Raw genomic sequence first — 115343 nt, forward strand, 5'->3', positions numbered from 1 at the left:
CCATGTCATTACTCCTTTTGGATGAAGGTTCCACGATGAAGACGACCGGACGCCGGGCGGCGTCCGGCCGGCGCTGCTCACTCCCTGCCTTGTCCTGTCGACTTGCCGGAGGAGCTTCCTCGTCCGCCCGAATCGCCCGGCTCCGACTGCCCGGATACCGATCGCCCGGACGAAGCTCCGGTTTCCTGCGCACTCTGGTGCGACGACGCCTCGAAGCTGGCGAACGTCTGCGCTCCGGGCGGAGGCTCCGGAGCACGGATGCGCAGGTGGTTTTCGATGTCCTTGACGCCCCAGCAGCTGTCGGCGACGTCTTCGATCCCGTGCTTCATGTAGCGCTCGGGAACCGTCCCTTCGAGCGTGACGCAGCCGTGCGAAACAGTCACCGAGACCTCGCTGACGTCGAGCGACTGGTCCTGCATCAGGCGCTCGCAGACGATTTCACGAAGGCGCTCGTCGGAACGCGAATAGCCTTTCGGCCCCTGGCGGCCGCGCCCGACGTCGCTCCACAGCCGCATGCCGCGGTATTGCGGCGTGCGGCTGTACGACGGGCTGCCCACGTATGGCAGTTCCTGGTCCTGGATCCACTGGCCTTGCGACGACCCGTAGTCGCCCGCGCCGAAGCCGCCGCGCAAGCCGCCCTGCTGAAAGCGCCCCAGGGCGGGGTCCACGGGGCCGTAGTCGGCGTCGCCGGAAATCCCGTGATACGGCCGGTTGCCGCCGTACCCGCCACACCCTTCCAAGCTCCCGCCCGGGTTGCCCTTGCGCCAGTCCTGCAGGTTCGGGTCCTGTCCGGAGCGTCCGTATTCCTGGCTCGCGCGCCCGCCGAACGAACCTTCGCGCACCGAGCCATAGCCCCCCGCCGAACCTCCATCGTCAAAACCGCGCTGGCTGCCCTGCAGCTGCTGCGGCTGGCGTGACCCGCTGCCCTGATCCTGTCCGAAAACGCCGGGCGGCCTGCCATAACCCGGTCCCGGCATGCCGCGCCCGCCTTGTTCGCGGCGGACCTGTTCGTCGTGCTGCTGTTGCGTTGGCTGCGAACGATGTCGTTTCATCATCGTGCTCCTCCTGCGCGATCGGTGAGCTGCCGGAGGACGCCTTGCGTCCTGGTGACGGCGGCCCTGCTCCCTCTTCCGCGGAGAGTGGCAAACGCCGTGCCCACCCTGGGCGTCCTGCCGAACAGGCCGATCGGCCGTCACGGCGGCGCAAGGCGTTGCAACGATTACAGGAGGATGCAATTCGCGGCGCGAACCGGCACCGCGAATGTCACGCGGCCGACGCTCTCAGGCGTTGCGTCTCGCGGTCCGCGGCGTCGAGCACCGCGGCGATGGTCTCGATCAGGATCCGCGCTTCGACCGGCTTGCCGACACATTCCTGGAAGCCGGCGAGTTCGAAGCGCGTCCGGTCGAGGCGGCTCAGGGCGGTCACCGCGACTGCCGGGATGAACGGCAGCGAAGCCAGCTCGCGCACGCGCTGCAGCACGCTGAAGCCGCTGTCGCCCGGCATCGCGATGTCGAGCAGCAGGATCGCCGGCAGGCTGACGGCATCGGGCCGGGCGAGTTCCGCGAGGAGCTCGGCACCGGAACTGAAGGTGCGCACGTGCGCACCGGCCTGCGACAGGATCAGCGTCATCACTTCGCGCGCGTCCGCCTCGTCATCGACCACCAGCGCTTCGACGCCTTCGAGCGCGGTGCGCGGCGGACGGCCTTCCCGCGCCTCGGGCGATTCGCCCGGCAGGGCATCCTGCACCGGGCCGGGCAGTTCCACCGTGAATACCGAACCGCAACCCGGGCCGGCGCTCTCGACCCGCACGCTGCCGCCGTGGAGTTCGACCAGGTTGCGCACCAGCGCGAGCCCGATCCCGAGGCCCTGGTGGCGACGCGTCATCGAAGTGTCGGCTTGGCTGAAGCGGTCGAACACGTGCGGCAGGAAGCCGGCCTCGATGCCGACTCCGGAATCGGCGACCGACAGGATCACCGACGTCTCGCCCCGGGTCAGGCGCAGCTCGACCCAGCCGCCTTCGGGCGTGAACTTCAGCGCGTTCGCGAGCAGGTTGATGACGATCTGCTGCAGCCGGTCGTGGTCGCCGTTGATCGTCATCGACGGGCGATCGGTGTGGACGCGCAGCTCGATCCGTTTCGCCTTTGCCGTATCCCACGAAAGGTCGATCGCGGCGTTGACGATCTCGACGAGATTGACGCGGCGGCTGTTCAGTTCGAGCTTGCCGCTGATGATCCGCGACGTGTCGAGAAGGTCGTCGATCAGCCGCGTCTGGTGGTCGATGTTGCGCTTGATCGCCTCCGCCGCGCGCAGCACCGTCGCGGGTTCGGGGTTGCCCGACGCGGTCAGCACCTGGCTCCAGCCTTTGAGCGCGTTCAGCGGCGAACGCAGCTCGTGCGAAACGATCGCGAGGAACTCGTCTTTCGCGCGGTTGGCGCGTTCGGCCTCGCCGCGCAGGCGGTGTTCGGCGACGAGCAGCTGTTCGAGTTCGCGCTGCGCGCGCTTGCGCTCGGTGATGTCCTTGGACACGCCGACGAGGCCGAACACGTGCCCCTGCGAGTCGCGCAACGGCGACTTCGTCACGAGGAAAGTGCGCGTGCCCGCGCGGGTCGTACGCGATTCCTCGACGACGATCGGCCGGCGCGTCTCGATAACGCGGCGGTCGTTTTCGAGGATGCGCCGCATTTCCTCGGAGTCGCCGAAAAGACTCTCTTCCTTGTGCCCGACGACCTGCGCGCGGCTCAGCCCCATCGCCTGCAGCGCGGCCGGATTGACCATCATGATGCGGCCTTCGCGGCTTTTCGCGACGATCAGCTCCGGCGTGCTCGCGGCGATCGTGCGCAGCAGCGTCGTGCTCTCGCGCAGCACCGACATCGTCCGTTCCAGCGCCCGCGTGCGGTCGCCGACGCGCCGGTCGAGTGCCGCGTAGGCCTGCCGGTCCGCATGTTCCCGCGCGCGATGGGCGCGGGCGTCGCGCAGCACCAGCACGCCGCCGCTGATCCCGCCTTTCCAGTCGCGGATCGGCGTCGCGGTGGCCTCCACCGCGCGCACGCTGCCGTCACGCATGCGCAGCGCCGGTTCGCCGCTGATCGTTACCTGGCGCAGCTCGGAAAACGCCCTCGCGAACGGCGACCCCATCGGCTGGTCGGTGGCTTCGTCGACGAGCACGACCAGCTCGTGCAGATCGCAGCCGATCGCGTCGCCGGCCTTGACGTCGAGCAATGTCTCCGCCGCCGGGTTGAGGAACCCGACACGCATCTCGTTATTGACGGTGATGACTGCGTCCTCGATCGTCGCCAGCGTGACCTCCAGCCACTGCTGCTGCGTGTTGGCGCGAATCTCGGCGATCGAACGGTCGGTGTTCATCTCGTCGAGCCGGGCGGCGGTCCACAGGATCAGGACCGTGCACGCGACGATCATCGCCACCGCCACGACCCCTTCGCTCTCGACCACGCCGAACCATCCGAAGCGCTGGCCCAGTGCCTGCAGCCAGCCGGCCAAGAGCGGCACGGCGACCGCGACCGGCAGCAGGCGGCGGAAAATCACCGCGCCGGGCGAATCGTGCTCGAGCAGCTGCATGAACCGCGGCGACGGATGCCTGATCAGCAGGCTGAAGCTCGTGATCAGCAGCGCCAGCGCGACCGGCAGCGCGATGCCGACCGAAGGGATCGCGAGGTTCAGGCGGACGAGATGGAAAGTCAGCCCCACCACCGCCACCAGCGCGACGCCGCCGACGGCTACGGCCAGCAGCCGCGAGATCGCGACCAGGCGATGGTCGCTCAGGGGCGCCAGCGCCAGCGCCGCGGCAAGAAGGAGGTAGGTGGTGGCTGTCCCGACTGCCGGCCCGGACGGGGAATAAATGGATCCGGCTTCGGCCGTCGGCAACAGCGGCGACAGGACCATGCCGACCGGGTCGGGTCCGACCGTCAGGGCCATCACCGACATCAGCGCGACGACAAGGGCCGCCACCGCGACAGTGAAACGCGCGCGCGCGGCCGGCGCACGGTCGAGCTCGCGCAACGCGAAGGCAACGAACAGGAGCTTGACGATACTGGTCGGCATGAACGGCACGAACTCCGCCCCCAGCGTCCCGAGCGCGGGCATCCCGATGAACCACCCCACCGCGCCGATCAGCGCCAGCACCGCGACCGCGGGGCTCGCGTACGCCGACACCTGCTGGAGCCGCATGCCCCAGACGCTCGGGGCCCGTTCCGCGGCAGCGGGAAGGAAGACGCTATCGCCCATTCGCATCGTCATCGGCATGGTCAGTCATCTGTGACCTCCAAACCGCACCAACCTCCGCCCTCGCGTCACGCTTGTGCAAAGACGGCCGCCATCCGGTTCACTTATCCTATGACCGTGATCCGGTGGCAGTGTTCTTTTTTGCAGATAATTACCGTTTCGCAATCGCGCGCGGCCCCTGCCAGGGAGGTGACGGGGTCGCGGCTGCGCCTGACGGAGCGGCTCTCCCCGCGCCCTGCTGCTGCAGCCAGCCCACCAGCTGCGGCACCGCGGCCCACGGGTTGCCGTAGCGCCAGCGCAACGCGGACAGCGCCAGACCCGTCGCCACCGCGAGAAAGCCCTTGCGCACCGGTGCCGCCGCCTCGTGCCGGGGAGGGCGTCGCCGCATCACGTTGCCGACGACAAACCCCATCATCAGCGCTGTGCCCAGGCCACGCGGGGACGCGAGTTCGCTGCGCACATGCGCGCGCCAGGCGTCGAACTGCGCGTCCAATAATGCCCGCTCGCGCGCGACCCGCGCTTCCGCCTCCGCGAGCGATCCTCCACGCGTGTTCATCGTCGGTCTCCGCCCGGCGGCTCGCCCTCGACCTGCCGCAACGTCGCCGCGAGCGGCGGATTGTGCTTGAGCTGACGCCACAGCCACGTGCCCGCGAGCGCGGCGGCGACGATGTTGATCAGGCCCGCGCACGCCAGCACCCCCGGCCACGAGATGCCGTCCTGGAGCAGCCAGCCGGCGACGGCGACAACGAATGCGAGCCACGCCGTGACCACCAGCACTGCCGCCACGATCGCGACGCACAGCACTTCGATGACCTGGTGCACCGCGTGGCGGGCGTCGACGACGACCAGCGCTGCGTACGCTTTGGCCAGACTTTTGACCCGCCGCAACAAGCCCGGCAGCGAAGGGTCTGCCGGGCCTGTTTCGTACGTCCCCGCCGCCATCATCGACTCCCGCTCGCGGCGCGGTCAGTGCGACGTGAAGCGGCTGAACAGCATCCCCACTCCCACCGCGATCACCACCGACGCGACCGGATGGCGCCTGACGCACTCGCGCGCGCCTTCCAGCATATGCTCCTGCGCCGCGATCCACTCCTGCCCTTTTTCCCCGGCGTGCCGCAGCGTCGAGGACGCGGCCCCGGCAACACGATTGACCGCCTCGTGGGCAGTGCTCGAGAGCTGCTCTATTTTCTCCGCTCCCTTCTCCGCGCTTCCGGCCATCGTGCCTTGCGTACCCGTTGTCGTGTTTTCCATTCTGGGTTCTCCTTTGAGTGATCTGCCGAAGCCCGTTGCCGAGGCAAAGCCGCTGGCGTACTCGCCGATGAGCAAGCCGCGTGCCCGAACGAGATGACATTCATCGCCGGCGCTCATCCTCGCGCGGGTCGCGGTTCGTCGCCTCCGGCGTCTCGGGCGGCACGTCGGCGCCGGGCGAGCGTTCAGGCGGCACGCCCGGCCCCGGGACGTCCGACGGAATACCGCGCCCCGCAGTGTCGCGCAGGCCGCGGCGGATATCGCGCGCTGCCTGTTCGATCACCTTGCGCGGGAGTTTCCCCTCCGGCTCGGGCCGGTCGGGCGCTTCGTCCCTTTCATGCGGCAGCGGCAGCTCGTCGGCAACCGGGGGACGGGCCAGGTTCGTGTCTTCGGCATCGGGTACCGGATAACGAGGGTTCGGTGGATCGGCCGGACCGGGTCTGGACGGGCCGTGTCTGCTTTCCTTGCTCATTGGCACACCTCCGGGGGAGTTCGCATGTCCTCACCTGCAAGCACATTCCATGCAGGGGGAAAACGCGTGCCGCCGCAGGAAATGCAATGCGGATGTCCAGTAAGACTTACGCCAGTCTGTAAGACTTACAGCGACGCAGCCCCGCCCGCCGCTGCGGCATCACTGCACCCCGTTGGTCGAAGCGCGGTCCTCGTCGTCACCCGGCCCGCCCGCGAACTCCTCGGCATCCTCTTCGTCATAGAGCTCCTTGCCGGCGTTATAGACGGCGAGGCGGTTGTAGAGCGTCTTGAGGCTGATACCGAGCATCTCGGCGGCCTTGCGCTTGACGTTGCCGCATTCCATCAGCGTGGCCTCCATGACCCGCCGGTTGACTTCGTCGAGCGGCGTGCCGACACGGATCGTGATCACCGAGCTGTGCGATTTCTGCAGGAAGCTCTCCGGCGCGTGGTCCGGCTCGATGACGTCGTCGGCGAGGATGAAGGCGCGATGGACGTAGTTCTTCAGCTCGCGCACGTTGCCCGGCCAGTTGTGTGCATACAGCGCGGCGATCGCCGCGGGCGAGAAACGCTTGTTCGTCTGCTCCTGCTCGTTGAGCTCGGCGAGGAAATGTTCCGCGAGCAGTTCGATGTCGGTGTCGCGTTCGCGCAACGGCGGCAGGTAGATCGGGAACACGTTGAGGCGGTGGTAGAGGTCTTCGCGCATGCGGCCCTCGGCGACCGCTTTTTCGGGCGAGCGGTTCGTCGCGGCGATCAGCCGCACGTCGGTCGCGATGTGTTCGTTCGTGCCGACCCGCATGAACGTGCCCGTCTCGAGCACGCGCAGCAGCTTGACCTGCAGCTCGGGGCGCATCTCGGTGACTTCGTCGAGGAACAGCGTGCCGCGGTTGGCCCGTTCGAAAAAGCCATGGTGCTGGCGATCGGCCCCGGTGAAGCTGCCTTTCTCGTGTCCGAACAGCTCGCTCTCGACGAGCTGCGGCGAGACCGCGCCGCAGTTGAGCGGCAGGAACGGGTGGCGCTTGCGCCGGCTCAGGTCGTGGATGGTCTGCGCGACGACTTCCTTGCCGGTGCCGCTCTCGCCGATCAGCAGCACCGAGGCCGAGGTCGGCGCGACCCGCGAGAGCTGGTCGTACAGGCGGTGCATCGGCGGGGAGCTGCCGAGGATGTGGCCGAAGCGTCCGAGCTTGCGCAGTTCGTTGCGCAGCTCGCCGATTTCCTGGCGGAAATGCTCCGTTTTCGGGATCCGCTGCAGGATGCCGCGCAGGCGCTCGATGTCGACCGGCTTGACGAGGTAGTCGGTGGCACCGGAGCGCAGCGCGTCGATCGCGGTCTCGACGCTCGCGTGCCCGGTGATGACGACCACTTCCGTGGTGTCGCGCGATTCGAGCTCGTCGACGAGCTCGATCCCCAGCCCGTCGGGAAGCATCAGGTCGGTGAGCACGACATCGGGAGTCGAGCGGGTGAGATGGATGCGCGCGGCGCGCAACGAATCGGCGGTGGCCACGGTATAACCCTCGCCCTTGATGAACTCGCTGAGCCAGCCTATGGTTTCCGAGTCGTCATCGACCAGCAGTACGTTGGACATCTCTCCTCCGTGGTGGCACGACGCTAGCTTGATACTAGTCCCGCCAACCTCCGCCCATCGCGGGAAGTTGTAATTTTTTCAGTCAATTGCCTGCGAGCTGTCGCCCGTTGGAGCGCCCGCGCCGGGAAAGCGGATTGCAGCGGAGCGTGAAAGGGCGACGGCTGCAGACGCGCGTCGCCGGTGCGCAGGAGGAGGCCATGATGGCGATCGACTGGAATGAAATGTTTGGGCTGACGGTTTCGCCGCTCGAGCTCTTCATCCGCGGCACGATCGTGTATTGGGCGATCTTCGCGATGTTCCGCACCATCCTGCAGCGCGACATCGGCGCCGTCGGCGTCGCTGACGTGCCGTTCGGCATCACGCCGCTCGAAACGATGGCCTGCAGCTGCCCGGTGATAGGCTCAAAGGTCGGCGGCATCAAGCACACCGTCGTCGACGGGGTCACGGGATTTCGGCCGCGCCGGCATGCGGCGCATGCGCAGCAGCTGCCGATGGGGGAGACATCGTGGCCCTGAATGCTGCGGTTTTCATCGACAAGGACGGCACGCTGATCGACGACGTGCCGTACAACGTCGATCCGGCCAAAGTGCGCCTGCGCGACGGCGCCGGCGAAGCGCTCGCACGGCTCCAGCGCCACGGCTACCACCTCATCCTGGTGACGAACCAGCCGGGCGTGGCGTTCGGCCTGTTCGAGCCCGATGCGCTCGAAGCGGTGTGGGCCGCGATCGCCGCGCTGCTGTCGCCGTACGGCGTCGTGTTCGACGCGATCTATCACTGCCCCCACCATCCGCAGGGCACCGACGACCGCTTCGCCGGCCGCTGCGAATGCCGCAAGCCCGAACCCGGCCTGCTGCTGCAGGCCGCGCAGGACCACCGCCTCGACCTGCGGCGCTCGTGGCTGATCGGCGACATCCTCGACGACATCGAAGCCGGACGACGGGCCGGTTGCCGCACCGTGCTGCTGGCGGTCGGGTCGGAAACGGAATGGCGCCACGGGCCGATGCGCGAGCCCGACCTCGTCGCATCGAGCCTCGCCGAAGCGGTCGACGGCATCCTCGAATGGACGCCGGCCGAGGTGCTAGACAGCATCGCGGCGGAACCCGAGAGCGGGTTCACGGTGTGGCAGACGGACGAGCCGGGATGAACGCGCTGACGCGGGCCGCGCGCTGGAAAGAGGCACGACGCATCCTCGCGGTGCGGCTCGACAACCTCGGCGACGTGCTGATGACCACCCCTGCGCTGCGGGCCTTGCGCGAATCCGTACCGGGCCGGCATATCATCTTGCTCGCGTCCGCGGCGCCGGCGCGCGAGGCCGCGTGGGCGGCGCGGCTCAGGCTGCCGCCGCTGCTCGCATCGCCACGTAAAGCCGCGCATATCGGCCGGCGCTGCCCCCCCAGCTGAAGTCGCGCGCCATGCCGTTGCGACACAGCGTGCGCCACGCCACGCGGTCGGCGAACACCTTCAGCGCGCGGTCGACGGCCTCGACCAGCGCCGCCGGCGTCGCGTCGGCGAACAGGAAACCGGACGCTTCGCCACGGTGCAGGCCGTCGACGCTGAAGTCGCCGACCGAGTCCACGAGCCCGCCCGTTGCGCGCACGATCGGCGACGTGCCATAGCGCTGGCTGTACATCTGGTTCAACCCGCACGGCTCGAAGCGCGACGGCATCACGAACGCATCGGCGCCGGCCTCGATGCGGTGCGCGAGCCGCTCATCGAAGCCGATCACCGCCGCGATGCGCTCCGGCGTCGCGGCTGCGCGTTCGCGCCACGCCTCCTCGAAGCGCGCGTCGCCCCCGCCGAGCAGCGCGAGCTGCACCGGCCGCGCGAGCAGTTCCGGCAGCGCGTCGAGCACCAGGTCGATGCCCTTCTGGTCGGTCAGGCGGGTGACCATGCCGAGCAGCAGCGCGCCGTCGTCGGCCGCCAGTCCCAACTCGGCCTGCAGCGCGCGCTTGTTCGGCGCCTTGTCTTCGAGCGTGTCCGCGTCGTAGTTCGTGTCGAGGTGCGGATCGGTGCGCGGGTCCCAGGCGTCCATGTCGATGCCGTTGAGGATGCCGGCGAGGCGGTTCGCGCGCGTTTCGAGCAGCCCCTGCAGGCCGCAGCCGTGCGCTTCGGTGCGGATTTCGCGCGCATACGTCGGGCTGACGGCGACGATGCGGTCGGCGTAGTAGAGGCCGGCCTTCAGGAACGACAGCTTGCCCCAGTACTCGACGCCTTCGGGCACAAGGCTCTCCGGCGGCAGGCCCAGCCGGTCGGCGACGTCGAGGGGGAAGATCCCCTGGAACGCGAGGTTATGGACGACGACGAGGCTCGGCGCCCCCCCGGGCAGGCCGAGCTTCAGGTACGCCGGCGCCAGCGCCGTGGGCCAGTCGTTGCAGTGCAGGATGTCCGCGCGCCACACCAGCGGGCTCGCGGCGCTCGCCAGCCGCGCGGCGACGTGCGACAGCAGGCCGAAACGCAGCGCGTTGTCGCTGTAGTCGACGCCCTCGCCGTCCTGGTAGGGGCCGCCCTCGCGCCGGTACAGCGACGGGCAATCGAGCACCAGCGCCGGCACGCCGCTCGGCAGCCGGGCGCGCAGCAGGCGGGCGGACGGCAGGCCGTGCTCGGCGCGGATGTCCGCGACCTTGCGCGCGTTGCGCGCCGCCTCGCGTACCGACGGATAGCCTGGCAGCAGCACGCACATGTCGAGCCCGAGCGCGGCCAGCGCGGCCGGCAGGCTCGCGCTGACGTCGCCGAGTCCGCCCGTCTTGGCCCACGGCGCGCACTCGGGCGTCGCGAACAGCACGCGGAGCCGGGCGGCTTTCCTGGTGGCATTCATCCCGCCTCCCGGACGGCGACGGCACGCTCGCGTTGCGGCACGAGCAGGGCCAGCGGCAGCGCACCGAACAGGCGCGCGACATCGAGATGGCAGCGGTTGCCGGCGCACTCCGGCCGCACACCCTGCCCGCACAGCGCATCGCGCCATTGCCGGCCTTCCGAGAACGCCGGCAGCTCGACGAACGTGCCCTGCCAGATCGCCGCATCGCGCAGCAGCGAGGCGTCGCCGCGGCACAGCGTGAACAGCAGGCGCGAGGCGACGACGACGACGATGTCGTCGCCGAGCACGCGCGCGAACGCGACGACGTGCAGCGCCGCCGGCCCGTCCGTCTCCAGCGCGACGTAGCGGCCGAAGCGCATCGTCTGCTCGAACTCGCGCCGCACCGCGAGCGCGCGCCACAGCACGTAGAGCTTGATGCGGCCGTCGTCGCGACCGTCGGACATCGCGTCGAGCATCGCGGCGAGCGCGTTGCGCCGCGTCGCCTCGTCCGCGCCCTCCGGGCAGTCCTGCTGCAGGCCATGCAGGAGTTCGCGCGCCGCGGCGAAATCGACCGGGAAGCGGTTATCGGGATCCACGAGCCGGTAGTTCCACCTCTCGCAGCCCTGGTAGATGTCCGGCACGCCGGGCGCGGTGAGCTTGAGCAGCGCCATCGCGAGGCTGTTGTAGCAGCCGAAGCATGACACGCGGGCGTGGAACGGCAGGAAGTCGGCGATGAACGGATTGTCGAGGCCGCCGGCAAAGAGGCGCCGCACGAAGCCGGAAAGCGCCGCCTCGTAGCCGGGCTCGGGGTTCATCCAGCTGGTGTGCCGTTTCGCCTCGCGCGCGGCCTTCAGCATGTACGCATCGACGCGGCGCGCGAGTTCGGCCAGGCCGCGCGCATCCGGCGCCACCGCCGGCCACACGCCGAGCAGCGTCTGGTACAGCAGGTACTCGTCGTTGCACGACGGCGCGAGCGCGTCATTGACCCGGCGCTTGTGGCGCTCGTTGAGCTTGCGCCAGCGCCGCAGCGCGAGCCGCCACGCGCCGGGCATCTCGGACAGCACGTCGATGCGCGCGCGCACGTCCTCGGAGCGCTTGCTGTCGTGGGTCGAGCTGCCGAGCAGGCCGAACGGGTGGCTCGCCGCGACGCGCTCGTTCGCGGCGTGGAAATCCTGCACCGCGATGCCGAACGTGTGCGGGTCGCCGCCGACGTCGTTCAGCGACACCAGCCGGTTGTAGCGGTAGAACGCGGTGTCTTCCATCGATTTGGCCATCACCGGCGCGGTGAACTGCTGGAAGCGCCGCACGAAGCGCAGCTTGAGCGGGCGCAGTTCGGCCGCGGTTTCGGTCGGCGCCGAGACCAGCACGTCGCGCACGAAGCGCAGCACCGTCGCATCGCCCGCGCGGGTGCGCGCGGCAGCGCTCGCGACGGCGCGCTCGATGTAGCGGCGGTCGGTGTCGGAAACCCCGCGCGGCCCGATGTAGGTGCGATAGACCGGGAAGCCGGCGACGATCTCCTTCAGCGCGCCGCGCAGCCGGCTGCGCGTGAAATCGCGCGTGCGCCGGTCGTGCTGGGCGATGTCGTGGAGCAGCCCGGCCAGCCCGCTGACTTCGCCCGGCAGCGAATGCATCATGATCAGCAGCTTCGCTTCGTGCAGCACTTCGCTGAAATTGCGCGCTTCGCCGGTGAAGGCGCGGTAGATCCGCGAAAAGCGCGACTCCTGCGCGGAATCGACGAACAGTCCGTTGCACAGGTTCGCGAAGCGGTAGCCGGTGCCGCCGTGCACCGGCCAGTCGGCCGGCAGCGGCTCGAACTCGGCGAGGATCTTCTCGACGACGAGGTACAGCGCCGGTTCCGGGCCCGCGGGCGGCGTGCCGCGGGCGAGCGCCAGTTCGCGGCAGATCGCCGCGTGGCGGGCCTGCAGGCGTTCGAAGTACGCGACCGGCTCGGCGAGCCCATCCGGATGGTCGATGCGCAGGCCCGACACGCGCCCTGCCGCGAGCCAGCGGAAGATCTGCGCGTGCGTCGCCTCGAACACGCTCTCCACTTCCATGCGCAGCGCTGCGAGGTCGTTGATGTCGAAGAAGCGGCGGTAGTTGATGTCGTCGGCGGCGACGCGCCATGACGCGAGCCGGTACGCCTGGCGCGCGAGCAGCGCGTCGAGCGCGTCGAAGCTCGCCGCTTCGCCGACGCGCCCGTTGAACGCCGCAAGCCGTTCCTCGATGCGCGCGCGCACCGCCGGGAGCCGCTCGTAAAGCGCGGCGAGGTGCTGCTTGAAGAGGTTCTTGTTGTGGCGGCGCTCGGTCTGCAGTGCCAGGTCCGCGACGTCGCGCGGCGGCAGGTGGCGCAGCGCCGCGAGCAGCGTCTCGAGTTCGATCTGCTCCGCGGCGACGACGCTCTGCGCGCCGCGCGCCGACACCGCCGGCGTGAGGATCGACGGGTAGTCGCACGGATCGACCGGGAAGCGGTGCTCGAAATAATGCACGCTGAATTCGCCGCGCTCGGCGCAGAAGTCGAGCCGCAACTCGCCGGCTTCGAGCACCAGCCCGTACTGGTCGCCGAGCACCGGTAGCAGCACCTTGCCGCGCAGTTCGGGGAAAGGCGGCTGCCAGTCGATGTCGAAGTGGTCCGCATATTCGGACGCCTCGCCGTTCTCGAGCACGTCCAGCCACCATTCGTTGTCGGCGCCGAGCACGCCGACGTGGTTGGGCACGACGTCAAGGACCTGCCCGAGCCCGAGCTCGGCCAGCCGCGCGCAGTAACGGTCGAAGTCCGCCTCGCTGCCGATCTCGGGGTTCACCGCCTGGTGGTCGACGATGTCGTAGCCATGCCGGCTCCCGGGGCGCGCCTTCAGGAACGGCGCCGCATAGACGTGGCTGATGCCGAGCTCGGCGAGATAGGGCAGCACCGCTTCGGCCGCGGCGAAGCCGAAGTCGGCGTGGAACTGCAGCCGGTACGTCGCGCGCGGGATTGCCGCAGTCTCCGGGTGGAAATCGGCCGGGCCGCCGCTCAGCTCGCGCAGCGGGCACGGCCGTTCCGCATCCACCGCGGCGCTGACCGCACGCCACCTCGGGTCGACCTCGATGTCGGCGAGCTCAGCGCCGAGCTTGCGGCGCCAGTTCGGGTATTCGGACTCGCTCGTCCCCGGCAGGTTGACGCCTTCCAGCTGTCCGAGCACGTCCTCGAACTGCACCACCGCGATCGCCGCCGGCGTGCGAGCGATGAAGCGATGCACCGCGACCGCGAGGCGCGGATCGTCGTCCGCGACGCGCGCCGGATCGGTGCCGGCCCCCTCGCCGACCCCCTCCCCGCATCCTTCTTCGGCGGCCAGCGCGGCGAGCAGCGCGCGCCGATCGGCCTCGCGGCGTTCGAGCTGGCGAGCGTGCATCCCCGGCTCGCGGTACATGCCAAGCCTGTCGCGCAGCTGCAGGTCGAAGCCGCTCCAGTAGCTGCGCAGCGTCGGCAGGTCGTGCGTCGATACCGACGCCACCGCCTGCGCCGGCCAGTCCCGCGGTGCCCTGAAACCGCCGGCGCCCCAGTCCTGCTCGAAATACAGCGGGCGGTACGAGAGGATCGCGTAGCGCGCCATCGCGTCGCGGACTCCCTGCGGCACGATGCCGAGGTCCTCGCCGATGACGACGCAGCGGTGGCGGCGGCTCTCGAGGCACAGCAGCCCGAGCAGCTCGTCCATCGGGTACGCGACGTAGGCGCCGACGCGGCGCGGCCGGTCGGTCGGCAGCCAGAACAGGCGCATCAGGCTCATCACGTGATCGATGCGCAGCGCGCCCGCGTGGCGCATGTTCGCGCGCAGCACCGCGAGGAAAGGTTCGAAGCACTCGGCCGCGAGGCGCTGCGGGATGACCGGAGGAAAACCCCAGTCCTGCCCTGCCGGGTTGAGCTCGTCGGGCGGCGCGCCGGCGTGGATGCCGAGCGCGTGCAGCTTCGGCCGCGCCCAGGTCTCCGAGCCGCCTTCGTTCACGCCCACCGCGAGGTCGCGGTACAGGCCGATCGCCATGCCGCGCGCCTGCGCCCGCGCGGCGACGCGGCGCAGCTGCGCTTCGGCCTGCCATTGCAGGTACTCGAAGAACTCGACGCGCTCCTCGTTGGCGAGGGCGAACGCTTCGACCGCTGGGCCGTCGATGTCGCGGTACGCCTCGGGCCAGACCGTCCAGCCCCAGACCGCGCGGTCGAGGCGAAAGAACCGTTCCTGCAGCGCGTCGAACAGCGCGTGCGCGCGCAGGCTGCGCCCGCCCTCGCGCTGGAAGTCGCGGAACAGCCCGGCGCGCTGCGTGTTGCGTTCGAGATGGACCGCGCGGAAGTGGCGATACAGCATCTCGAGTACTTCGAACTTCGCCGCAGCGACGCCGCCGTAGTCGACGAATTCGGTCGCCCGCAGCGTTTCGAGGCGCTGCCGGAACGCGGGCTCCTCGACGTGCTGGCGCGCGGCGGCGCATTCGCCGTAGTCGCGCGTCGTCTCGATCTCGATGTACAGCACGTTGAGCCATTCGCGGCTCGACGGGCTGTACGGGCTGGCGCGTGCCGGGTCGTGCGGGAACAGCGCATGCAGCGGATTGACGCCGACGACGTGCGCGCCGGCATCGGCGGCGAGGTCGACGAGGCGCAGCAGGTCGCCGAAATCGCCGATCCCCCAGTTGCGCGACGAGCGCAGCGCGTACACCTGCACGGCCGGCCCCCACAGCCGGTCGCCGACGCATTGCGGCGCCGGGCGCGGCAGCTGGAAACAGGTCGCGGGGCAGATCGCGAGCGCCGCGCTGGCCAGTTCGCGCGGTGGCTGCGCGGGCTCGAAGAGCAGCAGCCGGTGGTGCCCCGGTGGCACGTCGATGGGGAGCTCCAACAGCGTCGGGCGGCGGCTGTCATCGCCACTCCCCTCAGCGTCCGGGACGGGAGCTCCGGGCGAGGCGGAGTCGGGCAGCGTGAGGTCGGCCGGGACGGGGTGCGGCACGACGACGCCGGAGCGCTCGCCGCCGTCTTCGAGCACGATGCGCCACGGCAGCGTGCGGCCGATGAACTCCGCCGGCAGGTTCGCCCTCAGCCGCAGCGGCGGCGTGCCGCCCTGCACGACCAGCAGCGGCGGCAGGATGCGCCGGCGCGCGGCGGCGCGCAGGTCCGCGAGGCAGGCCGCCGCCTCGGCCTGGTCGGCGACCGGATAGCCGAGTGCGGCGACGATATCGCGCTTTTTCACCTCGGGCACGACCGTGCGCTGGCCCCAGGCGTCCTCGTACTCGAGCGCGACGCCGAGATACACGCACAGCGCGTCGAGTCCCGTGCGCGCGTCGTCGCCGACGTCGTGCCCCTTGCCCGAGTCCGTGTGGATCACCCTCTCGCTCGCCGTCTCGCCGTCCATCTTCCCCCCTTGTTGCAGCCCGGTTCCTGCGCCCTGCTTCCTGCACCTCGTTCCCGCTACGTGCCCGCGCGGCCCGGCGGCACGACATACGCCCGCACCGAGCACCGCGCGAGCTGCTGCGGTTGGTCCGCCTCCGGCCCGAGCGACGCGAACGGGGCGACGCCGAGGCGCTCGAACGTCGCTGCCGCCGCGTCGGCGAGATTGGCACGCAGCACGAGCGCGCCGCCGTCGGCGCACGGCCAGCGGATTTCGAACGCCTCGTCACCGTGCATCGTCGCCGTGCAGCCGCCGGCGACAATCTGCGGCACGCGCGGCACGACAAACTCGTGGCGCAATCCGAGCAGCTCCCGATAAAAGCTTAGCCATCGCTGCCCCGCTTCGCTTTCGCGCGCGCGCCAGTCGAGCTTGCTCGCGAGGAACGTCGCCTCGGCGCACGGATCGGGGATTTCGTGCCTGTGCCCGCCCTCGCCCTCACCCTCACCATCACCCTCACCCTCGCCGGCCGCGGAAAAATGCTCGAAACCGGCGAACTCGCGCTTGCGGCCCTCCCGCACCGCGGTCGCCAGCTCGCCCTGGTAGTCGCAGAAATACAGGAAAGGCGTCTTCGCCCCGGCCTCTTCGCCCATGAACATCAGCGGCGGCGAAGGGGCGAGCAACTGCAGCGCGACGACGGCGCGCAGCCTGTCGGGCGGGGCCAGCGTCACCAGCCGCTCGCCGAACGCGCGGTTGCCGACCTGGTCGTGGTTCTGCAGAAAATTGACGAACGCGGTCGGCGGCAGCGCGGCGCTGGACTCGCCGCGCGCCCTGCCATGGAACGGCGACAATTCGCCCTGGTAGGCGAAGCCTTCGGCGAGGCAGCGCACGAGGTGGCGCACCGGATGGTCCGCGTAGTCGGCGTAATAGCCGTCGCGCTCGCCGGTCAGCAGCACGTGGGCGGCGTGGTGGAAGTCGTCGTTCCACTGCGCGTCGTAAGTGCCTGTGGACTGCGGCGCGCCGAGCCGCGACGCCTCGTTGTCGACGTGTTCGAGAACCAGGTGGAGCTGGCGGTGGGTCGCGCGCGCACGTACCCACATCGACAGCTCCTCGAGGATGTGCCGGGGCGAGGCGTCGAAGATGCTCTGCACCGCGTCCAGCCGCAGGCCGTCGAAGCGATATTCCTCCAGCCAGTACAGCGCGTTGTGGATGAAGAATTGGCGCACCGTCGCGCTCGCGACGCCGTCGAACGCGATCGCGCCGCCCCACGGCGTCGCGTATTCCGTCGTGAAGAACTGCGGCGTATAGACCTGCAGATAATTGCCGTCCGGGCCGAAATGGTTATAGACGACGTCGAGCAGCACCATCAGGCCGAGCCGGTGCGCGCTCTGCACGAAATGCTTCAGCTCGTCGGGGCTGCCGTAGGCCGCGTCGGGCGCGAACGGCAGCACGCCGTCGTAGCCCCAGCCGCGGTTGCCGGGGAAATCTGCGAGCGGCATCAGCTCGATCGCGGTGACGCCGAGCCGCGCCAGTTCGGCGAGCCTGCGCTCGGCAGCGTCGTAGCGTCCTTCCGGCGTGAACGTGCCGACGTGCAGTTCATAGATCACCGCCTCGTGCCACGGTCGCCCGTGCCAGGCGCCGTCCTCCCAGCTGAACTGCCGCGGGTCGACGAGCAGGCTCGGGCCGTGGACATCCTGCGGGTTGAAGCGCGACGCCGGGTCCGGCACTTCGAGCTGGCCGTCGAGCCGGAACATGTAGAGATCGCCCGCCCGCGCCTCTCCCACCCGGCAGCTGTGCCACCCTTCGGACTTCGCGCACGGGACGTAATGCTTCGCTCCCGACGGCGTGATGAGGCACAGCTCGACGTGCTTGGTCGCCGGCGCCCACAGGCGGAAGCGGTAGCCGGCGCTCTCATCGTGTTCGTCGATGCGCTCCGGCCCGAACGGCATGCGGTGCATATGGTGCGACGGCCCATGGTGCGATGGCCGCCCCGGACGGAGGCCACCGTATTCCAGCTCCGGGGATTTTCGGCCGGGGATCCCGGTATCGCGGTAATGCATGTTCATGGCTTGAGCTGTCCCTTGCCGACGACGACGACGCCGGATTCGCTGATGTGGAAACGCTGGCGGTCGGCCTCCAGGTCGTAGCCGATCTTCATGCCAGGGGGAACGAAGTTGTACTGGTCGATGATCGCGCGGCGCACCCGCGCGCCCTGGCCGATGACCGAGCGGTCCATGATGATCGAATCGACGACCTCGGCCCCCTCCTCGACGACGACTTCGCGGCGCAGCAGCGAGCGCTCGATGATCGCCCGGCGGATCACGACGCCGGCGCCGAGCGAGGCGCTGCGGATGTGGCCGTCATGGACCTGGGCGGCCTCGGTCTGGTCGGGATTTGCGTAGATCGGCCAGTGCGGGTTCGACATGCAGAATTTCGGAAATTCGCCGAGGGTGTCGAAGTTGGCCTCGTAATATGCATCGATCGTGCCGACGTCGCGCCAGTACGCCGGCTCCTCGTAGTCGCGGATGCCGCGCATGCGGTTCGTCGTGAAGTCGTACGCCATCACGCGGTTGCGCTCGGCCATCGCCGGCAGCAGGTTCTTGCCGAAATCGTGGCCGCCGCGCGAATGCGCGCGCATCAGCGCGTCGACGAGGAGATCGGCGGAAAACACGTAGTTGCCCATCGACGCCAGCGCGTGGCCCGGCCGCCCGGGCATCGGCTCGGCCGATTCCGGCTTCTCGCGGAAATCGCGGATGCGCCCGGCGCTGTCGGTGCGGATGATGCCGAACGAACTCGTGTGTTCGAGCGGCACGGGGAGCGCCGCGACGGTCGCGTCGGCCTGCGTCGCGATGTGGAATTCGATCATCTGGCGCAGATCCATGCGGTATACATGGTCCGCGCCGAACACCACGACCAGCTCCGGCTTCACCAGGTCAATGAGGTGCAGGTTCTGGTACACCGAATCCGCGGTCCCCTGGAACCACTCCGGCCCGTGCTGCATCTGCGGCGGCACGACCGTGACATAGTGGTGCGGAATCAGCGGACTCATGACCCACGAGCGCCGGATGTGCTCGATCAGCGATTGCGACTTGTACTGCACCAGCAGGTAGATCGAATAGATCTCGGAGTTGACGAGGTTCGACAGCACGAAATCGACGATGCGGTGGCGTCCGTTGAAAGGCACCGACGGTTTCGACCGCTCCGCCGTCAGCGGGTGCAGGCGGCTACCCTCACCACCCGCCATGACGAACGCAAGCACTGATTTGCCGGCAATCATGATTCACCTCCAAGCAAGCACATGCCGCGGCGCGGGCACCGCGGACAACGAAATGGGAGAGCAGCCGCGCCGTGCCGCGCCCCGCCCCGCGGAGCCGGACGGGCCGGGTGCCGGGGTCCGGGCGGCATTCCGGGCGTGGCGCAGGCGGCTTTCGAGCATCCGGTGCAGCGCGATCTCGTTGCGCGACAGACCGCGCACGCCCTCGTCCGCGGCCGCGGGGACGTAGTCGTCGAGCACCTCGCCGCCGAGGTAGCGGTCGAAGATCACCGGGCAGATGTAGCTCGAGCGCGTCACCGCGGCGGTGTTGCCGAGTTCCGCGGCCACCGCCTTGACGCAATCGACGAGCACCCGCGACGCCGCGCGCTCGCTGTCGGCCGGACCCGCCGCGGCGAGGAATTCCGCCGCCCGCAGCGTACCGCCCCAGGTGCGGAAATCCTTCGCCGTGAACGGGCCGATGGCCTCGCGCAGGTACGCGTTGAGTTCGGCCGCCTGCACCGGGCGCAGCGTGCCGTGCTCGTCCTCGCACTGGAACAGCGCGCTGCCGGGCAGCGCGAGCAGGCGCGCGATGCTGGCGGCGAGGCCCCGGTCGCGCAGCTCCCGGTACTGGTGCACGCCGTGCTTGCCCCGATACGAGAAAACGATGCGGTGGCCTTCGAGGCGCACGTGCCGCTTGCGCAGCGTCGTCAGCCCGTAGCTGCGGTACTGGCGCAGGTAGCTCGCGCTGCCGACACGGAAATGCACGCGGTGCAGCAGCCGCGTCAGCAACGCCAGGACTTTGCGGCGCGGCATCCCGGACAGGCGCAGGTCGGTGCGCGTGACTTCACGCAGCCTCGGCAGCGCCGCGGCGAAGCGGGCCAGCCGGCGCCATTTGCGCATCGCGCTGTTCTGCACGAAGTCGGCGTGATAGCGGTACTGCAGGCGACCGCGCGCGTCACGTCCGAACGCCTGCAGCTCGTCGTCCGGGTCCGGGCTGACGAACACGTCGGTGTAGGCCGGCGGCACCGCGAGCGATGCGATCCGCGCCAGCCCTTCGGCGTCGCGATACGCCGTGCCATCCGGCCAGACGTAGCGGAACCCGCCTTCGTCGAGCGCAATGCGGCGCAGATAACTCGCCTGCAGCACTTCAGTCCGGTTGGGCATCGCCTCCCCTCCACCTTCCCCTCTCCTTCCCCTCCTTCCCTTCCGGCTCATCGACGTGCAGGCGGGACCTCGCGCCGCGTGCCGTCAGGCCGACGAGCAGCCCGTCGATGAACATCGCCGAGGGCTTGTCCGCCGCGGCTGCGAACAGCAGCAGCGAGCGGGGGCCGATCGTGTCACGGTGGCCGGCAACGAACGCGGGAAACGCCGAGTCATCCGGTGCGGCGGTGTTGACGAGGCGTGTCCAGTGCCCGGCGCCCGGCACGTGCGGCAGCGTCCATTCGACCGCTTCGTGTCCGGCGTTGACGACCAGCAGCACGATGACGTCGCTGCCCGGGTGTGGCACCACGGTGTGCTGCGCGCGGCCGTCGGCGAGCATGCCGAAGCAGCGCATCTGCGGATCGGACCACTCCTTCTCTTCCAGTTCGGTGCCGGCCGGGTTCAGCCACGCGACGTCGCGCACCTCATGGACGGGATGCATCTCGCCGGTCGAGAAACGCCCGGGGCGCAGCACCGGCAGGGCGTCGCGCAGCACCAGCAGGTGGCGCGCGAACGCGAGCAGGCGCTCGCCGCTGGCGTCGATGTCCGCCCAGTTCACCCAGCCGAGCTCGTTGTCCTGGCAGTACGCGTTGTTGTTGCCGCGCTGGGTGCGGCCGAACTCGTCGCCGGCGAGCAGCATCGGCGTGCCGTGCGCGAACAGCAGCGTGGCGAGGAAGTTGCGCTTTTGCCGCTCGCGCAGCGCGATGATGTCCGGGTCGTCGGTCGGCCCTTCGGCGCCGCAGTTCCACGAACGGTTGTCGTCGTGGCCGTCGTTGTTGTCCTCGCCGTTGGCCTCGTTGTGCTTGTCGTTGTAGGAAACCAGGTCGTGCAGCGTGAAGCCGTCGTGCGCGGTGATGAAGTTGATGCTCGCCCACGGCCGCCGGCCGCGGCGGTTGAAGCGGTCCGCCGAGGCCGCCAGCCGCGTCGCCAGCTCCGGCGCGCGCCCCTCGTCGCCTTTCCAGAACGAGCGCACGGCATCGCGGAAGCTGTCGTTCCACTCGCCCCAGCCCGGCGGAAAGGCGCCGACCTGGTAACCGCCGGGGCCGCAGTCCCACGGTTCGCCGATCAGCTTGACGCGGTTGAGCACCGGGTCCTGGCGGCAGGCGTCGAAGAAGCCGCTGCCGGGATCGAAGCCGTGCGCCTCGCGGCCGAGGATCGTCGCCAGGTCGAAGCGAAACCCGTCGACGCCCATCTGCAGCACCCAGTAGCGCAGGCTGTCGAGCACCATCTGCAGCACGCGCGGATGGTTCAGGTTCAGCGTGTTGCCGGTACCGGCATCGTTGAGGTAGTAGCACGGCTCGTCCGGGTTCAGGCGGTAGTACGACGCGTTGTCGAGCCCCTTGAACGAGAAGCTCGGGCCCAGCTCGTTGCCTTCGGCGGTGTGGTTGTAGACGACGTCGAGAATCATCTCGAGGTCGGCGTCGTGCAGGCGGGCGACCATGTCGCGGAACTCGGCGATGGCGCGCCCGGCGAGATAGCGCGGATCGGGCGTGAAGAAGCCGAGCGAGTTGTAGCCCCAGTAGTTGCGCAGCCCCTTTTCGGTGAGATGCGTGTCGTCGACGAACAGGTGCACCGGCAGCAGCTCGATCGAGGTCACGCCGAGCGACTTCAGGTGCTCGATGATCACCGGCGAACCGAGCCCCGCGAAGCTGCCGCGCAGGCGCGCTGGCACTGCCGGATGCAGCCGCGTCAGGCCGCGCACGTGCGCTTCGTAGAAAACGCTGCGCTCCCACGGCACGCGCGGGCGGTCCGGCAGCGGCAGTTGCGGGGCCGGCGCGACGACGCGCGCCTTGAGCATGAAGGGAGCGCTGTCGCGCTTGTCGAAGCCGTGGCCCGGTTTCTTGCCGCGCAGCTCGTAGGAGAACAGCGCCGACCCCCACCTGAGCCTGCCGACGACTTCCCGCGCGTACGGGTCGAGCAGCAGCTTGTGCGGGTTGAAGCGGTGTCCCTGCTCGGGCACGTACGGACCGTGCACGCGGTAGCCGTAGACGAGGCCCGGCCCGGCGCCGGGCAGGTAGCCGTGCCAGACCTCGTCGGTGAACTCCGGCAGGTCGACGCGCGTGACCTCGATGCGTCCGCTGTCGTCGAACAGGCACAGCTCGACGCGCGTGGCATGCGCGGAAAACAGCGCGAAATTGACGCCTTCGCCATCCCACGTGGCGCCGAGCGGATACGGCAGCCCCTCTTTCATCGAGGCGAGAAAGCCGTGCATCAGCCCGCCCATCATCGCGCCACCCCGCTGGTCGCAGTCGATGTTGCCACTCGTCCGGACGGCTCGGTACGCTGCGGCTGGCGGGACGTCGTATGGAAGCCGTGGCTCATGGCGTGATCGACTCCTCGCGCACCGCCGGGCCTTCCGGCATGCCGACGCGCGCCGCCGCGGGCTCGCTCGTCTCCGCGTCGCGCAGCAGCGCCGTGCGCAGCTGGGGCAGGTACTGCGGGTAGTCCTGCTGCATGTACGCGATCAGCTGCTCGCGGACCTTGCAGCGCAACTCCCAGCCGCTTCCCGCATCCGCGGTGCTGACGAGCACGCGCAGCTGCATCGCCCGCTCGGAGACGTCGGTGACCTGCAGCACGCACACGCGCTGGTCCCATTCGGGCGCGGCCTCGACGATGCGCTGCAGTTCCTCGCGCAGCGGCGGCACCGGCATGCGGAAATCCACCCACAGGAATACCGAGCCGATGAGGTCCGACGTCTGGCGCGTCCAGTTCTGGAACGGATGCTGGATGAAATACTCGAGCGGCACGATCAGCCGCCGGTCGTCCCAGATCCGCACGACGACGTACGTCTCGGTGATTTCCTCGACGCGCCCCCATTCGTCCTCGACGATCAGCACGTCGTCGATGCGGATCGGCTGCGTCAGCGCGATCTGCAGGCCGGCGATCAGGTTGCCGAGCACCGGGCGCGCGGCAAGGCCGGCGACGATGCCGGCGAGGCCCGCCGAGGCGAGCAGGCTCGCGCCGAGCTGGCGCACGTTCGGAAACGTCATCAGCATCGAGCCGACGCCGAGGACGCCGACGATGAACATCGTGATGCGCGCGAGCACCCGTACCTGCGTCTGCACACTGCGCGCGCGCAGGTTGTCCGTAACGGTGGTCGGGTGACGCGTGGCGATGACGTCGGCCACGGCCGCGATGAGCCGCACGACGAACACCGTCACCAGCAGGATGATGGCGATCGACAGCGCCTGGCGCAGGCCGATGAGCAAACCCGCCGGCAGCGGCGCGTCGGCGAGCGACAGATGAACCAGCAGCAGCGGGATCAGGAACTGCGACGTGCGCCGCGTATAGGCGACGATCCGGTCCGCAAGCACGAAGCGGGCGGCCGCGCGACGCGCGATGACATGCAGCACGAAATGCAGCGCCAGCCCGACCAGCGCCGCGCCGACGATCTGCAAGGTCACGGCGATCCACGGATGGCTCGCCAGCACATCTCTCATGGCCGCCTCCCCCTGGCGACTGGCATGGCGGCGGGGCCGGGCGGCGTCGTCCGGCCGCCACCATGCGATTGAACGCTCCGCGTGCAGCTCATCGGCCCTGCGGGACGAGCGCCGACAGGGATGCGCTCACCGTTCTCATTGCGCCGCCGTGCCGGCCGGCTGCAACTGCTGCGCCAGTTCGAGGTGGCTGCGCAGCACGCCCAGCGTCTCTTCGGCGAACGCCTTCAGGTCCGGATCCTGCCCGTCCCGCGCCTGGCGCTCGAACAGCGTGATCGTCTCCCGGTGCGCGCTGGCGCCGAAGTTTTCCAGGTACGCGCGGTCGATTTCCGCACCCGACAGCTTCTCGAGCTCGTCCAGCTTGCCCTGAACCGCGGGATCGATCGTCATGCTCACCGTCATGCCCTTGCTCGTGGCGAGGCTCTTGAGCTTCTCGTTGGCTTGCGTATGGTCCTTCTGCAGCTTCTCGGCGAAGGACTTCACTTTCGGATCTGCCCCTTTCGTCGCCGCCAGCCCGCTGGCCTCGACTTCGGCAAGCCCGCGCGACATGGCTTCGGAAATGAACGAACGGTCGACCCCGGCGATCGGTCCGGCAGTAGGCCCGCCCGGCGCCGTCCCGGTTCCTGCTGCGCTGCCGGCGGCCCCGTCCGCCGGCGGAGTGACGGTCGGCGGCGGGCTCGGCACGGTCGCGGGGTTCACGGGCTCCGGAACGGTCGGGGTGCCGGTCGGATTCGGCGGCGGAACTTCGTCCGCCCGGTCGCACGCCGCCGCTCCCATCACCACGCCGGCGGCGAGCGCAAGAATCTTCGCTCGGGCTTGAATGCGACTTTTTTCCATGGGACCTCCTGTCATTTTTCCGGATCGGGCCGTTGCGGCCTCCGTGCCTGGCCGTGGGGCCGTGAACGCTCATGCACGGGGCGGTCCACGCCCGGCCGAGCAGTGGGGAATGACGCATTTTGCGTGCCCGCTGTTCGGGAGGTGCAGAAGGAAGCGCCCTGCTTGAAGGTTTTCGCGTTGCGCGTCGGGGTCCTGCAGCCACGCGGGGCTTGCTCCGCGGACAGCTTCGCGGGCCCGGCCGTGCCGGGGCAATTCTTACTCCCGGGATGTAAAACGTGCTTGCCGAAGTGCGCAGCCAAGGCTGGCAGGAGTCCCCCACGCCGCGGCTCGGCAAGCCTCGACTGTCTGGCACGACTATTGCGGCGGAATGGCGGGCGCCCGGCGAAAAAAGGCGCACTTTTCCCAGCCAGCAGGAGATGCCATGAGTCTCGGAATGGAACTTCGTTTACGCCAGCACCTGGCGATAACGCCCCAGATCCAGCAGGCGCTTCGTCTTCTTCAGCTCTCGTCACTGGAATTCGCCCAGGAGGTCGAGCAGGCCGTTTCGACGAACCCCTTCCTCGAGGACGAAAACGAAGCTCCGGCAATGCCGGTGGAATCACGCGAAGCCCCGCCCTCGCCGGCTGTCGAAGGCGACGGGGCGGCGCCGGAACCGGAGGAGATGCCCCTCCCCGCGCCGGCCTATGACGAGCGGCGCCAGACGCAGTCTCACGGAGACGAAAACGACTGGACCGAATGGACCGAAGCGCCGGTGAGCCTGCGCGAGAACCTGCGCACCCAGTTGCTGCTGTCACCGATGAGCGAGCGCGACCGCACCCTGGCGCACATGATCGTGGACGAGCTGACCGACGCCGGCTACCTGGAAACGCCGCTCGAAGAGCTTGCCGAGATGATCCTCCCCGAGGAACACGTCGATGTGCGCGAACTCGGCGCCGCGTTGCGATTCGTGCAGCAGCTGGACCCGCCCGGCATCGGCGCGCGATCGTTGCAGGAGTGCCTGCTGCTGCAACTGCAGGCGCTCGACCCGGAAACCGTCGGGCGCGACCTCGCGCTGGCGATCGTCACCGACCACCTCGATCTGCTCGCACACCGCGAATTCCCCCGCCTGCAGCAGCTCCTCGGCTGCAACGAAACTGCGCTGCATACCGCGCGCGCGCTGATCCGCACGCTGGACCCGCGCCCGGGGCGCACGTTCGCGCCCGACAACACCCGCTACGTCGTGCCCGACATCATCGTCAGGCAGGTCCGCGGCCGCTGGGTCGCGACGCTCAACCCGGCGGTGCAGCCGAACGTGCGCCTGAACCGCGCGTATGCCGAGATCGCCGCCGGACGCAGCGCAGGCGATGCGTCGTTCCACCGCCTGCTGCAGGAGGCGCGCTGGCTGCTGCGCAACGTCGAGCAGCGTTTCAGCACGATCCAGCGCGTCGCGAACGCGATCGTCGCGCACCAGCGCGTGTTCTTCAGCTACGGCGAAGTCGCGATGAAGCCGCTCGCGCTGAAGGACATCGCGAGCGAACTGAAGCTGCACGAATCGACGGTGTGCCGCGTGACCAACGGCAAGTACATGGCGACGCCGCGCGGCCTGTTCGAATTCAAGTATTTCTTCTCGCGCCAGCTCGCCACGGACGACGGCGGCACGTGCTCGGCGATGGCGATCCGTGCGCTGCTCAAGGAACTGATCGCGGCCGAAGACCCGCTGCACCCGCTGTCGGATGCCCAGCTCGCGCGGCTTCTGGCCGATCAGGGGCTGCGGCTCGCGCGGCGCACGGTGACCAAGTACCGCACGCTGATGCGGGTTCCCAGCGTCGAGTTGCGGCGCGTGGCGCATCGGCCGGTGATGCCGGTGGGCGTCGTTGGCAATGCCTGACACGGAGAACGTCGATGTCGTCGATCATCGTTGGCCACTTTGCCCAGGCCGAACAGCTCGAACAGGCCCGCGCGGCGATCGCCGCGCGGGACTTCGCCGCCGACGAGTACTCGTCGTACTACCTGAATCCGCCCGGCCAGCACGGCTTGCTGCGCTTCGGCGGCGATTCCGCCAGCGACGAGGGCGCGAGCGAAGCCGGCAAGGGCGCAGCCACCGCGGCGCTGATCGGCGGCGCTGCGGGACTGGCCATCGGCAGTGTCGGCGGACCGATCGGCGCGCTCGCGGGTGCCGGCGTCGGAGCCTACGTGGGTTCGCTGGCGGGTGCACTGGGCCGCACCCACTCCGCGCATCCCGAACAGGCCAGCGTCGAGCACCCGGCCGAGCCGCCGGCCGGGCCCGTGCTGTGCGTGCGCGTCGACCGCCCCGGCAGCGAGGCCGTCGCGGTGTCGGTCCTTACCGACTGCGGCGCGCGGCAGATCGAACGCGCGAGCGGGACGTGGGCCGAGGGCGACTGGCAGGACTACGATCCGCGCCGCCCGGTCGAAATCCTGTACCGCGCGACGCAGCCGGGGCCGGCCACCGGAACATGAGCGACGTCGGCGGCGATTTCGATTTCGCCACACCGGCCCGCTGAGCCGTGAGCACCTCCGATGCACGTCTGCGACGTGACGATGTTCTATGCCGCGCAAAGCGGCGGCCTGCGCCGCTCTCTGCAGGAAAAACAGCGCTGGCTGCAGGCCCGGCCGCAATACCGGCACGAGCCGCCCGCGCCCGGGCACGCTGTTCGCATGGAGCGTCGCGAGGGCCCCGGAACGAAGACGACGAGTCTGGCGAGGTCGTCCAGCGACGCCACGCGATCGCCGTCCTTCCCCCGGGATGCCGATCGCAGCCGGACTCGCTGGAAGCCGGGAGTCGTGCTCGGTGCCGGGTGCTCTCGCTGCCTCTGTTTCATTCTCACGCCCGACAGGAGCCCTACATGCCCAGCCAGCCCGACCCGCAGACCTCCCCCGCCCCGGCCATGCTGTCCGATGTGAAGACCCTGCGCGAACGCGCGCGGCGGCACATCGAGGAAGGCGCGCTGACCGAAAACTACTCCGGCGACCGGGACACGATCCTGCGGCTGCTCAACGAAGCGCTCGCGACCGAGATCGTGTGCACGCTGCGTTACAAGCGTCATTACTACACGGCGAAGGGCCTGACCTCGGCAAGCATCGCGGAAGAATTCCTCGAGCACGCGCACGAGGAAGAGGAGCATGCCGATCGCTTCGCCGAGCGCATCACCCAGCTCGGCGGGGAGCCGGACTTTTCGCCTGACACGCTGACTGCGCGCAGCCACGCCGAATACATCGAAGGCGCGTCGTTGATCGACATGATCAAGGAAGACCTCGTTGCCGAGCGGATCGCGATCGACAGCTATCGCGAAGCGGTGCAGTACATCGGGACGACCGACTCGACGACGCGGCGCCTGTTCGAGGACGTCCTCGCCGTCGAGGAGGAGCACGCCGAGGACATGCAGTCGCTGATCGAGCAGATCGGCCGGCGCCCGGCCTGACGGAGGACGCCTTGCAACCGGTGGACGCGCCGGCGTTGAGCGAAAGCCGGAAACACCGGGACCCCGGGGAGAGCCTGTTCCGGCCCGGCGTCAATTGCTTCACCGTCGCGCGGGCGGCCCACGTCGGGCTGCTCGTCGATGGCGAGGCGTATTTCAAGGCCTTCGTCGCCGCCGCCGAGCGCGCGACGCGCTCGATCCTGATCCTGGCGTGGGACTTCAACAGCAACACCTGCCTGCGCTTCGACGCCGAGACCCGCGCCGGCCCCCCGGCCCACCTCGGCGACTTCCTGAACTGGCTCACGCGGCGCCGGCGCGACCTGCACGTGCACATCCTCGACTGGGATTACCCGCTGGTGTTCGGCGTCGACCGCGAGCTGCCGCCGACCTACGGCTTCGGCTGGCGCGCGCACCGGCGCGTGCATCTGGCCTACGACAACACGCATCCGGTCAGCGGTTCGCACCACCAGAAGATCGTCGTCATCGACGATGCGCTGGCTTTCATCGGCGGCTTCGACCTGACCGAACGACGCTGGGACACCCCCGCCCACCGCCCCGACGAGCCGCACCGTCTGTGCGGCGAGGTGCGCTACCCGCCGTTTCACGACCTGATGATGGCCGTGGATGGCCAGGCAGCGCTCGCGCTCGCCGGCATTGCACGGGCGCGCTGGCTGGGCGCGACCGGCCACGCGCTGCCGCCGCCGGCGCCCGCCCCGTCGCGCTGGCCGGCGTCGCTGGACATCGATTTCACCGACATCGATGTCGCACTCGCGCGCACGTTGCCCGAAACGGCGCTGCAGGCGGGCATTCACGAAGTCGAAGCGCTATACCTCGACATGATCGCCGCCGCCCGCGAGCTGATCTACATCGAGAACCAATACTTCACCGCGTACCGCATTGGCGAGGCGCTCGCCGCGCGGCTGGCCGAGCCGGACGGGCCCGAGATCGTCGTCGTGGTCCGCCTGTTCAGCCACGGCTGGCTCGAGGAACACACGATGCACGTGTTGCGCACGCGCCTCATCCAGCGCCTGCGCGCCGCCGACCACTACGGCCGGTTCCACATCCTCTACCCTCACATCGACGGCCTCGACGAAAACATCTGCATCGACCTTCATTCGAAGCTGATGATCATCGACGACGAAATCCTGCGCATCGGTTCGGCCAACCTGTGCAACCGCTCGATGGGCATGGACACCGAATGCGACGCGGCGCTCGAAGCGCGCGGCGACCCGCAGGTGGCCGCGACGATCCACGCGTTTCGCAACGAGCTGCTCGCCGAACACCTCAATGTCGCGCCGCAGCAGGTCGAGGACGCGTTCCGCCGGCAGGGAACCCTGCGCGGCGCGATCGACGCCTTCGCCGGCCGCCCCCGCACGCTCAAGCCGATCGACCGCTTGCCGGAGTGGCCCGAGACCGTCATCGAACTGGCGAGCGTGGGCGATCCGGCGGCGCCGGTTTCGCTCGACCGCCTGATCGAGGAGTTCAGCCCGGAAGTCGTGGTCGAGGAAGATGTCACGCCGCGCGACCGGCGCAAGCTCGTCAAGCGCGTTGCGCTGAAAGTCGGGCTGTTCTTCGCGGTGGTCGGCGCGCTCACCGCGACGTGGCGCTACACCCCTCTGGCCGCGTGGCTCGACGCCTCGCGCGTCACCGCCTGGGCGGAGCAATTCGCCGGCCGCCCGTGGGCGCCGCTGGTGATCCTGGCCGCCTACACGCCGGCGTGCATCGTGATGTTCCCGCGACCGCTGATCACGCTCGCGGCGGTGGTCGCCTTCGGTCCTTTCCTCGGCTTCGCCTACGCGCTGTCGGGCATCCTGATCGCAGCACTGCTGACCTACATCGCCGGCCTGTACCTGCCCCGGCACACCGTGCACAGCTTCGCCGGCCGCCCGCTGCGGCGCATCACCGACACGCTGCGCCGGCGCAGCCTGCTGGCGGTGACCGCGCTGCGGCTCGTGCCGCTGGCGCCTTTCGCGGTCGAAGGCCTGATCGCTGCGGCGATCGGCATCCGCCTGTGGCACTTCATGCTCGGCACGCTGATCGGCATGCTGCCCGGCACGCTGGCAACGACGATCTTCGGCGACCAGCTCGAAGCCGCGCTGCACGATCCGGCGCAGATCAACTACACCGTGCTCGCCGCTGCCGTCGTCGGCGTCAGCCTGCTGACGCTGGCGGTCCGCCGCTGGCTGGTGAGCCAGCACAGGGAGGCCGTCCCGCATGGCGACACAGGCAACCGGGCTCGCTAGCTGGCGCAACCTCGACGAGGCCCTCGGCAGCGACTGCCTGAGGATCTCGACGTACAACATCCATCGCTGCATCGGCACCGACCGCCGCGAGGACGCCTCGCGCGTCGCGCGCGTCATCGCGGAGCTGAACTGCGACACCATCGGCCTGCAGGAAGTCGATAGCCAGCCCGACCGCCGCCACGATTCGATGCAGCTCGACTTTCTCGCGCACGCCGCGTCGATGACCGCGATCCCCGGCCACACGATCGTGCGGCACGAAGGCGAATTCGGCAACGCGCTGCTGACGCGCCGGCCGGTGCTCGGGGTGCGCCAGCACGATCTGAGCTTCAACCGGCGCGAGCCGCGCGGCGCGCTCGAAGTCGACCTCGACGTCGAGGGCGAGGTCGTGCGCGTCATCGTCACGCATCTCGGCCTGCGGCCCGCGGAACGCCGTTTCCAGGTGCAGAAGATGCTGCAGTTGCTGCACCACCTGCCGATGGACCAGGTCGTCATCGTTCTCGGCGACATCAACGAATGGCTGCCGCTCGGCCGTCCGTTGCGCTGGCTGCACGGCATTCTCGGTCACGCGCCGGCGGAGCGCTCGTTTCCGGTATGGCTGCCGATGTTCGCGCTGGATCGCGTGTGGGTGCGGCCGCGTCACAACCTGCTGGCGTTCGAGACGCACCGGTCGCCCACCTCGCGCAAGGCCTCCGACCACCTTCCCGTGAAGGCGATCATCGCGACCGGCAGGCGTCCCGTGATCCCGCACGTCCGGATGCGCGATGCTGTGAACGCGATTCCGGCATGAAACTTGAACGCGAAACCGTACAGGCCGCCCGGACCGTCATGAGGAATCCGACATGCCCAGGAATCGAAAAGTGGAACTACCCGGCACGCTGAAGCGTTCGCCGCCGAAAGCGCAGCGCACCTACGCGAAGACACTCAAGCGCGCGGAGGAAGAATACGGTCCGGGCGAGCGCGCGGGCCGTACGGCGATCGCGGCGCTCAAGCACAGCTTCGAAAAAGTCGGCGATCACTGGGAGGCCAAGGCGGAACCCGGCCCGTCCGACCCGCAGGCCCGCCGCAGCACCGCTGACCGGCGCGGCGGCAAGCGCGCCAGGGGCGAGACTTTCGGCGGCGTGGACGTCCTCGGACATACGCGCCAGGAACTCTACGAGCGCGCCCAGGCGCTCGGCATCCGCGGCCGCTCGCGCATGACCAAGGAAGAGCTGGCGCGCGCGATCGCTTCGAGGCAGGACTGAGCGGCGGCCTGCCATCGCCAACGCGCACGCCTGCGCGGGTTCGTGCGTGCCCTGGGCGCATCGTAGGGCGGAAAAGCGCAGCGCCTTCCGCCACTCCGACGACTGCCGATGCACCGTCGCAACGCCTGGCGGATAACGCCTTCGGCTCATCCGCCTACGCCATGCGTGCGTGCCTTGCGGCGTGAGTAGGATTTTCCGCGAGCTGTATCTTTTTCACGAAAGCTCGCCGGCCACCGTCCCGGCGCGCGATTCCGCCATCCCCGTCGATCCCGCGCGCCGCGCCGGATCGAGCCATATTTCCCGCTACTACCCAAAACGGGCCTCGATGTTGCTATGCAACAGCAACCTTCGGAAACGAGGGTTAACCAGCAGCGAAATGGCCGTGGTCCCACGGCCATTTCGCATCTTCCAACGCGTTTTACTGCGCAGGAGTATTCAGATGGCCCAGCAACGGCAAACGAATGAAGACCCCCGTCGGCAAACGGCTGAACGCCCAGGCCGGCAGCAGAATGAAGACGTACGCCAGCAGAGGAACGAAGAGATGAGTGCTGAATCCTCTCGCCGACAAGGACAGCAGGAAAGCTTCGGCGGTCGCGGGCGGGAACCGGTGGACATGGCGGCGACGACGCTGCGCGGGTTCGGCCAGTTGTACGACATGGAAGCGGCGAGCGCGCGTATCTTCATGCGCGCCCAGGCCCGCGCCTTGTCGGCGATGGGTTTTCCCGACTATTCGCATTTCTTCGAGCTGGCCGACGAGCGGGCGAAGCGCCTGTTTTCGACCACCACCGACACGCTGCTGCAATCGAATCGCCACGCGAACCGCACGGCGGGAGAGATTCAGCGCCATCTCGGGCGACTGTGGGAACAGCAGACGATGGACCTGACCGAGGCCTGGCAGACCGGCCTGCAGGAGTTGCAGCATCAGGCGACCGAAAGCCTCGACGATCTCAAGGAACTGGTGCGCCAGCAGGCCGACGAGCTCGCGATGGCGACGGATTCGTTGAGCGAGTCGACGCGCGAAACCTTGCGCGAAGGCGGTGAACAGTTCCGCGCGACGATGCGCGAAGGTTTCGAACGCAGCCGCGAACTCACAGGCCGCCAGGCCGAAACGGCGCTGCGCCAGGGTGAGGAACTGGCTGAAGAGACGCGTGAAGCGGGGGAGGAAGCGCGAGCCGAAATGTCCCGCGGGGGCGAGGCAACACGTTCCGAGCGTGGTTCACGTTCGCACAAGGCCGCTTGACCGGCCACGCCGGTGGCGCTCCTGGACAGTGGCGGGAGCGTCGCCATTCGATGTCAAAAACGGGCAGCGCGGGTTAATTCCCGCGCTTCCTCAGCCGCCGTTCTTCGAACACGGTCAGCGGAACGACTACCGCGGGGCTGGAGTTCCGGTTCCGACGGGGAGGCGCTTCCGCCCGGCTTCCGGTCAGACCCAAGGTCGCGAGTTCCCACCACAACGCCATCGAAACGAACGGTGCCTCCCACACCGACGGCCCCAGGTCGAGCGTGTCGTCGGCCTTGCGTGACAGCCAGTAACCGCCCGAGTGAAAAACCATCGTCACGACTTCGGTCGGCACCCCGGCGTCCGTCATCTTCGCCATCGTGGGCTGCAGCTCTTCAAGGCTGGAGATCAGGCAATAAATTGAACAATGCATAACGGTCCTCGGCGTTTACATGCACGACGAACTGCGTCGACACGGCGACCGGTGAACTGGCTCCCCTCGGCGCACCACGGCAAACGCGCTGATTCATTGCGCAGCCGGCTCGCCAGCGCCGGCTCATACTCAGTTCCAGCAGGATTCGAGCCAACCTCTCTCATCTACCCCAGACCGAAGACCCAACTTGGGGCTAGAGTACCGTTACCAATTTTTTGTCACAAGACATGAAAACCAGTATTTCCGCGTGATTTCGCAACTTTTTGGCAGGCCGGCGACGTATTTCTGGAAGCTGGTCCGGCACCTTCCACCGGCGCCGGTTCCCGGCGCCTCGTGCAGGAACACGCCTTGCCCAAGGGACGGAATTACAATCATTTTCCCTAAGGTACAGCGATGACGGGACTGGCAGGCAACTTTCCGCACGCTTCACGTCTTCTCGCCCCGGCCCTGGCGCATGGGCCGCGAGCGTCCTCGACGATATCGCTCGCCACGCGGCCCGGCGCAATGCGCAAGTCGAGGGCCGGCGCCGCACCGCTCACGTATTTCCTCACGTATTTCCTCGGCAGCCCGGGACAGGACTATCTGCCCGAGGATGACGAAAGGCGCGACAAATCGGCGTCGCACCCGGCCTGGGGCAGGGCCTGCGCCGGCCCCGCGCCGCACCGCATCGTCATCGTCGGAGGCGGAGCCGGCGGGCTGGAACTGGCTGCGCGCCTTGGCGACGGTGTCGGCCGGCGCGGCGAAGCCGAGGTCATCCTGGTCGATCCGATGCCTACCCATTTATGGAAGCCGCTGCTACACGAAGTCGCGGCGGGCACGCTGAACCCGCGCGAACAGGCGCTCGACTACCTGCAGCAGGCGCGACAGCACCATTTCCGCTTTCATCCCGGCCGCCTCGAAGGGCTCGTCCGCCATCGCCGCGAGATCTGGCTCGCGCCGCTGATCGACGGGGAAGGCGTCGAGATGGCGGCGCGCCGGCGGCTCCCGTACGACACGCTGGTGATCGCGATCGGAGCCACCGATGACGACTTCGGCACGCCGGGCGTGCGGCGCCATGCAATTTCGCTCAACAGCGCCGCGGACGCGGAACACTTTCGCAGCCGGCTGCTGTCGTTGTGCGCCGGAGCCGGACAGCGGATCCGGCGGCCGATCCAGCTCGTCATCGTCGGCGGCGGGGCGACCGGGGTCGAGCTGGCCGACGAACTGACCGGCGCGGTCGAGGAGATCGCCTCGTGCGGATACCTGCTGCGCCAGGCGGGCGAGCCGGTGAAGATCCGGGTGCTCGAGGCGCGCGGGCGGCTGCTCGCAGCGCTTCCGGCGCAAGCCGCGGAGCGCGTCCATTGCGAACTGGTGCGACGCGGCGTCGACGTGCGGTTGAACCGCCGGGTGGCCGAAGTGCGGCACGACAGCGTGCTGCTGTGCAGCGGCGAGGTCGTCGCCGCGGACCTGGTCGTCTGGACCGCCGGCATCCAGGGGCCGGAAGTGCTCGCGTCGCTTGGCGCGCTCGACACGAACGAGCGGCGCCAGTTGCTGGTCCGCACGACGCTGCAGACTTTCCGCGACGACAACATCTTCGCCATCGGCGACTGCGCGAGTTGCGTCTCGTCCGAAGGGGAGACGCTGGCGCCTCCGCTGGCCCGGGCCGCGCAGCAGCAGGCGAAGCTGCTGGCCCGCTCGCTGCAGCGGCGCCTGGCCGGCAAATCGCTGCTCCCGTTCCGCTACCGCGAGTCCGGCGCGCGCTCGCCGGCGCGCGACGAAGAGCCCGGCGGCGATGCCGGCGGGGATCGAAGCCGGGTCGACGGCGTGTTCGCGCGCTTCAGCTACTGGATGCTGTACCGCCGCCACCTCGCGATCCTGCTTGGCGGCATGCGGACGCTGCTGATGACCATCGGCGAACGGCTGCCGCGGCGCTCGCGGCCGCGCATGAAGCTGCATTGAGCGCGGCTGGCGCCGCGCGGGGTTCAGAACACGAGGACGCCGAGCAGCACGCCGAACACCAGCACGATGAGGAAGATCGCCAGCGCAATGTAGAACAGCACTCTGGCGATGCCGGCGGCCCCTGCCGCGATGCCGGTGAAGCCGAGCAGGCCGGCGATGACGGAGATGACGAAGAAGATGATCGCCCACTTGATCATTTTGTTTACTCCTTGTGGCGGATCGGGAGCGATCCGGGAATCGCGGCACATTCGCGGCACGGCATTGGTTTTTTCGACCGGGAAAACCGGGAGGAATTACCCGCCGGCGGGAAGTTTTTCCGCCTTTCGCCGGCACCGACGACACCGCTTGCGTCGCGCCTGATGGCGCGACGGGCAGCAAGCGCCGTACCCCGTTGAAAGCACGGCGCAGATAGGCATGAAGCTTGCATTGGGACTGATACGACGAGTTCCAGCGGAGACGACGTCATGCTAGGGGAAATCATCACGACATTTGCGGGCGCGAGTCTGGTCATCGGCGTGGCGCTCGCGGGCGGAACGGTTCATCGGACAACGCCTTCGCCTTCGGCGCAGTGGTCGCAGGAAGCGTGGGGTGTGGCGAAACTGAAGCGCACGGGGATGATTCCCGGCGCGGGCGGCGAGGACGGTCGTGCGGCGCCGGGCGAGTTGCCTTCGCCGATCGATCCGCGCAACGGAGCGGCACCGCCCGAACCGCCGGACGGGCTGGTGGCAGGGCTGATCATCAGCGCCGACATGTTTGTCGGAAATACTGACAGTGACCGGCACACGCTCACCGTCCGCCCCGCCGACAGCCGGCGCGAATTCAAGGCCCGGGTCGTCGGCATGGGGGATGAAGGTTCCGGCACGCCCGCCGAGCAGACGCTGATCGCCCCCGACACCGCGCTTGCCACCGCGCTGGCCCCTCTTGCGGTGCCGCACGGGGTGGGGCCGCCGGGGATCGACGGGAGACCTGCGGCAAAGATCCGGGCCTGAGGAGGCCGCCGTTTGAAACACGGGCGCACCCCGCCGGCCCGCCGCCTCGCCCGCGCTGCCGCCCGGCCGACCGAAGCCGCCCTGCCGACGCCGCCGCGGCCCACGCGCGACGCGGACGCCCGCCGCGCCGACCGTTCCATCGTCATCGTCTCGATGGTTCTGCTGATCGGCGTCTTCAGCCTGCTGGTGTGGACCGTTGCCGACGTGCTGCTGCTGGTGTTTGCCGGCATCCTGATCGGGGTGTTCCTGCGCGGGCTCGGCGACGGCGTGAGCGCCCTGACCGGCCTGTCCCGGAGCGTGTCATTCGGTGTCGTGCTGGCGACGCTCGCTGCGCTGCTGGTCGTCGGAGGGGCCCTGCTGGGCAACGAAATGGCGAGCCAGCTCGACCAGCTCGGACCCAGCCTGCATCTGGCGTGGGAGAAGATGCTGAACGGCGTCTACGGTTACGAGTGGGGGCGCATCCTCTTCTCCGAGCGCAACCTCAGCGCGATGCTCCCCGAGGACGGCACCTGGCTGACGCGCCTCGGAGACGCATTCTCGATGACGATCGGTGCCATCGCGGGATTGCTGATCGCGGTGTTCATCGGCATCTTCGGCGCCGCGGCACCCGCGGTGTATCGCCACGGACTGTTGCTGCTGGTCCCCGCCCACGCCCGGTCGCGCGCCCGCGACGTGCTCGACACGGTGACGATGACGATGCGCTGGTGGCTGATCGGCACGTTCGCCCGCATGGCGGTCGTCGGCCTGAGCGTCACCGTCGGGCTGTGGCTGCTCGATATCCAGCTTGCGCTCGCGCTCGGCCTGATCGCCTTCGTGCTTGATTTCGTCCCGTACATCGGCCCGATCCTTGCGGCACTGCCCGCGCTGCTCGTCGCGATCGCCACCGGCCCGGCCGACGCGTTCTACGTGCTGCTGCTCTACCTCGCGGTGCAGATGGCCGAAAACTATGTCGTCACGCCGCTGATCGACCAGTACAGCGTGCATTTGCCGCCCGCGCTGACGATCAGCGCCCAAGTGCTCCTCGGCGCGTTGCTCGGCGCGCTGGGGGTCGTGTTCGCGACACCGCTGACGGCGATCGCGCTGGTGCTGGTGCGCATGCTGTACGTCGAGGAGGATCTGGAACCGTCCGCGGGGACGCAGGCAGCGCCGCCCTCCCCGCTGCCACCGCACGAAACGGGCCCTCCCGGGGGTTGACCGTTTTTGCCGACTGCGGCCGCGACGGGAGATTCCGTCCCAGCCCGGCTACAGGAGGCTGGTTAGAGGAGGTACTCCCAGCGTCGCGCAAACCATTCGAGCAGCCGGGCGCGCACGCCGCGATGCTTCCACTGCTCGAGCGTCACTTCGTGGGAGGCCGATTGGTCGAGGCCGAAGAGTTCTTCCATTTCTTCCGCGAACACACCGTCGAGCACCAGCACGTCGGCTTCGAAGTTATGTACGAAGCTGCGCCAGTCGAGGTTCGTCGAGCCGACGCTCGACCATACCCCGTCGATGACCGCGGTCTTCGCATGCAGCAGCGCATCGCGCCGTTCGAAGATGCGTACTCCCACGCTCAGCAAGTCCTGGTAATGCGAACGACCGGCGTGGAACGGCGCCCAGAAATCGCTGAAACCGGGCAGCACGAGCCGCACGTCGACACCCCGCTGCGCCGCGTCGCGCAGCGACTGCAGCGTGCGTTCGTCCGGCACGAAATATCCGTAGGTGAGCCACGCCCGCTTGCGCGCATGTTCGAGCGCGGACATCAGCGCGACGTACAGCTCGCTGCGTCCCGACACCGGATCGGCGGCGACCAGGCGCATCGCCATGCCGCCGGCGCGCTCGGCGCGGGTCGCCTGCCGCGCTACCGGAGACGGGCAGCGCTGCTCGTGCCATGCGTCGTTGAACAGCGCTTCGAACTGCGTCACGACCGGTCCCCGCACCATCACGTGGGTGTCGCGCCATCCCTCCTCGCGAGTCGGCACGCGGCGCTTGCTGCCGAACGAACCCGCGCGATACACGCCGCTGATGTTGATGCCGCCGGTAAAGGCGATTTGGCCATCGATCACCAGCACCTTGCGATGGTCCCGGTTGTTGAGGCTCAGCCGCGGATCGCCTTCGAGCTTGAGCGGATTGACCGGATTGAATTCGCACACCGCGACGCCCGCCGCGGCGAGTCCCTCAAAATAGCCGGGAGGGGTGTCGCGCGAGCCGACGCTGTCATACAGGACGCGAACCTCGACGCCCTGCCGCCGCTTCGCCGCGAGCAGGCGGGCAAGACGCTCGCCCTGTTCCCCCGACTCGAGGATGTAGGTTTCGAGATGAACGTGGCGCCGCGCTTTCTCGATCGCCCCGAACATTGCCCGGTACGTGGCCGGGCCGTCGACGAGCAGGTGCGCGTGGTTGCCCAGGACCAGCGGCGCCGTGAGCGCCTTCTCGACATGGGCGAGATGATGGACGAGCAGTTCCTTGCCGACACCGTCGGCTTCGAGCTGATGCGCGACCTTGGGCGAGGGATGCGTGCGCAGCGCGCCGTCGGCGTGCTCGACGCGGACTTCGACGGCGGCCGGCGGAGCGCGCACCGGGAGAGCCGCCGTATCGACCGCCGGCCCCGTTACGCAGGCCGCGAGCACGAACGGACCGAACACCGTGCCCCATGTGCCGCCCCGGAAGGATTCGCACCGGCGGTCGAAGGAAGCGTTTCCGAGGCAGCCGTCAATACGCCGGCTTGACCCTGATGTCATTCTTGACGGACTTGACGCCGGGAACCTTGCGCGCGATTTCGACGGCGCGCTCGGCGTCACCGGACTTCGCGACGAAGCCGCTCAGCTGCACCACGCCACGGGAGGTCTCGACGTTCACCTCACGCGCCTTGACCTGCGGGTCGTCGATCAGCGCGGCTTTCACGCGCGTCGTGATCGTCGCGTCGTCGATGTATTCGCCGGTCGATTCGCGCGACCGGCTCCCCGCACACGCGCTGACGACGGGCAGGGCAAGCGCCGCGAGGGCGGCAGTCAGCACTGTTCTTCTGCTTGTCATTTTCTATGGTCCTCCGTTGGAAAATCACCGGCCTCGCCTGGAGGGCGACGCCTTCACGCTTACCCGGCACCGGGCAGCGCCGCGTTTGCCTCGCCGGAATGTCCGGCAAGGACAACTGCTGCCGGCCGCTGTCCCTGTCTTTTTGCCCTTGCGTGCTTGCGCGGGACAGGAGCCGAAATCGGGATCAGGACGCCGGCGGCGCCTTCAGCGCATTGACCACTTCCTGTACGCCTTCGACCTTGCGCGCAACGGCGTCGGCGCGCGCAATCTGGTCGGCCGGAACGGCGCCGCTCAGCGTCACGACGCCATTTTCCGAGCTGACGCTGATTGCGCCGGCATCCAGGCCCTCTTCGGCCAGCAGCGCCGTTTTCACCTTCGTCGTGAGAACCGCGTCGTCCACTGCCTGGCCGGCGCGGTTGGCGTTCGTCTCCACTCTTTCCTTGGTGTCCGCGCTCGTACCGGGCGCGGCCCCGGTCGTCGTGCCCGGCTCGGCCGGACGGTCGTCACACCCGGCGAGAGCCGCAAGGCTCACGCAGGCAACGAGAATCGAGAATCGACGCTTCATGGGCAGACCTCCTTTCGATATCCGCGCTGTGCGCACCCAACACCGCAGCGGCGCCGCGGTGAGCGCAGGCGCGACGTTCTATTTTTGCAAGATCCCGAGGATCAGGGAGATCACCGCGATCACGAGGAAAATGTAGAAAAGGATCTTGGCTATGCCGACCGCACCGCTCGCGATTCCGCCAAACCCGAACAGGGCGGCGACGATCGCGATCACGAGGAATATCGCTGCGTAATACAACATGGGACACCTCCATTCACAGGCAGGGGGGGAATTTCCCGCTGACGTCAGGGGTGAGGCAAACCGCATGCCCGGCACGCCGCGGCGCCACGGCGGTAATGACATCCGGGAGAAGTGGATAATCTCACCCGGCGTTGTAACGCTTACATGCGCCGGCGCGCGCCCCTGGCCGGATGTGGCAGCACCGTTGCGCCGCTCCGGGCACGGAAGCTGCCTGTCCGGAGTACCGCGGCGTGAGCCGCCTGCCTTCAAAGGACGACGATCATGGCCTTATCGACGATACTCATTATCCTGCTGGTGCTGCTGCTGATCGGCGCGCTCCCTGCCTGGCCCTACAGCAGTTCCTGGGGCTACCGTCCGAGCGGACTGCTGGGACTCGTCCTGATCGTGCTTTTGGTGCTGGTGCTGCTCGGCGCGTTATAGGGCCGCTGCAGGGGCGCCACAACGAAAACCGGACCCTGCAGAGGGTCCGGTTTCGTGTTGCGGCACGATTTTTCGTCGTGCCTGCGGCGACTGCAGGAGCCCCTCAGTGAGTCGAACCGGTGGGTTCCGAAATGCCGCATACCGCTTCGCCGGCCGGCTGCGCGCCTTCGGTATTCGCGATGTCGGCAAGGGCGACGATTCCCACCAGCCGCTTGTTGCGATCGAGCACGACCAGCCGATGGATCTGCTCGTCCCCCATGTTGCGGGCGACGTGGGCGATATCCTCGTCCTCGAAGCAGTATTTGACTTCCTTGGTCATGACGTCGCGGACACGGGTATCGGGACTCTTCCCGGCCGCAACCGCGCGGATCGTGATGTCGCGGTCGGTCACCATGCCGATGAGCTTTTCGCCGTCGTTGACCGGCAGCGCTCCGACGTTCCATTCCGCCATCATGCGTGCTGCATCCTCGATGCTCTGTTCGGGATCGAGCATTCGCACGTCCATGGTCATTGCCTCGCTTACTTGCATGATGCACCTCCTCGATCAAGAATGAAGCAGGCACACCGCCTGCGTTCCGTCCTTAATGCAAAAGCGGTGCCCGGAAGCTTCACTGCAGATCGGGAGGATGGCGCGAGCAGGCATGGCGTTTGCTCGCAATCGAGTTATTGACACCTGGAGGATCGCAGTCCGTGCTGCCGGCTTCGCTGCGACTGAACGTCGACCTCCTGCCCCAGCCGACCGAGACCACGTGCGGGCCGACCTGCCTGCACGCGGTGTATCGGTACTGGGGCGAGGACATCTCGCTCGATGCGGTCATCAGACGCACGCGCGCGCTGATCCATGGCGGCACTTACGCGGTGTTCCTCGCGTGCGACGCGCTCGCGAACGGCTTCGAAGCGACGATCTACACGTACAACCTCACAGTGTTCGACCCGACGTGGTTCCGCAACAAGCCGGACATCGCCGAGCGGCTGCAGGCGCAGCGCGAAGTCAAGGACAACCCGCGCCTGCTGCACGCGACCGAGGGTTACCTCGATTTCCTGCGGCTCGGCGGCCGGTTGCGGTTCACCGATCTGTCGCCGCCGATGCTGCGCGGGCTGCTGCGCCGCCGCCATCCGATCATCACCGGGCTCAGCTCGACGTTCCTGTACCGCACGGCGCGGGAATTCGGCCCCAACGACATCCCGGACGACGTGCGCGGCACACCGTCCGGGCATTTCGTCATCATCGCCGGCTATGACCGGCCGGCGCGACGCCTGCTCGTGGCCGACCCGTACGGCCCCCACCCGTATGGCGGCATGCGCGAATACTGGATCCGGATGGACCGCGTCATCGCGTCGATACTCCTCGGCATCGTCACCCACGACGCGAACCTGCTGGTGATCTCGCCGCGCAAGCCCAGGCCTGCCGACCCGGAGCTGCCGTGAATTCGCTGATCGTCGTCGAAAACCCCGACGACTGGCCGCTGGGCGAGAGCGGCCCGCCGGTCGTTCCCGCCCGCAGTTACCTGACCGACCCGGCCTACGGCGAAGACCGCTCGGCGCACGTGTTCAACCTGTGCCAGTCGTTCCACTACCAGAAGCTCGGCTACTACGTTTCGCTGCTCGCCGAGGCGCGCGGGCATCGGCCGTGGCCGCCCGCCGGCACGATCGAGGACCTGCAGTCGCAGAACCTCGTGCAGGTGCTGACGAGCGAACTCGCGCAGCTCGTCGAGCAGACGCTCGCGCCGCTGAAGTCGGCGCAGTTCGAGCTGAGCGTGTATTTCGGGCTGAACGTTGCGCAGCGCTACAACGTGCTCGCCGGGCAGCTCTTCAAGCTGCTGCAGGTGCCGCTGCTGCGGGCGCACTTCGAGCGCGTCAAGGGCCACTGGCAGACGCGCTCCATCGACCTCATCGGCATCAACGACATCCCCGCGGAGCATCGGCAGTTCGCATTCGACGCCGCGGCGCGACATTTCGCCCGGCGCAGCACCGGTCCGCAGAGCGCCACGCGGCGCTTTCGCATCGCGATCCTGCACAATCCGGAAGAAGCCCACCAGCCGTCCAACCCTGCCGCGCTGCGCAAGTTCGCCGCAGCCGCCACCGCGCTCGGCATGCAGCCCGAGTTCATCCTGCCGGGCGATTTCGGCCGCCTGCCGGAGTTCGACGCGCTGTTCATCCGCGACACCACTTTCGTCCACCACCACACGTACCGGTTCGCACGGCGCGCAAAAGCCGAAGGACTGATCGTCATTGACGACCCGGACTCGATCCTCAAGTGCAACAACAAGGTGTACCTCGCAGAGCTGCTCGCCCACCACAACCTGCCGGCACCGCGCACGCTGCTGATCCACCGCGACAACATCGACCAGATCGTGCCGTTGCTCGCGCTGCCGTGCGTGCTCAAGCAGCCGGACAGTTCGTTTTCGGTCGGCGTCGACAAGGTCAGCGATGAAAGGGAGCTGCGCGCGAAGGTCGCCGAACTGCTCGAGATGTCGGACCTGATCGTTGCGCAGGAGTGGCTGCCGACCGAATTCGACTGGCGCGTCGGCATCCTCGACGGCAGGGTGATCTTCGTCTGTAAATATTACATGGCGCATGGCCACTGGCAGATCATTGACCACAACAGCGAAACCGGCCGCAACGAAGAAGGCCCGACCGAAGCGCTCGCGATCGGCGAGGCGCCCGAGGATGTCGTGAACATCGCGCTGCAGGCGGCGAACCTGATCGGCGACGGCTTCTACGGCGTCGACATCAAGCAAAGCGGCAATCGCTGCTGCATCATCGAGATCAACGACAACCCGAACGTCGACGCCGGCAACGAGGACGGGGTACTGAAGGACGCGCTCTATCGCGAAGTCATGGGCGTGTTCCTGCGCCGCCTGGAACAGGACCGCAGTGGAGGAAATCCGGCATGAGTGCGGAACACCCGACCCCCGCCCGCAGGGGTGCGCACGATGCGGCGCAGAGCTGCGCGAGCCGCGCTCCGGTGCTGGACGCGTTCGGCGGCTACGGCGTCGAGATCGAATACATGATCGTCGACCGCGACGGGCTCGACGTGCGCCCGATCGCGGACGAATTGCTGTGCCTCGGGGCCGGACATCCCGCTGCCGACGTCGAGCGGGGCGAGATGGGGTGGTCGAACGAACTCGCGCTGCATGTGCTGGAAATCAAGAATCGCTTTCCGACCGCGACGCTCGACGCGCTGCCCGAAGCCTTCCATGCCGAGATCACCGCGATCAACGCGCTGCTCGAACGGCACGGCGCACAGTTGATGCCCGGCGGCATGCATCCGTGGATGGACCCGCACACTGAAACGCGGCTGTGGACCCACGAAAACTGCGCGATCTACAGCACCTATGACCGCATTTTCGACTGCCGCCGCCACGGCTGGGGAAACCTGCAGAGCGTGCACCTGAACCTGCCGTTCGGCGACGACGAGCAGTTCGCGCGCCTGCACGCCGCCGTCCGCCTGGTGCTGCCGATCCTGCCGGCGCTCGCGGCGAGTTCGCCGATCGCCGACGGGCGCCTGACCGGCTTCATGGATTACCGCCTCGAGGTGTATCGCGACCACCAGCGCCAGCTGCCGTCGTCGATCGGCGAGTGCATTCCGCGCCCGACCGGCTCGCCGGCCGAATACCGGGCGCAGATCCTCGCGCCGATGTACCGCGAAGCGGCCGAATACGGCGACGGCGGCGTGCTGCAGCACGAATGGCTGAACGTGCGCGCGGCGATCCCGCGCTTCGAGCGCAACGCGATCGAGATCCGCGTCCTCGACGTGCAGGAATGCCCGCACGCGGACCTCGCGATCGCCGCCGTGACCGCGGCGCTGGTGCGGCGGCTCTACGATTCGTACCCGTCCGCGCCCGACGCCGACGGCACGATCCGCACCGCGGCGCTGGTCGCGACGTTTCGCGCGTGCCTGCGCGACGCCGAGCAAACGCTGATCGACGACGCGAGCTATCTCACGCAACTCGGCCTCGACTGCGGCCCGTGCCGCGCCGACGAGCTGTGGGCGCGCCTCATCGACCTGCTGCTCGCCGAGGAGCGGCTCGCGCCGCGCTGGCACGCCCCGCTGCAGCTGATCCTCGAGCGCGGCCCGCTCGCGCGCCGCATCGTCGCCGCACTCGGCGAGGACCCCGGCCGGCTGCAGATGCGCGACGTCTATCGGGAGCTGTGCCAATGCCTGCGCGACAACCGCCAGTTCCAGGGGACGGCGTAGCGTCCGCGGCAGCGGATGCGGCGGGGGGCGACGGCGCAGTCGCCTTCGTCGTTTCCTGCGAGCACGGCGGCAACCGCGTGCCGCCGCGTTACCGCGAGCTGTTCGCGACGGCGCGGGACGCGCTCGACAGCCACCGCGGCTACGATCCGGGCGCCCTCACCCTCGCCCGCCAGTTGGCACGGACGCTGGCTGCGCCGCTCGTCGCGGCGACGACCACGCGCCTGCTCGTCGACCTGAACCGCAGCCCGGGGCATCCGAAGCTCCACTCCGAATGGATCTCTGCCTCGCCGCCCGACATCCGCGCCGGCATCCGGGCGCGCCACTACCTGCCGTACCGGCGCCAAGTCGAAGAGCTCGTCGCCGGCGCGATCGGCGGCGGACAGCGGGTCGTCCATGTTTCGAGCCACAGCTTCACGCCCGTGCTCGACGGCGTCGTGCGCAACGCCGATGTCGGCATCCTCTACGATCCAGGCCGGCCGGGCGAAGCGGCGCTCAGCGCGCGCTGGATCGCGGCGCTTCAGGCACGCGCGCCGCAGCTGAAAGTGCGGCGCAATTACCCCTACACGGGAAAATCCGACGGGTTATGTGCGTGGCTGCGGCGCCACCATGCCGCGGGCGACTACGTCGGCATCGAGCTCGAAATCAATCAGCGCCATGTCGCGCCCGGGCGCGCCGAGTGGCGCGCGCTGCGGGCGGCGATCGTCGCCTCGTTTGTCGAGGCGCTGGAGCGGGAGCAAGCGCTGGAGAAACAACGACGCGCTCAGCCCGCGGTCGGCACATGACGACGCGGGGTCGTCGACACGACGTGGCGTTCATGGCGCTCCGGCACGATCGGACGCCGCGCACCGCGCGCACCGAGGAGGCCGCCACCGGCGCCGGCCAGGAGCGACAGCAGGATCGCGGCGCTCAGCCACGCGCTGGCAGCCGACGCGGTCTGCGCGACGTCGATGCGCTCGCCGCCGGCCTGCGCATCGGCCCCGGACGGCGAACGGCCTGTCAGCGCCAGGGCCTGCTCGGCGGCGCGATTGGCCTGGTCCGGGCTCATGCCGAAGCGGTTCTGCAGCAAATCGACGGCTGCCGCGCGGTCGCCGCGTTCGAGGCTCGACAGCAGCTCGCCGACTGCGGACTCGCCCGGCGCTGCGGCGGCCGAGGCTGCGGCCGTCGTCGCCGTGTTCGCCGCCATGCCGAACATCCCGCCCAGCGCGTTGCCGGTAACCGACCCGGTGAGGATGGCAAAAAACAGCATCGTCGCCCCCCACGAGACGACGCCGTGCAGCATGCCGTCCGAAGTGCGCCGCAGGCCGGACGAGCGGGAAGCGACGTAACCGCCGATGAACGCCGCGATCAGCATGCTGACCGTGTTCCACGTTGCGGCGGCGATCGAGATGCTCTCTCCTTCCGGTCGCTCCCCGGCGCCGACGACGGCAAGACCCGCGGCAATGCCGATCAGCACGAACAGCACATGCACGCCCAGGCCGACGGCGAAACCGGCAATCACCGCGCTCCAGCGGATGCTGTACAACGGGGTGCCTTCCGGCTCGATGGTTACGCTGCTCACGCCTGCAGGGTCCACGCTTCTGGTTTCCGATCTGATTTCCATGGTCTGTCCTTCCGTTTGAGAGGGTGAAATGCCCGTCCGCAAGCGGACGCGTGATTCGATCAGCAACATCCGTACCGCCTGCTGAAACCCCGCCTGGGCGGGCGAAATTCCCCAAAACGGGCGGTCAGACGACGGTCCCGAAGCGCAATTCTTACGCCGCGCTGTAACTCCTGCTTACGCCACCGATCCCGCCTCATACCGAAGTCATTGCTTCGCAACTGCTCTTGCACCGCTCGCAGGCGAAGATGCATTCCTCCATCTCGTCCAGATCGCGGCAGCTGCTGATGCACGCGTCGCAGATGTCGGCACAGACCGCGCACACCTGGCGGTGCAGCGTCGAGTTGGTCGTCATCACGTTCGCGGCCGCCTGGCAGATCTCCGCGCAGACGATCATGGTGCGCAGATGTTCCGGCTCGACATGGCGGCCGCCTTTTTCGAGACAGTGTCCGGTCGCCATGGCGAGGCAGACCATCTGGCAGCGCCGGCACAGTTCAATGCAGGCCAGCATTTCAGGCGATAGCGTGGTTTGTTGGGACATGGGAAAACCTCCTCTGGCAAGGGTGCGGCACTGGCGCCGGTGACGCGGGCCGTTGCAATCGGCGTACCGGCACGTCGCGTTCCCGGCTGCGCGTCACCCGTTGACGATCTCGCCGCCGTTCGGATGCAGCACCTGCCCCGTCATGTAGCTCGAATCGCTGCTCGCGAGGAAGATGTAGCTCGGCGCGACCGCGTCCGCCTGGCCGGCGCCGCCCAAAGGCTGCTTTTCGCCGAAATGCTCGACTTTTTCAGCGTCGAAACTGGCCGGGATCAGCGGCGTCCAGATCGGCCCGGGGGCGACGCCGTTGACGCGGATGCGGCGCTTCGCGAGCGACTGCGCGAGCGAGCGCGTGAACGACACGATCGCGCCTTTCGACGCCGAATAGTCGATCAGGTGCGCGCTGCCGCGGTACGCCGTCACCGACGTCGAGTTGATGATGCAGGCGCCCTCCTTCAGGTGCGCCAGCGCGTGACGGGTGAGGTCGAACATCGAGAACAGGTTGGTGCGGAAAGTGCGTTCGAGCTGCTCCCGCGAGATCGCGGCCAGGTCCTCCTGCGGATGCTGCTCGGCGGCGTTGTTGACCAGGATGTCGAGACGGCCGAACTTCGCGACCACCTTCTCGACGACGTCCGCGCAGAACGCCTCGTCGCCGACGTCCCCGGCCAGCAGCAGACACTTCGCCCCCTGCGCCTCGATCTGCCGCCGCGTATGTTCGGCGTCCTCGTGTTCGCACAGGTACACCACCGCCACGTCCGCGCCTTCCTTCGCGAAGCCGATCGACACCGCGCGCCCGATGCCGCTGTCCCCGCCGGTGACGATCGCGGCCTGGCCGGCGAGCTTGCCCGAGCCGCGGTAGTGCTTCATTTCATCCTCGGGGCGCGGCACCATCGGCTCCTCGCGCCCCGGCTGCGTGTCCTGCTGCTGTGCTGGAATCTGCTCAACGATCGTCTGGTCGCTCATGGCAAGTCTCCGCGTGCGAATCGCACCACGTAGTGCGCGGCCTGCGATTCACGGGTAGTCAGGTAGTCAGCGATTCACGCGGTCAGCTCGCTTCCCCGAGCACGACTGTCTGCAGCCAGCCGCGGATCTGGCGCACGTGCGCCTTTTCGCTGTCGCGCGCGCTGTGGAACTGCGGCAAGAACTGGTCCTGGTCGGCTTCCGCCGTCAGGCTGATCAGCAGGTCCCAGCTCGCGTTGTCGGCGAGCTCGGCGATCAGCATCGCTTCGAGGCAGTGGACGAGCGTCGTGCGCGGGTCGGTGAGGACCTGCATCAGGCCGCTGATCGCGAGCGCCGAAACCGCCGCGGCAGGGGTCTGCGCCGTCGAGTCGGCGCCGAGCGAATCGAGCGCCGAGGCCAGCACGTGCATGTGCGCCAGTTCGTCATCGCGCAGGCGCTGCAGGTCGTCGACCGAGAACGGCATCCGCTGCTGCGTCGCGAGCGCCGACGCCTTGTCGATCAGCGCCTGGTAGAGGCGCACGCCGATGCGCTCGAAGGCGAGCCGCTCGCCGAGCTTGTCGACCAGCACTTCGGGCTTCCTCGCGCCGAGCTTCGACAACGCCGCGGTGAATGCGCTGGTCAGCACGCCCGGCATCGGCACCGAGCCGATGCGTTCGGCCTCGACCGCGTAGTCGCAACGCACGGCGGCGATCTCCCTGCCATCGGGCATCTCGTCGGGGGCGCTCACCTCTTCCGGCACCCGTTCGTCCGCATACAACTGCATGCTGTGGACCGACAGCGGCGAGGACTGTGCACCGGTGCGGTTGAATCCGGGCTCGGTGACGTCATCCATGATCCTTCCTTCCCCAAACTCATGTTCGTCGAATAACCCCCTGAGCAGCGGGCGGATATCGCGTGTCGAGTTCATGCTGCTTTCAGCGACCGGTTGAGTTCAGTGCCCGACGTCCAGTGATACGCCGTCGCCACCCGCGTCGACGGCGACCCGTCGGCGTTGATCCGGCGGCGGTATTCGCGGGATACGGGGCTCTCGCGGGCGAGCTTGACGAAATCCACGCCGTTCGCGCGCAGGTCGACTTCCGCTGCGAGCACGTCGCGGACGAAGTCGCGCTGGCTCTTGAACTCGAGCGGCGCGGGCAGCGTCCGCGCCAGCACTTCGGCCGGATCGCGCTTCTCGTACTGCCTGAACAGGCCGCACACGTGATGCAGGTGGCCCAGTTCGTAGTCGCAGAAACGCTCCCACATCTCGCGGATGCGCGGGTTGCTTTCCGACCGGGCGCAGCTGTAGTAGCCGTAGACCTCGGTCGCCTCGTGGAGCAGCCACAGCTCCAGGAAGCTTTGCCGCGGGTCCAGCAGCGAGCCGTACTGCGTCATGTGCTGCTCCTCGACCGACGCGATCTCCGCGTACAGCTGCCGCGCGACCGGGTCGGCGAACATCGGGCCGATCGTCATGTAGTAGTCGTGCGTCTGGCATTCGGCGGCGGTGATCAGCGTCGCATGCAGCTTCGTCAGGAAATTGGCGTCACGGCCATAGGGCAACCGCAGGTCATCGACCGGCGCCCGGTGTCCGTCCACGGTCGGACGGCCCGGGGCGATGTCGGTATGCCCCTGCAGGATGTTGTTCGAATCCTTGCCTTCGAGCCGGTCGAGCAGCGCCGAGTAGCGATAGAGATGATCGAAATCCTCGAGCAGCCCGAAGCGGTAGACCTGCGCGAGGTACGGGTCCGGTTCCCGCTGGGCGACTGCCGCGGTTACTTCGACGGCGACCTGCTCGTACGCGATCGTCGTCTCCAGCGGCGAATGATCGGCCGACAACAACCCGTTCACCGCAGTTGCCTGGTGCTGCTCGACGCGGCGGATCTCGGCCAGCGACTGTCGCAGTTCGCCATTCATCCGCGCCCCCACGTGGGACAGCCGCAACGCGTCGAGCTCGAGCGCGTTCATGAGGATGATGCGTACGCGGGTGAAAGCCTCGTCGTCGAGCTTGCTGATCGGCTTTCCCGCCATGTCCTTCCATGTCAAAGACTGCTTGTCGATCGGCACCCCTTTATTTTCCAGCAGATCCACGGCAATTTCCTCCGGTCGATAAGACTTCGGGAGGCTCGGGCCGGAAAGGCTCGGGCCTCACCGCAGGAAGATCGTGCAAACCGCGTGCCTGCGGGAACAGGAGGGGGCTGATGGATTCAGGACCCTGCTGGTACGGGAATAAAGACCACGTCCGCCTCTGCTGCGCGCGCCGTCGCCCGCGTCGCGGGAATTTTCTCCACACATGCTGTAGGAATTACAGGCGCGAGTAAGAAATACGCGTCGCTTCGCTGCAGTGCGACAACGTCGACGAGTGAAACAAATCTTTCGGCACGCAGGCAACGGCATTGCTAAGGTGAATTGTTGCCGCCGCCGTGTTGCGCGACACAAACAACAACAATGGACAGGAGAGTCATCGTGCAGACGATTTCGCCACTCCAACTCCCACTCTCCATCCCCCTCCCCGGCGCCGTGCCACGCGCCATCCCGGCAGGTTTCCGCTTCCCGGCTCCGATGGGGCGCGGTTGTCCGACAGCAACCGCCAAGCCACCCTTGCAGACCACGCGCCGCCGGCGAGCGCACGGACTTGCCGACATGTCGTGCGCGCTGGCGTTGTTCGCTGCCGCGGCCGCGTGCCCCGCCGCGCAGGGTGTCGCCTTGCAGGCCGGAAGCCGCGGCTCGGTCGATAGTGTCGGCGTGCAGTGGCTGCTGCCGGTCTGGTATCGCACCGAATGGAAGAACTGGCGCATCGCCGGCCACCCGGAACTCCAGTTGAACCGCCACCGCAGCCATTCGGACGAAGCGGTCCAGGCCGGCGCTTTCGCGACCTTCCGTATCTCTCCGATCCGTACCGGCGCGTACCCGTATCTCGAGGCGGGCCTCGGTCTGAACCTCTTCTCGGAGGAAAAACTTGGACGCAGGAACCTGTCCACCCACTTCCAGTTCGGCGAACTGATCGGCGTCGGCATCGCCTGGGGAGGCAGGGCCGGGGGCAAAGGCGAGACATCAGTCGGCGTGCGGCTGAGCCATTATTCGAATGCCGGGCTGAAGCAACCGAATCACGGCATCGAGGTGTTCCAGCTCACGGTCAGCCACCGCTTCTAGCGGCCGCGCCGGCGAGGAATCGTTCCCTGTGCGGCAGGGTCAGCTTCCCTGCAGCGACGCCTCGATTTCCGCGAGCGCCGCGAGCGGAACACGGACCCATTCCGGGCGATTGTCCAGTTCGTAGCGCAGTTCGTAGAGCAGCTTCTCGATGACGAACAGCGTCAGGAAATCCGCGGCGACGGCCGCGTCCGGCGGAACGGAAGGCAGCGGTGCAACGACGTCGTGGTACGCCCGCATGAAGCTCCGGACCACCCCCTCCTTCCATTCGGACAGCGCGCGCGCCAGTGCGTCAGCGTGCTCGGGGCGCGCCTGGAGATGGTGGTATCCGACCGTGCGCACCGCGTAGTCGAACGAACGCAGCATGCCGGCGATGTCCCGCAGCGGCGAATGCTTGTACCGCCGCTCGTCGATCGGCCGGGCCGGCTCGCCCTCGAAATCGACGATGACGAAATCGTTCTGCGCGATCAGCACCTGCCCGAGATGCAGGTCGCCGTGCAGCCGCGTTTTCACCAGACCGGGTGAAACCAGGTCGAGCCCGGCAAGGCTCGCGCCCAGCGCGTGACGCGCCGCAAACACCTGCCTCGCCTCGTCGCGGACGCGCTCGTCCAGACGCGGCAACGCCGCTTCGAGGAGGCCGAGGGTGCGCTCGACGTCCCCGATCACCTGGGCGCGCCAGGCTTCGACTTCCACGTCGCCGAGCGGCTCCGGGGCGAATGCCGGATCAGTGCCGTGCGCGAACGCCGCATGCATCTCGCCGATGCGCCGCCCAAGCGTCTGCGCGAGCAGCAGGTAGACCCGGTCCCTCCCCTCGGCCTCGGCTGCGTCGGCCGCCGCTGCAGGCCAGGTATCGGGAGAAAAGAGCCGGTCCAGATGATTCAGCGTGTAATCCCACGCGTTGCCCTGGTTGTCGACGAATTCCTGCAGCATCGCCAGCGCCGCGCCCCGGCCGTCGGGCGCGATGTATTCGACCGAACCGGCGACCGCGGCGACGCGTGAAAATCCCGCTGCGCTGCCGAGGAAATAGCCGACTTCGATTTCCGGGTTGGTGCCGAACTGCAGGCGCCGGTAAGCCTTCAGGTAGAGCCGCGAGCCGAAGAACACGCCGGTGTTCGTCTGCTCCTGCAGCGGCTGGCGCACCTCGTCGTCGAGCCCCTCGGCGAGCCGCGCATAGTGCTCGCTCGCGGTGAAGCGCAGACTGCCGCGGCCGAGCGGCTGCGGCCCACCACCGCCGATGCTCTGGCCCAGCGCGCGGCAGTACACCGGGTCGATGAACGCGTCGTAGAGGATGCCGATGCGCGCCTTCTCGCGAACGCGGGCGAGCGCCGCCGCGCCGAAGCGATCGACCGGGTTGTCGCCGGCCGTCTCCCACGCGATGCCGAGCGGCAGGAAGTACAGCTGCGACGATCCGCCGGCGAGGCTGACTTCGAGCAGCGCAAGCAGCCAGTTGCCGCCGCCGGCGCCCCATTCCTGCTCCTCGACGACTTCGATGCGCGTCACCGTCTCGCCTTTCGCGGCGAACCACCGCCGCGCCTGCAGGTACGGCAGCAGCACTTCGTTCTGCAGTTGGTCGCGGCTGCGGGTGGCGATCGCGCGGCGCACCGCGCTGCCGCCCTGGTGGCCGCGAAAGAACGTGCGCCAGCCTTCGGTGAGCACGAGCATCGGCAGCTCGGTCTGCGGCAGCCGCTCCTCGTGCCAGTTCGGCGGCGGCACACCGGCCGACAGCTCGAAGACGAAGAAGCCGTGGCCAGCGAGCGTCAGCAGATACGGCAGCTTGCCGATCGGCGGGAACGGCACGCGGCCGACGATCTCGACCGGCACGCGCCCCTCGAAGCGCGAGAGGTCGAGTTCGACCGCCTGCGGGGTGCGCGCGAGGTTCGCGACGCACAGCACGCTCTGGTCGCGATATTCGCGCAGGTAAGCGAGCACCTTGCGGTTGCCCGGCTCGAGGAAGCGCAGCGTGCCGCGGCCGAACGCGCGCGAACCGTTGCGCATCGCGATCAGCCGCCGCGTGAAGTTCAGCAGCGAATGCGGGTTGCGTGCCTGCGCTTCGACGTTGATCGCCTGGAAGCCGTAGATCGGGTCCATGATCGGCGGCAGGTAGAGCTGCTGCGGGTCGGCGCGTGAGAACCCGGCGTTGCGGTCCGGCGTCCATTGCATCGGCGTGCGCACGCCGTCGCGGTCGCCGAGGAAGACGTTGTCGCCCATGCCGAGCTCGTCGCCGTAATAGATGATCGGCGACCCCGGCATCGTCAGCAGCAGGAAGCTCATCAGCTCGATGCGGTCGCGGCTGTTCTCGAGCAGCGGCGCGAGGCGCCGGCGGATGCCGACGTTGATGCGCATGCGCGGGTCGTTGGCGAAGAACTGCCACATGTAGTCGCGCTCGCGGTCGGTGACCATCTCGAGCGTCAGTTCATCGTGGTTGCGCAGGAAGATCGCCCACTGGCAGTTGTCCGGGATGTCCGGCGTCTGCCGCATGATGTCGACGACCGGGAAGCGGTCTTCCTGGGCGACCGCCATGAAGAGCCGCGGCATCAGCGGGAAGTGGTAGGCCATGTGGCATTCGTCGCCGTCGCCGAAGTACTCGCGCACGTCCTCCGGCCACTGGTTCGCTTCGGCGAGCAGCACGCGGCCGCGGTAGTGCGCGTCGATGCATTTGCGGATTTCGCGGATCACGTCGTGCGTCTCGGGCAGGTTCTCGTTGTTCGTGCCCTCGCGCTCGCGCAGGTAGGGAATCGCGTCGAGCCGGAAGCCGTCGACACCCATGTCGAGCCAGAAGCGCATCGTGCGCAGCACCGCCTTCAGCACGTTCGGGTTCTCGAAGTTCAGGTCCGGTTGGTGGCTGAAGAAGCGGTGCCAGTAGTACGACTTCGCGACCGGGTCCCACGCCCAGTTCGACGTCTCGGTGTCGGTGAAGATGATGCGCGTGCCGGCGTAGCGGCTCGGATTGTCGCTCCACACGTAGTAGTTGCGCTTCGACGACCCTGCCGGCGCGCGGCGCGCGGCCTGGAACCACGCGTGCTGGTCCGAGGTGTGATTGACGACGAGCTCGGTGATGACGCGCAGGCCGCGCCGGTGCGCTTCGCGGACGAACTGCCGGAAGTCCGCGCGCGTGCCGTACGCCGGCAGCACGCCGTGGTAGTCGGCAACGTCGTAGCCGTCATCCTTCAGCGGCGACGGGTAGAACGGCAGCAGCCAGATGGTGTTGACGCCGAGGTCGCGGATATAGTCGAGCTTGCGCGTCAGGCCGTTGAAGTCGCCGACGCCGTCGTCGTTGGCGTCGAAGAACGCCTTGACGTGCAGTTCATACACCACCGCGTCCTTGTACCAGAGTCCGTCGTCGGTTTCCTTGTCCGGCGCGGCCGTTGCGGGCAACAGATCCATCGTCGACAGCCTTTACAGGAAGTAGTCGAAATCGCGTTCGCTGCGCACTCGGCGACGCAGCACGAAGAGGTGCGCCGGAACGCGCTGCGGGTCGAGGCGCACGAAGTTGCGTGCGCTGCTCCACAGATAGCGCGCGCCGGACAGCAGGTCGTGCATCTGGAAGCTCGTCCCGGGCGCGATGCCGAACGCGTCGAGGTCGAGTTCGAGCCAGCCCGAATGCACGTTGTGCGGATCGAGATTCGCGACGACGACGATGATGTTGTCGCCCGCATCCGCCGTCTTCGAGTACGCGATCAGCTGGTCGTTGTCGATGGCCAGGAAACGCAGCGACGTGTTTGCGTGCAGCGCCGGATTGTCGCGGCGGACACGGTTGACGCGCCCGATCAGCGCGGCGAGGCTGTCGGGCCGGTCGAGATCCCATTCGCGCAGCTGGTATTTCTCGGAGTTCAGGTATTCCTCGCTGCCCGGCTCGCGCGGCACATGCTCCATCAGCTCGAACGCCGGACCGTAGATGCCGTAGGACGCCGCCAGCGTCGCCGCGAGCACGAGGCGCACGACGAAAGCCGGCCGGCCGCCCAGCTGCAGATATTCGGGCAGGATGTCGGGCGTATTGGGCCAGACGTTCGGGCGGAAGTAATCGGCGCCAGGGCCGTGCGCGAGCTCGCTGAAATACTCGGTGAGCTCGGCGCGCGTGTTGCGCCACGTAAAGTATGTGTACGACTGCGTGAAGCCGAGCTTCGCGAGCCGGTGCATGACGCGCGGCCGGGTGAAGGCTTCGGCGAGGAAGATCACGTCCGGGTGATCATGGCGGATGCTCGCGATCGCCCATTCCCAGAACGGAAAAGCCTTGGTGTGCGGGTTGTCGACGCGGAATATCCGCACCCCTTCGGCGATCCAGTGGCGGAAGATGCCGGCGAGCGCGTGCCACATCGCCTGCCAGTCGCCGGTCTCGAAGTCGAACGGGTAGATGTCCTGGTATTTTTTCGGCGGGTTCTCGGCGTACTGCACGCTCCCGTCGGGCCGGCGGCGAAACCATTCAGGATGCTCGGTGACCCAGGGATGGTCCGGCGCGCACTGCAGCGCGATGTCGAGCGCGAGCTCGACGCCGTGTTCGTGCGCCCGCGCAATCAGGTAGCGCAGGTCCTCGACGGTGCCGAGCAGCGGGTGCACCGCAAGGTGACCGCCTTCCGCGGCGCCAATCGCCCACGGGCTGCCGACGTCGTCCGGCGCGGCGACGAGCGCGTTGTTCGGTCCCTTGCGCCGCTCCCGGCCGACCGGATGGATCGGCGGCAGGTACAGCACATCGAAGCCCATCGCGGCGATGTCGGCGAGACGGTCGGCGCAGTTGCGCAGCGTTCCGTGCGCGCCGGCAGCGGGCGCGGTCGAGCGCGGAAAAAGCTCGTACCACGCGCCAAAGCGCGCCAGCGGACGGTCGATGTCGAGCGGCAGCATCGGGTGGACGGCAGCGAAACGGCGATCCGGATGGCGCGCCGCGATCTCGCCGAGCCGCGCATCGAGACCCAGCGCCTTGAGCACCTGCGGATCCGCGCCTTCGGCCTGGCTCGCGTCGCGCAGTCGTCGCGCCCACGCCGCGAGCCGCTCGCGGTCATCGCCGATCGTTGCGCGTTCGGCGGTTTCCTCGATCAGGTCGGCGCCGATCAGGCCCGCCATGCGGATGTCGTCGGGCTCGACACGCCGCGCCAGATCCCGCCGCCACGACTCGAACGCGTCGACCCACGCCGTCACCGTGTACCAGCAGCGTCCGATCTCGCCGAGCCTGATGCGGCCGCGCCAGCGCTCGTTGCCGATCGCCGCCATCGGCACGGCGTGCCACTGCTCGTCCTGGTCGCGCCGCCAGCACAGCATCGCGAGCACCGCGTCGTGACCATCCGCGAAGCAGTCGGCCTCGACGTCGAACTCGTCGCCGACGACGCGCTTGACGGCGAAGCGGCCGCCGTCGACCTGCGGCGTGACCGATTCGATGACCGCGCGAATCCGGCCTTCGTCGGGCACGCGGCGCACATCCTCGACGATGTCAGCTGTCCGGGCGCGCATCGCCTGCCTCCGGAATCAGGAACAGCACCGCCAGCGGCGGCAGCGTCAGCGTCAGCGACTGGAAATGCCCGTGCGCGGGCACCGGCACGGTTTCGACGCCACCCAGATTGCCCGCCCCGCTGCCGCCGTACAGCGTCGCGTCGCTGTTGAGCGCCTCGCGCCAGAACCCGGCGCGCGGCACGCCGAGCGTGTAATTCGGCCGCGTCACCGGCGTGAAATTGCAGATGACGAGAACAGTGGCGCCGTCGCGCGACTTGCGCAGGAACGACAGCACGCTGTTTTCGCTGTCGTCGCTGTCGATCCACTGGAAACCGGCTTCGTCGAAATCGAGCTCGTGCAGCGCGGCGCGCTCGCGATACAGCCGGTTCAGGTCGCCGACCCAGTGCCGCAGTCCGGCGTGTTCCGGCCGGTCGAGCACCCACCATTCGAGTTCGCCCTCGTGCGTCCATTCGCGCCGCTGGCCGAACTCGCCGCCCATGAACAGCAGCTTCTTGCCCGGATGCGCCCACATGTAGCCGAACAGCGCGCGCAGCCCGGCGAACTGCTGCCAGCTGTCGCCGGGCATCTTGCCGATCAGCGAACCCTTGCCGTAGACGACTTCGTCATGCGACAGCGGCAGCACGAAGTTCTCGTGGAACGCGTACCAGATCGAGAACGTGATCCGGCCGTGGTGGAACTTGCGGAACAGCGGGTCGTGGCGGAAATAGTCGAGCGAGTCGTGCATCCAGCCCATGTTCCATTTCATGCCGAAGCCCAGGCCCCCGACATACAGCGGGCGCGACACCATCGGCCACGCGGTCGACTCTTCGGCGATCGTCTGCACGCCCGGGTGGTCGCGATAGACTGCCTCGTTGAGACGCCGCAGGAACGCGACCGCGTCGAGGTTCTCCCGGCCGCCGTAGCGGTTCGGCACCCACTCGCCGTGCTGGCGGCCGTAGTCGAGATACAGCATCGACGCGACCGCATCGACGCGCAGCCCGTCGATATGGAAGCGGTCGAGCCAGAACAGCGCGGAGGACAGCAGGAACGCGCACACCTCGTGGCGCCCGTAATTGAAGATGCACGAATGCCATTCCGGGTGGAACCCCTGGCGCGGGTCCGCATGTTCGTACAGATAGGTGCCGTCGAACTCGGCCAGGCCGTGCGCATCGCTCGGAAAATGCGACGGCACCCAGTCGAGGATCACGCCGACGCCCGCTTGGTGCAGCGTGTCGATCAGGAACATCAGGTCGTCGGGCGTGCCGTAGCGCGCCGTCGCAGCAAAATAGCCGGTCGTCTGGTAGCCCCACGAGCCGTAGAACGGGTGCTCCGAGAGCGGCATCAGTTCGACATGCGTGAAGCCGCACTCGACGACGTACGCGGCGAGTTGGGGCGCGATCTCGCGGTAGCCTGGCAGCGCACCGTCCTGCGCGCGACGCCACGAGCCGAGGTGCAGTTCGTAGATGCTGAACGGCGCATCGAGCGCATTGGCGCGCGCGCGGCTCGTCATCCACGCATCGTCGCCCCAACGGTATCCGCCCCGCCACGCGCGCGAACCGGTCGCCGGTGGCACCTCCGCATACAGCGCGAACGGATCGGCCTTCTCGGCAACGCGCCCGTCATGGCCCGCGACGCGGTACTTGTAGACGTCGCCCGCCGCGACGCCGGCGACGAAACCTTCCCAGATGCCCGAGCCGTCGTCGCGCGGGCGCAGCACTGCGGCATCGTCGCGCCACGCATTGAAGCTCCCGATCACCGCTACCGCATGCGCGTTCGGCGCCCACACGGCGAAATGCGCGCCGGCGTCCTCGAGCTGGCAGCCGAGCTTGTCGTAGAGGCGGCCGTGCGAGCCTTCCCGGAACAGGTAGATGTCGTGTTCGGAGAGGCGGCTGTGCGTCGTCGTAGCGTCCATCTAGTCCCCCGCCCGCTCGACGTTCTCGCGGGTGTGCTCCCGGATCCGCTGGTTGATGTGGGCTGCGGTGTGGGCCGGGACGCGATCTACGGTCGATGACAACATGGCTGCCTCCTGAAAGCGCTAAGGACGGGACACCGGCCCGGCAAAGCTGCGGCGCTGCCGTCGCGGCTCTGTCGTCCGCAAGCGCCGTGCCTTGCGCCGCGGGGCGATCAGGCGACTTCGAGCCAGTGCAGGCTGAACAGGCGCGCCGCGTCGGTCCAGTATCTGCGCGGCACGAACCCCGCCTGTGCGGCGAGCGAGCGGAATTCCTCGACCGTGTACTTGTAGGAATTCTCGGTGTGCAGCGTCTCGCCGGTGGCGAAACGGAATTCCCGGCCGGCGACCCGCACACGCTGCGCCACGAGACTGACCAGATGCATTTCGACGCGCCGCGCGAGCGGCTGGTAGAACGCGTAATGGGCGAAACCGTCGTCGGCGAAGTCTGCGCCGAGTTCGCGGTTCGCCCGCGCCAGCAGATTCTTGTTGAATGCGGCAGTGACGCCCTGCGAGTCGTTGTAGGCGGCATGCAGAAGCGCCGGATCCTTGATCAGGTCGACGCCGATCAGCAGGCCGCCGCCGTCCAGCAACGCAGCGGCCATGCCGAGGAATCCGGCCGCTTCTTCCGGCGCGAAATTGCCGATCGTCGAGCCGGGGAAAAAACCGACACGACGCTGCGCCCCGGACACGCTTGGCGGAAGATCGAACGCACGCGTGTAGTCGGCGACGACCGGCCGGATCCCCAGCCGCGGGTAATCCGCCCTGAGCCGGCTCGCGGCCTGGTGCAGATGTTCGCCCGAGATGTCGACCGGAACGTAGGCACGCGGCCGGCGCAGCGCATCGAGCAGCCGCCGCACCTTGCGGCCCGAACCGGCGCCGAACTCGACGAGTTCGACGTCCGGGCCGATGAGCACGGCCAGTTCGCCGGCGTGGCGCTCGAGAAGATCGAGTTCGACGCGTGTCGGGTAATACTCCGGCAGCGTGCAGATGCGGTCGAACAGCGCCGAGCCTTCGGCGTCATAAAAAAACTTGCACGACACCCGCTTCGGCGTCGCCGCCAGTCCGGCAAGCAGCGCACTGCGGAAATCGTCGTCCTCGGCGCCGTCCAGCGGACGATCCCGCGCCCCATCAGTCGTCGGTGCTTTCCACGACGGGCCTTTGCCCGGGTCACTCATCTGCATCGGCGTCCCCCTGCAATCGTCCGGCACCGGCCGCGGAGGAGGCCAGCCGCCTCGGGCGCATGGCAAAACCATGGCCCGACTTTTCCAGTGTAGTAGGACAAGCGCCCAAGCCAACCTGCCGTATCGCCCAAGCCGGGCGCTACCTGCGGTCCCGCTCGCGTTCGCCCGCGGAGTTGTCCATGTCACGCCGGTAGGCCGGATGGCAACCCGACGGCCGTGGCCGCGACCGCAGCGATCAACTTGCGTTTGGTCTTTGTATTCATATTCATCTCGATCCCTCCTCATGACGGGGTGCGATGAAGCGCTACCCCCTGCCCGGGCCGGGCTTCCCCCATGCGCTGGCCGAAGCAAGCGGAAGGCCCGAGCGTCATTCGCAGGGCACAATGGTCCTTCGATACCGGGTGCAACAACTACACGGTCTTGTAAGAAGCGCCCGGCCCCCTGCTCGGCCCGCCCGGATCACGCGTGCCGGCCCCGGCAGCCTCCGGCCAGTTCAGTCCGGCATCCCGATTGCAGCAGCGCGAGCCCATCCTTCCGCAGGAAATCCGAATGCAGCGTCCCTTGCTGGAAGTTCTGCAGCCGCGGACGATCGTCGTGTTCCGCGCTGCAACTGGGCGATATGCTGTGTGCCGTACCCGCGCTGCGCGCGTTGCGTGCAGCCTGCCCGCACGCCCGCATCACGCTCGTCGGCCTGCCGTGGGCCGCGGCGTTTGCCGCCCGCCACCCTCGCTATCTCGACGTTTTCGTCGCCTTTCCCGGCTTTCCGGGCCTCCCGGAACAGCCCGCCGATTCCGCCGCGCAGCCCGATTTCCTTGCCGCGATGCGAGCGCGGCGAGCCGATCTGGCGATCCAGATGCATGGCGACGGCACGATCACGAATCCGCTCGTCGCGGAGTTCGGCGCGCGGTTCAACGCCGGTTTTGGTGCTCCCGGCAGCGGCGACGGGGTGTTCCTGCCCTATCCCGACTGCGGCGCGGAGATCCGGCGTCTGCTCGCGCTGATGCGCTTTCTCGGCGCCCCGCCCGTCGGCGAGCACCTGGAGTTTCCGCTGACCGCTGCCGACCACGCCGAACTCGCCGCGAGCGGCGTCGCCGAGGGCCTGCGGCCGAACGGGTACGTTTGTCTGCATGCTGGCGCACGAGCAGCAGAACGGCGCTGGCCGCCGGAGCGCTTCGCCGCGGTGGGCGATGCCTTGCACGACGACTGCGGCCTGCCGCTGGTGCTGACCGGTTCGCAGCACGAAACCTCGATCACCGCTGCGGTGCGCGCCGCGATGCGCTCTCCTGCCATCGACGCCGCGGCGCCGATCTCCGCCGGCGCCCTCGCGGCGCTGCTGGGCGGCGCGCGGCTGCTGGTGTGCAACGACACTGGTGTCGCGCATCTCGCCGCGGCGCTGAAACTGCCGTGCGTGATCGTCTTCCGGGCGTCCGAGATCGCGCGCTGGGCGCCGCTCGATCGCGCGCTGCATCGGCCGGTATGGGCGCCGGCGCGCGATCGAGCGGCTCAGGGCGGTGGCGACGAAGACCTCAGCGAGGTGCTGGCGCAGGCGCGCGTGCTGCTGGCGATGCCTGCGCGTCGCGCCACAGCTCCAGCGCCAGCTCCGTAACTTCGGCGGCCTCGACGTCATCGACGAACGAGGGGTCGTGCCCGCATCGGCTGTCCAGATTCTGGCGGCCGCAGACCGGGCATTGCAGCCGCAGCGACACCGTGTGCCGGTGCCGTGCCGCCGTCAGCGGAGCCGAAACGAAGAGGTTCTTCAGCCAGTAGATTCCCACCGTCGGGGTGCCGAGCGCGTGCGCGAGATGGAGCGGCCCGCTGTCGCTCGCGACGACGAGCCGCGCCCGTTGCAGCAACGCCGCGAGGCCGTCGAGCGATAACAGCCCGCCTGCATCGATGGCGGGCATGCGCATCGCCGCGACCACTCCGGCGCTGAGCTGTCGCTCGTCCGCGCTCCCCTGCACGACGACGAGCGCGCCGGCGCGCACCAGCGCATCGCCGACTTCGGCAAAGCGATCGATGCTCCAGCGCCGCCGCGCGTCGCTCGCACCGGGGCTCAGCACCGCGAGCGGATGCGGCGGCAGAGGCAGGCGGTCGCCGAGTTCCGTCTCATCGCGCTGCAGCACCGGCAGCAGCGGCTCGAGCGTCGCGGTGCGCGCTCCGGCGAGCGCGGCGACTTCGAGCAGCCGCAGGCGCTCGTTCTGCCACGGCACGTACAGCAGCGAACGCTCGAGCGCCGCGGCGCCGGGCGTGCGCAGGCCGACCGTGTGCCGCGCGTCGAGACGCAGCAGGAACGGGTTCGAATACCTTCCGCCGCCGAACATCTGGCAGGCGAGATCGAAGCCGCGTCGACGCAACAGCGCGCAGAACGACTCGATCGCCCCCGCGTCGCAGATCGCGCCGGGCGGCGCGCCGACGCCGGGAACGGGCGGCAGGGCGACGACCTCATCCACCAGCGGCGTGCGGCTGTCGAGAAAGACCTTGTGCCACGGCTTGCCCAGCAGCACGATCCGCGCTTGCGGGTAGGTTTCCCTGAGCGCCGCAAGCGCCGGCAGCGCGAACACGAAGTCGCCGACGCCATTGGGCCGAAGCACCGCGATCGTCGCGACTTCGGCGAAACGCGGCGGCGGAGCGTTGCCTGCCGAACCGGTCATCGTCCCTCCAGTTTCGTGCGCAGCACGCGTGGCGCATCCACGTCCCGCCGCGGGACCGTCGTCGTGAGCTCCTGATGATAGGCGCCCGAGGGGATGATGCCGCAGCCGCCATCGCGCGCCATGACCCGCAGCTGCGCGAACACGTCCTCGCCGCAGTGCTCAGGGGGCAGCTCGCGCCAGAATTCGAATCCGCCCGCAGCCTCCAACTTCGCCCGGTCGAACAGCACGCAGCCGCCGACCCACGCGACACGGTAAAACCGCTGCCGGTCCGCCGTGAGGCCGAGATTCGTCTGCACGTGGTAGAGGTTGGCGGCATTGTGCAACTGGTGGCGCGCCCACGCCGGACTGTCCGGCACCACCTCTTCGGGCTCGACCGGACCCTCCCAGAACTCGATGCCCTGCTGGTGCGGCCGCCGGTCTTCCGCATGGCTCAGTCCGATCAGAGCGCTGCCGACAAAGCCGCAGCCCTGCTCCCGGATCGCCTTCAGCAGACGCTCGACGAGATCCGGCTCGACGACCACGTCGTCGTCGAGGAACAGCACATAGGGCGACCGCGCCTGGGCGAGCAGGAAATGGCGCTGCTCGGCAAGGCCGCGGCGCGGCAGGTGACGGTGGAACTCGGCGGCATGCCCCTTGGCGGCAAGGAGCCGCACGACCGCCTGCACCTCGGGCGAGGCCTCGGCGCTGCACGTCGCGCCCTGGTCGGAAACCACGATCCGCAGCGCACCGAGGCTTTGCGCGAAAAGCGAGGTCAGCGTCACGGCGAGCGCAGCGGGCCGGTCGCAGGTCGGGATCAGCACGTCCACCGCGAACGGCATCTGCGCCGGCGGCGCATCGTTCGCCGCGCGCGAGCGGCGGTACAGCTCGGGGTTCAGCGACGGATCGTTGTACATCTTGAACTGCCGGTACGTCCTGAAGCGCGCGACGCCGCAGCTCGCTTCCCGCAGCAGGCGGTCGAGACAAGCCGCCAGGTCCTCGCGCTGCGTGACCAGCGTCGCGAGCTTGTCGGCACACCGCCGCATATGCTCGGCCCCGGCCTCGCGACGTTGCGAGGCCTGGCGCATGTGGTGGATCTTCAACGCCAGGATCGACAGCCGGTCGATGATCGCGCCTGCGGTCTCGCTCGACAGCCGCGCGTCAGGAGCGGGTGCCGGCACGACGCGCTCGAGGGCCGTGAGAAGACAATCGTCCAGCGCCTCGACTGCGTCATTGCGCCGCTGGTTCAACGCATCGATGTTGCGCTTGCAACGCACGATCTCGCCGTCCGGCACGTCGGTGCGCCGCGCCCGGTCCTCTTCGCGCCACAACGCCGTGTTGCTGCGATGGTTTTCCTCGATCCACCGCCACCACGGCGCGGGCTCGGCAAGCGATGGCGCAGCCCGGTCGGCAAGGAATCCATCGTGAAACGCGACGATGGCGCCGGCCTGCAGTTCAAAGCGCGACGCCATATCTGCCGGGGCCGGGGCGGCGGCTGCGGTTCCCTCAGCCAAGTTTGCCAACCTCCGCAGACACCGACACGGGGCTGTCATACTGCCGATCCGGAATCCGCTCGAGCGCCTCCATCACGTTCGCGTCGGCGCCTTTCTTGCGTGCCTGCTCGACAAGCTCCTGCTTCCCGACGGGATAATCCAGGCCGCCGAGAAATTTCTGCACCTGGACCGGGTTCGGTACCGCTTGAGCCGACGTCGTTTCATCTTTCTGCTGGCTGGCCATGGCTGTCTCCTGGGAGTGACTGCGCCAGCCGCGTGCAATCGGAATGCCCGCCGCGCTCCCTGTGCCGCCGCCGGCCCCACGCCCCGGGCCTGAAAACCGTTACAACGCCACCGCAAACCTTACACGATCACCCGCCCCGCCATCCCCGACAAAAGTCTGTTCAGCCTATTCGACGCAGCTTGGCAGGCAAGAAAAAAGCCCCTAGAATCAGGGGCTTAGTTCAGTATATGGCGGAGAGGGTGGGATTCGAACCCACGGTAGGCTCGCGCCTACGCCTGATTTCGAGTCAGGTACATTCGACCACTCTGCCACCTCTCCGCGTCCCGCGATCGTCTCGCGGGAGGGCGCATTATACGTACACGATCAATATCAAACAAGAAATAACTTCGTCTGCCGAGCGGCATTTCAAGGCCGTTCCCTGAAAGCGGCCACGCACCCTGGCGCCGCTGCCGAAGATCGCTGTCATGGGTGTCGTTTGCCCCCCGGCTCGTGCTCGCGCAAAATCCGGGGTCACCGCCGGGGAGTGCCTTCTTGCCTGTCTTTCTGTTCTTCATAGCGCTGTTTGGGCTGTCGGGATGCACGCCGGACGCCGCTCCGCGACGGGTCGGGGACTATCGGACGGACGGCGAATTGCGCGTCGCGACTCGGCTGGATGCGATTTCCTACCGTCAGGAGGCGCAGGGCGAGGCGTCGGGGTTCGAGCACGACCTGCTGCAGAAACTGGGCCAACGCCTCGACGTGCCGGTGCGTTTCGTCGTGTATCCCGATGCGCCGCGCGCGCTCGACGCGGTCCTCAACGGCGAGGTGCATCTCGCCGCGGCCGGAATCACCCGCAACGAACGCTTTCCGTTGCGCTGGTCGGCTCCGTTGCGCGAGGTGGACTATGTGCTGGTCGGGCGTTCGGACGGCAGGGAGATCGACGGGGAGGATGATCTCGCCGGGCGAACGATCAGCATGCGGCGAGGTTCGGCGCCCGTCGAGGCACTCGATCGGATCCGCAAGCGCGTTCCCGGCCTCAACCTGCACTTCCCGGCGCGGCTCGGCGATCAGGCGCTGCTCGAACAGCTGGGGCAGGGCAAACTGGACCTCGTCGCCACCGACCGCGTGCATTTCGCGCTGGCCGCGCAAACCGACCCGATGTTCGTGATTGCATACGATCTGCCGGTTCGGTCCGAGATCGCGTGGGCGCTGCCAATCGATGCCGGGAGCCTGGCCGCCGAGGTCGACGCCTTTCTCGCCGGGGCCCGGGAAAGTGCCCTGCTCGCCCGAATCGCCGATCGCTACTTCGGCCACATCCGCCGCCTCGATGACCAGGACGTGGCGGTTTTTCTGGGCCACATGCGCACGCGCCTGCCCCGCTACCGCCAGCATTTCCATGACGCGCAGGCACGCACCGGCGTCGACTGGCGCTTTCTCGCCGCGCTCGCGTACCAGGAATCGCGGTGGGACCCGCTCGCGACGTCGCGAACCGGCGTGCGGGGAATGATGATGCTGACTTCCGAGACCGCGGACCGGCTCGGCGTCGGCGACCGCCTCGATGCGCGCGAGAGCATTCTCGGCGGGGCGCGCTATTTTTCGATGCTCAGGGACCAGTTGCCCGGCGCGATTGCCGAGCCCGACCGCTCATGGATCGCGGTGGCGGCGTACAACCTCGGCATGGGCCACATGAACGGCGCGCGGGCGATCGCCCGCGGCATGGGCCGGGACGACACGACGTGGTGGGACATGAAAGCCGTCCTTCCGCTGCTGTCACGGCCCGCATACGCGGCGCGGCTCAAATCCGGTCCGGCACGCGGCGGCGAGGCGGTGATCATGACGGAGAACATCCGCAACTTCCACGGCATTCTCGCGCGCCTCGAACCGCCGTACACCCCGCCGCTCCAGCCCCCCGGCCTGAAGCTCGGCCGTTCCGGCGACTGAGCACCCCCAGGAAACGGCTTTGCCGTTTCCGCCCCCCGAGGGGGACAAGAAAACTTGGGGCGGCCCGGCGTTTTCTTGAGCGGCTTCAGCCGCGCGGCTCGAGCACCTCGATCCCGCCCATCCACGGCACCAGCGCCTTCGGCACGACAACCGAACCGTCGGCCTGCTGATAGTTCTCGAGCACGGCGACCAACGTCCTGCCGACTGCCAGGCCCGAACCGTTCAGGGTGTGCACGAGTTCGTTCTTGCCCTGCGCGTTGCGGAATCGGGCCTGCATGCGGCGCGCCTGGAACGCCCCGGTGCACGAGCACGAGGAAATCTCGCGGTAGGTTTTCTGCGCCGGCAGCCACACTTCGAGGTCGTAGGTCTTGGCGGCGGAAAACCCCATGTCGCCGGTGCACAGCACGACTTTGCGATACGGCAGATCAAGCTTGCGCAGGATCGCTTCGGCATGACCGGTGAGTTCCTCGAGCGCCGCCCATGACGCGTCCGGATGTTCGATGCGCACCAGTTCCACTTTGTCGAACTGGTGCTGGCGGATCATGCCGCGCGTGTCGCGACCGTAGCTGCCTGCTTCGGAGCGGAAGCACGGCGTGTGGCCGACGAACTTCAGCGGCAGCACGTCGTGCGCGAGCAGCTCGTTGCGCACGATGTTGGTGATCGGTACCTCCGCGGTCGGGATCAGGTAGAAGCGCCCGTCGTCTTTGGTGACGGAAAACAGGTCGGCCTCGAACTTGGGCAGCTGGCCGGTGCCGAACATGCTGTCGGGATTGACGAGATAGGGGACGTGGACCTCGGTGTAGCCATGTTCGCGGGTATGCACGTCGAGCATGAACTGGGCGAGCGCGCGATGCAGCCGCGCCAGACCACCGCGCATCAGTGCAAAACGCGAACCGGCGATCTTCACCGCGGTTTCGAAATCGAGCCCTCCCAATCCGCTTCCGAGGTCGACGTGATCGCTGACCTCGAAGCCGAATTCCCGCGGCGTGCCCCAGCGGACGACCTCGACGTTTGCCGACTCGTCGCGGCCCGGCGGCACGCTGTCGTGCGGGAGGTTCGGCAGCCCGGCGACGAATGCATTGATCCGCTCGAGAAGCGCCCCCAGCGCCTGTTCGTTGGCCTTCAGCTCGTCGCCGATGCCCCCGACTTCGTCCATCACTGCCGAAGCATCCTCTCCCCTGCCCTTCAGCATGCCGATCTGCTTCGACAGGCTGTTGCGGCGCGCCTGCAGGTCCTGGGTGCGCGTCTGCAGGGACTTGCGCTCGTTCTCCATGGACTGGAACGCCGCGGCGTCGAAACTCGTCCCCCGCGTTGCAAGCGCTGCCGCGACGACGTCGATCTGGGTGCGTAGAAGTTGGATATCAAGCATGACAATTCCGGAATTCGAGTGGATTCAATGGGAACACGGGTTTTTCTGACAAGACAGGACATCTTCCGGCACCAAACCGCTCTATTCGCTGGCCTTTCGCCCGCCTCGCGAAAAGTTTGCGGCGATGCACAAATCCATTAATGAAATCAATCGTTTATATTCATCGCAATGGGCAAACTTTTCTTGCATTCGGCGCCGCATATCTTAAGCTTAGTAAGCCAACACCGCGGAAGACGGTGCCCGCAACACTAGAGGAGAGGCCGATGTTGTCCATTAGAGACTGCCTTGATTATTGCGATTTGACCGATGACGAAGTTGCACTCGTTGCAGAACACGAGGGCATTCCCGACGGAGCCGCCGCGCAGGTTGTATGCGGCATGGTGCAAACGCCGGAAGGGGTGCTGATGTTGACGACCTACATGCAAGACCTTATCGAGCGAGCCACCGAACGTGGGGACCTCGAAAGGGCCGAGCGGGCCAAGAGTGTGTGCGCCCGCTTCATGGCCGACCACCCCCTCCCGCACTGAAAGCTGTCGCCCCGCTTCACTTTTCGTCTTTCCCCGCGTCCTTCGGGACGCGTGTAGCCGCCAACTCGTCGAGTTCGCGCAGATGTTCGAGCTTTGCCGCGATCCGCGCTTCGAGTCCGTGTTGCGTCGGGCGATACCAACCCGGCGCATCCATGCCGTCGGGCAGGTAGCTCTCGGCTGCGGCGTACGCTTCGGGTTCGTCATGCGCATAGCGATAGGCCTTGCCATAGCCCAGTTCCTTCATCAAGCGGGTCGGAGCGTTGCGCAGATGCAGCGGTACCGGGCGCGACACGTCCTGGGCGACGTATTTGCGCGCCGCATTATAGGCTTTGTAGACCGCGTTGGATTTTGCCGCGCAGGCGAGGAAAACCGTCGCTTCGGCGAGCGCCAGTTCGCCTTCGGGAGAACCGAGCCGTTCGTAGGTCGCGCAGGCGTTCAACGCGATTTCGAGCGCGCGCGGGTCGGCGAGCCCGATGTCCTCGGTCGCCATGCGGATCAGGCGCCGTCCGAGATAGAGTGCGTCCGCCCCGCCGTCCAGCATCCGGCACAGCCAGTAAAGGGCCGCATCGGGGTTCGAGCCCCGCACCGACTTGTGCAGCGCCGATATCTGGTCGTAGAACGCTTCACCACCCTTGTCGAAACGCCGCAGTCGAGTGGATAGCGCCTCGTCGACAAACTCGGGCATCACCGTCACCACGCCGGCGGTTTCCGCGGCAACCTGGACCTGCTCGATGAGGTTCATCAAGCGCCGCGCGTCGCCGTCGGCAAAGCCGATCATGCGTTCACGCGCGACCGGCGCGAATTCCAGCTGCGGACACGCCAGCAGACGGGCACGTTCGAACAGTTCCCCCAGCGCTTCCTCGTCGAGCGGCTCAAGCACATAGACCGCAGCGCGCGACAGCAACGCCGAATTGACTTCGAACGACGGATTCTCGGTCGTTGCGCCGATCAGCGTCACGAGGCCCTGCTCGACGTAAGGCAGAAACGCATCCTGCTGCGCCTTGTTGAAGCGATGCACCTCATCGACGAACAGGATCGTCTGGCGTCCGCGCGCTTTTTCGGCCTGCGCGTGCGCGACCGCTTCACGAATGTCCTTGACCCCGGAGAACACCGCCGACAACGCGATGAATTCCGCATCGAAAACCCGCGCCATCAGGCGCGCGAGCGTCGTCTTGCCGACCCCCGGAGGCCCCCACAGGATCATCGAATGCAGCTTGCCCGATGCGAAGGCGAGCCGCAGCGGCTTGCCGGGACCGAGCAGATGACGCTGGCCGGCGACCTCGTCGAGCGTCGTCGGGCGCATCCGCTCGGCGAGCGGTACGCGCGGCGGCTCGACGTCGTCGAAAAGGTCCGCCATCCGTGTCGCGCGTCAGTCGCCGATGACGTCGGCGCCCGCGGGCGGGACGAAACGGAACAGCGCCGGGTCGGGATGCGCGTTCGGCACCAGCGACGTAAATACGATCATCGTCGTCTGGCCGAAGTTGTCCTGCAACTCCATGCGCTTCAACAGCCCTCCCGCGAGGCCCAGGCGGATCGACTGGAAACTGCTTTCCGCAAGCTTCGGCGTCGCCAGCACCCAGGCGAGCCCTTCGCCCGAGCCCGCTTCGGCGAAGTTGAAATCGCGGTCCAGCGTGCCGCTGCCGGCAAGGATCGCGGCCGGCGTGCTCCCCAGCGCGTCGCCGAGGCGCTTCACGGTGACCTGGTTGAGATCCCGGTCCCACGACCACAGTTTCTCGCCGTCGCTGACGAGGAGTTGCGGATACGGCTTGTCGTAGCTCCAGCGGAACTTGCCGGGGCGCAGGAACACGAAGCTGCCGCTCGCCTGCTGCGCCCTGCGTCCCGAAGCGGACGACACCACCTGTTCGAATTCGCCTTGCGCACTGCGCGCGGTGTCGACGAACTCGCGCAACTGCTCGACGCCGCTCGCCGCTGCCGCCGCTCCCGATGACGCCCAAGCGGCTGCCGCGCACAGCAGCACGCGTGCCATGAATGCTGCCCGGCCCCTGCTCCAATGACTCACTCGGTCTCCTTCACGGGCGCGATCACTTCGCGGTTGCCGTTGCTGCCCATCGCCGATACCAGACCGGAACGTTCCATCTGCTCGATCAGCCGCGCGGCGCGGTTGTAGCCGATACGCAGATGGCGCTGCACGAGCGAAATCGACGGCCGCCGCGTCTTGACGACGATCTCCACCGCCTGGTCATAGAGCGGATCGGCCTCGCCATCGCCGCTGTCTGCGCTGCCGAGCGCGCCGTCAGTCTCCTCCTCGGCGGCCGACAGGATCCCTTCGACATAATCCGGCGGCCCGCTGCGCTTGAGATGGTCGACGACCTTGTGCACCTCGTCGTCGGCGACGAACGCACCGTGCACCCGCACCGGCAGCCCGGTGCCGGGCGCCAGATAAAGCATGTCTCCCATGCCGAGCAAGGCTTCGGCGCCCATCTGGTCGAGGATCGTGCGCGAGTCGATCTTGCTCGACACCTGGAACGCGATGCGCGTCGGCACGTTGGCCTTGATCAGGCCGGTGATGACATCCACCGACGGGCGCTGCGTCGCGAGGATCAGGTGGATGCCAGCCGCGCGTGCCTTCTGTGCGAGCCGCGCGATCAGCTCCTCGACCTTCTTGCCGACCACCATCATCATGTCGGCGAGCTCGTCGACGACGACGACGATGTGCGGCAGCGTTTCGAGCGGCTCCGGGTTGTCGGGGTTGATCGCGAACGGGTTGGTCATCGGCTTGTCCGTTTCCGCCGCCTGGGTGACCGCCTTGTTGAAGCCGGCGAGGTTGCGCACGCCGACCGCCGCCATCAGCTTGTAGCGCTTGTCCATCTCGACGACGCACCAGTTCAGCGCGTTCGCCGCGTGCTTCATGTCGGTGACGACCGGCGCCAGCAGGTGCGGAATGCCTTCGTAGATCGACAATTCCAGCATCTTCGGATCGACCATGATCAGCCGCACCTTCTCGGGCTCGGCCTTGTACAGCAGCGACAGGATCATCGCGTTGATGCCCACCGACTTGCCCGAACCGGTCGTGCCGGCGACGAGCAGATGCGGCATCTTCGCGAGGTCGGCGACGACCGGCTGCCCGCCGATGTCCTTGCCGAGCGCGACCGTCAGCGACGAATGCATGTCCTGATACGCCTTCGAACCCAGGATCTCGGACAGGCGCACCATCTGCCGCTTCGGGTTCGGCAGCTCCAGCGCCATGCACGACTTGCCGGGCACCGTCTCGACGACGCGGATCGACACCAGCGACAGTGCGCGCGAAAGGTCTTTCGCGAGATTCACCACCTGGCTGCCCTTGACGCCGGTCGCCGGCTCGATTTCGTAGCGCGTCACGACCGGCCCGGGATAAGCCGCCAGCACCTTCACCTCGACGCCGAAATCAGCGAGCTTCGTTTCGATCAGGCGCGATGTCGACTCCAGCAATTCGGCCGACGGCGGCTCAAGGTCGGCAGACGGTCGATCCAGCAGCGCGAGCGGCGGTATCGATCCCGCCGGCAGATCGACGAAGAGCGGCTGCTGCCGGCCCTTCTCGACGCGCTCCGGCTTCGGCACGTCACCCATCGCAGGCTCGATCCGCACAGGCTCGATGCGCACCGACTGCGACGGCGCCGCTTCGGCTTTGCGCCGCTTCGGCTCGACGAGCGCGCCGCCTTTCTGCGCGACCGGTTGCGCCGCCTTGCGCTCGGTCCGGCCACGCCATGCCTGCCGCAGCGTGCTGCAGGCGCGCTCGAGCGAAGTGCCGATTCGTTCGACGAGCGACAGCCACGAGATGCCCGAGAAAAGACTCAATCCGGACGCGAACAGCGCCAGCAACAGCAGGGTGCCGCCCGTAAAGCCGAGATAACGCTGCACCGCGGCGCCCAGCTCAATGCCGACGAGGCCGCCGGGAGCCAGGGGGATGCTCGCGCCGTGCGAGTGGAAGCGCAGCGATTCGAGCGCGCTGCTGGCGACCAGCACGACGAAGAAACCCACCAGAACGATGAAAAACGACCGTCTGTCGAGCCGCAGGTCATGCTTCAGCCGGCGAAAGCCCCACACCAGCCCGTAGCCGAGAAAAACCACCCACCACCACGCGGACACGCCGAACAGGTAATACAGCAGATCCGCGAGCCATGCGCCGAAACGCCCGCCAGGATTGGCAATGCGCGACACTTGGGCAGCGTGCGACCAGCCCGGATCGGCCTTGCTGTAGCCGAGCAGCACGAGGCCCACGTACAGCGACATCACGCCGAGAATCAGCCAGCGGGCTTCCTGCAGCAGCAGCGAGATCTTTTCCGGCAAAGGCTGGGAACGTGAGGACAGGCGGGACGACATGAGGAGAAACTTGAGGCCGGAGGAAAACGACGGTGCGAAATTATATGCGATCCGTCAAGTCGGCCGTGGCCGCTGTTGCGAAGGGAAACAGACGGGCGCGATCAAAGGCTCTGCAGGCGGTCGCGCAGCACGATGCCGGCGCCGGTTTCCTCGATAAGCCCCTGCGCCGCGAGGTCCTTCATCACCCGGCTGACCATCTCGCGCGACGCACCGATCATTTTCGCGATGTCCTGCTTCGTGATCTTGCGCACCACCACCGCATCCCCGTTCACTTCCTCGGACATTTCAAGCAGCAGGCGCGCGACGCGGCCGTAGACGTCCATCAGCGCGAGGCTCTCGATCTTGCGATCGGCATTGCGAAGGCGGTCGGCGAGGTTGGCCATGATGCGCCAGGCCACTTCGAAGTTGCCCTGCAGGATGGTGCGAAAATCGTTTTTCGCGATCATCACGAGATCGGACGGCATCACCGCGACGACGGTTGCCGAGCGCGGCTGCTCGCCGAACATGCCCATTTCGCCGAACAGTTCGCCCTGCCCCAGAATCGTCAGGATCACCTCGCGGCCATCCTCGTCGCTGACGACGACCTTGAGGCTCCCCGTCAGGACCAGGTAGACAAAATCGCTGCGCTCGCCCGCATGCACCACGCTCTGCCCGCGCGGGATGCGGCGCATCATCGCGGAGCGGGAAACCATGGCCAGGGTATCGTCGGACAAACCTTGAAACAGCGGGAAGGTCTTCAGGGCGGTGGTGGAAACCGCGGTGGACTGGGTCATGGCGACTCCGGAATGTGCTCGAACGGCGTATCAGAAAACGGAAAAACTGGCGACGCACAATATCACCAATCATACCGGAATCCGCCATTGACCTTCCCGACCGAGGCGCGGCCGGCGCGGCCTCGCACGGATTCGACGATGCGTCCGCACTGACGAAGCATGCTTTCGTGATCGCCCCAGACTATGGAGATCATTGACTCGGCGCGGCAAACCCCTCGGCTATAATCCCGCTCTCGCCAACCAGAAAGAAGATTGCGCCATGACAAACAAGCACGCCCGCCTGCTCATCCTCGGTTCCGGCCCCGCCGGTTACACGGCCGCTGTGTATGCTGCCCGCGCCAACCTCAATCCGGTCCTGATCACGGGCCTGGCACAGGGCGGTCAGCTGATGACCACGACCGATGTCGACAACTGGCCGGCGGACGCCGAAGGCGTGATGGGCCCGGACCTCATGGCCCGCTTCCAGAAGCACGCCGAACGCTTCAACACCGAGATGATTTTCGATCACATCCACACCGCGAAGCTTGGCGAGAAACCGTTCCGGCTCGTCGGCGACGCCGGGGAATACACGTGTGACGCGCTGATCATCTCGACCGGCGCGACGGCGAAATATCTCGGCATTCCGTCGGAAGAGAAATTCTCCGGCCGCGGCGTCTCCGCGTGCGCGACCTGCGACGGCTTCTTCTACAAGAACCAGGACGTGGCAGTGATCGGCGGCGGCAACACGGCAGTCGAAGAAGCGCTGTACCTCGCCAACATCGCGAAGAAGGTCACGGTCGTGCATCGCCGCGAGAAATTCCGCGCCGAGAAGATCCTCATCGACAAGATGATGGAGAAAGTCGCCGCCGGAAAAATCGAACTCGCGCTCAACTCGACGCTCGACGAAGTGCTGGGCGACAACACCGGCGTGACCGGCATGCGGGTCAGGGATGCGAATACCGGCGCGACCCGCGACGTCGCGCTGCAGGGCGTCTTCATCGCGATCGGCCACAAGCCGAACACCGACATCTTCGAAGGCCAACTGACGATGGAAAACGGCTACATCGTCACCAAGGGCGGCCGCGAAGGCGACGCCACGGCGACCAGCGTGCCGGGCGTGTTCGCCGCGGGCGACGTGCAGGATCACATCTACCGCCAGGCGGTGACGTCCGCGGGCACCGGGTGCATGGCCGCGCTCGACGCGGAGCGCTACCTGGACGCGCTCGCCGGCTGAGCACGGCGATGGCCCGGCGGCTTCCTCCTGCTGCGCCGAAACCGGGGAGCCGGACCGGGCGCCCCTCGCATACTTTCGAGGAACTTGCCGCCTTGCGCGGCAAGCTTAAGCCCGCCGCAAGCAACCAAAAGCCTGCGAAACCGGAGCCGCCGCCTTCGGCTGCGGCAAATGACGCCCGCGACGCGACGGCCACCGGGATGCGCCCGGATGCTGCCCCTGATGACGATCCGGCGCTGTTCCGCGACGCCGTGCGCAATGTCGCACCGCTTACCAGAGGGGGCGGGCGAGCGGAAATCGAGACGCCGAAACCGCCGCCGGTGCCGCGTCCGCAACCCGCCGAGTCCGACACGCCCTCTCCCGCCGCGCGCTTGCCCGCTGACGCACTCGAGGATGCCGCCCTCTTTCGCTTGGCGGTCGGCGACGTCACACCGCTCCGCGACCCCGGGCACGCGGAGCTCGGTCGCGCCCGTCCGTCCCCGTACCCGCTGCACGCGCGCGACGAGGACCGGCATCGCATCGAGGCCGATCCGGCGTCACTGCTGCTGCCGCCCGATCCCGACGCGCTCGATCCGGCGGAGCTTTTCCGTCACGCGGTGCGCGGATCCCGGCAGATCGAATCGCCCGACCGGGTCGAGCTGCAGCCTCCGCCGCCCCGCCCGGAGCCGCTGAAGCACAGCGAAGACGAGCAGGCTGCGTTACGCGAATCGCTCGACGCGCCGATGAGCCTCGAAGACCGGCTGGAAATGGGGGACGAGGCGGTATTCCTGCGCCCCGGCCTGCCACGCCGCGTGCTCGTGGACTTGCGCCGCGGGCGCTGGGTGCTGCAGGGGGAAGTGGACCTGCACGGCTACAACCGGGACGACGCCCGCGAAGCCTTGGCGCGCTTTCTCGCGGCGAGCCTGCAGCAGGGGCGCCGCTGCGTGCGGGTGATTCACGGCAAGGGGCTGGGGTCGCCCGGCAAACTGTCAATCCTCAAGCATCTGTCGCGCGGCTGGCTCGCGCAACGCGAGGAAATCCTCGCCTTCTGCCAGGCCGGTCCGAACGAAGGCGGCTCCGGAGCGCTGCTGGTGCTGCTGCGGGCCGGCAATCCGCCGAAGGAGTGAACGCGGCCGGCAATCCGGCCGGGGGCAATCAGATTGCGGCTTCGTCCGTTTCGCCGGTGCGGATGCGCACGACCTGCTCGACGGCCGTGACGAAGATCTTGCCGTCGCCGATCTTGCCGGTGCGCGCCGCCTTGATGATCGCTTCGACCGCCTGATCGACGAGGTCGTCGCCGATGACGATCTCGACCTTGATCTTCGGCAGGAAATCAACGACGTACTCGGCGCCGCGATACAGTTCGGTGTGGCCTTTCTGGCGGCCGAAGCCCTTGACCTCCGACACGGTCAGACCGGCGATGCCGACTTCGGACAGCGCTTCACGGACCTCGTCGAGCTTGAACGGCTTGATGACGGCTTCGATTTTCTTCATGTAATTCTCCTCGATGGGCTTGCGGACTCGGCGACGGGAATCGGTCCGGCGCGGTCAGTATTCATCCTGATAGCGCGATGTTATCGGATAACGCCAGTCCCTGCCGAAGCCGCGCTTCGTCACCCGGATGCCGACCGGCGACTGGCGACGCTTGTATTCGTTGCGCTTGAGCATCGCGACGGTGCGCCGCACGTCGGCTTCGGGGAAGCCGCGCGCGATGATCTCGCGCGGCGATTCGTCGCGCTCCATGTAGGCCTCGATGATCGCGTCGAGCACGTTGTACGGCGGCAGCGAATCCTGGTCGGTCTGGTCGGGCTTCAGTTCGGCCGACGGCGGGCGGGTGATGATGTTTTCGGGCATCACCGGACTGACCGTGTTGCGCCAGCGCGACAGGCGGAACACGAAAGTCTTGTACAGGTCCTTCAGCACCGCGAAACCGCCGGCCATGTCGCCGTACAGCGTCGCGTAGCCGGTCGCCATCTCGCTCTTGTTGCCGGTCGTCAGCACGATCGCGCCGGTCTTGTTCGACAGCGCCATCAGGATCATGCCGCGGATGCGGCTCTGCAGGTTTTCCTCGGTGGTGTCCGCCGCCAGCCCCTCGAACTGGTCGGCGAGCAGGGCGGCGAACGTGTTCATCGCCGGCTCGATCGGAATCTCGTCGTAGCGCACGCCGAGGTTCGCGACCAGTGCGCGCGAATCGTCGAGGCTCATCTGCGCCGTATAGGGCGAAGGCATCATCACGGCACGCACCCGCTCCGCCCCCAGCGCGTCGACAGCGACGCACAGCGTCAGCGCCGAGTCGATGCCGCCGGACAAGCCGATGATCGCACCGGGAAAACCGTTCTTGCCGAGGTAGTCGCGCACGCCGGTCTTGAGCGCCTCGTAGACTTCCTCCTCGACCGGCCGCGCCGGGACGATTTCGCCCGCTTCCCAGCGTCCGCCGCGAAAATGGAGCACGTCGAGCCGCTCCTGGAATGACGCTGCCTGGTAGACGACCTTGCCGTCCGCGTCGAGCGCGAACGATGCGCCGTCGAACACCAGCTCGTCCTGGCCGCCGACCATGTTGCAATAGACCACCGGCAGGCCGGTGTCGGCGACGCGCCCGCGCAGCACTTCGTAGCGGCGCTGCAGCTTGTTCATGTGGTACGGCGACGCGTTCAGGCCGAGCAGCAGTTCGGCCCCTTCGGCGCGCACCAGCTCGGCCGGACCCGATTCCCACAGATCGGCGCAGATATTCACGCCGAGCTTCACGCCGTTCAGCTCGAACACGCATGCGTCGAGGCCGCGGTCGAAATAGCGCTCCTCGTCGAACACTTCGTAGTTCGGCAGCAGATGCTTGTGGTAGGTCGCAACGACTTCGCCGTCGCGGATCACCGACGCGGCGTTGTAGCGCCAGTCGCGCCGCTCTTCCGGATGCCCGAGCACCAGCGTGATGCCTTGGGTGTGCAGAGCGATGCGGGCGACCTCCCGGCTGCACGCGCGGTAGAAATCCGGTCGCAGCAGCAGGTCTTCGGGCGGATAACCGGATAGCGCCAGTTCAGGCGTCAGCAACAGGTCGGCGCCGGCCGCGCGGGCCTGGTCGAGGCCGCGGATGATCCGGTCGGCGTTGGCCGTGAGGTCGCCGACGGTGAAATTGAGCTGGGCGACAGCGATAGCGAGCGTTTTGTCCATAGGCGCAACTATACCGTTTCATCTGGCAGTCGGCAGAAACCGCTCGCCCCGCTCGATCGACCATTTTTCACCCACAGGGTGCGTGGGGAAAGCTGTGGATAAGCCGTGAGCAAGCGTTCCAAGTTCCCTGTCCGCAAGGAAAATACGAGTTTGCGCAATAATCGGGCAGCTGTGCGAACACAGCCGGCGCGCGACAAACGAATCGCGCTGGCCACGGTCCCACCGATCGCTTCGACCACCACCGGGCTGCCAACTTGCCGACATACCGCTTTCGCCGCTTCGATGATGTGAATGGCATTGATGCCGCCGCCTGGGACGCACTCACCGACGGACAGGCCTGCCTGTCGCACGCTTTCCTCGCCGCGCTCGAGGCGACCGGCTGCGTCGGGGCGGGCAGCGGCTGGCTCCCGCGCCATGCGACGCTGTGGGAAGGGCCGCAGTTGGTCGCGGCGATGCCCTTGTACGAGAAGCACCACTCGTACGGCGAATACGTCTTCGACTGGGCGTGGGCCGAAGCCTATGCGCGCCACGGCCTCGCCTACTACCCCAAGTGGCTCGCGGCGGTGCCGTTCACGCCGGTGCCCGGCATGCGCCTGCTCGGACGCGACATCACAAGCCGGAAAGCGCTGCTGCAGGCAACGCTGGCGTTGGCCGAGAAAAGCGGCCTGTCGTCGCTGCACGTGCTTTTCCCCACCGAAACCGAGGCCGGATGGATGCGGGAAGCCGGCCTGCTGATCCGCCAGGGCGTGCAGTTCCACTGGTTCAATGCCGGTTACCGGGATTTCGACGGCTTCCTCGCCAGCCTGAACCACGAAAAGCGCAAGAAAATCCGCCAGGACAGGCGCCACGCGGCCGCCCACGCGCTGACGTTCCGCTGGCTCGACGGCACGACCGCGAACGCTGCCGACTGGGCTTTCTTCCATCGCTGCTACGCCGCGACCTACGCGCTGCACCGCTCGACGCCCTATCTCGGCGCCCGGTTCTTCACGCAGCTGGCGTCACGCGCGCCGCACAGCGTGCGCCTGCTGCTCGCCGAACGCCAGGACGAGCCGGTAGCGAGCGCCTTTTTCCTGTGCGACGGCGAGGCGCTCTACGGCCGCTACTGGGGTGCGACCGAACATCTGCCGTTCCTGCATTTCGAGCTGTGCTATTACCGGGCGATCGACTACTGCATCGACCATCGCCTGAGCCGCTTCGAGGGCGGCGCACAGGGCGAGCACAAGCTCGCGCGCGGGTTGCAGCCGGTCGTCACGCGCTCCGCACACTGGATTCGCGAACCGCGCTGGCGCGACGCGGTGGACCGCTTTCTCGCGCAGGAAACGGCGGGCATCGACTTCTACCTCGACGAACTCACCGAACGCTCGCCGTTTCGCGCGCTGCAAGGGACAGCGCCGGAATGAGAACGGCCCGCGCTCGGCGGGCCGTTTTCGGACAAGACTGCTTGCAGTTTACTTATTTCGCGGCGTTCTTCAGGCCGTCGAGGATTTCCTGCTTCGCGTCTTCCACGGTGCCCCAGCCGAGCACCTTGACCCACTTGCCCGGCTCGAGATCCTTGTAATGCTCGAAGAAATGCACCGTCTGCTTCATCAGCAGCTCGGGCAGGTCGTCAGTGGTCTGGACCTTGTCGTACAGCGGCGTGAGCTTCGACACCGGCACTGCGACGACTTTCGCGTCCTGGCCGGACTCGTCTTCCATCTTCAGCACGCCGACCGGACGGCAGCGGATCACGACCCCCGGCATCAGGGGGAACGGGGTCACCACCAGCACATCGACCGGATCGCCGTCGCCCGCGACGGTATGCGGCACGTAGCCGTAGTTGATCGGGTAGCGCATCGACGTGCCCATGAAGCGATCGACGAACACCGCGCCGCTGTCCTTATCCACTTCGAACTTGATCGGCTCGCCCTGCGCCGAAATCTCGATGATGACGTTGATGTCGTTCGGCACGTCCTTGCCGGCCTTCACGAGGTCGAAACCCATAATTCCCTCTCCCATGGAAAATGTGGCGCGGATTATAAGGGGAAACGCGTCCCCCGTCGCTGCTCGCAACGCTCGCCGAAGCACGCTCCCGGCTTCGCGCCCGTCGCTCGGGGCGCGGTGTTGTGACCGGGCCGGACCGGCGTCCGCCGCGACATTGTCATGTGACGAACAACACGGCCGAGGCTGCCGTGAAATGATAGCATTACGCCCAGCTGGCATCTCCGGCACCCTTGCAACCGGCATTCAGGACCGATGAACAGTGCGCAGCGCACGGCGGGTGCCACAGCCATGATCCAGGAAGAATTTCCAGCGGCACACCATGCTATTCAACTCGGTCAATCAGCACTGCCTGCACAACATCGTCCAACTCGCCCAAACCCACACTGTCGAGGCCGCCGAGGACATCTTCGACGAACGCGGCATCAAGCTGTGGGCCAAGGGCAGGGCGGTGTCGGCCGACCTGCAGGAAAAGCTGCTGCGCCGCAAGCTGGCCAAGCCGCTCGAAGCGACGCTTGCCGTCGAAGGAGCGGTCGCCTTTTCGAATGTCGTCGAAGCCTGTCGCGCGCAGGCCGAGGAGAATCCGCTGTTCGCACGCCTCGCCAGTCGCGACGCGCTGGCGCTTCTCGGCGAACTCAGGACGATACCGCTGCCGCTGCCGCTGCGCCTGCTGCTGACAACCGCCCACGCCAGCGGCAACCGCAGCTTCAGGCACGCCCTGGCGACGATACTGGTGTGCGCCTGCATCGCGACCCGGCTCAACGCCAGCGAGCATGATGCGCAGACGCTGCTGACTGCTGCGTTGCTGCATGACCTCGGCGAGTTGTACATCCATCCCGACTACCTGAGCGGGAGCCACCAATTGCGGCCCCACGAGTGGAAGCACGTCGCCAGCCACCCCCGAATCGGACAGTTGCTGATCCAGGAGCTGACCACGCTCCCGGCAGCGATCGGGCTGTGCGTCGCTCACCACCACGAACGGCTCGACGGCAGCGGCTATCCGAACCAGCTCGAGCGCAGCAAGCTTCACCGCCTCGGCAGCTGGCTCGCAGTCGCCGAAACGGCCGGCGCGATCCTCTCCAGCGGCCACCCTGGCGCACCGTTGCGCGCTGCGCTCGCGCTACGCCTCGTGCCGGAAGAGTTCGACCGCGATGCCGTCGCCGCCGTCACCCAGGCGCTGCGCAAGGACGGTGACAGCTTCGGCGAGGACGACTGCCAAGTTTGGCCCGACACTCACGCGACCCAAGCCCGGCTCGATGGCGCGATCGCCCACGCGGAAGACCTGCACGCGTCCCTCGACCCCCCGTTCGCGCGCCAGATCGTCGCAATGGCCCTGCAGCAACTGCACAATCTCGAAAAGTCGCTGCGCGCCACCGGCGCGGCCGAAGCCACTTCGCTCGGCGAAGAACTCGACCAGCAGCTGGTCGCGGAAAGCGGCCAGGTCGCCCGGGAAATCGACTGGCGCATGCGCAGCCTCGCACGCAATCTCTATTTGCGGGCCGAGGCCCATGCGGACGGGGCAAACCTTGCGCTGATGGCGCCGCTTATCGAGGCGCTGGATGACGCTCAGCCGGAGGAAGCTGTCGCCGCGTCTGCCTGATCGCCCGGCTGTGTCACGCTTTCGATCACACTTACCGGGCCTCTCCCGGGCGCGCTAAACTCTTCGCGCAAGCCTCCAGCAGGAATGGACATGGACGAATTTGAAGCTCAGATGCAGGCGTTTCGCAAACGGATCGAAGGGGAACTCGAAGAGGACGGCATCAGCTTCCCGACCTCGCTCGACGTCTCGCTGCGCATCAAGCTGCTCGCCGACAACCCCGAATCGACGCTCGACGAGATCACGACCGTGGTCAAGGCGGAACCAGTGCTGAGCGCGAAGGCGGTGCGGATGGCCAACGCCGTCGCGCTCAACCCTTACGGCAAGCAGGCGACGAACGTCTCCGAGGCGGTCGGGCGCATCGGCCTGTCCGCGCTGCGCTGCCTCGCTTTCGCCGTCGCCGCGGAACAACTCGTGCAGGACCACCGCTCGCGCAACCTTCGCCTGATCGCTTCCGGGCTGTGGATGCATTCGCTCGACGTCGCGGCGTGGGCCTACGCGATCGCTCGGCACCTGAAGGTGGTCAATCCCGATACGGCGATGTTCAGCGGCATGATGACCGACATCGGCCAGTTCTTCCTCGTCGCCCGCGCTGCGGATTATCCGGCGCTAGAGAGCGGCATCGACCGCTTCGCGGAGTTCGCCGCGACGTGGAGCGAGCCGGTCGGCCGCGCGGTGCTGGAGGCCTTCGAACTGCCCGACACGATCCTCGACGCTTTCCCCTACGAAGACCCCTACGGCGGTTCATGGCCACCGGCCGACCTGGCCGACGTCCTGTTCATCGCGTCGCTGGCCGCCGAGACGCCGAACCCGTTCGATACGCTGCTGGGCATCCGCCGCCGGCCGGCCTTGCTCGACACCTCGACGTCGGGCATCGAGAAAATCAAACTGGCGGAGCTGCTCGATACCGCCCGGGCGCAGCGCCAGCACATCCTCAACGCCGTGTGCGGCTGAGCGGCGAGCGGCAGTTTTCGATAGAATCCCGCGGTTTGCTTTCCCGATCGCCCACCCAATCATCGCGCCACTCATGAAAGAAATCGCTCCTGCCTCGCCCGCTCCGGACAACCTCGACGCGCTCCGGCTCGAGGTCGCCGGGATCATCGTCGAAGCGCTCAACCTGGAGCAGGCGCCGGAATCGATCCCTCCCGACGACTCCCTGTTCGGCGAAGGCCTCGGGCTCGATTCGATCGACATCCTCGAAGTGGCGCTCGTGGTGTCGAAACGCTACGGCTTCCAGCTGCGCGCCGATGACGACGACAACGTCAAGATCTTCCGTTCACTGCGCAGCCTGACCGAATACATCGCCAGCCACCGCACGCAATGAAGCTCGACTTCGAGCGCGGCACGCATCGCGTCGCACTGGTCGGCATCGTCGTCGCCTGGGCGGTGGCGGCCCATTACACGACCGCGCTGGTTGAGGCGTCGTCATGGGGAGCCCTGCTCGGCATCGCGCCGTTCGCAGTCGTCGCCGCGACGTTCGCGTGGCATTCGGCGTTCCGCACCACCCTGCTCGCGCTGCTGGCCTTCGCCGCACTCGGGCTCGCGCTGCTGTGGCCAACCCTCGCACGCAACGTCGGCTGGATGTATTTCATCCAGCACGTCGGCACCAACGCCCTGCTCGGCATCGCGTTCGGCCGCACCCTGGTCGGGGGCCGCGAGCCGATGTGCACCCGCGTCGCGGCGCTCATCCACGGCGCACCCGGTCCCGCGCTCGCCCGCTACACGCGCCGCGTGACGATTGCCTGGACGCTGTTCTTCGGCCTGGTGACGGCGACGTCGGTGGTCCTGTTCGCGTTCGGACCGCTCGACCTGTGGTCCGCTTTCGCGAACCTGCTGACCTTTCCGCTCGTCGCGCTGATGTTCGCCGTCGAGTACGCAGTGCGCCTGCGGGTCCTGCCGCCCGAAGACCGCAGCAGCATCCTCGACGCGGTGCGCGCCTACTGGCAGCCGCCGGCAAGCGCTGCGCTCGCGGGATCGAGCGGAAAACCGCCGGCGCGCCCGGGCCACCAATGACCCGCGGCGTTCCGACCCTGCCGCTGCTGGGCCACGCGTGCCTTGACGCCGATCTTGCGTGGCGCGACGGCGAGCGCATCAGCGTCGCGCGCTTTCTCGGCGACGTGCACCGGCTGGCCGCGCTGCTGCCGGTGGGCGGGCATGTGCTCAACATCTGCGCCGACCGCTACCGCTTCACGGTCGGGCTCGCCGCGAGCCTGCTCACCGGCAAGATCAGCCTGCTGCCGTCGACGCACACACCGGAGACCGTGCGCCAGCTCGCGGCCTTCGCGCCTGATGCGTTCTGCCTCGCCGACGGCGTGTGCGACATCGACCTGCCGCAGTTCCATTACCCCGAACTCGCCGGCGCGGACCATGCCGGCCCGATTCCCGCCGTCGCCGCCGATCAGCTCGTCGCCTGCGTGTTCACGTCCGGCTCGACCGGCACCCCGGTGCCGCACCGCAAGACCTGGGGCGCCTTGGTGCGCAACGCCGCGGCCGAAGCGGAGCGTCTCGGACTGTCGCCCGCCGCGCCGCACGCGATCGTCGGCACGGTGCCGCCGCAGCACATGTACGGCTTCGAGTCGACGGTGCTGCTCGCGCTGCAGGGCGGCGGCGCGTTCTGGGCCGGACGTCCGTTCTACCCGGCCGACATCGCCGCCGCAGTCGATGCCGTGCCCCGTCCGCGCGTGCTCGTCTCGACGCCGTTTCACCTGCGCACGCTGCTCGCCGCCGGGGTACCGCTGCCCGTCACCGATCTCGTCGTGTCGGCGACCGCGCCGCTGTCGGGCAAGCTCGCCGCCGAAACCGAAGCGCGGCTGCGCGGCCCGCTGCTGGAAATCTACGGCTGCACCGAAACCGGCCAGACCGCGACGCGGCGCACCGCGCTGACGGCCGAATGGCAGCTTTTTCGCGACGTGCACCTCTGCATCGAGGACGGCCAGGCGTGGGCGTACGGCGGGCATGTCGAGCAGCGCACCGCGCTCGGCGACATCCTCGAACCGACCGCCGACGACCGCTTCCTGCTGCACGGGCGGTCGGCGGACCTCGTCAACATTGCCGGCAAACGCAGTTCGCTGGGCTACCTGAACCACCAGCTGAACGCGATTCCGGGCGTGCTCGACGGCAGCTTCGTGATGCCGGACGACGAGCAGATCGACGGCGCGACCCGGCTTGCGGCAGTCGTCGTCGCGCCGGGCCTCGACCGTGCGGCGCTGCTGCACGCCTTGCGCGAGCGCATCGACCCGCTGTTCCTGCCGCGTCCGCTGCTGTTCGCCGACCGGCTCCCGCGCAACGCGACCGGCAAGCTGCCGCGCGCGGCGCTCGACGAGTTGTGCCGCCGCTTGCGCAGCGACCCGGCATGACGTTCGAAACCGCGATCGTCGTCGCGCCGGACCATCCGGCGTTCGCCGGACACTTCCCCGGCCAGCCGATCCTGCCCGGCGTCGTGCTGCTCGGCTGGGCCACCGGCGCGCTCGGCACCGCACTGGGCCGGCCGATGCCGCCGTGCGAGATCGCCGCGGCAAAGTTCCTGCAGCCGGTCCGCCCCGGCACCGTGCTGCTGATCCGCCATGTACGCCAGCCCGGCGGCGCGTGGCACTTCGAGATCCTCGCCGGCGAAGCGACCGTCGCGTCGGGCACCTTGAAGGTGGCGGCGCCGTGACTCATACCCGAACCGCAGCCGCGCACCCCGGCGACTCGACGGCTCCGGCGGACGCCGCCGACACCGCCTGGACGCGCCGCCCCGAGCGCAGCAACCAGGCGACGTTGCGGCTGATGACGTGGATCTCGCTGCGCCTCGGGCGTCCGGCCGGACGGGCCGTGCTGTGGCTCATCGCCGGCTATTTCCTGCTCTTCGCCCCCGCTGCCCGGCGTGCGTCGCGGGCGTACCTCGCGCGCGTCCTGGGGCGCGCGCCGCGGCCGGCCGAATTGTTCCGGCATTTCCTCAGCTTCGCGGCCACGGTTCACGACCGCATCTATCTCCTTAACGAACGCTTCGACCTGTTCGACATCCGCGTGCAGGGCGTCGAACTGATCCGTGACATCGTCGCCTGCGGCGACGGCGTGTTCCTGATCGGCGCCCACATGGGGAGCTTCGAGGTGATCCGCGCGGTCGGGCGCCAGCAACCTGGAATCCGGGTCGCGATGGTGATGTACGAAGACAACGCGCAGAAGATCAATCGCACGCTCGCCGCGATCAATCCGGCGGCCGAGCAGGACATCATCCCGCTCGGCCGCCTCGACTCGATGCTGCAGGTGCGCGAACGGCTCGACGACGGCATGCTCGTCGGCATGCTCGCCGATCGCAGTGTCGGTCCGGACGCGGTCGAACAGGTGGATTTTCTCGGTGAACCGGCCAACTTTCCGGCCGGGCCGTGGCGCATCGCGGCGATGCTGAAACGTCCGGTGATCCTGATGGTCGGCCTCTACCGCGGCGGCAACCGCTACGACATCCACTTCGAACGGCTCGCCGATTTCACCGCCGTCACGCGCGAAACCCGCGGCGCGGCGCAGCGCGACGCGATCGTCCGCTACGCCGCGCGGCTCGAACATTACGCGCGGCAAGCGCCGTTCAACTGGTTCAACTTCTTCGATTTCTGGCAACCGGCGCGCAGCCGGGACGCCGACTGACGTCCCGGAGCCGCTGGTGCGACGAGCCGGACTGATCCCGCTGCTGTGTGCTGTCGCGCTCGCGATCACGGCGCCGCTCGCCGCCGCCGAAGCATGGAGCCTCGAACAGCTGATGCACGCGCTCGGCAAGCAGCGCTCCGGACAGGCGAGCTTCGTCGAACGCAAGTACCTCGCGATCCTCGACGCCCCGGTCGAATCGTCCGGCGAGCTGCACTTTCGCGCCCCCGACCGGCTGGAAAAGATTACGCTCGCACCGCGCCCCGAATCACTGCTGCTCGAAGGCAACACCCTGACGGTGGTGCGCGGCGAGCGCCGGCACGTCGTGCAGCTGTCGGACTATCGCGAGATCGCCGCGTTCATCGACAGCATCCGGGCGACCCTCGCGGGCGACCGCATCGCGCTCGAGCGGACCTACGCGCCGAGTCTCGCGGGCACGCCGCAGGATTGGACACTCACGCTGCTGCCGCGCGACGCGAAAATGGCCGAAGTCGTGCTGCGCATCACGATCAGCGGCAGCCATGCGCAATTGCGCGGCATCGAGATCCTGCAGGCCGACGGCGACCGCTCGGTGATGGAGATCGTCGCGGAGCGCGCCGCGCGATGACCCGACGCCTCCTGCCGGCGCTGCTGGCGTGGCTCGCGTTCGTCGGCGTATCCGTCGCGGTCGTCAGCCAGACGCGCTTCACGAGCGATCTGTCGGCCTTCCTGCCGGGCAGCCCGACCGCCGAGCAGCAGGTCCTCGTCGATCAGCTGCGCGACGGCATGGTGTCGCGCCTGCTGCTGATCGGCATCGAAGGCGGCGACGCGGCGACGCGTTCGGCGCTGTCGCGCGAACTCGCCCGGCTGCTGCGTGCCGACGCGGCGTTCGGCGTCGTCGCCAACGGCGAAGCGGTACACCGCGAACGCGACCAGGCGCTGCTGTTCGACAGCCGCTACCTGCTCAGTCCCGCCGTCACGCCGCAGCGCTTCAGCGTCGATGGCCTGCACGCCGCAATCGGCGAGTCGGTCGACCTGCTCGCCTCGCCGCTGGGCATGCTGACGAAATCACTGCTGCCGCGCGATCCGACCGGCGAGATGATGCAACTCCTCGAACGTCTCGACGGTGACGCCCGTCCCGCGTTGCGCGATGGCACGTGGGCGTCGCGCGACGGGCGGCGGGCGCTGCTGCTCGCGCAGACACGCGCCGCCGGTTCCGATCTCGACGCCCAACAGGAAGCGATCACGAAAGTGCGCGAAGCGTTCACGTCCGTCGCACAGGCGCAGCACGCCGACGGCGCGCGGCTGCTGCTTTCCGGTCCGGGCGTCTTCGCCGTCGCCTCGCGCGCGACGATCCAGGACGAGGTGTTGCGGCTGACGCTGGTGTCGATCACGCTGATCGTCACGCTGCTGCTGTTCATCTACCGTTCCGCGACCGCGCTGCTGCTCGGCCTGCTGCCGGTCGTCTCCGGGGCGCTCGCCGGAGTCGTCGCGGTGAGCCTCGGTTTCGGCGTCGTCCACGGCATCACGCTCGGCTTCGGCACGACGCTGATCGGCGAAGCGGTCGACTACGCGATCTACCTTTTCGTCCAGTCCGCGCCGGCCGGCGAGCGCACTGAAGCGGGGCGCCGGAACGGCATCGCGGCGTTCTGGCCGACGATCCAGCTCGGCGTGCTGACGTCGATCTGCGGCTTCGCGACGCTGCTGTTCTCCGGCTTCCCGGGGCTCGCGCAGCTCGGCCTGTATTCGGTCGCCGGCCTCGTCGCGGCGGTTGCAACGACGCGCTTCGTGCTGCCGCATCTCTTGCCCTCGGGCTTCGCGATCCGCGATGTCAGTCCGCTCGGGCTGCAGTTGCAGCACCTGCTGGCGAACGCCCGCCACCTGCGTTGGGGAATCATCGCGCTCGCGCTCGCCGCCGCGGCGGTGATTCACGTCAACCGCGATCGGGTGTGGAACCACGAGCTCGCCGCCCTGAGCCCGGTCCCGGCCGCAGACCAGGCCCTCGATCTCGCGCTGCGCAGCGACCTCGGCGCCCCGGACGTGCGCCATCTCGTCGTCGTCAGCGGTCACGACGCCGAAGCGGCGCTGCAGGCCGCGGAAGCCGTCAGCGCGCGCCTGCAGCGGCTGGTGAACGAAGGGGCGATCGGCGGGTTCGAGAGTCCTGCGCTGTATCTTCCGTCCCAGGCGACGCAGCTCGCACGCCGCGCGGGCCTCCCCGAACCCGCCGAACTGGCCCGCCGGCTCGAACTCGCAACGGCCGGCCTGCCGCTGCCGGCCGCGCGCCTCGCTCCGTTCGTCGCCGATGTCGCCGCCGCGCGCGAACGGGCGCCGCTGACGCGCGCCGATCTCGACGGAACGAGCTTCGCCCTCGCCGTCGATTCGCTGCTGATCCCGCAGCGGGACCACTGGATCGCGCTGCTGCCCTTGCGTGCGCCGACCGACGGCCCCTTTGCGCACGCGATTGACCCGGACCGGGTACGCGCCGCGCTCGATGAGGCGGCCGCCGCGCGCCCCCTGTTCATCGACCTGAAAGGCGAATCCGACCGCCTCTATTCCGGTTATCTCAACGAAGCGCTGCTCCTCGCGCTGGCCGGCGTCGCGGCGATCGTCGCGCTGCTCGGGCTCGTGCTGCGCTCGCCTGCCCGCGTGCTGCGCGTGCTCGCGCCGCTCGTCGCGGCAGGGCTGGTCGTCGTCGCCGGCCTCGTGCTGGCCGGCGTCACGCTGACGATCCTGCATCTGGTCGGGCTGCTGCTGATCATCGCGGTCGGCTCGAACTACGCGCTCTTCTTCGACGGCAGCGAAGGCGCAGCAGGGCCTGCACCGCGCACGCTCGCGTCGATGCTGTTCGCAAACCTGACCACCGTCGCCGGTTTCGGCGTGCTGGCGTTTTCGTCGGTGCCGGTGCTGCAGGCGATCGGCAGCACGGTCGGCCCCGGCGCGATCCTCGCCCTGCTGTTCGCGGCGATCCTGTCGCGCCCGTGATGCCCCGCCGCTACCGCCCGGCCCCGCTGATCAGGCTCTCCATCGCGCTGCATGGCGCGGCCGCCGGCGGCCTGCTGCTGCAGCCGGACGCCTGGCCGTGGGCCGCGGGCGCGCTCGCGGCGAACCACGCGCTGCTGACCGCTGCCGGCCTGCTGCCGCGCTGCTGCCTGCTCGGCCCGAACTGGACACGCCTGCCCCCGGCAGCCGCCGCGCGCGGCGAAATCGCGCTGACGATCGATGATGGTCCGGATCCGCACGTGACGCCGCGCGTGCTCGACCTGCTCGACCGGCACGGCGCACGGGCGAGCTTCTTCGTCATCGGGAGCCGCGTCGCACAGCACCCGGCACTCGCGCGCGAGATCGTCGCCCGCGGTCACGCGCTCGAAAACCACAGCGCACATCACCTGAAGAGCTTCTCGCTGCACGGCCCGCGCGGAGTCGAGCGCGAGATTCGGGCAGCGCAGCAGACGATCGCCGCATGCTGCGGCGACGTCCCGCGCTTCTTCCGCGCCCCGGCCGGGCTGCGCAATCCGTTCCTCGAACCGGTGCTGACCCGCCTCGACCTGCAGCTCGCGGCGTGGACGCGCCGCGCCTACGATACCCGCAATGGCGATGCGGGCAACGTCGGCGACCGGCTGCTCGACGGGCTCGCGGGCGGCGACATCCTGCTGCTGCACGACGGCAATGCCGCGCGCAGCCGGCACGGCACGCCGGTGATCCTCGACGTGCTGCCGCGCGTTCTCGCCGCCTGCAAGCTCGCCGGGCTGCGCGCGGTCACTTTGCGGGCGGCGGTCCGGTGAGCGATGCCGTGTTCCGCGCGCTGCTCGATACAGCGAGCGCCGCGTACCGCCCGGCAGGCCCGTTCGCGTACCACTTCGCGCGCGGCAAGCTCGGGGCGGACCCGCTGTTCCGCCTGCTGCTGCAGCGCGGCATGTTCCCCGCCGCAGCCCGTGTCGTCGATCTGGGTTGCGGCCAGGGGCTTCTCGCGTCGTGGCTGCTCGCCGCGCGGGGCCTCTACGAGTGCGGCCGGTGGGCGCGGGAGTGGCCGGCGCCGCCGAGGCTGGTGGGGCTGCGCGGCGTCGACCGCAATCCGCGCGATGTGGCGCGGGCGCGGCGCGCGCTCGCCGAGGATGCGGCGATCGTCGAGATTCGCCAAGGCGACATCGCGACGCTCGAGACAGCGGACTTCGGCCCGGTCGACGTCGTCACGATTCTCGACGTGCTGCACTATCTCGACTTCGCCGCCCAGGAACGCCTGCTGCGCAAGGTCCGCGACGCGCTGCCTGCCGGCGGGCGCCTTTTCACCCGCGTCGGCGACGCGGACGCCGGCCTGCCGCACCGCCTGTCCACCGCCGTCGACCTCGCCGTCGCGTTCGCCCGCGGGCACCGCCTGCCGCGGCTGTACTGCCGATCGTCGCGAAGCTGGACCGCGCTCCTCGAAGGGCTCGGCTTCTTGGTACACGGCGAGCCGATGGGCAGCGGCAAATCGTTCGCGAACGTGATGCTCGTGGCACAGGTGCCGTTTTGAAGCGGTCGCTGCGCTTCAGGCGCGTTGCCGCGATTTGCTAAACTAGCGCCTTTGCCCGTCGCCCGAGCCGCCGTGAACCCGCTGCTGATCTCCCGCTACACCGCCACCTCCTGCCTCGGCAGAGGCATCGGGCCGATGCGCGATGCGCTCGCCGTGGGCCGTTCGGGCCTGAAACCCTGCGACCTCGATGGCGTTGCGCTCGAGACCTGGATCGGCGAAGTCGCCGGCGCGGACGACGAGGCGCTACCGTCACACCTGCACAGTTTCAACTGCCGCAACAACCGGCTCGCGCAGATCGGTTTCAATCAGGACGGTTTCGCCGACGCGGTGCGGGACGCGATGGCGCGCCACGGCGCCGAGCGGATCGGCGTGTTTCTCGGCACCAGCACTGCCGGGATTCTCGAAACCGAGCTCGCCTACCAGCGCCGCGATCCGCTCACCGGCGCGCTGCCGGTCGATTTCAACTATGCCGGCTCGCACAACCCGTTTTCGGTCGCCGCATTCGTGCAGGCCGCATTCGGGCTCGCCGGGCCGGCGAACGTCGTGTCGTCGGCCTGTTCGTCGAGCGCAAAAGTATTCGCGTCGGCGCGGCGCATGATCGAGGCCGGACTGATCGACGCGGCGATCGTTGGCGGCGTCGATTCGCTGTGCCTCACGACGCTGTATGGCTTCGCTTCGCTGGAACTCACCTCGAGGCAGGCGTGCCGGCCATTCGACCTGGAGCGCGACGGCATCTCGATCGGCGAAGCGGCTGCGTTCGCGCTGCTCGAACGCGTCAGCGGGCCACTTGCCGACGATGCAATCCTGCTCCTCGGCGTCGGCGAATCGAGCGACGCCTATCACATGTCCTCACCACACCCCGAAGGCCTCGGCGCGCGGCGTGCCATGGCAGCGGCCCTCGTCGCCGCCGGGCTGGAACCGGGCGACATCGACTACATCAACCTGCACGGCACCGCGACGCCGAGCAACGACAGCGCGGAGAGCCGGGCCGTGCGCGCGCTGTTCGGCGCATCGACGCCATGCAGCTCGACGAAAGGCGCGACCGGCCACACGCTCGGCGCGGCCGGCGGCGTCGAGGCGGTGATCGCCGCGCTGGCACTGCGTGACGGCTTTCTCCCCGGCAGCCCCAACACGCGCGATCCGGAGCCGGACATGAACTACCTCCTCGCCAGCCGTCCGGCACCCGTCCGGCGCGTGCTCAGCAACTCGTTCGGGTTCGGCGGCACGAACTGCAGCCTCGTGCTCGGCCGCGTGCGATGACCGGCCCGGTCCGTTCCCTGCCCGGCGCGTGGATCAGCGGCATCGGCCTGCTCGGCCCCGGCCTGCGCGACTGGCCCGGCGGCGCCGCGATGCTCGCCGGCGAGGCGCCCTGGGTGCCGGCGAATACCGTGCTCAGCGCACCGCAACAGCTGCCCGCGGCCGAGCGCCGCCGTTCGGTGCGCGTCGTCAAGCTCGCGCTGACCGTCGGCCTCGAGGCCGTCGCCGCGGCCGGAGCCGACGCATCGGGTCTCGCAACGGTGTTCAGTTCGTCCGGCGGCGACGGCCACAACTGCCACCTGATCTGCGAAGCCCTCGCGTCCGACGACCGCCAGGTCTCGCCGACCCGTTTCCATAACTCGGTGCATAACGCCGCTGCCGGCTACTGGGGCATCGCGACCGGCGCGACGGCCCCCGCAGCGGTGCTGTGCGCGTTCGACGGCAGCTTCGCCGCGGGGCTGCTCGAAGCGCTGGTGCAGGTCAGCGTCGAGCGCGTGCCGAGCCTGCTGATCGCCTACGATGCCGACTACCCGGAACCGCTGCGCGCAGCGCGCCCGGTGCCCGATGCGTTCGGCACGGCGCTGCTGCTGACGCCGGAACCGGGCGCAACCAACTTTGGCCGCGTGCGTGCGGGGCTGACGACTGCAGCGGCCGACACCCTCGCCGATCCAGCGCTCGACGCCCTGCGTCGCGCGATTCCCGCCGCCCGCAGCCTGCCGCTGCTCGCCGCGATCGCGCGCGGCGAATCGGGGCGGATCGTGCTCGACTATCTCGACCACTCACGCGTCGCGGTCGACTTCACCGCATGACCCCGCACCCGACGACGCTGGACCGCGCCGCGATCGCGGCGCGCATTCCGCATCACGGCACGATGTGCCTGCTCGATGCCGTCGACGCGTGGGACAGCGAATCGATCCGCTGCCGCGCGACGAGCCATCGCGATCTGGCGAACCCGCTGCGCGAATTGTCGGGCCTGCCGGCGACCGCCGCGATCGAATATGCAGCACAGGCGATGGCGGTCCACGGCGCGCTGCTCGCGCCAGCCGACGGCACGCCGCGCGCCGGTTACCTCGCCAGCGTGCGCAGCGTCGACATCACTGTGGCGCACCTCGACGGCATTGCCGGCGAGCTCGAGGTCCGCGCGGAGCGGCTGACCGGCAACGACAGCCAGGTCTTGTACAGGTTCATCGTCTCCGCCTCGGGCACGACGCTGGTTTCCGGGCGCGCCGCGGTGATTCTCGATGCGGGCGCGCCCGGCGCCGGCCTTTCCCGGAGCCCCGCTTGAAACGCGCACTGGTCACCGGCGGCAGCGGCGGCATCGGCGCCGCGATCTGCCGCCGCCTCGCAGCCGACGGCTGCCACGTCTTCGTCCATGCCCACCGCAACCTCGACCAGGCGCATGCGCTCGTCGACGACATCCTCGCGGGCGGCGGCAGCGCGACGCCGGTCGGGTTCGATGTCACCGATGCCGCCGCGACATCGGCCGCGCTCGAGGCGTTGCTCGCCGAAGCGCCGATCCAGATCCTCGTGAACAATGCCGGCATCCACGACGACGCGGTGTTCCCAGGCATGCGAGCGGAACAGTGGCAGCGCGTCATCGACGTGTCGCTGAACGGGTTCTTCAATGTCACTCAGCCGTTGACGATGCCGATGATCCGCACCCGCTGGGGGCGCATCATCACGATCTCGTCGGTCGCGGCGATCACCGGCAACCGCGGGCAGACGAACTACGCCGCGGCAAAAGGGGCGCTGCATTCGGCGAGCCGCTCGCTATCGCAGGAACTCGCGAGCCGCGGCATTACCGTCAATGTCGTCGCGCCGGGAATCATCGACACACTGATGAGCGAAGGCACGTTCGACGCCGCCGCGATCGCCCGGCTGGTGCCGATGAAGCGCGCCGGCCGCCCGGCGGAAGTCGCCGACCTGGTCGGCTTTCTCGCGTCCGAACAGGCCGCGTACATCAGCGGCCAGGTGATTTCGATCAACGGCGGGATGATCTAAGTCTGACGGCCGGCCCGCTTGCCGCGGCCGGAAGCGTAGCGCCGCGCCGCGAGCAACGGCAGGCGCAGCAGGAAGCCGAAGAACAGCCGCGTGTGCATCCACGTCAGCAGCAGGTTGTCGCGCAGGTAGTTGAAATGCGATACGCCGCCCTCGTCGGGCGTGAAGTATCGCACCGGTGCCTGCAGGTTCACCGGCGGCACGCCGGCCCAGCTCATGCGCACGACCGCCTCCGGGTCGAAATCGAAACGCCGCATCCAGCGCTGCCCGCGCATCACGCGCGCGAGCGGCGCGATCGGATAGACGCGGAAGCCGAACAGCGAATCGCCGATCCCCGTCCACAGCGTTTCGAGGTTCGCCCACCAGTTCGACACCCGTCGGCCGCGCACGCGTAGCGCCGGAGCGCTGGCGTCGAACACCGGCATGCCGAGGATCATCGCCTCCGGCCGCGCCTGCGACGCCGCCATGAAGCTCGGGATCAGCTCGGCCGGGTGCTGGCCGTCCGAATCCATCGTCAGCACGTGCGTGAAGCCTTCGTGCGCGGCGAGTTCGATGCCGTGGAGCACCGCAGCGCCCTTGCCGAGGTTTTTCGGCAGCACGATGACCCGCAGCCCCGGGTCGTCGTCCGCCATCACCCGCAGAGCCTCGGTCGTGCCGTCGGTGCTGCCGTCGACGACGACCCACACCGGCAGCCATTCCCGGCGCGCTGCGCGCACGGTGTCGAAGACCTTGCTTCCCGGGTTGTAGCTCGGGATCAGCAGCAGGTGGGTCGAGGCGGATTCAGCCGCGCTCGGCGCTGCCTGCAGCGTCGTCGTGCCGTCGGGACGACGTTGCGGATGCCGGAAAGTCGGGAAGCGTTGCATGCTGGAGTTCCGCCGCAAAGTAGTGTTCGAGTTCCCGCATGAATTCCTGCACATCGCGTGCCGGCTCGAAGCGCCTGCCGAGCCGCACGCGGTAGGTAACCGGCATTTCAGGCCGGCGGAACAGCGGCCAGCCCTTGCACAGGTATGGCGACGCGGTTTCGATGAAGATCGTCTGCACCGGCACTTTCGCGCGGCGTGCGATCAGCCCGACACTGCTCATCAATGGGTTCACAGGCAGTCTAGTCGTGCGCGTTCCTTCCGGAAAGACCAGCAGGTGACTTCCGGCGGCCAAGTCTTCGGTCGCGCGCATGACCATGCGCAGCGGCGAATCGTTGCGGATGTAACGTGCAAGCCGTGCGCCTGCGCCGAGGAAAACGTTGTCCATCAGCCCCGCCTTCATGATGCACGCGACGTCGGGCAGGCGCGAGATCACCATCACGGCGTCGAGCAGGCACGGATGGTTCGGCGCGAGGATCAGCGGCTCCTGCCCGCGCAGCGCATCGAGTTCGCGCAAATCGAAGCGGCACGCGCCGATCAAGGTCAGGAAGCGCAGATAGCCGTGGAAGTTCCAGCTGATCATGCGCCGCCCGAGCTGCCGCCCGAGCGAGCCTGGCAGCAGCGGCTGCAGCGCCATTGCGAACGGCGTCCACAGCAGGCACACCGTCCCGAGGTAAAAGAGGCCGAGGTGCAGCAGCACGGTCTCGTGCACGACGCGCAGCCAGCTGCGCCGGATTGCGCGCTCACTCATCGGCCGGCACCCGCTGCGAGGATTCGCCGATCAGCCAGGTCACTGCGAACCCCGCGGCGAAGTAATTGCGGCTCGTCACGAGCGGGCTGTCGAGGAATACCGCACCGGCCAGGGTGTCGTAGCGGACGAAAGCACCGGCCCACCCGCCCGGAAACCGCTTCGACAGCGCCGCGAGGAACTGCGTGCCGGCATAGCCGCCTTGCGCGTCGTATACGGGTCGCGCGGCGGACGCATCGCGCACATCGACGCCATAGAAATAACGGTGCTGGCGGCGGTCGCCGAACACCGGGCCGGCGACGAGCCCGAGCGTCCAGCCGTCCATCCCGGCAGGGTCGCGCCAGTCGAGGTTGAGCTGCGGCGTGAACTGCCAGCCGGTTGACTCGGGATGGCTTTCGACCGTCAGCCCGACGCGCAGCGGCAACCGTACGCGCAGCTTCCGGCGCTCGTCGGCGCTCTGCCACAATCGCACGTCGAGCGAGGGACCGATCTCGACCGTCGGCTCGAGATCCTCCATGCCGGCGCGAACGTCCACGTCCTCGCTGCTGGCCGGGGGCGACGCGGCGAGACTCAGACTGAGCTCGACCCGCTCGGTGTCGAAGAACGTGCCGCGCAGGCCGCGACGGTCCGCTTTCAGGAATTCGCCGCGGTAGATCACATACGGCACGGGAAGCACGAACACCCGGTTCTCGTCCGAACCGCGATACGCCGGAAACTGCAGCACGCCGACTCCCGCGCCGAGTTCCCACAGCGGTTTTTCATCGTCTGCGGCGATGCACGCCGCCGCCGGCACGAGCATGCCGGCCAGGACGACTGCGCGCGCCCGCACCGGCAGGCGGCTTCGGCGGAGGCTGGTCATACAGCCCCGGCCAGAACGTACGCTCCCGAGTCCGGGCCACTTGCTGCCGTAATCGACCGGGCCGAAACCCGACCGAACTCCACACCTGCCATCATGTCTCCCGGATGAATCTTCATTTCGCTGATCGCGCGGAATTATACCGGCTGCCCTCCTCCGTTTCATCTTGCACCGCACCCGGTTCTGCATGACATAATCAAGGCGTTTGAGCACCTTCTGAACGAAGCCCGTCGCAGCCCGATCATCGACATGGCGTTCGTAACGATGTACAAGCGGCGCGAGCTCGCCACCCTGGCAACCGGGGAGGCGTATCAGAATCCGGTGTTCGCAAGGGGGATGGTCGCGACCCTGGATGATCATCTTGCGTACATCAGCAGAAGATAAGGGGGCGCAATGTTGCGTTTTTTTCGTGCACTAGGAATGGCATGGGCTGCGATGTCAAACACGACGCGACTTGTCGTGGGGAGTGCAGCGTTTTTCGCGGCGGTCTCAATCGTCGGCAGCATTCAATCCCAACAAAGGGAAGAAGCGCAACTTGCCGAAGAGCGCCGCACTGAAGAAGCCGCTAAGGACCGAGTGCAGGCCGAAAAATCCCGCCGCGCAGCTTTAACACCCGAGCAGCGCGCGGCCGAAGAAGCCGAGAAAGCGCGACTTACAAAGGAGAAGGAAGATGCTGCAGTTCGCGCGAAAGCTGCCGAAGATGCTCGCGTTGCGGAGGTCAAGCGCCAAGCCGCTGAAGCAGAGGCTAAGCGTAGCGACTGGACTTACAGCGACACCGCCGACAAGGTCTCAGGCAAGACAATCAAGAATGCCGGGCTCCGCAGCGAAAATCTCGAATTTCTTGCGTTCCCATACTCTGGCGGAACGCGCGGAAATCTTCAGATCAGAAGACACCCAAGGTTCGGGACGGATGTGATTTTCTATACCTCCAATGGGCAAGTGCAATGCAACGCCTATTCTTCATGCAAGGTCCATCTTCGGGTTGACGACAAGCTGACCATGTCGTTAAGCGGCAACCCTCCTGAAGATCACGACCCTACGGTCGTGTTCCTCAACAAATCGGTGATTGGCACCCTTCGCAAGTCATCAAAGGTCGTCTTGACCGTCTCCATGTTTCAGGAAGGTGAGCGGTCATTCGAGTTTCGAACGCGGAATCTGGACTGGAAGTAGTGAGATGACCAATGATTGAATTCGTCGCATTCTGGATACTCATGGCTGGCACCTGCGCCGTTGTGGCCGGCAGCAAGGGGCGATCGGTCATCGGCTGGCTATTGCTTGGCGCGCTGTTCAGCGCCGTCGCGCTCATCGTCGTCGCCGTCATGCCGTCGCTCAAGCCGGCCGTCGACGCGCCATCTGTCGAGACCCACAAGAAATGCCCGTTCTGCGCCGAGCAAGTCCGACGCGAGGCGATCGTCTGCAAGCACTGCGGCCGTGACTTGGGGCCACATGACGAGGCTCTGCGCCTCACTGGAAGTCCGGAAGGTGTTGCCTTGGTTGCTGCGGCAGAGGCTGGCAACTGGGGGAGTGTGTTTTCACTACTCAACGGTGGGGCCGATCCTAATGCGCTCGACAGCCAAGGAAGGACCGCGCTCGATGTCGCCGAATCACGGAAGGACGAACAGATCGCCAACCTGTTGCGATCGAAAGGCGCCGAACGCCTGCCCCATGACTGACACTCACCATCCTGCGCCGCCGAGGCCCGGCGAGGGGGCCGCGTTTCCAGTGAATTCCCTTGAATGATTGCTGTCGACGAAGCGCTGCGCCTCATGGGGATGCCGAAAAAAGTGTATGGCGCGCCGCAGTGGAGGTCCCGCATCAATCACGCGGGCCATGTCTTCCTGCAGGGGCAGTTCGAAGATGAGGATGGCGCGCTCATTGCCGGACTGTCGCTGCAGATCGAGATCAAGGCACCCATCATTATCCAGCGGTGCCTGTACCTCTTCACGCTGTTTTCCTTCCGGCACGGGGCCAAGCACCGGGCCTATCAGCTTGAGGTTGCCCCAACCAACAAGCGCACCCATAATTCACCGGAAGGTGCCCTTTTCGGCCCGCACGAGCATGTCGGCCCTCGCGTTGAAAAGGTCGACGCCGTAGGGTGCGGAGACTTCAACGGGGCCGCAGAGTATTTCGCGCAACGCTGTTCGATTGCCCGGCCGCTTCCGATTCCGACGCTTGAACTGCCATGAATTGCACCGCCCTCGCTCGACAGTTTGCTTTCGACTGCACGCCTCTTAGGGGCCTGCATGGCGAGCCTGTGTTCGAACTGGGTACGCCGTTCTCATTCGACGATGGCACTGCAATTTGCCTGTATGTGATCAACCGCGCGCCGCTTGTCGAGATCAACGACGAAGCGCTGGCGCTCCATCATCTGTCAGGGATGGGACTCGATCCGTGGAACCCGCGGCGAATGACTGCGCTGCGCGAGCGGATTCACCCTTTCGGCGTAACGCTCTGCAACAACGGCGCCCTATCTCTGCTCGCTCAGGAAAGCCAGCTTGGATGGCATGTGCCGCGCTTCATCTCTGCAGAGCTTGCAGTCGCGCAGTGGGCGCGCGAGCAGATGGGGGGCACGGAAGAGTCGCGCAACCTGGCCGAAGAGGTCGAGATGTACCTGCGCGCCTGGCGCCCGCATGCCGACCTCATTCGCCATCCGCGCCAACGGGGCATCTCCGGCCACGAACATCAGTTCGATTTTCTGCAGAATGACGAGCTGATTGACGTCATTACGCCTCACCACAACGCAACCGGCGGTCTGATGCGCAAACTCGTCGACGTGCTGAATGCGGGCGACGAGAGCGCCCCAAAGGTTCGCGTTATCGTCGACGACCGCACTGACCCGGCCCGAGCGGGCATCGAAATGCAGATCATCGCCTCTCTGGCGAAAGCAATGCCGCTCTCCAAGCTCCTCGAGAGAGTGCATTCGGGGTCAGCCTGACCTCGCCAGCATCTCGACATCGACCAGCCCGCCCCACGCGGGTTTTTTACTCCACGAACGCCTCCATCGGCAGATGAAACCGCTCCGACAACGCCTTCACCTGGCGCAGGTTGAGGGATCGCTTTCCGGACAGCACTTCCGACACAACCGACTGAGAGCCCACTTCCGGCAGATCGGACTGGCGAATGCCGCGCTCTGCCATCAGTTGGCGCAGGAATTCATGCGGTGCCATCGGCGGCCACGGATGTGCGCGCTCTTCGTACTCGCGGATGCGGTCCGCGACGATCGATACCAGCCCGAAAACCGGATGTGATTCATTGCCGCCGAAGCGCTCGAACGCCTCGGCGACGAACGCCAGCAACGCCTCATAGTGCGACTCGTCGCGGACCGGCGCCCCCAGGCCGAGCGCATCACTCACGGCGGCCCACGACTCGATTACATCCGTCACGCTCATTTCCACTCTCCTTTGTCGTACTCGGCATGCGTCAGCACCGCCTTCACCCACAGCAACTGTGCAGCGAAGGCGATTGATGCGATCAGCGGTTATTGCACCCGGCGAATCACGGCAGTTCGCGCACGCGCAGGTAACGGGGAAAACGCGGCAGGCCTTTCGCGGTGAGCTCGCGGTAACGGTAGGTCACGCTCGTGCCGATTGCGGGCGGGGCGCGCCGTTGCGCGTCGGAGAATCCGCTGCCGATGCGAAAGCGGCGTCCCTCGGGCGTTTCGACTTCGAGCGCCCCGAGCATGCCCTGGAGCCGGCCCTTGCCGGGCCGATGCGCCACGACGCGCGCTTCGGCGTCCAGCCAGGGCGTCAGCTTCAGCAGCACGTCGCTGCGCCCGGCAACCCACTGCGCATCGGCGCGATGCAGCATCAAGCCTTCACCGCCGGCCGCGACAACACGCTCGAAGCGCCGCCGCAGCGCTGCGGCGGCGGCGACGCGGAACTGCTCCACCGCCCCCAGCCACGGCGGCCCGCCCGCCGTGACCGCCCTGATCCTGGCGATGCGCTCGGTGAAGCTGCCGGGGGCTTCCGGCATCTCGAACACCATGTAGCGCACCTGCCGCCATTCGTCGTCGACCGGTTGCTGCTTGCGCACGACGCCTGACAGCTGCTCGAAGCTGCGCCGGCCGATCCACAACTCGCCGTCGAGCGCCTCGCGCGGCAAGCCGTCGAGAAACCATCGCGGCGCCGCGATCGGCTGCCCGCTGCGAAAGCGCAACGTCCGCCCGTCCCACAGTGCCCTCACGCCGTCGAGCTTTTCGCTGACCCAGTACGCTGCCGGATCGACGTCGTCGCGATACACCATCGCGAGCGTCGCGGCAGGCCCGCTTGCCGTATCGGCGGGCGCGGGCAGCGGCAACGCGAGCAGCAGGGCGGAAAGAAGCGTGGCAAGGACCTGTGACCGGAAGCTGCTTTCTCGGCACATTCGGCCGATGCGGCGAAAACGGGAAATCGACAGCGAGAACGGGTTCATCGGGCGCAAGCCTCCGGGTTGTCATGCCTTTGGCATTTTACGTTTTTTCTCGTGCGCCAGCATGGCGATCGGCGCCCAACGCTTTGCGCCAATCTCGTCCCTTCGCGTGGCCTGCGGTGACGCCGCGGCGCGCGCGGGACGCCGGTCGCGCTTCGCCGCTACAATTCCTTCCCGGATTCTCCGCCACCGCTCCTGCCACCGCCCAACCCCCGATGCAGCCCTCCGCCCTCCTCCTGCTCGGCCCCACCGCCAGCGGCAAGACCGCCTCCGCACTGGCACTGGCGCGCGTGCTGCCGATCGAGATCGTCAGTGTCGATTCGGCCCTCGTCTATCGCGACATGGACATCGGCACCGCGAAGCCGACCGCAGCGGAACGCGCCACCTGCCCGCACCACCTGATCGACCTCGTGTCGCCCGAAGAAAGCTACTCGGCGGCGCACTTTCGTCGCGACGCGCTGCGGCTGATCGGCGAGATCCACGCGCGCGGGCGCATCCCGCTGCTCGCCGGCGGCACGATGCTGTACTTCAAGGCGCTGCGCGACGGGCTGTCCGACCTGCCCGCCGCCGACGCCGACCTGCGCGCCGACATCGACGCCGCCGCGGCGCGCCTCGGCTGGCCGGCACTGCATGCGCAACTCGCACAGCTCGATCCGGACGCCGCCGCGCGGCTAGACCCGGCCGACGCGCAGCGCATCCAGCGCGCGCTCGAGATCGTGCGCTTGACCGGACGCCCGCTTGCCGAGAGCTACGCCCGGCGCGAGGCCGCAGCGCTGCCGTTCCGCATGCTGCCGATCGCGCTCGTGCCGTCGGACCGCGCGGTGCTGCATGCGCGCATCGAGCAGCGCTTCGACCAGATGCTCGCGGCCGGCCTCGTCGACGAGGTGCGTGCGCTGCGCGCGCGCTACACACTCGAGGCGGCGCTGCCGTCGATGCGGTGCGTCGGCTACCGGCAGGTGTGGGAATATCTCGACGGCCGCGACGATTACGCCACGATGCGCTTCAAGGGCATCGCCGCGACGCGCCAGCTCGCCAAGCGCCAACTCACGTGGCAACGGCAGTTCCGCGACAGCTGGCCCGGGCTCGTCGAGATCGACTGCCTGCGCGCAGACCTGTCGAACCGCGTCGCCGTCACCGTACACCGCCTGCTCGACGGTTCATAGCAACCCGGACCACCTCACGCCCCGCAGCCCATGAGCGTAGGCTGGAACACCGCATCCATTGCCCGCCGCCTGTCGATCTTCGCTCTGCTCGCCGCCGCACTTGCCGACAGATCATCAGCCTCGCCCACACGGCGACCATAACGAACAATCCGGGAAGGACCGATGTTGCGTTGCAAGACATGTCTCGGCGTTTTGCCCCGGATGTTCCTCTTCTTGCTTACTTCACCTGAAAAGCACTGACATCATCAACCTTCCCCATGCCCGCCGCCGGGCACGTGCGACATGTTTCTCTTAATGAATTATTCATAATCTCACTGCGTAAATTAATATAATTCTGCCCCAGCCATATTGCCTCAAAAGACTCATTCAGCACATTTCCAAAAGAACTCTCATTGAACCACCAACCGCAAGGAATCAAATGACCATTTGGCTGCAAACCTACAAAGTGCCAAGGAAATAAGCACGACGGTTTAAGGGTTGTTTCGTCATTGTTAGAAAACTCAAGGGTCATGCTTTTAATGCTAGTATGAGCAGAGTGTTTGTTCATGCCCTCAATTGTGTCTAGGCCTCTCACTGTATGGAATTTTTCAGGGAAAAAAGTGGCAATTCCGTACTCGTCAGCCAATGCTTTCGCCTCATCAAGCATTTTATTACATAGCTCCTTATGCAACTCCAAGGACTCCATTTCCCAATCCATTTTAGCAGCTGATTGCGGAACTACATGCACCACACCCACGGCCTGCGCTTTCAGTTTACTTGCAAGTCGAATAATTTGAGGAAGTTCTTCAATATTAGAGCGCATTATTACGACAGTAAGGCCGATGTATGGCTTCAATGAACCATGTCGCTCTTTCGCGTCGTTTAATTTCTTGATATTGGAAATAAGCGTATCAAACTTCGCTCCGCTCCTAATGTACTCATACGTTTCTTTTGTGGCCCCATCAAGAGATATACAAATTTGATCTAGCTTGCTCTGAATCAACGTCTCGATTATCTTGTCGTGAAGCAACAAACCATTCGTATACATACGGACAGTTGGTATGGAGTAATCGCGAATAATATCAAGTAATTCACCTAATTTCTTGTGTAACAATGGCTCGGCGCCAAACGAAAGAGACATTTCGGCGCAAAGAGGGAATATTTGCTTCGCTACTCTATGAAAATCCTCTACTGAAATTTCTTTCTTCTTTATTGTTCCTGCTTCACTGCTACTAAAATGGCACATTATACATTTGATATTGCATACATTAACAATATCCATTTCCAAATTGAATGGCCTTATGTTTAGGTGCTTACGAATGTCATTTTCGTTAACAGTCTTGACACGCAAATCGAAGCTAGGCAGCTTTTTGTAAAAATTATTTATGCAAGACAATATTTCGTGCGAAGTAGGCTCTCTGAATAGGTACGTTCTATACGTGTAGAGAATTTCTTCTATAAGTTTTTTGGCTACTATGTTATATTCAGAGTTTCCGGTCGCATGATTAATTATTGTGTTTACAGAGATTGACGCGGAACGAAGCTGAGAGATGAAATGTTCAAGCGGTGACTGTCCCGATTTTTTTATTTCTGGGTAAAAATTTAAGTAAAAATCGGCATTGAAGAATGCATTTGGCTTACGGCATTTCTTGACAGAGTATCTAATGTAGTCAGCAAGTGGATGAGAACGGTTTTTCGCCAACTCCGGATACTGATCGAGATAGTATGACATGTCGAAATATCGGCACGGGTTACGCCCTTCCCATGCGCCGTGATCAATAAAATGAGTTAATGGATCTATCCCCGCATTTCTTATATCTGGATATGCCTCTAAATAGTACTGAGGATCAAATAGCTCGGTTCGTAGTACGGCATTCCGGTTGAAGTGGTTTTTAGAAAAACGTTTTTGCAGTTCTGTAATGTATCGCTTTAGCATTTATTATCCTATTTTGCAGTTACTAAATAATTATTTAGTCGACTCTGAAAAATTCATCCCCGGCCCGGCGCATATGTTGGATAACGCCTTCGGCTCGTCGGCCCTACGCCTGCTGGCCGATGCCGTCGGCGCAGCCGCCGCGCGCCTGCTCGCCGGCTCACAGAATGCCGCGCACTAGCGCGACGCCGAACAGCCACACGACCGCGAGCGCATACGCCGCGACGCAGTAGCGCAGGTTCGCCCGCGCGAGCCCGAGCGCTGACAGCGCGAAGCGCCCTTGCAGCGACAGATGCACGCCGGACATCGGATTGAGCGCGAGGCCGATGCCCCAGCTCATCAGGAACATCAGCGCGAGCAGCAGCGGGTCGGGCGCGAGCGGCGCGAGCCACGCCGACGCGATGACGATCGTCACCACCGCGTGCACGCCGATCGCCGACAGCGCGATCATCAGCCCGAGCACGACCGCCGCCTGCAGCGCGCCGAACCGCTCGAACGGCAGCCAGCCGGAATCGGTCTGCATCAGCGCCTGCAGGCCGGTCGCCAACACGCCGGCGGCGAGGAACAGCATCAGCTCGCCGGACATCGCCGGGAGGCGGCGGTGGGCGTGATCGATGATGCGCTCGACGCCGTCGCCCGGCCCGCTGCGGACGAACACCGCCGCCACGCTGATCGCCAGCGCCGCGCCGCTGATGATCGCGAGCGACGACCACGCGGGCAGCAGGAAATGAGCGGCGCTCACGAGGCCGGTCAGCGCAAGCGGCAGCCACAGCGCCGACGGGCGCATCGGAAAGCCGACGAAGTCGGGATCCTCGCCTGCTGCTGCCGGCGGCAGCGTCCGTCCGGCGACCCACACCAGCACTGCCGCCAACGGAGCGCCGGCGAGCGCGACGTCGGCGAGGCGCGCCTGGGGCGCATACGTCAGTGCGACCGCCATGGCGCCGAAGAACGGTGACCACAGCGCCGCGAGCATGAACGGACGCGCGATCGCGGCGGCCTGTCGCGGCGACAGCCGCCCGGCCTGCGCAAGCCGCTCGGCGACGATGAAAATCACCGACATGTTGATGACGGCGCCGAAAACATGTACGCCGGCCATCGTCTGCCACAACGCGCGTCGCCCGCGCGGAAGGGGCCGGTCATCGCCGCCTCCCATGCCGACGAGCTGCAGGAAGCTCACTGCGGCGAGCATGCCGAGCAGCGGCGTGTTCTTCGTCAGCAGGCCGCTCCACGAAGGGCTGTGGCCACGCCACAGCGCCACTGCGAGCGCGACGGCGCCGAGCCCGGAAAGGATGATCGCGAAGCGGTGCTGCTTGTGGTCGAGGCGAGGCCACAGCGCGATTGCCGCTCCCCACGCGGCGAGGCCGGCGGGCCAGGCCGGAAGGCCGGTGCGCGCGCCATGCGCGAGCGACAGCAGCACCAGCGCCATCATCAGCCACGCGGCGAGAGCCGAACGCGGCCGCGAAAGGATTTGCTGCGGCGGCGAATGCAGCACTTATTCTGTCGCCGCGACCGGCTGTTCGGCCTCGATGCGGGTGCGCTTGCGGCGCGCGAGGAGCGTATACACGGTCGGCACGACGAACAGCGTGAACACCGTGCCGAGCAGCAGGCCGCCGACGATGACCCAGCCGATCTGCTGGCGGCTCTCGGCGCCGGCGCCGGTCGCGAGCGCGAGCGGGATCGAGCCGAGTACCATCGCCCCGGTCGTCATCAGGATCGGCCGCAGCCGCAGCACCGACGCGTCGATGACCGCCTCCGTCAGCGCCGCGCCCTCGTCGCGCAGCTGGTTCGCGAACTCGACGATCAGGATGCCGTGCTTCGTGATCAGCCCGACCAGCGTGACGAGCCCGATCTGGCTATACACGTTCAGCGTGCCGCCGGTGAAATACAGCGCCGCGAGCGCACCGGTCATCGACAGCGGCACCGTCAGCATGATGATGAACGGGTCGCGGAAGCTCTCGAACTGCGCCGCGAGCACGAGGTAGATGAACGCCAGCGCGAGCACGAAAGTCAGCGCGAGGCTCGCCGAGCTGGTCTTGAACTCGCGCGACTGGCCGTCGTAGTCGATCGCGTAGCCGGCCGGCAGCACGCGCGCGGCCGTCTGTTCGAGAAATGCCAGCGCCTCGCCGAGCGCAAAATCCGGCGCGAGGTTCGCCGAAATGGTCACCGAACGCCGCTGGCCGAAGTGGTTGAGCTCGCGCGGGCTGACCGTCTCGCGCACCTGCACGAGGTTCGCGAGCGGTACCATCTCGCCGCTTTTGCCGCGCACGTAGATCTCGCGGATGTCGCGGGCAATGGTGCGGCTTGCCGCCTCGACCTGCACGATCACGTCGTACTGTTCCGCGTCCTTCTTGTAGCGCGTGACCTGCCGCCCGCCGAGCATCGTCTCGAGCGTGCGGCCGATCACGTCGACGGGAATGCCGAGGTCGGCGGCGCGGTCGCGGTCGACGTCGACCGCAAGTTCCGGCTTCGTCAGCTTCAGGTCGGTGTCCGGCGACACGAAACCCGGATGGGCGCGCAGCTCGTCGAGCATCCGCTCGGTGTGGCGCGCGAGTTCGTCGTACGACTCCGACGTCGTGATGACGAAGCTGACCGGACGCGAGCGCGAACTCTGCCCGAACGCCGCCGGCAGCACCGGGAACGCGAGCAGCCCCGGCACCGCCGAGAGCTTCGGCCGCAGCTCGCCGGCGATCTCGGCGGCGTTGCGCTCGCGCTCGGCCCAGTCGGTGAAACCGGCGAACGAGATCCCCTGGGACACCGTCGGGTTGCCGGAGATGACGAGGTAGCGGTCGACTTCCGGCGTCTGAGCAAAGATCGCCTCGACCTGTTCGGCATAGCGGCCCATGAAGTCGATCGTCGCGCCTTCCGGCCCGGAAAAGATGCCGACGACGCGGCCGCGGTCCTCGACCGGCGCAAGTTCCGTCTTCAACGTCTTGAGCAGCACCAGCGACAAGCCGGCGACGACGACGAACGCGAGCACCACGGCCCAGCGCAGTTGCAACGCAAAGATCAGCGCACGACGGTAGCCGTTCGTCAGGCGGCCGAGGAACCCCTCGATCGCGTTGTAGAAACGGCCGTGCCGCTGTTCGTGGCGCAGCAGCTTCGAGCACATCATCGGCGACAGCGTCAGCGCGACGAAACCCGACACGATCACCGCGCCGGCGAGCGTCAGCGCGAACTCGGTGAAGAGCTTGCCGGTGCGCCCGGTCATGAACGCGACCGGCGCATACACCGCGGCGAGCGTGATCGTCATCGCGACGACAGCGAAGCCGATCTCGCGCGCGCCGCGGAATGCCGCCTGGACGGGCTCCATGCCTTCCTCGACATGCCGGTAGATGTTCTCGAGCACGACGATCGCGTCGTCGACGACGAGGCCGATCGCGAGCACCAGCGCGAGCAAGGTCAGCGTGTTGATCGAGAAGCCGAACACCAGCATCAGCGTGAACGCGCCGACGAGCGACACCGGGATCGTCACCAGCGGCACCAGCATCGCACGCCAGTTGCGCAGGAAGAAGAAGCAGATCACCGCGACCAGCAGCACTGCTTCCCAGATCGTCGTGAATACCGACGCGATCGAGCGTTCGATGAACACGGTCGTGTCGTTCGCGATGCTCATCGTCATGCCTTCGGGCAGCTCGGCTTCGAGCACCGGCATCATCTCGACGAGCCCGCGTTTGAGGTCGAGCGGGTTCGCGACCGACTGCTTGATCAGGCCGAGCGACACTGCCGGCTTGCCCATGAAACGCACCAGCGTGCGCTCGCTCTGCGCGGCGACTTCGACGCGGCCGATGTCGCGGATGCGCACCGGGCGCCCGTCCGCCGTCCCGGGTTCGCGCACGACGATCGCCTCGAACTCCTGCGGCTCGTCGAGATCGGTCTGCGCGACGACGGCGAATTCGCGCTCGCGGCTCTCGATGCGCCCGGCCGGCAGCTCGACGTTCTGGCGCCGGATCGCGTCCTCGACGTCCTGTGGCGTGAGCTTGAACGCCGCGAGCCGGTCGCGATCAAGCCAGATGCGCATCGAATAGCGGCGCTCGCCGAACACGCGCGCGTCGGCGGCGCCGGAGAGCGTCTGCAGCCGCGGCTTGACGATGCGGCTGGCGATGTCGCTCAGTTCGAGCGACGAGTGGCGATCCGACGAGAAGGCGATCCAGATGATCGGGCTCGCGTCGGCTTCGACTTTCGCGATCACCGGCTCGTCGATGTCGTCCGGCAGCTGGCGGCGCGCGCGCGACACCCGGTCGCGCACGTCGGCCGCGGCGCTGTCGGCGTCGCGCTCGATGCGGAAGCGGATCGTGATCTGGCTGCGCTCCTGGCGGCTGATCGACTGGATCACGTCGACGCCTTCGATGCCTGCGAGCGAATCCTCGAGCGGTTTCGTGACCTGCGATTCGACGATCTCGGCGCTCGCGCCGGTGTAGGTCGTGTCCACAGTCACGACCGGCTCGTCGATGTTCGGGTATTCACGCACCGTCAGGCGCGAATACGACATCAGCCCGACGAGCAGCACCAGCAGCGACAGCACCGTCGCGAACACCGGGCGCTTGATGCAGATCTCGGACAGGATCATCTCGTGCGCCTCCGGTCAACCGGCTCCGCCGGCAGCACCTGCCGAAGGCGCCTCGCCGGCCCCGTCCGCGCGCACTACGCGCACCGGCGCCCCGTCGCGCAGCTTGAGCTGGCCCGCCGTCACGACGACGTCGCCGGCCTGCAGGCCACGCACGACTTCGACGCGCGTGCCGCGCCGCACCCCGGTCGACACCTCGACGCGCTGCGCCTTGCCGTCGACGACGCGATAGACGAACTGCACGTTGCCGGGCGCCGACACCAGCGCCTCCTCGGGGAGGATCGCGACGTCGGCGCGCTGCTGCAGGATCAGCCGCACGCGCGCGAACATCCCCGGGCGCAGCCGCAGGCCTTCGTTCGGCAGCGTCGCGCGCATCACGACCGAGCGTCCCTGTTCGTCGACGAGCGGGTCGATCGCGGCGACCCGCGCTTCGAAGCGCTGACCGGGAATCGCGTCGGAGGTGAGTTCGAGCGTCTGCCCGGGGCGCACGCGCGCGAGATAGTTTTCCGGCAGGCGGAAATCGACTTTCAGCGTCGCGATGTCCTCGAGATTGACCAGGTCGTCGCCTTCCTTGACGTAGTCGCCGACGCTGACGTTGCGAATCCCGACGACGCCGGCGAACGGCGCGCGGATGCGCGTGCGTTCGAGGTGCGCCTGCGCGAGCGCCATGTTCGCGCGCGCGACTTCGAGCTGCGAAGCGGCTTCGTCGCGCGCGGTGTGGCTGAGGAACTTGCGCTTGAAGAGATCGTCGGTGCGGCCGTAATTGGCCTCGGCGAGCGCGAGGTTCGCCTTCGCCTGCTGCACTTCGGCCTGCTGCACCGCTGCGTCGAGTTCGACCAGCACTTCGCCGCGCCGTACCGGCCCGCCTTCGCGGAAGCGGATCGCGGCGATGCGGCCGGCGACTTCGGGCCGCAGCACGACCGATTCGTTCGAGCGCAGCGTGCCGACCGCGGTGACGTCGTCGGCGACGGTTTCGGACGTCACCGTGACGGTCTCGACGCCAACCGGGTCCGCCTTGGCCGCAGCGCCGGCTGCGCCGCCATTGCCCCGTTGTGCCGCGGGCGCCGCGCCCACCGGCTGTGGGGTGGCCGGCGTGCGGTTCGCGTAGTACGCATAGCCCGCAAGCGCGGCGAGGCCGACGAGGCTGAGAACGACGATCAAGCGCCGTGAGGCGGGCATTGCGGCCGGCCTCAGCCGACTGTCGTCTGCGCCGCGCCTTCGGACCGCGACTCGATCCGGCCGAGCCGATAGACAGTCTCGCCCGCGGCCTCGAGGTTCTGCACTGCCGCGTCGGCCTGCGCGGCCGACACGATGACGACCATGCCGACGCCGCAGTTGAAGACGCGATACATTTCCTGCGCGTCGACGTTGCCGGCGTCACGGAGCCATTGGAACAGCGGCGGCAGCGTCCACGACGACGCGTCGAGGCGCGCGGCCAGGTCGGGGCCGAGGATGCGCGGCACGTTCTCGAGCAGGCCGCCGCCGGTGATGTGCGCCATGCCCTTGACGACGCCGGGGATCGACTGCATTAGGCCGAGCATCGGCTTCACGTACAGGCGCGTCGGTTCGAGGATCACGTCGCGCAGCGGACGGCCGTGGAAGTCGGCGTCGAGGTCCGGCTTGGCAAGGTCGAGGATCTTGCGGATCAGCGAGTAACCGTTCGAATGCGCGCCGCTCGACGCGAGGCCGAGCACGAGGTCGCCGGGGACGATCTTCGAGCCGTCGATGATCTCGGACTTCTCGACCGCGCCGACCGCGAAGCCGGCCAGATCGTATTCGCCGTCCGGGTACATGCCGGGCATCTCGGCGGTCTCGCCGCCGATCAGCGCGCAGCCGGACAGCTCGCAGCCGCGCGCGATGCCGCCGACGACCGCTGCCGCGGTCTCGACATCGAGCTTGCCGCAGGCGAAGTAATCGAGGAAGAACAAGGGCTCGGCGCCCTGCACGAGGATGTCGTTGACGCTCATTGCGACCAGATCCTGGCCGACGGTGTCATGCTTGTTGAGCTGGAACGCGAGCTTCAGCTTGGTGCCGACGCCGTCGGTGCCCGACACCAGCACCGGCTCGCGGTACTTTTTCGACAACTCGAACAGCGCGCCGAAGCCGCCGATGCCACCGAGCACTTCGGGGCGCATGGTGCGTTTGGCGAGCGGCTTGATGCGGTCGACGAGCGCGTCGCCGGCATCGATATCGACACCGGCGTCGCGGTAGGAAAGCGAAGGTTTCGGGGAGCTCAAGTGGGTTCCTCTAGCGGGCGGAAGCGGGGGTTCGGCCGGACCCGGCGAGCGGGAAACTTGAGGCCGCAACACCAAGTGGCTACATTTACGGGTTTCGCGGGTCACTCCGGCATTTGCCGGGCACCCGCGCCAGGCTCGCAATTTTACTCGAAATGACCCAATCCCGCGCCGACCGTCTGCAATCCGCCGTGTGGGCCGGCGTTGCGCTTGCGCTCGTCGCGCTGCTCTACGCGCTGGGGCCGATCCTCGCGCCGTTCGTGATCGCGGCGGTGTTCGCGTACATTTGCGACCCGGCGGTGAACTGGATGGTCCGGCGCCGCATTCCGCGGCCGCTCGCGGTGCTGCTGGTGATCCTCGGCCTGGGCGCGATGATGCTGCTGCTGCTGCTGATCCTCGCGCCGATGATCTATCGCGAGGCGATCGCGCTCGTCGGCCGCCTGCCGGACCTAATCGAGCTGCTCAATTCCCGCGTCGCACCGCAACTGATGGAGCGCTTCGGCATCGACGTGCAGCTCGATGCGGCGTTCGTGCGCACGTGGATCACCGAGAACTGGAGCACCGCGCAGGACCTCGTGCCGGTCATCCTCGGCCACCTGCGCCAGGGCGGCAGCGCGCTGGTCGGCCTCGCGGCGCTCGTGCTGCTGATCCCGGTCGTGATGTTCTACCTGCTGCAAGACTGGCCGCAGCTGGTCGCGAACGTGCAGGCCATCATTCCGCGCCCGATGCTGCCGCGCACGCTGCGCATCTTCAACGACATTGATTCGGTGCTGTCGCAGTTCCTGCGCGGCCAGCTCTCGGTGATGCTGCTGCTCGCAGTGTTCTACAGCGTCGGGCTGTGGCTCGCCGGGCTGAAGTTCGCGTTGCCGGTCGGCGTCATCACCGGCCTGCTCGTTTTCATCCCCTACATCGGCTTCGGCGGCGGCCTGATCCTCGCGATCCTCACTGCGCTGCTGCAGGCCGACGGCTGGTCGCCGCTGATCGGCGTCGCGATCGTGTACAGCCTCGGGCAGGCGATCGAGAGCTTCGTGCTGACGCCCTACCTCGTCGGCGAGCGCATCGGCCTGCATCCGGTTGCAGTGATCTTCGCGTTGATGGCGTTCGGCCAGCTGTTCGGCTTCGTCGGCGTGCTCGTCGCGCTGCCGGCGAGCGCGGCGATCCTCGTCGGCTTGCGCGAACTGCGTACCGCGTGGGTCGCGAGCCGCCTCTACCAGGGCGACACCGAATCGCGCATCGAGGAGATCGGCAAGTGAAGCAGCTCGTGCTCGACATCCGCCCCGATGCGCCGCCGACGCTCGACAACTTTGTCGTCGGCAGCAACGACGAACTGGTCGCCGCGCTCGACGCAATCGGAGCGCACGCCGCCCACCTGTATCTTTGGGGCCCCGCGGGCAGCGGTCGCAGCCATCTGTTGCGTGCGGCAGTCGCCGGGGCGCGCGCGGCGGGCCGCCCGGCCCTCTACGTCCCGGCCGCCGAAGCGGGGGACGAATTGCCGCAGACCGGCGGCGCGCTGCTCGCGGTCGACGACCTCGACGCACTCGACGCAGCCGCGCAGGTCGCGCTGTTCAACGCGTTCAACCGCGCGCGCGGCAACGGCCAGACGCTGCTCCTGGCCGGCGCGACCGCGCCGCGGCAGCTCGCGGTGCGCGAGGATCTGCGCACCCGCGTCGGCCAGTGTCTGGTCTATGAAGTCCGCCCGCTCGACGATGAAGCGCGCGCGGCGATCCTGCGCACGCTCGCCGAGCGGCGCGGCCTGCCGCTCGCCGACGAAGTAACCGATTTCCTGCTGCGCCACGGCCGCCGCGACCTGCCGAGCCTGCTCGCGGTGCTCGACGCGCTCGACACCGCGTCGCTCGAACGCAAGCGCGCGGTCACCCTGCCGCTGCTGCGCGAGATGATCCAGGCCGGTCTCGACATATGAGCCCGCATCCTCGCGCCGCGCCGGGCACGCCTGCTGCCCCCGACCGTCCGGACCCCGGACCCCATTCAAGGAAACCAGCTTGGACCTCGTACTCTTCGACCTCGACAACACGCTGCTCGATGGCGACTCCGACTTCGCGTGGGCGCAGTTTCTCATCGCCAAGGGCGTGCTCGACCGAGAAGTGCAGGAAGCGAAGAACATCGGCTTCTACGAGCAATACAAGGCCGGCACGCTCGACATCTTCGAGTTCCTCGACTTCCAGCTCGCTCCGCTCGCGCGCCATCCGCGCGCGCAGCTCGACGCATGGCACCGCGAATTCATGGCGACGGCCGTCGCACCGATGATCACCGACAAGGCCCGCCGGCTGGTGCGCGAACAGCTCGACCGCGGCGCGCTGGTCGCGGTCGTCACGGCGACGAACAGCTTCGTCACCGGCCCGATCGTGCGCGAATTCGGCATTCCCCATCTCATCGCGACGATTCCGGCGCAGGAACACGGCGCTTTTACCGGCAAGCCGCGCGGCACTCCGGCGTTCAAGGCGGGCAAGATCGAGCGTGTCGACAGCTGGCTCGAGTCGATCGGCCTGTATCACGGCAGCTTCTCGCGCTCGTGGTTCTACAGCGACTCGCACAACGACCTGCCGCTGATGGCGCGCGTCACCGACCCGGTCGCCGTCGACCCCGACGACAGGCTGCGCGCGCATGCGCTCGCCCATGGCTGGCCGGTCATCTCGCTGCGGTAAGGTGGCCAGCGGCACCCTGCAAGCCCTGCGCATCGGTTATGATTGCACGCTTATGTTGACCGCTCCGCCCTCTTTCCAATGATCCGCAAGCTGCTGCGCAAAGTCTTCCAGCGCGCCGCGCTGCCAGTCGTGAATACCGAACCCGCGCTGATTCCCGTCGCTCAGCATGGCGTTCGCCGCGAGCAGCTCTCGCCGGTCGCGCGCAAGGTCTGCACGGTGCTGCAGGAACACGGCCACAAGGCATTCGTCGTCGGCGGCGCAGTGCGCGATCTCCTTGTCGGCCACCCGCCGAAAGATTACGACGTCGCGACGAGCGCGACGCCCGAGGAAGTCCGCGCGCTGTTCCGCCGCTCGCGCATCATCGGCCGCCGCTTCAAGATCGTGCACGTCATGAGCGGTGCGGAGACAATCGAAGTGTCGACGTTCCGCGCCAGCCAGGCTGCCGAGAGCACTGAAACCGACGAACACGGCCGGGTGCTGCGCGACAACGTCTTCGGCTCGCAGGCCGAGGACGCGACACGGCGCGACTTCACCGTCAACGCGCTGTACTACGATCCGACGACCGAGCAGATCGTCGATTATCACCACGGCGTCGCCGACCTGAAGCAGAAGACGCTGCGCATCATCGGCGACCCGCGCGCGCGCTACCGCGAAGACCCGGTGCGGATGCTGCGCGGCGTGCGACTCGGCGCCAAGCTCGGCCTGACGCTCGACCCTGCCGCGCGCCACCCGATCCGCGAAATGGCGTCGCTGCTCGAAAACGTCCCGGCCGCGCGGCTCTTCGACGAAATGCTGAAGCTGCTGTTCTCCGGGTACGCGCTGAAATGCCTCGAACAGCTGCGCGAGGAAGGCCTGCACCACGGCCTGCTGCCGCTGCTCGACGTGATCCTCGAACAGCCGATGGGCGAACGCTTCGTCAGGCTGGCCCTCGAGAATACCGACGAGCGCGTGCGCCAGGACAAGTCGGTGTCGCCGGGTTTCCTGTTCGCGACGCTGTTGTGGCACGAAGTGCTTGCCGCATGGGAAACGCGCAAGCGCAACGGCGAGCACACCCAGCCCGCGCTGTTCGCGGCGATGGACGACGTGCTCGAGGCGCAGGCCGGCAAGCTTGCGATCACGCGGCGCATCGTTGGTGACATCAAGGAAATCTGGGCGCTGCAGCCCCGCTTCGACAAGTGCAGCGGCAAGACGCCCTACCGTCTCATCGAACAGCCGCGTTACCGGGCGGCCTGGGACTTCCTGCGCTTGCGCGCGCAGTCGGGCGAAATCGACCCGGCGCTCCCCGAGTGGTGGGACCGGTTCGCCCATGCGGGCCACGACGCCCGCGAAGCGCTGCTCGCCGAAGCCCCCGGCCGCGACGAAGCCCCCGAGCGCAAGCGGCGCCGTCGCCGGCGCAAGCCGGCCGAGGCCGACACCGCCGCCGTCGACGCGTCATGAAACGATCCGGCCCGGGCCGGACCACCGCCACGCACGCTCCGGTGCGCACATCCAAGCTCCCTCCGGTGCGCGCCTTCGTCGCGCTGGGCGCGAACCTCGGCCAGCCGGTCGCGACGCTCCGGACTGCATTCGAGGCCCTCGACAGCTTGCCCGACACGCGCGTTGTCGCCCGCTCGGCCCTGTACCGCACCGCCCCGGTGGGCGTCAGCGGGCAGCCCGACTTCTTCAACGCGGTCGCCGCGATCGACACGACGTTGCCCGCGCGGACGCTGCTCGACGCCTTGTTCGACATCGAGGCCCGCCTCGGCCGCACCCGGACGTATCCTCAGGCGCCACGAACGCTGGACCTCGACCTGCTGCTCTACGGCGACGACACCGTCGATGAACCCGGACTCGAAATCCCGCATCCGCGCATGCACCTGCGCGCCTTCGTGCTCGTCCCCCTCGCGGAAATCGCGCCGGCGGCGACGATCCCCGGCCGCGGGCGCGTCGCCGATCTCCTGCCGGGAGTACGCGACCAGGCAATCGAAAGGCTGCCGGACTGACGCCCCCGATGAAGCTTGATTACCTTTGGGCCGCGTTGTGTAGGCTTGGTACGGTATATTTCATTTTCCGCAACTAGACGGGTCTGACACATGCTCGACAAGGCGCACTACATCGTGATCGAAGGGCCGATCGGTGCCGGCAAGACCTCGCTCGCGCGCCGCCTCGCGGAGCGGCTCGATGCCGAGACAGTGCTCGAGCAGCCGGAGCAGAACGCATTTCTCGGGCGTTTCTATCAGGACCCGCAACGCTGGGCGCTGCCGACCCAGCTGTCCTTCCTGTTCCAGCGCGTCGACCAGCTCGGCGCGCTGGCCGAGCGCGCCGACGCGCCCCCGCGCGTCGTGTCGGACTTCGTTCTCGACAAGGATCCGCTGTTCGCGGCGCTCAACCTCGCCGACGACGAACTGGCGCTCTACCGCCGGATCTTCGACAGCATGCAGCCGGCCGTGGTGCGGCACCCCGACTTCGTGATCTATCTGCAGGCGAAACCCGAGACGCTGATCGAGCGTATCCGGCGACGAGGCGTAGAGAGCGAACGCCGCATCACCGAGCGTTACCTGGAGCAGGTCGCTGCGCGCTACGCGCGGTTCTTCTACGATTACGACGCGGCGCCGCTGTTCGTCGTCGACGCCGAGGTCCTCAACCCGGTCGAGCAGGACGATGACTTCGAGCTCCTGCTCGACCGGCTGCGCAGCATGCGCGGTTATCGCGAATTCTTCGGCTACGCCGGCTGACCGCCCCCTCGCCCGCAGCTTTTCGCCACCCCCTTGTGCGGCGCGACATTTTGCGGAAAACTCCGGCTCTCCTCAGGAGTCCCCCATGAGCTACCTCCAGGACGACAAACCCGTCACCCTGTTCGAAATTGGCAAGATGCGCGCCGAAGGGCGCAAGATCAGCATGCTCACCTGCTATGACGCGAGCTTCGCGTCGCTGCTCGAGCGCGCCGGAGTCGACATCGTCCTCGTCGGGGACTCGCTCGGCAACGTCGTGCAGGGACAGACGTCCACGCTGCCCGTGACGCTGGAGCACATGATCTACCACACCGAATGTGTCGTGCGCGGCGCGACCCGCCCGTTCATCGTCACCGACATGCCGTTCGGTTCGTATCACGAGAGCCCGTCGCAGGCGATGCGCAACGCCGCCCGCCTGCTCGCCGCCGGCGCACAGATGGTCAAGCTCGAAGGCGGCGCCTTCATGGCCGAAACCGTCCGTTTCCTCGTCGAACGCGGCGTGCCGGTATGCGCCCACATCGGCCTCACGCCGCAGTCCGTGCACCAGCTGGGCGGCTACCGCGTGCAGGGCCGCA

107 protein-coding genes and 1 tRNA gene (2 of these 108 cut by a window edge) are annotated in these 115343 nt (G+C 67.6%); 53 read left to right on the top strand and 55 right to left on the bottom strand.

Annotated features, from left to right (window positions below; translation table 11 throughout):
* The 8 genes from GO606_RS15830 to GO606_RS15865 form a co-directional block, all read right to left on the bottom strand.
* Positions 1-4 carry the 5' end (the start) of a PRC-barrel domain-containing protein gene (locus GO606_RS15830; RefSeq protein WP_169118682.1) on the bottom strand. 464 nt of this gene lie to the left of the window's left edge, so the window shows 4 of its 468 coding nt (coding positions 1-4); its start codon is at positions 2-4; its stop codon lies off the left edge, out of view.
* 73 nt (positions 5-77) lie between these two features.
* Positions 78-1055, bottom strand: coding sequence for a BON domain-containing protein (locus tag GO606_RS15835; protein ID WP_169118683.1), 978 nt, complete (start codon positions 1053-1055; stop codon positions 78-80).
* Between the two features lie 208 nt (positions 1056-1263).
* A complete protein-coding gene (locus GO606_RS15840; RefSeq protein WP_246979654.1) occupies positions 1264-4242 on the bottom strand; it encodes a PAS domain-containing hybrid sensor histidine kinase/response regulator in 2979 nt (992 codons plus the stop codon).
* A gap of 148 nt (positions 4243-4390) precedes the next feature.
* Positions 4391-4795, bottom strand: coding sequence for a hypothetical protein (locus tag GO606_RS15845; RefSeq protein ID WP_169118685.1), 405 nt, complete (start codon positions 4793-4795; stop codon positions 4391-4393).
* The gene (locus GO606_RS15850) at positions 4792-5184 is read right to left on the bottom strand and encodes a phage holin family protein (RefSeq protein ID WP_246979656.1); all 393 of its coding nucleotides are present in this window, start codon (positions 5182-5184) and stop codon (positions 4792-4794) included. The genes GO606_RS15845 and GO606_RS15850 overlap by 4 nt, the downstream gene beginning before the upstream one ends.
* Before the next feature lie 21 nt (positions 5185-5205).
* Positions 5206-5490: a hypothetical protein gene (locus GO606_RS15855; protein WP_169118687.1), complete on the bottom strand. Its 285-nt coding sequence runs from the start codon at positions 5488-5490 to the stop codon at positions 5206-5208.
* Positions 5491-5590: 100 nt separating this feature from the next.
* The gene (locus GO606_RS15860; protein ID WP_211166637.1) at positions 5591-5959 is read right to left on the bottom strand and encodes a hypothetical protein; all 369 of its coding nucleotides are present in this window, start codon (positions 5957-5959) and stop codon (positions 5591-5593) included.
* A gap of 159 nt (positions 5960-6118) precedes the next feature.
* Entirely contained in the window at positions 6119-7540 is a 1422-nt protein-coding gene (locus GO606_RS15865) for a sigma-54-dependent transcriptional regulator (RefSeq protein WP_169118688.1), read from the bottom strand.
* A 146-nt stretch (positions 7541-7686) separates the two neighbouring features.
* On the opposite strand from GO606_RS15865, the gene GO606_RS21965 reads away from it, so the two are divergent.
* From GO606_RS21965 to GO606_RS15880, 3 genes are read left to right on the top strand one after another with little or no spacing between them, the layout of a single operon-like run.
* A complete protein-coding gene (locus tag GO606_RS21965) occupies positions 7687-8055 on the top strand; it encodes a glycosyltransferase (RefSeq protein WP_280516159.1) in 369 nt (122 codons plus the stop codon).
* Positions 8046-8684, top strand: a complete 639-nt coding sequence (locus tag GO606_RS15875; RefSeq protein ID WP_169118689.1) for a D-glycero-alpha-D-manno-heptose-1,7-bisphosphate 7-phosphatase — start codon at positions 8046-8048, stop codon at positions 8682-8684. Before GO606_RS21965 ends, GO606_RS15875 begins: the two co-directional genes overlap by 10 nt.
* The gene (locus GO606_RS15880) at positions 8681-8941 is read left to right on the top strand and encodes a glycosyltransferase family 9 protein (protein WP_246979658.1); all 261 of its coding nucleotides are present in this window, start codon (positions 8681-8683) and stop codon (positions 8939-8941) included. Before GO606_RS15875 ends, GO606_RS15880 begins: the two co-directional genes overlap by 4 nt.
* Here GO606_RS15880 and glgA read toward each other — a convergent pair.
* From glgA to GO606_RS15920, 8 genes are all read right to left on the bottom strand, one after another.
* The gene (gene glgA / locus GO606_RS15885) at positions 8871-10355 is read right to left on the bottom strand and encodes a glycogen synthase GlgA (RefSeq protein WP_169118690.1); all 1485 of its coding nucleotides are present in this window, start codon (positions 10353-10355) and stop codon (positions 8871-8873) included. The genes GO606_RS15880 and glgA overlap by 71 nt on opposite strands.
* Positions 10352-15700, bottom strand: a complete 5349-nt coding sequence (locus GO606_RS15890; RefSeq protein ID WP_169118691.1) for a malto-oligosyltrehalose synthase — start codon at positions 15698-15700, stop codon at positions 10352-10354. The genes glgA and GO606_RS15890 overlap by 4 nt, the downstream gene beginning before the upstream one ends.
* Positions 15701-15756: 56 nt before the next feature.
* Positions 15757-17622, bottom strand: coding sequence for a malto-oligosyltrehalose trehalohydrolase (gene treZ, locus GO606_RS15895; RefSeq protein ID WP_246979659.1), 1866 nt, complete (start codon positions 17620-17622; stop codon positions 15757-15759).
* A gap of 113 nt (positions 17623-17735) precedes the next feature.
* Complete coding sequence (locus GO606_RS15900) at positions 17736-18950, bottom strand: glucose-1-phosphate adenylyltransferase (protein WP_169118693.1); 1215 nt, start codon at positions 18948-18950, stop codon at positions 17736-17738.
* A 3-nt stretch (positions 18951-18953) separates the two neighbouring features.
* A complete protein-coding gene (locus GO606_RS15905; RefSeq protein ID WP_169118694.1) occupies positions 18954-20090 on the bottom strand; it encodes a DNA topoisomerase IB in 1137 nt (378 codons plus the stop codon).
* Complete coding sequence (gene glgX, locus GO606_RS15910) at positions 20074-22353, bottom strand: glycogen debranching protein GlgX (RefSeq protein WP_246979661.1); 2280 nt, start codon at positions 22351-22353, stop codon at positions 20074-20076. Before glgX ends, GO606_RS15905 begins: the two co-directional genes overlap by 17 nt.
* A gap of 91 nt (positions 22354-22444) precedes the next feature.
* Positions 22445-23566 carry a mechanosensitive ion channel family protein gene (locus GO606_RS15915; protein WP_169117695.1) on the bottom strand — a complete coding sequence of 374 codons (1122 nt, stop codon included), beginning with the start codon at positions 23564-23566 and terminating at the stop codon, positions 22445-22447.
* Between the two features lie 135 nt (positions 23567-23701).
* Positions 23702-24400 carry a DUF4142 domain-containing protein gene (locus GO606_RS15920; RefSeq protein WP_169117696.1) on the bottom strand — a complete coding sequence of 233 codons (699 nt, stop codon included), beginning with the start codon at positions 24398-24400 and terminating at the stop codon, positions 23702-23704.
* A 433-nt stretch (positions 24401-24833) separates the two neighbouring features.
* Here GO606_RS15920 and GO606_RS15925 point away from each other — a divergent pair, with 433 nt between their 5' ends.
* From GO606_RS15925 to GO606_RS15955, 7 genes are all read left to right on the top strand, one after another.
* Positions 24834-26267 (top strand): RNA polymerase factor sigma-54, encoded by a 1434-nt coding sequence (locus GO606_RS15925; protein ID WP_343316319.1) that lies wholly within the window; start codon positions 24834-24836, stop codon positions 26265-26267.
* A 14-nt stretch (positions 26268-26281) separates the two neighbouring features.
* Entirely contained in the window at positions 26282-26857 is a 576-nt protein-coding gene (locus GO606_RS15930; protein ID WP_169117698.1) for a hypothetical protein, read from the top strand.
* A gap of 386 nt (positions 26858-27243) precedes the next feature.
* The gene (locus GO606_RS15935; RefSeq protein ID WP_169117699.1) at positions 27244-27819 is read left to right on the top strand and encodes a ferritin-like domain-containing protein; all 576 of its coding nucleotides are present in this window, start codon (positions 27244-27246) and stop codon (positions 27817-27819) included.
* A 20-nt stretch (positions 27820-27839) separates the two neighbouring features.
* Positions 27840-30059, top strand: a complete 2220-nt coding sequence (locus GO606_RS15940; RefSeq protein ID WP_246979843.1) for a VTT domain-containing protein — start codon at positions 27840-27842, stop codon at positions 30057-30059.
* Positions 30031-30846, top strand: coding sequence for an endonuclease/exonuclease/phosphatase family protein (locus tag GO606_RS15945; RefSeq protein ID WP_169117701.1), 816 nt, complete (start codon positions 30031-30033; stop codon positions 30844-30846). Before GO606_RS15940 ends, GO606_RS15945 begins: the two co-directional genes overlap by 29 nt.
* A gap of 52 nt (positions 30847-30898) precedes the next feature.
* Positions 30899-31300, top strand: coding sequence for a ChaB family protein (locus tag GO606_RS15950; protein ID WP_169117702.1), 402 nt, complete (start codon positions 30899-30901; stop codon positions 31298-31300).
* 181 nt (positions 31301-31481) lie between these two features.
* Positions 31482-32540 carry a hypothetical protein gene (locus GO606_RS15955; RefSeq protein WP_169117703.1) on the top strand — a complete coding sequence of 353 codons (1059 nt, stop codon included), beginning with the start codon at positions 31482-31484 and terminating at the stop codon, positions 32538-32540.
* 73 nt (positions 32541-32613) lie between these two features.
* Here GO606_RS15955 and GO606_RS15960 read toward each other — a convergent pair whose 3' ends face one another.
* The gene (locus GO606_RS15960) at positions 32614-32898 is read right to left on the bottom strand and encodes a hypothetical protein (RefSeq protein WP_169117704.1); all 285 of its coding nucleotides are present in this window, start codon (positions 32896-32898) and stop codon (positions 32614-32616) included.
* A gap of 558 nt (positions 32899-33456) precedes the next feature.
* On the opposite strand from GO606_RS15960, the gene GO606_RS15965 reads away from it, so the two are divergent.
* Positions 33457-34890, top strand: a complete 1434-nt coding sequence (locus tag GO606_RS15965) for an NAD(P)/FAD-dependent oxidoreductase (protein WP_169117705.1) — start codon at positions 33457-33459, stop codon at positions 34888-34890.
* Between the two features lie 23 nt (positions 34891-34913).
* Here the strand turns inward: GO606_RS15965 and GO606_RS15970 are convergent, their stop codons facing one another.
* Positions 34914-35087: a DUF1328 domain-containing protein gene (locus GO606_RS15970; protein ID WP_169117706.1), complete on the bottom strand. Its 174-nt coding sequence runs from the start codon at positions 35085-35087 to the stop codon at positions 34914-34916.
* Between the two features lie 267 nt (positions 35088-35354).
* On the opposite strand from GO606_RS15970, the gene GO606_RS15975 reads away from it, so the two are divergent.
* Together GO606_RS15975 and GO606_RS15980 are read left to right on the top strand one after the other, a co-directional pair.
* On the top strand, positions 35355-35879 hold the full coding sequence (locus GO606_RS15975) for a hypothetical protein (protein ID WP_169117707.1): 525 nt from the start codon (positions 35355-35357) through the stop codon (positions 35877-35879).
* A 12-nt stretch (positions 35880-35891) separates the two neighbouring features.
* Positions 35892-37073: an AI-2E family transporter gene (locus GO606_RS15980; protein WP_169117708.1), complete on the top strand. Its 1182-nt coding sequence runs from the start codon at positions 35892-35894 to the stop codon at positions 37071-37073.
* A gap of 62 nt (positions 37074-37135) precedes the next feature.
* On the opposite strand, the gene GO606_RS15985 is transcribed toward GO606_RS15980, so the two are convergent.
* From GO606_RS15985 to GO606_RS16000, 4 genes are all read right to left on the bottom strand, one after another.
* On the bottom strand, positions 37136-38500 hold the full coding sequence (locus tag GO606_RS15985; RefSeq protein ID WP_246979663.1) for a phospholipase D-like domain-containing protein: 1365 nt from the start codon (positions 38498-38500) through the stop codon (positions 37136-37138).
* A gap of 67 nt (positions 38501-38567) precedes the next feature.
* Complete coding sequence (locus tag GO606_RS15990; RefSeq protein ID WP_169117710.1) at positions 38568-38891, bottom strand: BON domain-containing protein; 324 nt, start codon at positions 38889-38891, stop codon at positions 38568-38570.
* Positions 38892-39075: 184 nt separating this feature from the next.
* Entirely contained in the window at positions 39076-39456 is a 381-nt protein-coding gene (locus GO606_RS15995; protein WP_169117711.1) for a BON domain-containing protein, read from the bottom strand.
* 78 nt (positions 39457-39534) lie between these two features.
* Positions 39535-39696, bottom strand: coding sequence for a DUF1328 domain-containing protein (locus GO606_RS16000; protein ID WP_169117712.1), 162 nt, complete (start codon positions 39694-39696; stop codon positions 39535-39537).
* 261 nt (positions 39697-39957) lie between these two features.
* Between GO606_RS16000 and GO606_RS16005 the strand changes: the two genes are divergently transcribed.
* A complete protein-coding gene (locus tag GO606_RS16005) occupies positions 39958-40116 on the top strand; it encodes a DUF3309 family protein (protein ID WP_169117713.1) in 159 nt (52 codons plus the stop codon).
* Between the two features lie 103 nt (positions 40117-40219).
* Here GO606_RS16005 and GO606_RS16010 read toward each other — a convergent pair whose 3' ends face one another.
* Positions 40220-40645 carry a CBS domain-containing protein gene (locus tag GO606_RS16010; protein ID WP_169117714.1) on the bottom strand — a complete coding sequence of 142 codons (426 nt, stop codon included), beginning with the start codon at positions 40643-40645 and terminating at the stop codon, positions 40220-40222.
* 161 nt (positions 40646-40806) lie between these two features.
* Between GO606_RS16010 and GO606_RS16015 the strand changes: the two genes are divergently transcribed.
* Genes GO606_RS16015 through GO606_RS16030 form a run of 4 tightly spaced genes read left to right on the top strand, consistent with a single transcriptional unit; the run spans position 40807 to position 45099 of the window.
* Complete coding sequence (locus GO606_RS16015) at positions 40807-41544, top strand: cysteine peptidase family C39 domain-containing protein (RefSeq protein ID WP_169117715.1); 738 nt, start codon at positions 40807-40809, stop codon at positions 41542-41544.
* Positions 41541-43013 (top strand): RimK family protein, encoded by a 1473-nt coding sequence (locus tag GO606_RS16020; RefSeq protein WP_169117716.1) that lies wholly within the window; start codon positions 41541-41543, stop codon positions 43011-43013. The genes GO606_RS16015 and GO606_RS16020 overlap by 4 nt, the downstream gene beginning before the upstream one ends.
* Entirely contained in the window at positions 43010-44317 is a 1308-nt protein-coding gene (locus GO606_RS16025; RefSeq protein WP_169117717.1) for a carboxylate-amine ligase, read from the top strand. Before GO606_RS16020 ends, GO606_RS16025 begins: the two co-directional genes overlap by 4 nt.
* Entirely contained in the window at positions 44278-45099 is an 822-nt protein-coding gene (locus GO606_RS16030; RefSeq protein WP_169117718.1) for an N-formylglutamate amidohydrolase, read from the top strand. The genes GO606_RS16025 and GO606_RS16030 overlap by 40 nt, the downstream gene beginning before the upstream one ends.
* On the opposite strand, the gene GO606_RS16035 is transcribed toward GO606_RS16030, so the two are convergent.
* The 5 genes from GO606_RS16035 to GO606_RS16055 form a co-directional block, all read right to left on the bottom strand.
* Complete coding sequence (locus GO606_RS16035) at positions 45078-45986, bottom strand: hypothetical protein (protein ID WP_169117719.1); 909 nt, start codon at positions 45984-45986, stop codon at positions 45078-45080. The two genes, GO606_RS16030 and GO606_RS16035, sit on opposite strands and share 22 nt — an antisense overlap.
* A 124-nt stretch (positions 45987-46110) precedes the next feature.
* Entirely contained in the window at positions 46111-46455 is a 345-nt protein-coding gene (locus GO606_RS16040) for a four-helix bundle copper-binding protein (protein WP_169117720.1), read from the bottom strand.
* A 93-nt stretch (positions 46456-46548) separates the two neighbouring features.
* A complete protein-coding gene (locus GO606_RS16045) occupies positions 46549-47415 on the bottom strand; it encodes an SDR family oxidoreductase (RefSeq protein WP_169117721.1) in 867 nt (288 codons plus the stop codon).
* An 82-nt stretch (positions 47416-47497) separates the two neighbouring features.
* Positions 47498-48244 (bottom strand): ferritin-like domain-containing protein, encoded by a 747-nt coding sequence (locus GO606_RS16050; protein ID WP_169117722.1) that lies wholly within the window; start codon positions 48242-48244, stop codon positions 47498-47500.
* Positions 48245-48315: 71 nt separating this feature from the next.
* Positions 48316-49476, bottom strand: coding sequence for a hypothetical protein (locus GO606_RS16055; protein ID WP_169117723.1), 1161 nt, complete (start codon positions 49474-49476; stop codon positions 48316-48318).
* 552 nt (positions 49477-50028) lie between these two features.
* Between GO606_RS16055 and GO606_RS16060 the strand changes: the two genes are divergently transcribed.
* Entirely contained in the window at positions 50029-50538 is a 510-nt protein-coding gene (locus GO606_RS16060; protein ID WP_246979665.1) for an acyloxyacyl hydrolase, read from the top strand.
* A 39-nt stretch (positions 50539-50577) separates the two neighbouring features.
* Here GO606_RS16060 and treS read toward each other — a convergent pair whose 3' ends face one another.
* The 4 genes from treS to egtD form a co-directional block, all read right to left on the bottom strand.
* Positions 50578-53919, bottom strand: coding sequence for a maltose alpha-D-glucosyltransferase (gene treS / locus GO606_RS16065; RefSeq protein WP_169117725.1), 3342 nt, complete (start codon positions 53917-53919; stop codon positions 50578-50580).
* A 12-nt stretch (positions 53920-53931) separates the two neighbouring features.
* On the bottom strand, positions 53932-55974 hold the full coding sequence (locus tag GO606_RS16070; protein ID WP_169117726.1) for an alpha-1,4-glucan--maltose-1-phosphate maltosyltransferase: 2043 nt from the start codon (positions 55972-55974) through the stop codon (positions 53932-53934).
* Positions 55955-57865: a 1,4-alpha-glucan branching protein GlgB gene (gene glgB / locus GO606_RS16075; RefSeq protein ID WP_169117727.1), complete on the bottom strand. Its 1911-nt coding sequence runs from the start codon at positions 57863-57865 to the stop codon at positions 55955-55957. The genes GO606_RS16070 and glgB overlap by 20 nt, the downstream gene beginning before the upstream one ends.
* A 212-nt stretch (positions 57866-58077) precedes the next feature.
* Positions 58078-59085: an L-histidine N(alpha)-methyltransferase gene (gene egtD / locus GO606_RS16080; protein ID WP_169117728.1), complete on the bottom strand. Its 1008-nt coding sequence runs from the start codon at positions 59083-59085 to the stop codon at positions 58078-58080.
* A gap of 619 nt (positions 59086-59704) precedes the next feature.
* Here egtD and GO606_RS16085 point away from each other — a divergent pair.
* Positions 59705-60691 carry a glycosyltransferase family 9 protein gene (locus tag GO606_RS16085; protein WP_169117729.1) on the top strand — a complete coding sequence of 329 codons (987 nt, stop codon included), beginning with the start codon at positions 59705-59707 and terminating at the stop codon, positions 60689-60691.
* On the opposite strand, the gene GO606_RS16090 is transcribed toward GO606_RS16085, so the two are convergent.
* The 4 genes from GO606_RS16090 to GO606_RS16105 form a co-directional block, all read right to left on the bottom strand.
* Positions 60612-61736 (bottom strand): glycosyltransferase family 9 protein, encoded by a 1125-nt coding sequence (locus tag GO606_RS16090; RefSeq protein WP_169117730.1) that lies wholly within the window; start codon positions 61734-61736, stop codon positions 60612-60614. The two genes, GO606_RS16085 and GO606_RS16090, sit on opposite strands and share 80 nt — an antisense overlap.
* Positions 61733-63226 (bottom strand): DUF4254 domain-containing protein, encoded by a 1494-nt coding sequence (locus tag GO606_RS16095; RefSeq protein ID WP_211166544.1) that lies wholly within the window; start codon positions 63224-63226, stop codon positions 61733-61735. Before GO606_RS16095 ends, GO606_RS16090 begins: the two co-directional genes overlap by 4 nt.
* Positions 63219-63449, bottom strand: coding sequence for a DUF2795 domain-containing protein (locus GO606_RS16100; protein WP_169117731.1), 231 nt, complete (start codon positions 63447-63449; stop codon positions 63219-63221). The genes GO606_RS16095 and GO606_RS16100 overlap by 8 nt, the downstream gene beginning before the upstream one ends.
* A gap of 228 nt (positions 63450-63677) precedes the next feature.
* Positions 63678-63767, bottom strand: a tRNA-Ser gene (locus GO606_RS16105).
* Between the two features lie 213 nt (positions 63768-63980).
* Here GO606_RS16105 and mltF point away from each other — a divergent pair.
* Positions 63981-65369: a membrane-bound lytic murein transglycosylase MltF gene (gene mltF, locus GO606_RS16110; protein WP_169117732.1), complete on the top strand. Its 1389-nt coding sequence runs from the start codon at positions 63981-63983 to the stop codon at positions 65367-65369.
* 85 nt (positions 65370-65454) lie between these two features.
* On the opposite strand, the gene serS is transcribed toward mltF, so the two are convergent.
* Positions 65455-66738 carry a serine--tRNA ligase gene (gene serS / locus GO606_RS16115; protein ID WP_169117733.1) on the bottom strand — a complete coding sequence of 428 codons (1284 nt, stop codon included), beginning with the start codon at positions 66736-66738 and terminating at the stop codon, positions 65455-65457.
* 263 nt (positions 66739-67001) lie between these two features.
* On the opposite strand from serS, the gene GO606_RS16120 reads away from it, so the two are divergent.
* Entirely contained in the window at positions 67002-67265 is a 264-nt protein-coding gene (locus GO606_RS16120; protein ID WP_169117734.1) for a hypothetical protein, read from the top strand.
* 16 nt (positions 67266-67281) lie between these two features.
* Here the strand turns inward: GO606_RS16120 and GO606_RS16125 are convergent, their stop codons facing one another.
* The 4 genes from GO606_RS16125 to GO606_RS16140 form a co-directional block, all read right to left on the bottom strand.
* Positions 67282-68622: a replication-associated recombination protein A gene (locus GO606_RS16125; protein ID WP_169117735.1), complete on the bottom strand. Its 1341-nt coding sequence runs from the start codon at positions 68620-68622 to the stop codon at positions 67282-67284.
* Positions 68623-68634: 12 nt separating this feature from the next.
* The gene (gene lolA / locus GO606_RS16130; RefSeq protein WP_169117736.1) at positions 68635-69252 is read right to left on the bottom strand and encodes an outer membrane lipoprotein periplasmic chaperone LolA; all 618 of its coding nucleotides are present in this window, start codon (positions 69250-69252) and stop codon (positions 68635-68637) included.
* 29 nt (positions 69253-69281) lie between these two features.
* Positions 69282-71585: a DNA translocase FtsK gene (locus GO606_RS16135; RefSeq protein WP_169117737.1), complete on the bottom strand. Its 2304-nt coding sequence runs from the start codon at positions 71583-71585 to the stop codon at positions 69282-69284.
* Between the two features lie 101 nt (positions 71586-71686).
* Positions 71687-72358, bottom strand: a complete 672-nt coding sequence (locus GO606_RS16140) for a Crp/Fnr family transcriptional regulator (protein WP_169117738.1) — start codon at positions 72356-72358, stop codon at positions 71687-71689.
* Between the two features lie 259 nt (positions 72359-72617).
* On the opposite strand from GO606_RS16140, the gene trxB reads away from it, so the two are divergent.
* Entirely contained in the window at positions 72618-73571 is a 954-nt protein-coding gene (trxB, locus tag GO606_RS16145) for a thioredoxin-disulfide reductase (protein WP_169117739.1), read from the top strand.
* 197 nt (positions 73572-73768) lie between these two features.
* Positions 73769-74674: a Smr/MutS family protein gene (locus GO606_RS16150; RefSeq protein ID WP_246979667.1), complete on the top strand. Its 906-nt coding sequence runs from the start codon at positions 73769-73771 to the stop codon at positions 74672-74674.
* Between the two features lie 28 nt (positions 74675-74702).
* Here the strand turns inward: GO606_RS16150 and GO606_RS16155 are convergent, their stop codons facing one another.
* Positions 74703-75041 (bottom strand): P-II family nitrogen regulator, encoded by a 339-nt coding sequence (locus GO606_RS16155; RefSeq protein ID WP_169117741.1) that lies wholly within the window; start codon positions 75039-75041, stop codon positions 74703-74705.
* 54 nt (positions 75042-75095) lie between these two features.
* On the bottom strand, positions 75096-76712 hold the full coding sequence (locus GO606_RS16160; protein ID WP_169117742.1) for an NAD+ synthase: 1617 nt from the start codon (positions 76710-76712) through the stop codon (positions 75096-75098).
* Positions 76713-76966: 254 nt separating this feature from the next.
* Here GO606_RS16160 and GO606_RS16165 point away from each other — a divergent pair, with 254 nt between their 5' ends.
* Entirely contained in the window at positions 76967-78112 is a 1146-nt protein-coding gene (locus GO606_RS16165; protein ID WP_169117743.1) for a GNAT family N-acetyltransferase, read from the top strand.
* A 52-nt stretch (positions 78113-78164) separates the two neighbouring features.
* Here GO606_RS16165 and ppa read toward each other — a convergent pair whose 3' ends face one another.
* Positions 78165-78692 carry an inorganic diphosphatase gene (ppa, locus tag GO606_RS16170; RefSeq protein WP_169117744.1) on the bottom strand — a complete coding sequence of 176 codons (528 nt, stop codon included), beginning with the start codon at positions 78690-78692 and terminating at the stop codon, positions 78165-78167.
* Between the two features lie 319 nt (positions 78693-79011).
* Between ppa and GO606_RS16175 the strand changes: the two genes are divergently transcribed.
* The 15 genes from GO606_RS16175 (at position 79012) to fabG (ending at position 92653) form a co-directional block, all read left to right on the top strand.
* Positions 79012-80289 (top strand): HD-GYP domain-containing protein, encoded by a 1278-nt coding sequence (locus GO606_RS16175; protein WP_169117745.1) that lies wholly within the window; start codon positions 79012-79014, stop codon positions 80287-80289.
* 90 nt (positions 80290-80379) lie between these two features.
* Positions 80380-81240: an HDOD domain-containing protein gene (locus GO606_RS16180; RefSeq protein ID WP_169117746.1), complete on the top strand. Its 861-nt coding sequence runs from the start codon at positions 80380-80382 to the stop codon at positions 81238-81240.
* A 73-nt stretch (positions 81241-81313) separates the two neighbouring features.
* Complete coding sequence (locus GO606_RS16185; RefSeq protein WP_169117747.1) at positions 81314-81610, top strand: phosphopantetheine-binding protein; 297 nt, start codon at positions 81314-81316, stop codon at positions 81608-81610.
* A complete protein-coding gene (locus GO606_RS16190; protein WP_169117748.1) occupies positions 81607-82299 on the top strand; it encodes a COG4648 family protein in 693 nt (230 codons plus the stop codon). The genes GO606_RS16185 and GO606_RS16190 overlap by 4 nt, the downstream gene beginning before the upstream one ends.
* Positions 82296-83642 (top strand): AMP-binding protein, encoded by a 1347-nt coding sequence (locus GO606_RS16195; RefSeq protein WP_169117749.1) that lies wholly within the window; start codon positions 82296-82298, stop codon positions 83640-83642. The genes GO606_RS16190 and GO606_RS16195 overlap by 4 nt, the downstream gene beginning before the upstream one ends.
* A complete protein-coding gene (locus GO606_RS16200) occupies positions 83639-83941 on the top strand; it encodes a 3-hydroxyacyl-ACP dehydratase FabZ family protein (RefSeq protein ID WP_169117750.1) in 303 nt (100 codons plus the stop codon). The genes GO606_RS16195 and GO606_RS16200 overlap by 4 nt, the downstream gene beginning before the upstream one ends.
* Positions 83938-84909 carry a lysophospholipid acyltransferase family protein gene (locus GO606_RS16205; protein ID WP_343316321.1) on the top strand — a complete coding sequence of 324 codons (972 nt, stop codon included), beginning with the start codon at positions 83938-83940 and terminating at the stop codon, positions 84907-84909. Before GO606_RS16200 ends, GO606_RS16205 begins: the two co-directional genes overlap by 4 nt.
* Before the next feature lie 16 nt (positions 84910-84925).
* Positions 84926-85513, top strand: coding sequence for a LolA family protein (locus GO606_RS16210; protein ID WP_169117751.1), 588 nt, complete (start codon positions 84926-84928; stop codon positions 85511-85513).
* Positions 85510-87867, top strand: a complete 2358-nt coding sequence (locus tag GO606_RS16215) for an MMPL family transporter (protein WP_169117752.1) — start codon at positions 85510-85512, stop codon at positions 87865-87867. The genes GO606_RS16210 and GO606_RS16215 overlap by 4 nt, the downstream gene beginning before the upstream one ends.
* A complete protein-coding gene (locus GO606_RS16220; protein ID WP_169117753.1) occupies positions 87867-88667 on the top strand; it encodes a polysaccharide deacetylase family protein in 801 nt (266 codons plus the stop codon). The genes GO606_RS16215 and GO606_RS16220 overlap by 1 nt, the downstream gene beginning before the upstream one ends.
* Positions 88664-89395 (top strand): class I SAM-dependent methyltransferase, encoded by a 732-nt coding sequence (locus GO606_RS16225; RefSeq protein ID WP_169117754.1) that lies wholly within the window; start codon positions 88664-88666, stop codon positions 89393-89395. Before GO606_RS16220 ends, GO606_RS16225 begins: the two co-directional genes overlap by 4 nt.
* A gap of 72 nt (positions 89396-89467) precedes the next feature.
* Complete coding sequence (locus GO606_RS16230) at positions 89468-90655, top strand: beta-ketoacyl-[acyl-carrier-protein] synthase family protein (protein WP_169117755.1); 1188 nt, start codon at positions 89468-89470, stop codon at positions 90653-90655.
* Positions 90652-91461 (top strand): beta-ketoacyl synthase chain length factor, encoded by an 810-nt coding sequence (locus GO606_RS16235; protein WP_169117756.1) that lies wholly within the window; start codon positions 90652-90654, stop codon positions 91459-91461. The genes GO606_RS16230 and GO606_RS16235 overlap by 4 nt, the downstream gene beginning before the upstream one ends.
* Positions 91458-91937, top strand: a complete 480-nt coding sequence (locus tag GO606_RS16240) for a hotdog family protein (RefSeq protein WP_169117757.1) — start codon at positions 91458-91460, stop codon at positions 91935-91937. The genes GO606_RS16235 and GO606_RS16240 overlap by 4 nt, the downstream gene beginning before the upstream one ends.
* Positions 91934-92653, top strand: coding sequence for a 3-oxoacyl-ACP reductase FabG (gene fabG / locus GO606_RS16245; RefSeq protein WP_169117758.1), 720 nt, complete (start codon positions 91934-91936; stop codon positions 92651-92653). The genes GO606_RS16240 and fabG overlap by 4 nt, the downstream gene beginning before the upstream one ends.
* Here fabG and GO606_RS16250 read toward each other — a convergent pair.
* Genes GO606_RS16250 through GO606_RS16260 form a run of 3 tightly spaced genes read right to left on the bottom strand, consistent with a single transcriptional unit; the run spans position 92650 to position 95117 of the window.
* On the bottom strand, positions 92650-93513 hold the full coding sequence (locus GO606_RS16250; protein WP_246979671.1) for a glycosyltransferase family 2 protein: 864 nt from the start codon (positions 93511-93513) through the stop codon (positions 92650-92652). The genes fabG and GO606_RS16250 overlap by 4 nt on opposite strands.
* A complete protein-coding gene (locus GO606_RS16255) occupies positions 93431-94261 on the bottom strand; it encodes a lysophospholipid acyltransferase family protein (RefSeq protein WP_169117759.1) in 831 nt (276 codons plus the stop codon). Before GO606_RS16255 ends, GO606_RS16250 begins: the two co-directional genes overlap by 83 nt.
* Positions 94254-95117, bottom strand: a complete 864-nt coding sequence (locus GO606_RS16260) for a MipA/OmpV family protein (protein ID WP_169117760.1) — start codon at positions 95115-95117, stop codon at positions 94254-94256. The genes GO606_RS16255 and GO606_RS16260 overlap by 8 nt, the downstream gene beginning before the upstream one ends.
* A 432-nt stretch (positions 95118-95549) precedes the next feature.
* Between GO606_RS16260 and GO606_RS16265 the strand changes: the two genes are divergently transcribed.
* The 4 genes from GO606_RS16265 to GO606_RS16280 all read left to right on the top strand — a co-directional run bounded on the left by GO606_RS16265 (position 95550) and on the right by GO606_RS16280 (position 98049).
* Positions 95550-96284 (top strand): cell envelope integrity TolA family protein, encoded by a 735-nt coding sequence (locus tag GO606_RS16265; protein ID WP_169117761.1) that lies wholly within the window; start codon positions 95550-95552, stop codon positions 96282-96284.
* Positions 96285-96295: 11 nt separating this feature from the next.
* Complete coding sequence (locus GO606_RS16270) at positions 96296-96787, top strand: zinc ribbon domain-containing protein (protein ID WP_211166546.1); 492 nt, start codon at positions 96296-96298, stop codon at positions 96785-96787.
* 63 nt (positions 96788-96850) lie between these two features.
* Positions 96851-97300, top strand: coding sequence for a hypothetical protein (locus GO606_RS16275; RefSeq protein ID WP_049780324.1), 450 nt, complete (start codon positions 96851-96853; stop codon positions 97298-97300).
* A gap of 68 nt (positions 97301-97368) precedes the next feature.
* Entirely contained in the window at positions 97369-98049 is a 681-nt protein-coding gene (locus GO606_RS16280; protein ID WP_169117762.1) for a DUF1828 domain-containing protein, read from the top strand.
* Between the two features lie 46 nt (positions 98050-98095).
* Here GO606_RS16280 and GO606_RS16285 read toward each other — a convergent pair whose 3' ends face one another.
* The 3 genes from GO606_RS16285 to GO606_RS16290 are packed head-to-tail and all read right to left on the bottom strand — an operon-like array spanning position 98096 to position 99524.
* Positions 98096-98503 carry a helix-turn-helix domain-containing protein gene (locus tag GO606_RS16285; protein ID WP_169117763.1) on the bottom strand — a complete coding sequence of 136 codons (408 nt, stop codon included), beginning with the start codon at positions 98501-98503 and terminating at the stop codon, positions 98096-98098.
* On the bottom strand, positions 98500-98589 hold the full coding sequence (locus GO606_RS22185) for a type II toxin-antitoxin system HigB family toxin (RefSeq protein WP_169117768.1): 90 nt from the start codon (positions 98587-98589) through the stop codon (positions 98500-98502). The genes GO606_RS16285 and GO606_RS22185 overlap by 4 nt, the downstream gene beginning before the upstream one ends.
* A 20-nt stretch (positions 98590-98609) precedes the next feature.
* Positions 98610-99524 carry a DNA ligase gene (locus GO606_RS16290; RefSeq protein WP_211166547.1) on the bottom strand — a complete coding sequence of 305 codons (915 nt, stop codon included), beginning with the start codon at positions 99522-99524 and terminating at the stop codon, positions 98610-98612.
* 212 nt (positions 99525-99736) lie between these two features.
* Between GO606_RS16290 and miaA the strand changes: the two genes are divergently transcribed.
* On the top strand, positions 99737-100684 hold the full coding sequence (gene miaA / locus GO606_RS16295) for a tRNA (adenosine(37)-N6)-dimethylallyltransferase MiaA (protein ID WP_169119781.1): 948 nt from the start codon (positions 99737-99739) through the stop codon (positions 100682-100684).
* Positions 100685-100901: 217 nt separating this feature from the next.
* Here the strand turns inward: miaA and GO606_RS16300 are convergent, their stop codons facing one another.
* Entirely contained in the window at positions 100902-102599 is a 1698-nt protein-coding gene (locus tag GO606_RS16300; RefSeq protein WP_169119780.1) for a radical SAM protein, read from the bottom strand.
* Here GO606_RS16300 and GO606_RS16305 point away from each other — a divergent pair.
* Entirely contained in the window at positions 102583-102777 is a 195-nt protein-coding gene (locus GO606_RS16305) for a hypothetical protein (protein WP_169119779.1), read from the top strand. The two genes, GO606_RS16300 and GO606_RS16305, sit on opposite strands and share 17 nt — an antisense overlap.
* On the opposite strand, the gene GO606_RS16310 is transcribed toward GO606_RS16305, so the two are convergent.
* Genes GO606_RS16310 through purM form a run of 4 tightly spaced genes read right to left on the bottom strand, consistent with a single transcriptional unit; the run spans position 102757 to position 109397 of the window.
* On the bottom strand, positions 102757-104088 hold the full coding sequence (locus GO606_RS16310) for a hypothetical protein (RefSeq protein WP_169119778.1): 1332 nt from the start codon (positions 104086-104088) through the stop codon (positions 102757-102759). The genes GO606_RS16305 and GO606_RS16310 overlap by 21 nt on opposite strands.
* The gene (locus tag GO606_RS16315) at positions 104089-107163 is read right to left on the bottom strand and encodes an efflux RND transporter permease subunit (protein WP_169119777.1); all 3075 of its coding nucleotides are present in this window, start codon (positions 107161-107163) and stop codon (positions 104089-104091) included. It abuts the gene before it with no gap.
* 15 nt (positions 107164-107178) lie between these two features.
* Entirely contained in the window at positions 107179-108339 is a 1161-nt protein-coding gene (locus tag GO606_RS16320) for an efflux RND transporter periplasmic adaptor subunit (protein WP_169119776.1), read from the bottom strand.
* Between the two features lie 11 nt (positions 108340-108350).
* Entirely contained in the window at positions 108351-109397 is a 1047-nt protein-coding gene (purM, locus tag GO606_RS16325) for a phosphoribosylformylglycinamidine cyclo-ligase (RefSeq protein WP_169119775.1), read from the bottom strand.
* A gap of 152 nt (positions 109398-109549) precedes the next feature.
* Between purM and GO606_RS16330 the strand changes: the two genes are divergently transcribed.
* From GO606_RS16330 to panB, 7 genes are all read left to right on the top strand, one after another.
* Positions 109550-110647 (top strand): AI-2E family transporter, encoded by a 1098-nt coding sequence (locus GO606_RS16330; RefSeq protein WP_169119774.1) that lies wholly within the window; start codon positions 109550-109552, stop codon positions 110645-110647.
* Positions 110644-111315: a DnaA regulatory inactivator Hda gene (gene hda, locus GO606_RS16335; protein ID WP_169119773.1), complete on the top strand. Its 672-nt coding sequence runs from the start codon at positions 110644-110646 to the stop codon at positions 111313-111315. The genes GO606_RS16330 and hda overlap by 4 nt, the downstream gene beginning before the upstream one ends.
* Before the next feature lie 79 nt (positions 111316-111394).
* On the top strand, positions 111395-112057 hold the full coding sequence (locus GO606_RS16340) for a histidinol-phosphatase (RefSeq protein WP_169119772.1): 663 nt from the start codon (positions 111395-111397) through the stop codon (positions 112055-112057).
* A gap of 78 nt (positions 112058-112135) precedes the next feature.
* The gene (gene pcnB / locus GO606_RS16345) at positions 112136-113494 is read left to right on the top strand and encodes a polynucleotide adenylyltransferase PcnB (RefSeq protein ID WP_169119771.1); all 1359 of its coding nucleotides are present in this window, start codon (positions 112136-112138) and stop codon (positions 113492-113494) included.
* Positions 113491-114039, top strand: coding sequence for a 2-amino-4-hydroxy-6-hydroxymethyldihydropteridine diphosphokinase (folK, locus tag GO606_RS16350; protein WP_246979673.1), 549 nt, complete (start codon positions 113491-113493; stop codon positions 114037-114039). The genes pcnB and folK overlap by 4 nt, the downstream gene beginning before the upstream one ends.
* A 90-nt stretch (positions 114040-114129) precedes the next feature.
* Entirely contained in the window at positions 114130-114771 is a 642-nt protein-coding gene (locus GO606_RS16355; RefSeq protein ID WP_169119770.1) for a deoxynucleoside kinase, read from the top strand.
* Between the two features lie 85 nt (positions 114772-114856).
* Positions 114857-115343, top strand: the 5' portion of a protein-coding gene (gene panB / locus GO606_RS16360) for a 3-methyl-2-oxobutanoate hydroxymethyltransferase (protein ID WP_169119769.1). 329 nt of this gene lie beyond the right edge of the window; the window shows 487 of its 816 coding nt (coding positions 1-487); its start codon is at positions 114857-114859; its stop codon lies off the right edge, out of view.

The sequence above is a fragment of the Aromatoleum anaerobium genome, from assembly GCF_012910705.2.
In the GTDB taxonomy this organism is placed as follows: domain Bacteria; phylum Pseudomonadota; class Gammaproteobacteria; order Burkholderiales; family Rhodocyclaceae; genus Aromatoleum; species Aromatoleum anaerobium.

Bases quoted from the DNA above. Each gene is read 5' to 3' on its own strand.
- GO606_RS15835 (WP_169118683.1), bottom strand. From the start codon at position 1,055: ATGATGAAACGACATCGTTCGCAGCCAACGCAACAGCAGCACGACGAA.
- GO606_RS15840 (WP_246979654.1), bottom strand. From the start codon at position 4,242: ATGGGCGATAGCGTCTTCCTTCCCGCTGCCGCGGAACGGGCCCCGAGC.
- GO606_RS15845 (WP_169118685.1), bottom strand. From the start codon at position 4,795: ATGAACACGCGTGGAGGATCGCTCGCGGAGGCGGAAGCGCGGGTCGCG.
- GO606_RS15850 (WP_246979656.1), bottom strand. From the start codon at position 5,184: ATGATGGCGGCGGGGACGTACGAAACAGGCCCGGCAGACCCTTCGCTG.
- GO606_RS15855 (WP_169118687.1), bottom strand. From the start codon at position 5,490: ATGGAAAACACGACAACGGGTACGCAAGGCACGATGGCCGGAAGCGCG.
- GO606_RS15860 (WP_211166637.1), bottom strand. From the start codon at position 5,959: ATGAGCAAGGAAAGCAGACACGGCCCGTCCAGACCCGGTCCGGCCGAT.
- GO606_RS15865 (WP_169118688.1), bottom strand. From the start codon at position 7,540: ATGTCCAACGTACTGCTGGTCGATGACGACTCGGAAACCATAGGCTGG.
- GO606_RS15880 (WP_246979658.1), top strand. From the start codon at position 8,681: ATGAACGCGCTGACGCGGGCCGCGCGCTGGAAAGAGGCACGACGCATC.
- glgA (WP_169118690.1), bottom strand. From the start codon at position 10,355: ATGAATGCCACCAGGAAAGCCGCCCGGCTCCGCGTGCTGTTCGCGACG.
- GO606_RS15890 (WP_169118691.1), bottom strand. From the start codon at position 15,700: ATGGACGGCGAGACGGCGAGCGAGAGGGTGATCCACACGGACTCGGGC.
- treZ (WP_246979659.1), bottom strand. From the start codon at position 17,622: ATGCCGTTCGGGCCGGAGCGCATCGACGAACACGATGAGAGCGCCGGC.
- GO606_RS15900 (WP_169118693.1), bottom strand. From the start codon at position 18,950: ATGATTGCCGGCAAATCAGTGCTTGCGTTCGTCATGGCGGGTGGTGAG.
- GO606_RS15905 (WP_169118694.1), bottom strand. From the start codon at position 20,090: ATGCCCAACCGGACTGAAGTGCTGCAGGCGAGTTATCTGCGCCGCATT.
- glgX (WP_246979661.1), bottom strand. From the start codon at position 22,353: ATGATGGGCGGGCTGATGCACGGCTTTCTCGCCTCGATGAAAGAGGGG.
- GO606_RS15915 (WP_169117695.1), bottom strand. From the start codon at position 23,566: ATGAGAGATGTGCTGGCGAGCCATCCGTGGATCGCCGTGACCTTGCAG.
- GO606_RS15920 (WP_169117696.1), bottom strand. From the start codon at position 24,400: ATGGAAAAAAGTCGCATTCAAGCCCGAGCGAAGATTCTTGCGCTCGCC.
- GO606_RS15925 (WP_343316319.1), top strand. From the start codon at position 24,834: ATGGAACTTCGTTTACGCCAGCACCTGGCGATAACGCCCCAGATCCAG.
- GO606_RS15930 (WP_169117698.1), top strand. From the start codon at position 26,282: ATGTCGTCGATCATCGTTGGCCACTTTGCCCAGGCCGAACAGCTCGAA.
- GO606_RS15935 (WP_169117699.1), top strand. From the start codon at position 27,244: ATGCCCAGCCAGCCCGACCCGCAGACCTCCCCCGCCCCGGCCATGCTG.
- GO606_RS15945 (WP_169117701.1), top strand. From the start codon at position 30,031: ATGGCGACACAGGCAACCGGGCTCGCTAGCTGGCGCAACCTCGACGAG.
- GO606_RS15950 (WP_169117702.1), top strand. From the start codon at position 30,899: ATGCCCAGGAATCGAAAAGTGGAACTACCCGGCACGCTGAAGCGTTCG.
- GO606_RS15960 (WP_169117704.1), bottom strand. From the start codon at position 32,898: ATGGCGAAGATGACGGACGCCGGGGTGCCGACCGAAGTCGTGACGATG.
- GO606_RS15965 (WP_169117705.1), top strand. From the start codon at position 33,457: ATGCGCAAGTCGAGGGCCGGCGCCGCACCGCTCACGTATTTCCTCACG.
- GO606_RS15970 (WP_169117706.1), bottom strand. From the start codon at position 35,087: ATGATCAAGTGGGCGATCATCTTCTTCGTCATCTCCGTCATCGCCGGC.
- GO606_RS15975 (WP_169117707.1), top strand. From the start codon at position 35,355: ATGCTAGGGGAAATCATCACGACATTTGCGGGCGCGAGTCTGGTCATC.
- GO606_RS15990 (WP_169117710.1), bottom strand. From the start codon at position 38,891: ATGACAAGCAGAAGAACAGTGCTGACTGCCGCCCTCGCGGCGCTTGCC.
- GO606_RS15995 (WP_169117711.1), bottom strand. From the start codon at position 39,456: ATGAAGCGTCGATTCTCGATTCTCGTTGCCTGCGTGAGCCTTGCGGCT.
- GO606_RS16000 (WP_169117712.1), bottom strand. From the start codon at position 39,696: ATGTTGTATTACGCAGCGATATTCCTCGTGATCGCGATCGTCGCCGCC.
- GO606_RS16005 (WP_169117713.1), top strand. From the start codon at position 39,958: ATGGCCTTATCGACGATACTCATTATCCTGCTGGTGCTGCTGCTGATC.
- GO606_RS16010 (WP_169117714.1), bottom strand. From the start codon at position 40,645: ATGCAAGTAAGCGAGGCAATGACCATGGACGTGCGAATGCTCGATCCC.
- GO606_RS16025 (WP_169117717.1), top strand. From the start codon at position 43,010: ATGAGTGCGGAACACCCGACCCCCGCCCGCAGGGGTGCGCACGATGCG.
- GO606_RS16030 (WP_169117718.1), top strand. From the start codon at position 44,278: ATGCCTGCGCGACAACCGCCAGTTCCAGGGGACGGCGTAGCGTCCGCG.
- GO606_RS16035 (WP_169117719.1), bottom strand. From the start codon at position 45,986: ATGTTGCTGATCGAATCACGCGTCCGCTTGCGGACGGGCATTTCACCC.
- GO606_RS16040 (WP_169117720.1), bottom strand. From the start codon at position 46,455: ATGTCCCAACAAACCACGCTATCGCCTGAAATGCTGGCCTGCATTGAA.
- GO606_RS16045 (WP_169117721.1), bottom strand. From the start codon at position 47,415: ATGAGCGACCAGACGATCGTTGAGCAGATTCCAGCACAGCAGCAGGAC.
- GO606_RS16050 (WP_169117722.1), bottom strand. From the start codon at position 48,244: ATGGATGACGTCACCGAGCCCGGATTCAACCGCACCGGTGCACAGTCC.
- GO606_RS16060 (WP_246979665.1), top strand. From the start codon at position 50,029: ATGTCGTGCGCGCTGGCGTTGTTCGCTGCCGCGGCCGCGTGCCCCGCC.
- treS (WP_169117725.1), bottom strand. From the start codon at position 53,919: ATGGATCTGTTGCCCGCAACGGCCGCGCCGGACAAGGAAACCGACGAC.
- GO606_RS16070 (WP_169117726.1), bottom strand. From the start codon at position 55,974: ATGCGCGCCCGGACAGCTGACATCGTCGAGGATGTGCGCCGCGTGCCC.
- glgB (WP_169117727.1), bottom strand. From the start codon at position 57,865: ATGGACGCTACGACGACGCACAGCCGCCTCTCCGAACACGACATCTAC.
- egtD (WP_169117728.1), bottom strand. From the start codon at position 59,085: ATGCAGATGAGTGACCCGGGCAAAGGCCCGTCGTGGAAAGCACCGACG.
- GO606_RS16085 (WP_169117729.1), top strand. From the start codon at position 59,705: ATGCTGTGTGCCGTACCCGCGCTGCGCGCGTTGCGTGCAGCCTGCCCG.
- GO606_RS16090 (WP_169117730.1), bottom strand. From the start codon at position 61,736: ATGACCGGTTCGGCAGGCAACGCTCCGCCGCCGCGTTTCGCCGAAGTC.
- GO606_RS16100 (WP_169117731.1), bottom strand. From the start codon at position 63,449: ATGGCCAGCCAGCAGAAAGATGAAACGACGTCGGCTCAAGCGGTACCG.
- serS (WP_169117733.1), bottom strand. From the start codon at position 66,738: ATGCTTGATATCCAACTTCTACGCACCCAGATCGACGTCGTCGCGGCA.
- GO606_RS16120 (WP_169117734.1), top strand. From the start codon at position 67,002: ATGTTGTCCATTAGAGACTGCCTTGATTATTGCGATTTGACCGATGAC.
- GO606_RS16125 (WP_169117735.1), bottom strand. From the start codon at position 68,622: ATGGCGGACCTTTTCGACGACGTCGAGCCGCCGCGCGTACCGCTCGCC.
- lolA (WP_169117736.1), bottom strand. From the start codon at position 69,252: ATGGCACGCGTGCTGCTGTGCGCGGCAGCCGCTTGGGCGTCATCGGGA.
- GO606_RS16135 (WP_169117737.1), bottom strand. From the start codon at position 71,585: ATGTCGTCCCGCCTGTCCTCACGTTCCCAGCCTTTGCCGGAAAAGATC.
- GO606_RS16140 (WP_169117738.1), bottom strand. From the start codon at position 72,358: ATGACCCAGTCCACCGCGGTTTCCACCACCGCCCTGAAGACCTTCCCG.
- trxB (WP_169117739.1), top strand. From the start codon at position 72,618: ATGACAAACAAGCACGCCCGCCTGCTCATCCTCGGTTCCGGCCCCGCC.
- GO606_RS16150 (WP_246979667.1), top strand. From the start codon at position 73,769: ATGCGCCCGGATGCTGCCCCTGATGACGATCCGGCGCTGTTCCGCGAC.
- GO606_RS16155 (WP_169117741.1), bottom strand. From the start codon at position 75,041: ATGAAGAAAATCGAAGCCGTCATCAAGCCGTTCAAGCTCGACGAGGTC.
- GO606_RS16160 (WP_169117742.1), bottom strand. From the start codon at position 76,712: ATGGACAAAACGCTCGCTATCGCTGTCGCCCAGCTCAATTTCACCGTC.
- ppa (WP_169117744.1), bottom strand. From the start codon at position 78,692: ATGGGTTTCGACCTCGTGAAGGCCGGCAAGGACGTGCCGAACGACATC.
- GO606_RS16175 (WP_169117745.1), top strand. From the start codon at position 79,012: ATGCTATTCAACTCGGTCAATCAGCACTGCCTGCACAACATCGTCCAA.
- GO606_RS16180 (WP_169117746.1), top strand. From the start codon at position 80,380: ATGGACGAATTTGAAGCTCAGATGCAGGCGTTTCGCAAACGGATCGAA.
- GO606_RS16185 (WP_169117747.1), top strand. From the start codon at position 81,314: ATGAAAGAAATCGCTCCTGCCTCGCCCGCTCCGGACAACCTCGACGCG.
- GO606_RS16190 (WP_169117748.1), top strand. From the start codon at position 81,607: ATGAAGCTCGACTTCGAGCGCGGCACGCATCGCGTCGCACTGGTCGGC.
- GO606_RS16195 (WP_169117749.1), top strand. From the start codon at position 82,296: ATGACCCGCGGCGTTCCGACCCTGCCGCTGCTGGGCCACGCGTGCCTT.
- GO606_RS16200 (WP_169117750.1), top strand. From the start codon at position 83,639: ATGACGTTCGAAACCGCGATCGTCGTCGCGCCGGACCATCCGGCGTTC.
- GO606_RS16215 (WP_169117752.1), top strand. From the start codon at position 85,510: ATGACCCGACGCCTCCTGCCGGCGCTGCTGGCGTGGCTCGCGTTCGTC.
- GO606_RS16220 (WP_169117753.1), top strand. From the start codon at position 87,867: ATGCCCCGCCGCTACCGCCCGGCCCCGCTGATCAGGCTCTCCATCGCG.
- GO606_RS16235 (WP_169117756.1), top strand. From the start codon at position 90,652: ATGACCGGCCCGGTCCGTTCCCTGCCCGGCGCGTGGATCAGCGGCATC.
- GO606_RS16240 (WP_169117757.1), top strand. From the start codon at position 91,458: ATGACCCCGCACCCGACGACGCTGGACCGCGCCGCGATCGCGGCGCGC.
- GO606_RS16250 (WP_246979671.1), bottom strand. From the start codon at position 93,513: ATGCAACGCTTCCCGACTTTCCGGCATCCGCAACGTCGTCCCGACGGC.
- GO606_RS16255 (WP_169117759.1), bottom strand. From the start codon at position 94,261: ATGAGTGAGCGCGCAATCCGGCGCAGCTGGCTGCGCGTCGTGCACGAG.
- GO606_RS16260 (WP_169117760.1), bottom strand. From the start codon at position 95,117: ATGACCAGCCTCCGCCGAAGCCGCCTGCCGGTGCGGGCGCGCGCAGTC.
- GO606_RS16265 (WP_169117761.1), top strand. From the start codon at position 95,550: ATGTCAAACACGACGCGACTTGTCGTGGGGAGTGCAGCGTTTTTCGCG.
- GO606_RS16270 (WP_211166546.1), top strand. From the start codon at position 96,296: ATGATTGAATTCGTCGCATTCTGGATACTCATGGCTGGCACCTGCGCC.
- GO606_RS16275 (WP_049780324.1), top strand. From the start codon at position 96,851: ATGATTGCTGTCGACGAAGCGCTGCGCCTCATGGGGATGCCGAAAAAA.
- GO606_RS16285 (WP_169117763.1), bottom strand. From the start codon at position 98,503: ATGAGCGTGACGGATGTAATCGAGTCGTGGGCCGCCGTGAGTGATGCG.
- GO606_RS16290 (WP_211166547.1), bottom strand. From the start codon at position 99,524: ATGAACCCGTTCTCGCTGTCGATTTCCCGTTTTCGCCGCATCGGCCGA.
- miaA (WP_169119781.1), top strand. From the start codon at position 99,737: ATGCAGCCCTCCGCCCTCCTCCTGCTCGGCCCCACCGCCAGCGGCAAG.
- GO606_RS16305 (WP_169119779.1), top strand. From the start codon at position 102,583: ATGTATCGCTTTAGCATTTATTATCCTATTTTGCAGTTACTAAATAAT.
- GO606_RS16300 (WP_169119780.1), bottom strand. From the start codon at position 102,599: ATGCTAAAGCGATACATTACAGAACTGCAAAAACGTTTTTCTAAAAAC.
- GO606_RS16315 (WP_169119777.1), bottom strand. From the start codon at position 107,163: ATGATCCTGTCCGAGATCTGCATCAAGCGCCCGGTGTTCGCGACGGTG.
- GO606_RS16320 (WP_169119776.1), bottom strand. From the start codon at position 108,339: ATGCCCGCCTCACGGCGCTTGATCGTCGTTCTCAGCCTCGTCGGCCTC.
- GO606_RS16330 (WP_169119774.1), top strand. From the start codon at position 109,550: ATGACCCAATCCCGCGCCGACCGTCTGCAATCCGCCGTGTGGGCCGGC.
- pcnB (WP_169119771.1), top strand. From the start codon at position 112,136: ATGATCCGCAAGCTGCTGCGCAAAGTCTTCCAGCGCGCCGCGCTGCCA.
- folK (WP_246979673.1), top strand. From the start codon at position 113,491: ATGAAACGATCCGGCCCGGGCCGGACCACCGCCACGCACGCTCCGGTG.
- GO606_RS16355 (WP_169119770.1), top strand. From the start codon at position 114,130: ATGCTCGACAAGGCGCACTACATCGTGATCGAAGGGCCGATCGGTGCC.